Source organism: Acinetobacter sp. SwsAc5 (assembly GCF_013391485.1).
In the GTDB taxonomy this organism is placed as follows: domain Bacteria; phylum Pseudomonadota; class Gammaproteobacteria; order Pseudomonadales; family Moraxellaceae; genus Acinetobacter; species Acinetobacter towneri.
In genome coordinates this window covers 1-115,343 of the sequence record NZ_JACAXD010000003.1, presented here as the reverse complement: position 1 = coordinate 115,343, position 115,343 = coordinate 1, and the positions used below count along the sequence as shown (strand labels likewise).

Genomic DNA, 115,343 nt, shown 5'->3' with positions numbered 1-115,343 from the left:
CATGTGACTCAAGACAAAACTCGCCATAATTTGATAGTCGCCATCTAAACGATTATCTTTTAAGTCAATTTGAATCGGCTTAGACCAATCCTGTGCCTGTACAAAAATTTGTTCGGCTTTTTCATAAATCACATTTTGATAAGCATGCAATTGAGTGACTTGTTTTTGCTGCTGTTGATATTGATAAAACATCCCGCCAAAAATCAGCAGCGTTGCACATCCTATAATTAGCACTATACGTCGCATGCGTGCCCTCTTATTTTTTAGTATTTGCAATATCTTAGCGTGAAGCCTGTCACATTTGTATAGCATTTTATGCTTATTTTCTAATGCAGCCATTAGAATATAGTGAAATAAATCAATTCATTTATACCTTTATATGATTCTGTATCCATGACGCTATTTGACCAGATGCTCAAAAATAAGTTTAGCATCGCTTTATGCTTTAAATTTTATGTAACATCCCCATCTTAGTAAAAAACAGAATTTGAGATTGTTCATGCGCGTTGATATTTGGTCAGATATTGTTTGCCCGTTTTGCTATATCGGCAAAAAACGTTTAGAGGCTGCTGCTGAAAAAGCAGGTGTAGAATTAGAAGTGCATTGGCACAGTTTTGAACTCGATCCAGATGCGCCACCGCGTCAGGAAGTGTCCAATTCAGAGCGTTTGGCACAAAAATATGGACGCAGCCTTGCCGAAGTAGAAGACATGCAGCGTAATATTGCCGAAATGGCAAAAGCTGAAGGCATTGACTTTCAATGGGAAAATGCCAATTCAGGCAATACCTTTAATGCCCATCGTTTGGTGCATTTGGCGCAAAGTAAAGGCTTGGGCAGCGAAGCCAAAGAAGCTTTTTTCTATAGCTATATGACTCAAGGTTTGGCAATTGGCGAGCGTGAAACACTAGAAGATGTTGCATCACGTATTGGGCTGAACCCTGTAGAAGTGGATGATGTTTTGGATTCTGACGAATATGCCGACTTTGTAAAATTTGACCAAGAAGTTGCACGTGAACAATTAAACGTCACTGGCGTACCGTTCTTCGTATTTGATCAGCGTATTGCTTTAGCAGGTGCGCAGCCACGCGAAGTTTTTGTGCAAGTTCTGCAAAAAGCCCTTGAAACAGCAAGCGAGCTAGAGCTTGAAGATGCAGCAAGCTGCGATGCAGAACAATGCGATGTATCTGAACCTAAAGCTTAAGATTGAAATACAGACAAGGCTGAATAGTGTTCTTCCGGCTGATTAGACGCACAAAAAAATCCCATTACGGGATTTTTTTGTGCTTTTAAAATGGGTCAAAGTTCCAGCTTTGCCCCGCAACCATGCTTCGGTTAGTTGTCATCTTACTATGCTTCGTTAATGAAGCGAGGTGTTATTCAACCAAGAAGCTGATTTTTAAATTGACCCGATACTCCGTGATTTGATTGTCTTTAACCACCACTTTTTGTTCGTTAATCCACGCCCCTTGGACATTTTTAATTGTTTCTGTCACTTTAGCGATTCCAGTCTGAATCGCGTCTTCAAAACTTTTTGTACTGCTTGAATTAACTTCAACTACTTTTGCAATTGCCATGATTTTCTCACTGTCCTTTATCGTTATTGGAATTCCATCATAGATTAAAAAAACCGCATTTTTAGACTGTTTAACCAATCACAGCCAAAACATTACATGATTTCACACTGTCAAAAACTGTCACCATTCACCCGCATTTCAGACTTATCTAAATACAAATTTTGCAGACATCTCAACCATTTAAGCCTACACAAAAAACTAGAGCTAAAACTCTAATATATTGTTTTATATTGCTATTTTTAAAATAATTGCCGAAATGATCATTTTGTAAATTTTAAACTTTGTTATGATTCATGTGAATTTTTTATTTCGTTTGATCTCCCTACGATGTCTATTCTTCTGCCTAGACATTAACACTTTGGATGGATATTCCCATGAATATGTTTAAATCTGTTTTGATGGTTTCACTTTTAGCAATTGCTGCAAATGTATCTGCTCAAATTGTGCATGTACCTGATTTTCCAACTCAAAAAGTGAATACAGAATCGGCTGCATCTGAAGCTGTTGTAAATGAACCAACTTCGCAAAAGGCAGCTTAAGTTACGCGTTTTATCCACTAATTTTAGCTGTATTAATCTCTCCCATTTCTCTCCCCAAACAGCAGTCTAAATCAGGCTGCTGTTTGTTTTTCTAGTGCTAAATTTGCTTTAAATCGTCCATACAACATCTAAAAACTGTGTCCTACCCAATTGCCAGTACTTTTTTGGCACTGCGATTTAAATTTTTTTGATTATTTTTCATATAAAAAGCGCATTTTTTGTCAATAATGTCTAAAAAAGCACAAAAGCTGACAATTTTTAGCATGTATTTTTTAATTAAATCCATATAATTAAAGTGATTTTGTTTTCATTGCTATAGCAGATGCCTATGCAACAACTTCAAGCACTTATACAAAGAAAAATTCCACCTCAAGCGATTGAGGTCAGCCATTTAATCGAATTAGCCAAACGCTATCCTCAACCACAATCGGCAGAATATAAATTGATTGAATTGGCTCTGAATATTGTCTTGGCAGATTATTTGGAAAAAGCACAACAACATATTTAAGTATGCATCAATGAATACACTAGAAAAATCACTGTTGATTAAAGAATTACGCGACTTAATTGATGCTTTAACGCATAAAAGACTCAGTCTGTATGAAACAGCCAAAGCCAAAGCACGCATTAAAGAAATTTTTATGCTGTGCGATAAACCGATTTTTCAAAAACAGTTGCTCACATTTAAAGCCTCACAAAATCCAATTCAAACTGCGGTAACTTTTGCAGAACAAAGTTTATATGCACAATCTTTTCGTGGCGTATTTACACAACTTGAAGCACTTGAAACAGCACTTTATCAACAGCCTGAAGCAGGTTGGGCGATTTTGTATCAACCGAGAGCAGGTTGGCAAATTTGGTTAATTCCTGCTGCAGACCGCACTGCTCTGCTAAGCGAATTTCAAGATTTAGAGCAGGTCTATCGCTGGATGTTGGAACAGCAGCAACAGTATCACTGCCTTCAAACCGATGCAGAACTGAAACAAGCTGCAGTTCTAGAAGCTGCGCAAACTCAGCCAGTCTTTGTCACTGCAGACTTGGAAGAAAATAAAGCTGTAGATTCGCCAATTCAATTTGAATTCATTACAGACCACATCGCTACAGAAGAAGTTGCCTCGTCTGATACTCAAGTTGTGGACGTGGCTAAAGATGAACTTACAATTGAACCGACAGCAGACCAAACGATCATTTCCAACGCAATACTGAATACAACTCAGCCTGACACAACGACAATAGATACTGCCCCACCAATAACAGCTATCACGCCAAAACCAAGCACCACCCCAGCTTATAATCTATTGTTAAGCCAATATAGTTGCCCCATTTCTGCGCTCAATCTTAGCCAAAATGAGTCAGCACAGTTGTATCGGGTCTTTTTGCCTGAAGCGCCAGAAGTCACGCAATATGCCGATGTATTGGTGCATTTGTCTGATCCCGAAGAAGATCAGCAACAGGTGTTGGCGCGTGCGGTATATTTGGCAGAACAAACCAATACGCAAGGACGCTTTATTAAATATGTGGTACTGCTTGGCGCATTAGATCAAATGCAAGCGATTCGTTTGACTCAAAACTTTTGCCAACAGTTTGAACATGAAATTGCAGCAATACGTGAAATTTCTTGGGAAAAATTACAAGAACATTTATTTGATTTCGATCAGCTTTTTCAATGCTATAGTCATGATGCTCAAATCGTGTGGCAGCAAGAGCATTATTTTCCTTTCATTCCAATACAGCACATTCAAACTACTAAGTTTATTCAGTTTGAAGAAAGTGAAGCACAGAGTCATACCCCTTTGATTTTACTGAAAGAACGACAAAAAATTCGTGTGATTCATGGTCAAAAGCGCTTACAACTGTCCCGTACTGAACAAGCTATACCGCACATTTTATTAGATCGACAACAAGGTATTAGTTGGCAAATGATTCAAAAAGTCATCTCCCAATTACAGCAACCGATTGATGCTTTGCAGTTATGCCAAGCACTTCAAATGTATCAAGAAAAAGAGGTTTCTGCCTAAAAACTGCCGTTTATATTATGATTTTGTAGCCAAGTCTTGCTTTTATCTCATAGATTTTCAACACTAACAAAAATGGCTTAAAGATCAGTAAATAATGTCAAGAATAAAGCACACATCGCCTTTTATATTAAGCTGTCTCTTAAGTGGGGTCGCAGGCATCACTTTTGCACAAGAATCAACTCAAGCAGTGGATCAAGCCCATACGCCACTGCCACCTTATGAATTGCCTGTCGCTCCGCCAAGTGCAGCAGATAAAAACGGTTTTTATTACACGATTCCACGTTGGATTGATGCCACACCGACGGTGTTACCCGAACAATCCAATGAATCCATTGTACCTGCCACCACAGAAACGGAACATTTAACTTGGTTCGATCAACGTCAAAAAAATATTCGCAACTGGGCAGATAAAACAGCACATAAACTGGATAACTGGTTTGGTGAACCAAGTCCTGAACAGCCTGCCTCAGCCACTTTGCGGGTTTTGGTCGATAGCAGTTGGGATAAGCATAATGAATATGAAGTCAAACCTCGTATTCGCGGGAAAATCAAACTGCCTACGCTTGAAAATAAACTCAGTGTGGTCTTTGGTGATGACTCGCTCGATAACGAATTGCAAAATAACGTCGCCATTACCAACGAAAACCCAGCGCATGATGCAGACAAAACTGTAGACAGCAAACGTAGCCGTGAAGACAACAGTTCTCTGGCATTACGTTGGTCGAACTTTGCCGAGCGTCTACCTTTTGAAACAGATGTCGATTTAGGGGTACGTTCTGGCGATGATATTTATCTGCGTTTAAAAGCCTCTAAAGACTGGACTTTGGAAAATGATTTCTCTTTTCATGCCGAACAAATTTATCGTTATGGCATCGACAGTGAAAATTATCTCAGAACCAACTTGGAGCTCACGCACGCACGCCCCAATCAGGCTTTCTTGTCCAATCAATTTAGCCTGACCTATGCCGATGAACAAGATGATGATTTGGTTTGGGACAACTACACCTTTAGACAACATCAATTCTTTGCAGGCAACCGCTTTAACTATGGCATTTATACAGGCGGTTATTATCACGATGATGACTTACGTTTAAATCGTTGGGGGCCATTTGTCTCTTGGCGTCAACCATTTTTACGTGAATGGTTCTTTATTCAGGGCGATGTCAATTATTTAAATGATGATCGCGCAGATCGTAATCATTATCTCGGTGCTTTAGTGCGTTTAGAAGCCATTTTCTAAACAGGTAACATCTACAATCAAGCCAAATTAAAAAACCAAGTCTTGCGAACAGGACTTGGTTTTTTTGCAAGATGATCTTGCAAGATGACGATGCATTATTTGTACAACGCATCATCGATCATGTTCATGCGAAAGCAGACTTACTTTAACAGTAAGCTATTAATACGTTTCACATATTCCGCTGGGTCTTCAGGCAAGCCACCTTCAGCAATCACAGCTTGATCAAAAATCACATGCGCCAAATCATCAAATTGATTGGAGTCCTGTAATTTTTTCACCAAAGGATGCTCTGGGTTGATTTCCAAAATTGGCTTCATATCAGGTACAGCTTGCCCTGCATCCTTCAACATACGAATCAATTGTGGTGACAGTTCACCTTCACCTGTTACCAAACAAGCAGGGGAATCAACCAAACGTGTAGTCACACGCACTTCTTTGGTTTTACCGCTTAAAGATGCAGACAATTGCTCAACCACAGGTTTAAATTGTTCTGCAGCCGCGTCTAAAGCTTTCTTCTCTTCAGCATCTTGTAGATCGCCTAAATCAACCGCACCTTTAGATACGTTTTGCATTGGCGTGCCATCAAACTCTTGCACAAAGTTCATCGCCCACTCGTCTACGCGTTCTGCCATCAACAACACTTCAATGCCTTTTTTCTTAAACAACTCCAACTGTGGAGAATGCTTTGCTGCGTTCAAGTTGTCTGCCGTAACGTAGTAAATGGCTTTCTGACCTTCTTTCATTCGCGCTTTATAGTCCGCCAATGAGGTACTGATGTCATCATTACTTGAAGTAGCGTAGCGTAATAATTTCAGGATACGTTCACGGTTGCCAAAGTCTTCGCCTAAGCCTTCTTTTAAAACTGAACCAAATTCTTGATAGAATTGCTTAAATTTTTCTTGGTCTTTTTCATCTTCAGACTTGGCTAAATTGTCCAACATGGTCAACACACGACGGGTATTGCCTTCGCGGATGGTTTTCACATCACGGCTTTCTTGCAATAACTCACGGCTCACGTTCAATGGCAAATCGGCGCTATCCACCACACCTTGCACAAAGCGCAGATAATTTGGAATCAGGTTCTCTGCCTCATCCATAATAAATACGCGCTTCACATACAATTTAATCCCCGCTTTGGCTTCACGAGTAAAAATGTTGTGCGGTGCTTTACTTGGCACATACAACAACTGGGTGTATTCAGTACTGCCTTCAACGCGGTTATGCGCCCATGCCAATGGTGCGTCAAAATCGTGGCTGAGGTTTTTATAAAACTCAATGTACTGTTCTTCACTAATTTCGTTTTTATTGCGCGTCCACAACGCACTGGCCGAATTAATCGTTTCCCATTCATCAGTTTTCACATACTGACCTGCTTTCGGTGTTTCACCTTCAGCGGCTTCTTCTTGCTGCCACACTTCTTTCTGCATTTGAATTGGCAAACTGATGTGATCAGAGTATTTATTGATGATCTGCTTAACTTTGTAGCTTTCTAAATAATCCAGCGCATCTTCACGCAAGTGCAGAATAATATCGGTACCCCGTTCTGCTTTGTGAATTTGCTCGACATCAAACTCGCCAGTACCCGCACTGCTCCAACGCACGGCTTCATCTGCAGCCAATCCTGCACGGCGTGATTCCACAGTAATTTTATCTGCCACGATAAAACCTGAATAGAAACCCACACCAAATTGACCAATCAATTGCGCATCGGCTTTTTGATCGCCCGTCAATTTTGACATAAAGTCTTTGGTGCCCGATTTGGCAATGGTACCCAAATGCTCAATCGCATCCTGCTGACTTAAACCAATGCCATTGTCTGAAATGGTCAGGGTTTTCTTGTCTTGATCTAAGCGGATACGCACACGTAAATCTGGATCATTTTCATAATATTCAGGATGGTTGATGCCTTCAAAACGTAATTTGTCGCAGGCATCCGATGCGTTAGAAATCAGTTCACGCAAGAAAATTTCAGGGTTGGAATAAAGAGAATGGGTCACCAAATGTAATAACTGCGCCACTTCGGCTTGGAAACTGTGTTTTTGGCTGTGCTCGCTCATTCATCACTCCTTAAATTCATAAACATGGTTATTGTTGGATGTGTTTATGAATTGGAGTGATTGCCTAATTTTTCAAGCCTAAACCCAGAAAAATTTAAAAAGGTGCACGTTGATAGACCTGATTTAAATGATCCTCTAATTTCTGCTGACGCAAATTATACACTTGGGTTAAACAATCGACGGAAGCGCCACAACGATCACGCAATTCTAACCAACGAAATTGTTCATCACGAATTTGTGAACGCGTCCCCATAGCGACCAAACGGCTAACAATACGATAGGTGGTTGCCATTTTCACATCGGCATCATTGACCGCACGATGTTCACAAATGGCATGTTCTGTTGGTGTTCTGGCTTTCTCACAAGAAAAACTCGCCGCATGCCCCGCGACACTCAGCATTAAACCAACACATATAGGCCAACCATATTTTATCAACATGAATTAATTCCTTCTTTATCGTTCTTTACTTTATCTTTCAGACTGTAAATGAACATGGCACATGCACTCAATTTTTTCATTCGATACATTTGTTATTTTTTGCGATAAAAAACCCCATCATAAAGATGGGGTTGCGCTGATTTTTATTATTATAAAGAGCTACTTTTTATAATTAAAATTTGTAGCTATAACCGATGGTGTACACCATTGGATCGATGTCTAGATCAAACTTTTTAATTCCTAATGCTGCAGCAGTATCATCAGTTAACGTAACTTCAGGACTCAATTGTGCATAACGTGCATCAAAGAACACACCCCAGTTTTTCGCATCAGCTGGCTGGAAGTTAAAACCAATTTGACCTGCAAAACCAAAGTCTTCTTTTACATCTTTAGCAACGCCTTCTTCATCCCATGCGATAAATGCGGTACCACCGACACCGATGTATGGTGTAAAACGAGTTGAATTTTTAAAGTGATATTTTGCTGTCAATGTAGGTGGTAAGTGTTTAACTTTAGCATTAGCAATTTCAGCACCACCAGCAAATACGCCTACATCATGACTAATTGGCGTAGCCAACAATAATTCTGCAGAGATATTATCATTAAAGAAATATTCTACTGATGGGGTAAATGCATATTCATGATCAGCTTCAGCAACAACACCAGGAATTACTGTTGCATCTTGTGTTGGAGAAATTACAGAACCACCAACTTTAACTTGCCATTGACCTGCCATAGCAGAAGCAGACATTCCCATTAATGCAATTAGAGCAACTTGCTTTAACATTTCAAAACCACCTTTAGAATAAAAATCTTAACGCTTAATTAATATTAAACACGACCACTATTAATATGCAACACATATTAAACATAATATTTCAAATACTTTATAAACTATTCATTATTATATAAATTTATTTTAAATAGACCAAATTACTTGGTTTTAAAACCCGAGTTAATTAATAAAGTTTATATTATTATTTCCCGACTATATTACTCAATTTTATTTAAAAAATACATCAAAAGATTTATTTAAAATACATCTTGCATTTGTTTAAAAATTAAAACAAATTTATTTTAAATTGATTAATTCACTCAGGTTTTATATTTTCAAAAAACAAAAAACCAATAAAAATTATTTAAATTAAATAAAGAGAATTAAAATCATCTTCATTCTAATATTAGAAGTTAATTACAACGAAAATGAATCATTCTGTTTGAAGATTTTAAATCGTGTATTGAGATTCAATCGGCAGATGCAAGGATGAATTTGAGAAAGATTCTTCTTGTCGTTTTAGCACGATGCTGCAACGTGCCCAACCTATTCTGAACACGTGTGCTTACAAATTTTGGTGATGATTTACAGCACCATCGCTGCAATCCAGCCAAAAATAATCAGTGGAATATTAAAGTGAATAAAAGTCGGTACCACACTGTCTTTCATGTGGTCGTGCTGCCCATCCATATTTAAACCCGAAGTTGGCCCCAAGGTTGAATCCGATGCTGGAGAACCCGCATCTCCTAAGGCTGCTGCTGTACCAATAATCGCAATGGTTGCTGCAGGGCTAAAACCGAACTGCAAACATAAAGGCACATAAATAATCGCTAAAATAGGCACGGTAGAGAAAGATGAGCCAATCCCCAAGGTGATTAACAAACCAATCAATAACATTAAAAATGCAGCCAAAGCTTTGCTATTGCCAATCCATTCCACCGACGCTTCTACCAAAGCAGGCACTTGATTAGTCGCTTCAATCACTGAAGCGAAACCTTGTGCAGCAATCATAATAAAGCCGATGAGTGCCATCATACGCATACCTGTAATGATCACATCATCTGCTTCTTTCCATTTGAAAATTCCCGCACAGCTTAAAATGGCAACACCGACCAAACCTGCCAGAATCATCGAATCTGAATACAATTGCACCGCCAAGGTTGCAATAATCGCAAACACTGCCATCCACAAGGTAAATTTTGCAATCTGAGGCGCTTGTAGGGTTGGCGCGGCGGTATTTGCATTGAGCTCACTCGAAATGCTTTGAGTACGTGCTACCTGCACATCTAGATAGTGTCGTGGCTTGCGATAACTTACAAATAACGCAAACAATAGACCAATAAACATCCCAAACACAGGAATAAACATGGCAGCAGGAATATCTTCATTTTGAATGGCAAAACCATACGGAGCACCAAAGGTATTGATATTGTGCGCCAAAATATCATTCAGGAAGATTGCACCGAAACCCACAGGAACAAACATATAAGTGGCAACCAAACCAAAAGTCAGCAAACAAACCACTGCACGACGGTCTAGGTTTAAATGATTGAAAACACTTAATAAAGGTGGAATCAATACAGGAATAAATGCAATATGTACAGGGATTAAGTTTTGTGAGAAGACCGCTGCCAAAGCCACAGTAAAATAAATCAGATATTTAACGCGGTTCTGTACCTTAGTATTACTGCTACCTGTTAAAGTGCGAATCAGTTTGTAGGCCAATAAGTCAGGCAAACCTGAACGTGCCAAAGCCAAAGCAAATGCACCTAAAATACCGTAAGCAAGGGCAATTTTTGCACCACCACCTAAGCCATTATTAAACGCATCTAAAGTGCCTTGTAAGCCTAAACCAGCCAGTAAACCACCTGAAACTGCACCAATAACCAAGGCAAAAACCACAGGCACACGAGCCAACGACAATCCGAACATGATTGCAATGGCAGCAAGAATTGCGAACATAAGAGATGAAAATTCAAAAAAGAAGCTATTTTATCAGAGATTATGCAGATTGGAGTTGACCAAACATTCAACTCCGACAAGCGTTTCTGATTTAAATTACTGCAGCATGTGAATTTGCATGACCTAAAGCAAAATCACGGATGGCAGTAGCAACCGCTTGCGGCTGACTAAGAATCGCCCAGTGATTAGCTGCCAATTCCACACGTTGAAAATCATCTACCCAAAGCGACATTTCATCAATCAATTCAGCACCCACAAATTGATCACATTTCAAGACAATAGCTTGCACAGGACAAATTGCATAACGTTGACGCGGCTTTAATAAACGTGGGATAAAATTGGCACGATATAAATTGACGCCATAGCGCCCATCTTTGCGGATATTAGGATTGATCGCAATATCTTGATCGCGTTCTAAGCGCATCACTACCTGACGCCATTGTTCAGGTTGAAAGAACTGCCAAACTGTAGGCGCAAGTGCAGGAAGTTGAAAGGCAGCAATATACCAAGATTTACGCATTTGTTTGAAAAATTTAATTTTATTTTCAGAAAACTGCTTACGCATCCAGAACGCTGCATGATCCAAACATGGGCCTGAAATACTGCTGTACGATAAAATTCGTCCCTTTAATTCTGGATCCGTCACTGCTTCCCAAGACTGAATTGAACCCCAGTCATGAGCTGCCAAGTGAAATGCACGCTGCCCCAAAACGGCATTAGCAACAGCCATTAAATCTGCAGCCAATTGAGCCAAGCTATAGGCACGAATGGATTTAGGAATGGAGGATTGTCCCGCACCGCGCACATCATAACTCACCACATAAAAATCTTGCACCAACACGGCAATCACTCGTTCCCAGACTTCTTGGTTATCTGGATAGCCATGCAGCAAAATCAATGCAGGTGCCGTTTTTTCCCCCCAAGTTTTGACATAAAGCTGTTGATAATCTGAGGTTTCAATCCATTGCGTTTGTGCTTGCATAAACATCCTGTTGTTTATTGTTGACATGATTGCTCTTGAGAATAACAAAATATGCCATTGGCTTGCTCAAATTTCATACTAATATAAGAAAAATCTACTTAAGGCTCTATAAAATTTCCCATGAACCTCATCAAAAAATTGCAGCAACTTCCTATCGTTTCTAAATACTTTTTAAATCGGTACCCACCCTATCGGGGTGCAGGTATTGAAATTGATCAAATCGATTTAGCCAACCACCATGTCCGTGTCAAAATGCCACTCACTCGCAAAAATCAAAATATTGTCGGCGTACATTTTGGCGGCAGCCTCTATTCCATGGTAGATCCATTTTATATGTTAATTCTGATGCATCACTTGGGTTCAACATATATTGTTTGGGATAAAGCGGCAACGATTCATTTCCTCGCCCCAGGACGCAGTACGGTGTATGCCGATATTCGCCTGAGTGCCGCTGAAGTCGAGGAAATCAAACAGATCGCAGAAGACTATGCTCCTCTGACACGTCAATATACGCTCAATATTATCGATGAATCAGGTGTACGAATTGCAGAAGTGCATAAAACGTTATATATCCGACGTAAAAAGCCCAAAGCCGTAGCAACGTAATTTTTAGCTCACATAAAAACGCAGAATCTAATGATTCTGCGTTGTTGGTAATATTATTTTAATCAAAAGACAAAAAGATCAATGTCACCGACAAACTTCTCTACTCTTTTTGAGCAGGTATGAATTAATTAACGTATTACTGTTGATACATCAGTGGATCATAAAAATTATAAACATTGATAGTATTTAAAATTAAAGGATCATTAAAATGAAAAAAAATCTTGTGCCAATCTTTTCCCTACTTTGTTTCTATTCATCGACATCCCTCCATGCTTTGGTGCCGAATACATTTACCAAAGTCCAGACTTTGAAAAATGTGGCTTATGGATCTCATCCTCAACAAGTGATGGATGTCTATTTCCCTGCCAAAGTACTCACAGATCAAACACCAGCCCCGCTCATGATGATGGTCCATGGCGGTGCTTGGAAAATGGGTGATAAAAATCATGCTGCTGTGGTCAAAAATAAGCTGAGTTACTGGACCAAGCAAAACTGGATTTTTGTGTCTATCAACTATAGATTAGTTCCGGATGTGACCGTACAGCAGCAAACTCAGGATATCGCCCAAGCGCTTATTTATATCCAAAATCAGGCACCGCATTGGCATGCTGACTCAAAACACTTGGTACTTATGGGGCATTCCGCGGGCGCACACCTGGTCAGTCTATTAACCGTTCGCCCCCATTGGCTAGCACCCCAGCCACAGCCTTGGCGTGCTACTGTTGCTTTAGATAGCGCGGCTTATGATATAGAAAAGATAATGCAAACACGTCATGCACGTTTTTATGATCAAGCCTTTGGTGATCAACCTTCCAAATGGAAAGCCCTTTCTCCGATAGCTCAGCTACATCAAGCTTTACCTGCATTCCTCGCGGTGTGTTCAACCATCCGTGCAGACCAACCCTGTACTCAAGCTCGACAATTTATTCAACAAGCACAGAAATTCGGAACTCAAACCCAGTTATTGCCTGTCCGACTTTCACATGCTGAAATCAACAAGTCATTGGGACAAAATAATGCTTATACTCAAGCAGTCAATCAATTTATCCAAACGCATTAATTTTTCAGCTTGCGTATAAAAAACGCAGAATCATAAGATTCTGCGTTGGATGTACTGAAATATAAGTACTTCAGTAGGATGGCATGGCTGTTCGTATTCAGATTAACGCTTTTGCTCGATGGCTGCACCAGCACCACCACCAACAGCACCACCGATTGCAGCGCCTGCATTACCACCTATCACTTCTTTACCTAAAATTGAACCAATCGCACCGCCAATTCCACTATAGGTTGCGTTACGGTTAGAACCATCTTGGGTTTTACTTCCAACTGCCGCACCTGCACCTGCGCCGGCTGCTGCACCAACACTACCACCTACGCTGTTACCCGCTGCGCCACCAACGGCACCGCCTAATGCTGCAGCACCAATACGTTGGTCATTAGAACTCATGCTTTCACAACCCGCCATAAGCATGGTCGATACTGTGGCAATTGCCAATACACTCAATACTTTTTTCATGGTGATCACTCCCCCTCGGTCTATTCGCTCTCAGCTTAGTGCATATTGCGGTAACAACTTTGAAAAAACTGTTACCAAGCACAGCAAGATGAAGGTATTTCTGTAAAAGACTTAAGGCTGAATAGATGATTCAGCACCATCTTCTTCCAAAAGCACGACATCTCTTGTGGTTTGTCCATCTTCAGTAAAAACTGCATGAGAAATCGTTTCTTTGGTTTCAGGTGTTTTCACCTGATCTAATTTCAAAGTACGGCGAATAGGTGCTTGTCCTGGCTTATATTCCATGCCTTCTGCATCAATCGTTTTCACTTCAGAAATGACTTTACCATCCTGCTTTAGGGTTTTATTCAACTCAATTTTTGAGGTTGGTACAATCACCCCACCTTTTTGAATCACAGGAATACCCAATTGTTTCTCTGAAAACTGTGCTTGATCATCATCAAAAACAACTTCCTTTGCCACAATATCTTTACCCTGATTGCTCACTTCAAAAATCGTGGCTTCTACATGGCGTATAGGCTTTTCACCTGTCACTGTACGAATCACTTCAGTTTTTAGAATAGGCACAATGGCTTTGTCTTTCACCACAATGCTGTTTGGCATTGGTGCAGCCGAAACAGACACACTCAGTAGCATTGCCGATAAACACAGTGTCAGTCCTCTAAATTGCATAAGCTATCCCCTTAGTTTTCTTGATATTTTTAAATTGTTCTTAATTCACTATATGCAATATTGCGGCTTTATTAAAGCAAAATATGCAACTAAAACGTTGGCAAAAAAAAGACGCCTCGAAAGGCGTCTTTAAATGATGCTTTAAAACGAATTAGAGATCGTTAAATTCATCGCTAAATGCTTGGCTTAATGCTTGATCTACATCAGAGAAATCATTCACTAATGCCAATTCAGCAGCTTCAGCTTCTTGACGACGACGCTCTAAGTGGTAAGCAAGACCCGTACCTGCTGGGATCAAACGACCCACAACAACGTTCTCTTTCAAGCCACGTAAATCATCTTCTTTACCTGTTACAGCCGCTTCAGTTAACACACGTGTAGTTTCCTGGAACGATGCAGCAGAAATGAACGAGTCTGTTGAAAGCGATGCTTTGGTGATACCCATCAATTGACGTTCAAACTTCGCTGGGAACTTGTTTTGTGCAAGTACAGCTTGGTTTTCTTGTACCACGCGAATGTAATCCACTTGTTCGCCTTTGATGAAGCTCGTATCGCCACCATCGGTGATTTCAACTTTACGCAACATTTGACGCACGATGACTTCAATGTGCTTATCGTTAATTTTTACACCTTGTAAGCGGTAAACGTCTTGAACTTCGTTCACGATGTAGTTGGTTAATGCCACTTCACCTTTCAAGCGTAAGATGTCATGTGGGTTTTGTGGACCATCAGAAATGGTTTCACCACGGTTCACATGCTCACCTTCAAACACGTTGATGTTACGCCATTTTGGAATCAACTCTTCGTAAATCTCAGAGCCATCATCTGGTGTAATCACTAAACGGTTCTTACCTTTGGTTTCTTTACCAAAGCTCACGATACCTGACACTTCTGCAAGAATCGCATGCTCTTTTGGTTTACGTGCTTCAAATAAGTCTGCAACGCGTGGTAAACCACCGGTAATATCACGAGTACGTGAAGATTCTTGTGGTACACGACCAATAACGTCACCCACACCGATATTTTCGCCATCACGGACAGAAAGAATCGTGTTCTGTGGCAAGAAGTAGAACTGTTCGCCACCATCCACAGTGTCTAATACCACAGCAGGACGTAAGTCTTTACCTGACGCAGGACGTGAAGTCACTGGCAAGATTTCAACTGTGGTCATACCTGTTGCATCATCAGTTTTCGAGGTTGCAGTCACGCCATCAGCAATTTGGCTGAAACGGATTTTACCCGCAACTTCGGTCACAAGTGGATGCGTGTGTGGATCCCAAGTCGCCACAATACCGCCAGCTTCTACCGCTTCGCCATCTTTGAGCAAGATTGACGCACCGTATGGCAGTTTATAACGCTCACGCTCACGACCTAACTCATCGGCAATACCAATTTCACCTGAACGTGAAACAGATACCAAGTGACCTTTAGCGTGTTGTACAGTTTTCACGTTATGGAAACGTACTGAACCTTTGTTACGCACTTGTACGCTATTGGCTGCAGAAGTTCGGCTTGCCGCACCACCCACGTGGAATGTACGCATGGTTAACTGTGTACCTGGCTCACCAATCGATTGAGCAGCCATTACACCCACAGATTCACCTGGATTCACCAAATGACCACGTGCTAGGTCACGACCATAACACTTCGCACATACACCAAAGGTCGATTCACAAGATACCACTGAACGTACTTTTACTTCATCGACACCTTGCTCTTCAAGGAAGTTTGCAAGTTTTTCGTCAATGAGTGTATTACGTGGCAGAATAACTTCGTCTGAACCCGCTTTCTTCACATCTTCTGCAGTTACACGACCTAATACACGCGTACCAAGGTTTTCAATGACATCACCACCTTGAATGAATGGTGTCATCACTAAACCGCCATAAGTACCGCAATCTGGCTCAGTAATTACCAAGTCTTGTGCAACGTCAACCAAACGACGTGTCAAGTAACCTGAGTTCGCTGTTTTCAATGCGGTATCGGCCAAACCTTTACGCGCACCGTGAGTTGAAATGAAGTACTGAAGTACCGTCAAACCTTCACGGAAGTTCGCTTTAATTGGCGTTTCAATGATCGAACCATCTGGTTTCGCCATCAAACCACGCATACCCGCCAACTGACGAATCTGTGCCGCACTACCACGCGCACCTGAATCCGACATCATGTAGATCGAGTTGAATGATTTTTGCTTCTCGTCTTCACCCTGTTTGTTTTTCACAGTTGTGAATGACAAGTTGTCCATCATCGCTTTAGCAACTTGGTCGTTGGTACGTGCCCAAATATCGACCACTTTGTTATAACGCTCACCCGCAGTTACGAAGCCTTGCTCGAACTGTTGTTCAATTTCACGAACTTCAGTTTCTGCTTTTTCAATAATTGCTTGTTTTTGTGGTGGAATAACCATGTCTTCCATACCCACAGAAACACCTGAACGTGTCGCTTGACGGAAGCCCAAGTACATCAATTGGTCTGCAAAAATAACCGTGTCTTTTAGACCTAATTTACGGTAGCAAGAGTTGATTAACTTTGAGATGTTCTTTTTGTTCATCTCTAGGTTAATTTGCTCGAAGCTTAAACCTTCAGGCACAACTTCCCAAAGCAAGCAGCGACCTGGTGTCGTATCTACAACAATAGTTTGTTGCTCACGCTCACCATTTTCATTGATTACGGTTTGGTGTACACGTGCTTTTACGCGAGCGTGTAAGTCAACTTGACCCGTTGCAAGTGCACGGTTTACTTCGTGCGTATCTGCAAACACCATGCCTTCACCTTTGGCATTGATTGCATCACGCGTGATGTAATACAAGCCCAAGACAACGTCCTGAGATGGTACGATGATTGGCTCACCGTTCGCAGGAGACAAGATGTTGTTGGTCGACATCATTAACGCACGCGCTTCTAATTGCGCTTCAAGTGTTAATGGTACGTGTACCGCCATTTGGTCACCGTCGAAGTCAGCGTTGAACGCAGCACAAACGAGTGGGTGTAAACGGATGGCTTTACCTTCAATCAGGATCGGTTCAAATGCTTGAAGACCTAAACGGTGAAGTGTAGGCGCACGGTTCAACATCACTGGGTGTTGACGAATGACAGATGCAAGTACATCCCAAACTTCTGGGGTTTCGCGCTCAACCATTTTCTTCGCAGCTTTAATGGTGGTTGCTTGACCTGAAGCTTGTAATTTTGCAAAGATGAATGGCTTGAACAGTTCAAGTGCCATTTTCTTCGGAAGACCACACTGGTGTAAACGTAGGTTTGGACCAACGGTAATCACCGAACGACCTGAATAGTCAACACGCTTACCAAGTAAGTTTTGACGGAAACGACCTTGCTTACCTTTGATCATATCTGCCAAAGATTTAAGCGGACGCTTGTTTGAACCTGTGATTGCACGACCACGACGACCGTTATCTAACAAGGCATCAACAGACTCTTGTAACATACGTTTTTCGTTACGTACGATGATGTCTGGCGCTGCAAGGTCAAGAAGACGCTTCAAACGGTTGTTACGGTTAATCACACGACGATAAAGATCGTTCAAGTCAGAAGTCGCAAAACGACCACCTTCAAGTGGAACCAACGGGCGAAGGTCTGGTGGAAGTACTGGCAGTACATTCATCACCATCCATTCTGGCTTATTGTTCGACTCTTTGAACGCTTCCATCAACTTCAAACGCTTAGACGCTTTTTTCAGCTTAGTTTCTGAAGTTGTTTGTGGAATTTCTTCACGTAAACGAGCAATTTCAGCTTCAAGATCGATGTCTTTTAACAAGTCTTGAACTGCTTCAGCACCCATTTTCGCAGTGAATTCATCACCATGCTCTTCTAGCGCATTGAAGTATTCTTCGTCATTGAGAAGTTGATATTTCTCAAATGGCGTCATACCCGGGTCAGTTACTACATAAGATTCGAAATACAATACGCGCTCGATATCACGTAAAGTCATATCAAGTAATAAACCAATACGGCTTGGTAATGATTTCAAGAACCAAATGTGTGCAACTGGAGAAGCGAGTTCGATGTGACCCATACGCTCACGACGAACTTTTGCAGTCGTTACTTCAACGCCACATTTTTCACAAATGACGCCTTTGTATTTCATACGCTTGTATTTACCACACAAGCATTCGTAATCTTTTACTGGACCAAAAATTTTGGCACAGAATAAACCATCACGTTCAGGCTTAAACGTACGATAGTTAATGGTTTCTGGCTTTTTAACTTCACCGTGAGACCATGACTTAATCATTTCTGGTGACGCAAGACCAATACGGATGCGGTCAAACTCTACTGGAGCATGACCGTCTGAATCCGTCTTTTTGCGCATGATATCGAGCAAGTCTTTCAATTTTTTTCTCCGTGTGCTGGGAGGCTGTTTTCACATCCCAACTGGGTCACAAATATTGTTTTTTAACTGAGTTTTAATCCCCCTTAATCCCCCTTTTTCAAAGGGGGAAAAGTCCCTCTTTTATAAAGAGGGATTTAGGGAGATTTAATGGAGATGCTTAGTCACCATTTTTCAGTTCAATGTTGATACCTAAAGAACGGATCTCTTTGGTCAATACGTTAAACGATTCAGGCATACCTGGGTCCATATAATGGTTACCATCTACAATGTTCTTATAGATACGGGTACGACCTTCAACGTCATCCGACTTCACAGTGAGCATTTCTTGAAGCGTGTATGCAGCACCGTATGCTTCAAGTGCCCAGACTTCCATCTCACCGAAACGCTGACCACCGAATTGTGCCTTACCACCCAACGGCTGTTGCGTTACAAGTGAGTAAGAACCTGTAGAACGTGCGTGCATCTTGTCATCCACCAAGTGGTTGAGTTTGAGCATGTACATATAACCTACAGTCACTGGACGGTCAAATTTCTCGCCTGTACGACCATCGTACAACACGGTTTGACCAGAACGTGGTAATTCAGCCAGTTCAAGTAATTCTTTAATTTGACCTTCTTCTGCACCATCAAATACAGGAGTAGCCAACGGAACACCTGCACGTAAGTTGCCAGCCAATACCAAGATTTCATCATCAGTTAAGCTGTCAAGATCTTCTTGCTCGCCACCAACTTTGTTATAAATCTTGTCTAGGAACTCACGTAGTTCAGCAATTTCACGTTGTTGTTTGAGCATTTTATCAATTTGCTCACCCAAACCTTTGGCTGCCATACCCAAGTGTGTTTCAAGAATCTGACCCACGTTCATACGCGATGGTACGCCTAGTGGGTTCAATACGATATCTACTGGTACACCGTTAGCATCGTGCGGCATGTCTTCTACAGGCAAGATGTTTGATACAACACCTTTGTTACCGTGACGACCCGCCATCTTGTCACCCGGTTGGATGCGACGCTTAACAGCAAGATAAACTTTAACAACTTTCAACACGCCCGTAGTGAGTTCATCACCTGTAGAAAGCTTACGTTTCTTCTCAGCGAATTTCTCATCAATTTCAAAGCTCTTCTCTTTCAAGAAAGTTTGAATTTGAGTTAAACGCTCAGCAATTGCTTCATCACTTGGTTGAATTTCAAGTAGATCAACTAACTCTAAACCAGACAACACATCTTCAGAAAGTTTGTCGCCACGTTTAGTTGTACCGCCACCGTTAGATTCTTGACCTTTTAATAAGCGGATAATACGTTCACGCGCTGCTTCTTCAAAGATTTTGTATTCTTCTTTCAAGTCTTTGCGGTATGCATCAAGTTGTGCTTTTTCAATCGCTTGTGCACGTTCGTCTTTTTCTAGACCATCACGGGTAAATACTTGAACGTCAATCACAGTACCTTTAGTACCTGATGGAACGCGCAATGATGAATCTTTCACATCTGCTGCTTTTTCACCGAAGATTGCACGAAGCAATTTTTCTTCAGGGGTTAACTGAGTTTCACCCTTAGGCGTTACTTTACCAACAAGAATGTCGCCTGCAGTCACTTCAGCACCAATGTAAACGATACCAGACTCGTCTAGTTTAGACAGTGCAGCTTCGCCCACGTTTGGAATATCAGCTGTGATTTCTTCCGCACCCAATTTGGTATCACGTGCAACACATGACAATTCTTGAATGTGAATCGAAGTTAAACGGTCTTCTTGAAGTACACGCTCAGAAAGCAAGATCGAGTCTTCGTAGTTATAGCCATTCCAAGTCATGAACGCGACACGCATGTTCTGACCGAGTGCAAGCTCACCTCCATCTGTAGATGGACCGTCAGCCAATACATCACCACGACCTACCTTATCACCCATCTTCACCAAAACTTTTTGGTTAATACAAGTGTTTTGGTTTGAACGTGTGTATTTGATCAGGTTGTAGATATCTACACCTGCTTCACCCGCGATCATTTCTTCTTCGTTCACACGAATGACTACACGTGAAGCATCGACATATTCAATACGACCACCACGGTTTGCAATCACACATACACCTGAGTCATGTGCTACGTTCGCTTCCATCCCTGTACCCACAAGTGGTTTATCAGCGATAAGCGTCGGAACAGCCTGACGTTGCATGTTCGATCCCATCAAGGCACGGTTGGCGTCATCGTGCTCAAGGAATGGAATCAGTGATGCTGCTACAGATACAACCTGCTGTGCAGAAACGTCCATGTGCGTCACGCGCTCTGGCGGCATACGCACGAAGTCACCTTGGTGACGTACAGATACGAATTCTTCTGTTAAATTGCCATCTTGGTCTACGCTTGAGTCCGCTTGCGCAATGATCGTGCCCACTTCTTCAATTGCAGATAAATACTCAACTTCATCGGTTACACGACCATCAACCACTTTACGGTATGGCGTTTCCAAGAAGCCAAAATTATTACATTTTGCATAAACAGAAAGCGAGTTGATCAAACCAATGTTTGGACCTTCAGGCGTTTCAATTGGACACACACGACCATAGTGAGTTTGGTGTACGTCACGTACCTCAAAGCCTGCACGTTCACGTGTCAAACCACCTGGACCAAGCGCAGATACGCGACGCTTGTGGGTAATTTCAGACAACGGGTTGTTTTGGTCCATGAACTGAGACAATTGGCTTGAACCAAAGAATTCTTTGATTGCAGCAGCCACTGGCTTCGCATTGATTAAATCTTGCGGAGACAGGTTGTCTGTTTCAGCTTGTGACAAACGCTCTTTTACAGCACGCTCAACACGTACCAAACCAACACGGAATTGGTTTTCAGTCATCTCGCCCACTGAACGTACGCGACGGTTACCTAAGTGGTCGATATCGTCGACTTCACCTTTACCGTTACGGATTTCAATTAAGGTTTTCAGTACATCGGTAATGTCTTCGTTAGACAAAATACCTTCAACTTCACGTGATTTCTGATCTGTACCCACTTCGTAAGGACGACCCAAACGACGGTTGAACTTCATACGACCTACTGGCGATAAATCATAACGCTCAGAAGAGAAGAACAAGTTATTGAACAGATTTTCAGCGGCTTCTTTCGTCGGTGGCTCACCTGGACGCATCACTTTGTAGATTTCTACCAAAGCATCTTCACGACCAACAGTTGTATCTGCACGTAAGGTGTCCGCAATGAACGAACCACGGTCGATGTCATTGGTGAATAGGATGTTAAATTGTTTAACACCACCTTCTGCAAGTTTCACCATGATTTCATGGCTTAACAAGGTGTTTGCAGCAATCACATCGCCATCTTTTAGCTGGATGTCTTCTGCAGTAATACGTTCGTACAAGTACTCATCAGGAACTGAAAGCTTCTCAAGACCAGCTGCTTCCATTTGACGTACGTGACGCGCATTAATGCGTTTACCTTGCTCAACAATCACTTTGCCGTCAGTATCAGTGATGTCAAATTGTGCCATTTCGCCACGTAAGCGTTCTGGGACAAGGTCAATTTGGTAGCTACCCATGTCTAAATAGACAGGTACTTTCTCAAAGAACAAGTCTAGGATTTGTTCATTGCTATAGCCCAATGCACGCAACACTACAGTCGCAAGCAATTTACGACGACGGTCAATACGCACATAAACGAGGTCTTTGGCATCGAATTCAAAGTCTAACCATGAGCCACGGTAAGGAATAATGCGTGCTGAATACAACACTTTACCGCTCGAGTGGGTCTTACCTTTATCATGGTCAAAAAACACGCCTGGTGAACGGTGTAATTGAGAAACAATTACACGCTCAGTACCGTTAATCACAAAGGTACCGTTATCCGTCATCAATGGCATTTCGCCCATGTAGACTTCTTGCTCACGCACATCTTTGATTGATTTCGTTTCACGATCTTTAATGATCAAACGAATTTTTACGCGCATTGGTGCCGCATAAGTTGAGCCGCGAAGAATACACTCACGTACATCAAACTCAGGCTTACCAAGACTATACTCAACAAATTCTAAAGCAGCATTGCCAGAATAACTTTCTATAGGAAAAACTGAACGAAATGCGGCTTGGAGACCGATATCTTCGCGGCTTTTTGGAGTTTTGCCATCTTGAAGGAAAGTACGGTACGAGTCGACTTGAATCGAAAGCAAGTACGGTGCATCCATTACTTGGGGCAATTTACCAAAATTCTTACGGATCCGTTTCTTTTCGGTATATGAGTATGCCATCTGGAGTCCTCGGAAAGTAAACTAAACCCGCCTGCAGAACGGGTTTAGAAGGAATTACGCAGGCCGATATGGCCACCACTCTTTACAAATGCTGCAATTTTTAGTGGTATTAAAACGCTTAACAATATTTTTAAATGTGGAAAAATATTGGTAAGCGTTTGATTTTATTGATTTATATTGTTTTCGATGGTTTTCCCATCATTCAAACAAAAATCGAGCCGATAATTGTAACGCAAAAAGGCTGATGACCCAAGAGCCATCAGCCATTTTTTGGAGTCGATTATAAAAAAATCGACTCCCCTTAAGATTACTTAAGTGTAACTGTAGCACCAGCTTCTTCAAGTTTCTTCTTAAGCTCTTCACCTTCTTCTTTAGAAACAGCTTCTTTGATCACTGAAGGAGCGCCTTCAACGATGTCTTTAGCTTCTTTAAGACCAAGGCCAGTAGCTTCACGAACTGCTTTAATTACAGCAACTTTGTTCGCACCGAAAGAAGTCAACTCAACGTTGAATTCAGATTGCTCTTCTGCAGCAGCAGCGCCAGCGCCTGGAGCAGCAGCAACAGCAACAGCAGCAGCTGATACATTGAATTTCTCTTCAAAAGCAGAGATAAGTTCAACAAGTTCAAGAACAGTTTTTTCAGCAACTGCGTTTAAGATTTCTTCGTTAGTTAAAGCCATGAGAATAACTCCAAATGGAAATTGAATGGTGTGGAAATAAATTTAAGCTTATGCAGCTTCTGACTCGTTTTTCTCTTTGAGCGCAGTAATAAGGCGACCCAATTTCGAAATAGGAGCTTGAAGAACGTTTGCAAGCATAGTAAGCGCTTTTTCTTGGTTCGGAAGATTCGCAATTACGCTAACTTCAGCACCTTGATAAAGTTTGCCGTCAAATGCAGCAGCTTTAAGTTCAAATGCTTTATTCGTTTTAGCGAATTCTTCGAACAAGCGTGCAGCTGCACCCATGTCGTCTTCAGAAGTTGAGAAAGCTAAAATTGTTGGGCCAACAAGGTTGTCGTTCAAGATCGTGAATTGCGTATCTTGAAAAGCACGTTTAGCCAAAGTATTACGTACAACACGTGTAGTAACACCTAATTTACGCGCTTCAACACGTAGAGCCGTTAATTGCTCAACGCTCATACCTTGATAGTCAGCAACAACAGCAGAGAACGCTTTAGAAGCAACTTCGTTAACTTCTGCTACGATCTGTTTTTTGTCTTCGATAAGAAGAGCCATTGTAAAACCTCCTAACGGTGATTTATGTGCTTACGTGAAGCACACTCCCAATTCGTAAATTCATTGCTGAACTTACACGCGGAGGAGGAATAAATCACACCACCGCGTCTACCCAGGCTGGAAGATTAAGAAAGCAGCATAAAACTACTCTCGCCTGAGGTCTTTGACGCTGATAAATTCTCATTTACCAATTCAAAGTCCGCCTGAATGTCCCCCTCTCCTGCTAGGAGAGGGTTAGGGAGAGGTTTAACCCTCATCCCGACCTTCTCCCAGAGGGAGAAGGAGACTTTTCAGGACTTTAAAATTCTTTCTAAGTCAGACTTAGTTAGAAACGTTCTGTACATCAATAACAAGACCAGGACCCATAGTAGAGCTCAAAGTGATCTTTTTGATGTATACGCCTTTAGAAGTTGCAGGCTTTAACTTTTTCAAGTCAGCAACTAAGGTTTCAACGTTTGAACGAACTGCTTCAGCAGTAAAGCCAACTTGACCAATCGCAGCGTGGATAATACCCGCTTTGTCTACACGGTAACGCGCTTGACCTGCTTTTGCATTTTTAACTGCAGTCGCAACGTCAGGAGTTACAGTACCCACTTTAGGGTTTGGCATTAAGCCACGTGGACCAAGAATCGTACCCAACTTACCTACTACGCGCATTGCATCCGGAGCTGCAATCACAACGTCAAAGTCAAGGTTACCCGCTTGAATGCTTTCAGCTAAGTCGTCGAAACCAACTACGTCTGCGCCTTCAGCTTTAGCAGCTTCTGCAGCAGCACCTTGAGCGAAAACAGCTACACGTACAGTTTTACCAGTACCTGCAGGAAGTGTAGTCGCACCACGAACAACCTGATCAGATTTACGTGGGTCAACACCTAGGTTTACCGCAACATCCAAAGATTCTTTGAATTTAGCAGCAGGAAGGTTGTTTAGAACTTCAACTGCTTCTTCCAAAGTGTAAACTTTGTTTGCTTCTACAGCAGCAGCAATGGCTTTTTGACGTTTAGTTAACTTTGCCATGTCTTATAGCTCCACATCCAAGCCCATAGAACGTGCAGAACCAGCAATGGTACGCACACGTGCTTCTAAATCAGCACCAGTTAAATCTGGTTCTTTAGTAGTCGCGATTTCTTCTAATTGAGCACGAGTCAACTTACCAACTTTGTTTTTGTTAGGTACAGCTGAACCCTTTTGAATGCCTGCAGCTTTCTTAAGAAGAATTGCAGCAGGAGGAGTTTTCATGATGAATGTGAACGACTTGTCGTTGTACACAGTGATCACTACAGGAATTGGCAAACCTGGTTCAACTTTTTGTGTAGCAGCATTGAATTCTTTACAGAATGCCATGATGTTAACACCACGTTGACCTAATGCAGGACCAATTGGTGGAGATGGATTCGCTTTACCAGCTGGAACTTGCAGCTTGATATAGCCGTCAATCTTCTTAGCCATTTCAAATTACCTCTGGGTACAAACGCCGCTAGGCTCCCCAATATTTTAAGTAACGATACCGTTACAACAACAATGCCCGATTCATCATAAATCCGGCGTTTTCCAACCACTCAAACTTAAACGGATTTTTCGACTTGACGAAATTCCAGCTCAACCTGAGTAGGTCGATTAAATACATTAATTGTCAACGTTAAACGTGACTTCTCGTATTGAACTTCTTCCACCACGCCTTTAAAGTCGGTGAATGGACCATCAATCACAAGTAATTCTTCGCCTGGTTCAAACATCGTCTTCGGACGAGGTGCTTCACCAGTATTGCGTACACGTGCAAGAATCGCGTCAGCTTCTTTTTGCGTAATTGGGGCAGGCTTTTCTGCTGTACCACCAATAAAACCTAAAACTTTTGGACACTCTTTAACAATGTGCCAAGTTTCATCGTTCATTTCCATTTCAACCAATACATAGCCTGGAAAGAACTTACGCTCTGACTTACGTTTCTTACCATCCTTCATTTCTACCACTTCTTCGGTAGGAACAAGGACTTCACCAAAGCTATCGGCAACAGCGCTACGCTGGATTCGATCATTAAGCGAACGCATCACTTGTTTTTCATAACCTGAGTAGGCATGAATAATGTACCAACGTTTCATAGCTCTTTTACCCGATAATTAACTTGATTGCCCAGCCTAACAAATAGTCAAAACACCACAATACAATTGAAGTGACTACAACAACAATCAATACATGCCATGACGTTGTTACAGTTTCCTGTTTAGTAGGCCAAGTGACTCGACGTAACTCAATACGTGAATCTTTAAGCAAACGAACAAAGCCTTTGCCTTGATGGGTGGCGTATAATAAACCTAAAGCCACAACGATACAAGCCAAAATTACCCCAACACGCACCCAAATATCATTGGCTGGTGCCCAATACGCAGGAAGATGCTGATTCACCATCATCGAAGCGATGAATAAAATCAAAGCGATACCCCACAACACGTAGTCTAATGGAGAACTCGATTGAACAACTTCAGCAGAATTATTTCTTTGAGGGATTGGCGCGTCGCTTAATGCGTCACGCGATTTATCATTCGACATTTTTGTACTCGTCGTAGAATTCGCGACTTATTATATGACTAGATTAGCCGACATCAAGCTTTTTTAAAAAAAGTGGCAGGCCAGGAGGGACTCGAACCCCCAACATTCGGTTTTGGAGACCGACGCTCTACCAATTGAACTACTGACCTACAAAACAGAACGAGAGCCAAAGCTCTCGACCTGTTTAACACATTCTATAATTATGCTGTTACTTTAGCAACAACACCCGCACCTACAGTACGACCACCTTCACGGATCGCAAAACGTAGACCTGGGTCCATTGCGATTGGGTGGATTAATTCTACTGACATTTCAACGTTGTCACCTGGCATTACCATTTCAACGCCTTCTTTCAACTGGATTGCACCAGTTACGTCAGTTGTACGGAAATAGAATTGTGGACGGTAACCGTTAAGGAATGGAGTGTGACGACCACCCTCTTCTTTAGAAAGTACGTATACTTCCGCATCGAATTTAGTGTGTGGCTTGATTGTACCTGGCTTAGCAAGTACTTGACCACGTTGTACGTCTTCACGCTTAGTACCACGTAAAAGAACACCACAGTTCTCGCCCGCACGACCTTCGTCAAGAAGTTTACGGAACATTTCTACGCCAGTTACAGTTGTTTTAACTGTGTCTTTGATACCAACGATTTCAACTTCTTCGCCTACTTTCACGATACCAGTTTCTACACGGCCAGTTACTACTGTACCACGACCAGAAATAGAGAATACGTCTTCGATTGGCATTAAGAATGCTTGATCGATTGCACGTACTGGCTCTGGGATGTAAGTATCAAGCGCTTCAACAAGAGCAACTACAGCATCTTCGCCATATTGACCTGATTCACCGTTAAGTGCAGCAAGTGCTGAACCACGGATTACTGGAGTGTCGTCGCCCGGGAAGTCGTAAGTAGAAAGAAGTTCACGAACTTCCATTTCAACTAATTCGATTAACTCTTCGTCGTCTACGATATCGCATTTGTTTAAGAATACGATGATGTAAGGTACACCTACCTGACGAGAAAGAAGGATGTGTTCACGAGTTTGTGGCATTGGACCATCAGTCGCTGAACAAACAAGGATCGCACCATCCATCTGAGCAGCACCAGTGATCATGTTTTTAACATAGTCGGCGTGACCTGGGCAGTCTACGTGCGCGTAGTGACGAGTTGGAGAGTCGTATTCTACGTGAGAAGTATTAATTGTAATACCACGTGCTTTTTCTTCTGGTGCAGAGTCGATAGCAGCGTAATCTTTCGCTTCACCACCAAACTTACGTGCACATACTGTAGCAATCGCAGCTGTTAAAGTTGTTTTACCATGGTCAACGTGACCGATTGTGCCCACGTTAACGTGTGGCTTATTACGTTCAAACTTAGCCTTAGCCATGTTCATCTTCCTCGTTTACGTCGAACACAATGCTGAGTAAAACTCTGCCCCGACATATCGCCTAAAAAACTAGACACCTAATACTTGAAAAGCAGACTAATAAGCCTGCTTTTTGAAAATCTTGTGCGAATAATCGCTAAACTGTATCTGGAGCTCTTATCGAGATTTGAACTCGAGACCTCTCCCTTACCAAGGGAGTGCTCTACCACTGAGCTATAAGAGCGACAAATCCTTCGATGGAGCGGGAGACGAGGATCGAACTCGCGACATGCAGCTTGGAAGGCTGCCGCTCTACCAACTGAGCTACTCCCGCATCTATGTTGGTAATTACCACTTCTATCGAAGTTAATGGTGGTGGGAGAAGGATTCGAACCTTCGAAGCTTACGCGGCAGAGTTACAGTCTGCTCCCTTTGACCGCTCGGGAATCCCACCATTTTCACACTTACTCAGTGTTCGTTCTTTACTTAACAACTCAAACTCCCTAAGATGGTGCCGGCACACGGATTCGAACTGTGGACCTACTGATTACAAGTCAGTTGCTCTACCAACTGAGCTATGCCGGCGTTTCTTAGTGTTTCGTACGTTTCGTATCGGAACGGTGTGCAGTTTAGCAAAACTTGAAATCCGTGCAAGTGTTTTTTTCAAAAAAAACGCTAAAAACTCATAAAATCAATCCATTTGATGATAATTCAACCGCTTTGATCACTGCGCGAGCTTTTATTTGGGTTTCATTCCATTCAGATTCAGGATTTGAGTCCGCAACTAGACCTGCGCCTGCCTGCACATAGACCTTATTTTGACGAATAACACAGGTACGAATCGCAATCGACATGTCCATTTCGCCATGCCAGCCTAAATAACCAACAGCACCACCAAAAACACCACGTTTTACAGGCTCAACTTCATCAATAATTTCCATGGCACGAATTTTTGGTGCACCCGAAAGTGTCCCTGCAGGGAAAGTTGCCTGAAAAACATCCAAAGCATCGACATCGTCACGCACTTTACCTTGCACATTGGACACAATATGCATGACATGCGAATAACGCTCGATCACCATTTGATCAGTCACTTGTACTTTACCAATTTTGGCGATACGCCCGACATCATTACGCCCCAAGTCAATCAGCATTAAGTGTTCGGCAATTTCTTTTTCATCCGACAACAAATCTTGCTCAAGTGCCAAATCTTCTTCTTTGGTTTTACCGCGCGGGCGTGTACCTGCTAAAGGACGCACAGTGGCAATACCATTTTCCAAACGCGATAAAATTTCAGGTGATGAGCCGACAATATGAAACGGCTGATCATCGCCCAAAGTTTTGCCTTGTACCAAGAATAAGTACGGCGATGGGTTGAGATGGCGCAAAGCACGATAAACCTGTAACGGCTCACCATCAAAATCTGACACCATGCGATGTCCAGGCACCACTTGCATAACATCGCCTGCACGAATGTATTCTTTGACGGTATCAATGGTCGCCAAGAATTTTTCTTTGCCTGTAAGCGATTCAAAATGTGGTGGCGTATGTTTTTCTGCTTTTAGACTAATCGGGGTTGCTAAAATTTCTTCTAGTGCATCGAGTTGTTGTTGTGCCTTGTCATAAGCATCTGCCTGCGCTGCATCGGCATGCACAATTAAGAACAAGGTATCTTTTAAGTTATCAAACACGATGACTGTTTTAGACAACATCATCCAAATATCAGGCAAACCGACTGGATCTGCTGCAGGCACGTTTTTTAAACGCGGTTCGATATAACGCACTGCATCGTAACCAAAATAACCCACCAAACCACCTGTAAAGCTTGGCAATTCAGGCAAGTCAGCTTGCGTAGGCACTTTAAATTGCGCTTGAAAATCGCGGATATACTGAAACGGCTGTGCACAAGTTTGTTTTTCGATTGAACCGTCAGCATGTTGGATGGTGAGTTCACCCGCATTACAGGAGAAAACTGTAGATTCACCCAAACCAATAATTGAATAACGTGCCCAGTTTTCACCACCTTCTACAGACTCAAACAAATAGGCTTGTTGATGCTGCTTCAAACGTGCAAATACCGACAATGGAGTTTCGGTATCGGCCAAACGCTGGCGATATACAGGAATGAGGTTGTAGCCTGCTGCTTTAAGTTGTTCAAATTGAGTCAGAGTGGTCATGTGAAGCTCTCTATATTTCGATGTAGCAATGTTTTCGATAAGACGAAGTGAAGGACGGTTGTAGATTGACTAGCGTCGCCATCGAAATATGGGCATTACAGCCTGACTCATATTGATATCCTTTATAGCAATTAGCGTAAAATTATTTGATTTTTGAATCTTAAATATTTAACAATTCAGTTAAATTATCCACAATTTGTTGCGGCTGACAATTGGCAATCGGCTCACCATGATTATAGCCGTAGCTGACCACAATACAATCAATCCCCGCTCGACGCGCGGCTTCAACATCATTAGAAGAATCACCAATCATCAAGACTTGAGACTTCTCCACTTGATAATGTTCAACACAATGCAGCAATTGACGCGGGTGTGGTTTACGCTCCTCAAAGCGATCTCCACCAATCACATCAGCAAAATAGTGTTGCATCTCTAATGCTTCAACAATGGCACGAGCAGGTAGTTCAGGTTTATTGGTCACACAAACTAAGGTTTTTTGTTGTGCTTTTGCCCAGTCCAAAAATTCAATAATGCCCGGGAATGGTTGTGTGTCGATACACGGATCGGCATTATAAATTTCTAAGAAGGTGTTCAGTAGCTGTTGTTGCTGTTCAGGATGAACTTCGCCCATTAAGTGCGATAAGACACTATTGCAAAATACCGCAGTTCCCTTCCCCACCCAAGTTCGCACTTGTTCCAGTGTTACCAAAGGCAGTTGCAGTGCATTTAAACTCATGTTCATGGCGCGGTATAAATCTGTCGCAGAATCGACCAAAGTGCCATCTAAATCAAATAAAATGACTTGACGTGTATCAAGCTGAGCAATAGACATTCTTCCCCCTAAATGAACAAAGGCATGCGATCGCATGCCTTGATTGTAAAGCAAAGGCTGCTTATTTAAACAATAGCCAAGCCAAAACTGCCAAAATCACCAAGACAATCAGTGAAATCAAGCCAACAGAAGCATTTTTTTGCTGTTCTTTCTCTTGTTCCACACGAGAAACAGGCTGCTCGACAGACACAGGTGTTGGCTCTGCTGGAACTGCATGAATATCCACGCCTTCTGGAATAGGTGCTGGTTTTGGTACTGCCACGCCTTGCGGCATACCATCACGGTTTAATTGCACAGAACTGTCACGTTGATTCAATTCAGGCATTCCCTGCTCGTTCATTTGCTGTGCAGGTGTTTTTTCTGTTTGTGCTGTGACTTTTTCAGCAGTTTCGGCGACATCTGCCGCATGTTCCAATTCAACCGCAGGCGCAAATACTGAAAACTTTAAGCTGGCAAATTGGACGATATCACCTTCTTTAAGTAAGGTTTCATCGGCAATGCGTAAATCATTTACAAAAGTGCCGTTGGAAGAATTTAAATCTTGCACATACAGCGCTTGTTCTTTAAGTAAAAAAGCCGCATGTTTACGTGAAATTTCTGCCGATTGCAGCACCAAATCTGCACTTTGATGACGCCCCACCAACATATCACGGTCGATACTAATTTCTTGGCCAGTAAATTCACCGCTAATTGCTTGTATTTTCCAAGTCATAAATAACTTCTCTCGTGTGATTTGGCGACATCATAACATGCCCTCAACCACAATCTGCGCAGGATACGATTAAGGTGTAGCGCGAATTGTGGTCGTAGTGACTGTATTTTTAGTTTTGCTGACTTCCTGCTGCGGCAAAACTACGTTTTGGCGCTGTACCGCAGGCTCAATCGCAACAGGGGTGCTCACCACCGTTGCTGTGCGGTTTGCAGACACTGCTGATGGTAAGGTTTGATAAGTTCCTGTTTGCGGCGCCACTCGAGATACAGGCAAACGCTGCTGATAAACATCGCTAACATTCTCAGGCAGTTTAGCAAAGCTACCATCGGCATCCATTGCCAACTGAAGGCTATACAATTGGCTATAACGCTGCTGCGAAATACGGCGAATATCCTGACTATCTCCCACAATGGTTGGGTGAATAAAAATCAATAAATTACGTTTTTGATTAGATTGACCATCGGAACGGAATAAACGCCCCAACCCTGGAATAGCACCCAAACCTGGCACAGCCTGACGACTATAAACCGAGTTATCAGAAATTAAGCCACCTAAGACAATGGTTTGTCCGTGCTCGGCCAAAATAGAAGTTTTAATTGCGCGTTTGCTGGTGACTAAATCCTGCGCCTGACCTTTATTGGCTTTGACATCTGACACTTCTTGTTCAACTTCCAAGCGTAGTGTTCCGCCTTCACCAATATGTGGCACGACTTTTAAAGTAACCCCGACATCTTTACGTTCAATAGTGGTATACGGATTTGCCACACCACCATTGGTAGATAATGAACCTGTTACAAAAGGAACGTTTTCACCAACCACAATATAGGCTTCTTCATTGTCCATGGTCACAATAGATGGCGTAGACAATAAATTGGATTTGGTTTTTTCCTTCAAGGCCTGAATCATCGCACCATATAGCTTGCGTGAACCATCACGACCTTCACGATAATCACCCAACACCAATGACGTACCTGCACCAATCGCACTGCCTGCGCCTGCTGCACCACCAGTTAAATAGCCTGCAGCAACATTTTTTAAACTTGCACCAATATTGTCAAAATTAATTAGACCGATACCGCTGCTTAAATCGCCCAATGCCCACTGCACACCCAATTGGTCGGCATCGGTACCTTCCACTTCTATAATAGCAGCTTCAATCAACACTTGTTGACGACGGGTATCTAGTTGCTGAATGGCCGATTCAATTTCACGCATCAACTGCGGATCGGCTTTGACCACCAAAGCATTTTGCGAGCCATCGGCAATAATACTGACACCATTACCATTAAAACTGGTGATGTTGTTTTGATTGTTGCTATTCGAGCTGCCACCCAAATTAATACTTGGGGTGGAAATAGTCGATGAATTACCTGTGTTGTTATTGGTGCTGCTTAAATTACTAGCACTGTTGTTGTTACTGTTGCTATTTGCATTAGAGCTGCTGCTCACCGCCTGTCCTGAAACCAGACCTTGCAATATTTCTGCTAAATTCTGTGCACTGGCATATTTCAAGCGAAAAACCTTCAAACCACCCAAACGATCTGCCGCAGGCACATCCATCATTTCAATCATTTGACGAATGCGTTTACGTGTTGCGGTATCGCCTTTGATGATAATACGATTGGTACGGTTGTCCGCCACAATACGCACACGCGAACCTTTAACATCTTTCGCTGCCCCTGTCGAACTCATCGACTCAAGCAAGCCAATGACTTCTTCAGCTTGACTGGATTGCAGGCTAATCGCTTCAATGTCATTTTGCCCCGTACCATCTAAATTACGGATAATGCTTTCTAACTGGTAAATATTACTGGCACGATCTGACACGATTAAGGCATTGGTGCCCCCTACCGCTGATAAGTGTGCAAATTGTGGCATGAGCGGACGTAAAGCAGGAATCAGGTCATTGGCATTGGTATTTTCTAGCCAAATCACTCGCGTTACAATTTGGTCACCACGCGCATTTTGACGACCATCATAGGGAATGCCTGAGCTTTTTACATTGCTGTCAGGTACAAGGCGAATGGTATTGCCTGATGGTATTGCCACCACACCATTCACATTCAATACGCCTAAAAACAGGTCATAGACTTCATTTTTATTCAGGGCTTTGTTGGAAATCACCGTGACATTGCCACGCACACGCGGATCGACTGCAAAGTTCTTGCCCGTAATATCGGCCACTTCATTAATAAATGCAGTCAAGTCCGCATCACGTAAATTAATTTTCCAAGTTTGCGCATGACTTGCAGTACTCACCATTGCAACAAGCGGTGCAGCAGCCAGTAATGCCCAAAATGGACGCTCATGATTCAATAAAGCCATAATCTACTGTGTTTCCTAACCCTAAATATGCCTCTGCATTGTTCAACATGCCGATTCATTTAAAAATTTTGTTGTATGGTCATCACCTGATCACCACGTTTTATTTCTAATTTCACCTGACCTTCACGACGCGCCTGTTCCAATAACTGTGCATCGTTTTGCCCTTGCCCAACACTCTGCCCATTTAAAGACAAAATACGGTCACCTGGTTGTAAGCCTAGTTTATTTCTTAACGCTGCGGGAGTCCGTGTGGTTACCTCATAACCGTTGCCTGTATTGGTCTCAACTCCCATTTCTTTTAAATATTGTTCACGGTCTTCCTGAATTCGCTGCACTGCTTGTCCAATTGCATTATTCGGTTGTGCAGGCGCTGTTGGGGCAACCATTGCGGGCGCATTGCCACTGGAAATCAATGGGGCAATGGGTTGATTTAAACCATTTTCGATCCCTTTAAACAATATCTCACGCGTGGCACCACTACTATGACGTAATATCACCCGATCCCAATACACTTCTGCCAATTGATACTGACTAGAGTCAATCACATCTCCCACACGGTAACGCTCAGCGACATCATTCACTTTAATTACGGCCGATGAGAACTGACTCGGTTGTCCGACAACAACACCTTGCAAAGTCATATTTAATTGATCGTCTACTGTAGCGGTACGCCCAGCCTCATGAAATAGTGCAAATGATGAAATATTTGGAATCTGTGGTTGCTGTGAGCCCAATTCTACCCGATCTACCTGCATAGCCTGCGGCGGTGCAAGCACCAGCCAAAATAAACTCGCCAGTTTCCAGCACAAATACAAAATGAGCAGGGTTAATAATACAGGCGCAACACGGTCTACTTGCTTCCAATCTAAGTTTGCCCAACGCTCTGAAAAATCACGCATCAAAAGCCTCCTTTCAGTAAAGGCTGACGGGTACTGATGACATAAGTATCTAGCCCTGCCTTACCTTCATAAGAAGCAATATTCATCAACAAACGTTGGGTGAGTTGCACATCCAGCATCAAATTCTGATCCAGTGCAATATTCACCATTTTCTGTTCACGTTGATCTCGAATATCGAAGATCAATTTACCATTTTCGTCAGACAAACTGCCTTTTAAAGCAGGAATATTCATACGATCTTGGCGCTGTGCAAAACGATACAGCAACTCACCCCCTGCCCACTGTATTTGTCCTTCTGACTTTGCAAAACCTTGTTGTTTTTTGAAATTTAAATGAACGTCTTTAAGTTGAATCGCATTGCTCGGCCATTGCCAGTCCACAACACTTTTTAAAGTCTCAGGCGCAATTTGACCTTCGAGTGATTGCAGTAAAATCGTGCCAAAACGATAAGCAACTATGCCTTCCAATTGTGTATTGCCGCTGTGCACTTCTACGTCGGCAGCAACACGCAATAGTACCAAATCTAAAGGGCGCGTATTCCAGTTTAAAGTGCCACGTAATTGTCCTTTTTGCCAGTCGGCTTGCCCCTGCCAAATGTTGCCACTGACATTATGTAAAGTCTGGTTGTTTTTATAAAATTTTGAAATCAACCACGCTGCAGGAATTTGTAATAACACAAAAATCAAAAATGCAATGAGGGCGAAAATCCACCACGTGATGTATTTGGGTTTCTTTATCATGCCACCACGACCAACCTTACTAATTTTTCTATGAATGACTTTTTATAACACTCACACATTATGCACACTTTTTCGGCGTCGCCAATTGATACAGATAAAAAAACCAAGCCGTATTGCTTGGTTTTTGAACTCTAAGTCAAATCAATGACAAATTGATGAAGCTTAGATTAGAAAATCTTCAAGTTTTGCGCCTTTTTCTAATTCAGCGACTAACCAGCGTGGTTTTTTACCACGACCAGTCCAAGTATCTGTAGGATTTGTTTTGCTACGATAACGTGGCGCTACTGTTTTACGCGGGCTTTTCTTACGCTTGCTTTCGCCAACTTCCAAAATCTGCTCAATGCTTAAACCCAAATTGTCTGCAATCGCTAAAATTTGATTATAGGCATCTTCAATTGCTTGATCTTTTTTCGTGGCAATTAATGCTTCCGCTTCAGCTTGTAAACGCTTTAACTGTTCTACAGACAAATTGCTAATATCAGGCATCATACTTACTCCAAAAACTATGCTTTTTATATTCAGTTATTAAATTAAGCAGATTCATTCTATTTTTATCAAACCGAAGCGTCAATAAAAAATCTACTACTCTACATATAAATAACAGTCGGACATATTATGAACTGATTATTAAGATTTAATCAAGAATATGCTGTACGGTTTTTTCTATTTTATGAATACCCGCGCGTACATTTTCAGGGATTAAGGTTTTTTGCATATTGACGCGATCTACACATACAATCACCGCATCTGCCTCTGCCACCACCATTTGCTGTGCTTCACTGTGGATTAAATAATGCATACGCATGGCACTATTACGCAATTCTTCTACCCGAACGCCAATTTTTAAAATATCAGGATAAACCACAGGACGTATATATTTGCACTGATTTGAGGCAATCACAGTCAAAACATCTTGCTGTAAAATTTTTAAATGGTCTAAATAATATAAACGCGCACTTTCAATATAACGGTAATAGATCACATTATTGACATGCCCAAAAGCATCCATATCTCCCCATGCAACACGCTGCTCAAAAACAATTGGATAATCTGCTAGTGTTAACACAACTCACCCTTAAATTTTAATTTCGACAAAATTAGAATTATTTTCAAAGATTAAATTTAACTGTTTTAATAATTCAGGCTGATCTTTTAAATTAGATTTAACTCTTAAATAACTCATTAATACGTGTTCAGGATATAAATCCAGTAATTGCTCGGCTTCTGAATAACGCGCTGTTGCTGTAAAAATATGCCATTTGGCAAAACTAAATACAGGTAATGCAGGGTATTTCTGTTCCCACAGATTTATTTGCTTTTCAATTTTGGCATAATCAGGTTGTTGTTTTAACAACTGCTGTTGGAACCATAAATAAAACACTTCCTGATTAAACTGTTCACTCAACATCTGTACCGCAAGACGTTCATGTTGTGCGGCCAAATCAGGCAGACGCGACAACAACTTCAACCACAACACCTGAATGGCATAAGACTGACTGAAAATCTGCTCACTTAAATCACTATAACGCTGCTGCAAAGCCTGTAAATTTTCTGCATCAGCCTGCTCAAATTGGGTTAATAACTCAGTCAGCCACTTTTGCTTGGTGTCTGCATCTAAATGCCCGTATTTGGTCGAACGTAAATAATGCCAAGGATATTGCGTGGCAAATTCGCCCCACAAGGCAATTAAACGTTTTTGATAAGCCGTTTTGACTTTAAATAACCACGGCGATAATTCGTGCTGATTCAAAAACTCTAAATGCGTCAAAGCTTGTTCAGGTTGTTGCTGCGCTAAATAAATTTCAATACGCTGTATTTCTGCCAACTCAAACGCCATGGCACTGCTTTGATTTAAGGCAGCCAACGCTTGCGGATATTGCTGTTGGATGGAGTGCATACGTGCTTCCATCACTCCTTTGAGCAAACCTGACTGGGCAAACACCTGTCGAATAAACTGGTGTTGATCTTCTGCAGCATCTAGCAACCAAATGACCGCCAATTGCTCATATGGATGCAGATTTTTAAAGTTAAATACTGTTTCAACCTTACGCTGTTCACGGCTAAAATAGCGCTTTAACAACAACCATAAAATTTGTAGCGAAACACTAATCGACAAGAAAAAGAACAACAACAACCAAATATTGGTTTGCAATTGCCATTCGCGCCAATACACATAAACATAGCCTGAACCATGCCCATAACTCAGTACGCTCAGCAAAGCGACCAGTACAATACTGACCACCACATAGGCGAGTAAAATCTGTTTCATTTATACCGCCCCCAATAAAGCACGTGTTTTTAAACTTGGCGTTGGAACGATATTTAAATTTTTAATTTTTTCTAATTGCTGAACCAATTGCTGTGCTTTCTGATCAGGCAATTGTTGTAATAACTGAATAATGTCATTCACTTCTTGTTGATATTGCACATATTGACCTTGTATAAAGATTTGTCGAGCCAGCAATAGACGCAATTGTGCTTCTTTTAAAATAATCTGGCGCTGCATCAACTGTGTCGCAGGTTGCTTGGCAGATTCAATACTCAGCCATTTTTGCCAAAAATAACGATCATCGACATCGGCAGGGTTCAGCTCAGGTTGTTGAGCTTGCTGTTTTAATTGTTGATCTAATTGCTGCAATAACTGACTTACTTGTTGATATTGCGCATCACGTGTTGTTATAAATTGTTGAATTTGTTTCTGATCTTGCTGAACAACTTGGTGCAAACTTTGTTTCAAAGCAGGAGCTAAAGCATATTCGTTTAACTCACGGTCTAAATGAGCTAGCTTTTCAGTCGCATAGTGAAACTGTTGTTGTTGTAAGGAGAATTCCACCAAGTCCAATTGCTGCGCCACCATATCTACTGGTTGAATCGCATCTTCTTGCTGCACAGCGCTGGATACTGCGGACTGTTCTGGCGCATCTTGGGTATAATTACGGCGCTGCAAAGCCACCAACTGATCATTTAAATTGGCATTGGTTTTTTCTGCAAGATGCAAACTTTGACTGAGTTGCTGTTGTTGCGCTGAAATTTGCATCACATCAAAACTTAATTTGACGATCCAGACCAAAGCGATCAACACCACTATCACAACCAGTTTTTTCATAGTTTTCCTTGCATGCGCATCATTTGCTGCAATATTAATTCTGTTTTTAAATGGGTCAACTTGAATACGTTATATTTTGTATGATGCTGCGTTTGATAATCGAGCAAAATTTTCTCTAAACGATCACCCAATACCCAATAATGACCTTTGTTCAGTAGATCGAAATCCCGCTGAATTAAGCTTAGCCAGTTTAACCAACTGGCTTCACTGCTGATCATCATGATAAATTCTGAAGATTGTATTAAACGTGCGCGTACTGCCTGCATTTTTTCAATAGAACTGGCAGGACACTCCCGCCGATACAATACAAAATTATGGATCTGCATCCCCTGATCAAGCAGTGTTTGCATCATAAATTGCCGTCCGCCCTCGCCACGCCAAAAGGCAATGTGTGTGCCGACTTTCAAATTTTGCAAACACGGCAAACTCAGCATCCCTTCGGAAGTTTCAACCTGCGGGACTTCGCTGTAAAGACCATATCCACGTAAAACTTCTGCTGTTTTCTCACCCACAGCCACCCAACGTATATGCTGCAAATCCTGCAATGATATTTGGCTTCGGGCTAAATATTGCATCCCAATATCGACAGCAGTCGGACTAACCACCACAATAATATGCGTGTGAGGCAACTGGGCATATAAATTAGCCAGTTGCTCCGACCACGGCTGTGCAGAAAGCTGCAACAAGGGCAAATCAATGACCTCAATATGCTGTTGTTGCAAAGCCTGAGTTAAGGCCTCTGCACGATCTTGAGGTCGGGTATTAATGAAGAGCATGGGCTTCTGGTGCAATATGAATTATTGATACAGGGCTTTGAGTAATTCGCCCGCACCCTGTGCCAATAAAGCTTTTGCCAATTCTTCACCTAGCATTTCAGCCTGTTCAGGTGCGCCAAATTGCACAGCTTTAAGAATGGTTTGCCCATCGACACTACCAACACGACCTTCAATCTGCAACTGACCATTCTGCAAAGTTGCGTAGCCTGCAATTGGCACCTGACAACCGCCTTCCAAGTAGGCATTAAAAGCACGTTCGGCACGTACACAGACATTGGTTTCGGCATGCATTAACGGCAAAATTAAATCCAACACCGCCTGATCTTGGCTACGACATTCCAGACCCAAAGCCCCTTGCCCAACGGCAGGTAAGCTCACATCAGGCTGAATGGTATGACGAATACGCTCTGCCAAGCCCAAACGCTTTAATCCTGCACTGGCTAAAATAATCGCGTCATACTGACCATCATCTAGCTTAGACAAGCGCGTACCCACATTGCCACGTAAATCAATAATCTCCAAATCTGGACGTGCTTTTAAAATTTGGCATTTACGGCGCAAGCTTGAGGTTCCAACTTTAGCGCCCTGTGGTAAATCTGCAAAACTGGCATAGTGATTCGACACAAAGGCATCGAGTGGGTCTTCACGCTCACAAATGACCGCCAAGCTCAGACCTTCAGGCAATGCCATGGGTACATCTTTCATAGAATGTACGGCTAAATCGGCACGCCCATCCATTAAAGCGGCTTCTAATTCTTTGACAAATAAGCCCTTCCCCCCAATTTTTGCCAATGGGGTATCTAAAATTTTATCGCCCTGTGTGACAAAGGTCACCAACTCAACAGTTAAATCGGCATGCATCGCCTCTAAACGGGCACGAATGTGTTCAGCCTGCCATAACGCAAGCGGGCTTTGTCGAGTTGCAATTTTCAGGGTTTTCATCATAGTGGCTAAGCAAGATAAATAAGTTCATCTAAACTTAACCTGATCCCCTAAAAATGCAAGTCTATTTCTTTGCCGATTTATCAATCTGTTGCGTATTCATCTGCGATGAGGCTGATCAATTAGAGTTTTTGGATGCGTTCTCGCAATAAAGGCAAATGTCGTCGACTAACAGCCAAACGCTCATCTAGCTCGCGGCAACGTACCTGATACTGTCCTGAATTGACCACTTCTAGCCCCTCCAAAAACTGAATCGAGACCAAGGCATTTCGGTGAATCCGAATAAACTGATCACCAAATTCGGTTTCTAAATCTTTCAGCGTTTCATCAATCAAGACACTGCCATTTTTATGACGCACCGTGACATATTTCTGATCGGCTAAAAAATAATAGATATTTTCTATAGGCACCAACTCTACACCACGATAAGTTTTCGCAGCAATTTGGTGACGTTTTATTTTTAATTCGTCCATATTTTCTTTTTGTTTTAAATGACTCATCTGCGCTTGCGTGAGTTTTGTTAAATGATCTAAAACCTGTTGCAATTCCTGTTGCATAATAGGTTTTAACAAATAGCCTTCCGCATTGGACTTAAATGCCTCGAGTGCATGTTCATCGTAGGCGGTACAAAACACAATGGCTGGCATTGGGTCAAGCTCACGCAAATGTTGAGCGCAACTTAAACCATCCATTCCCGGCATTTGAATATCTAATAATATGACATCCGGCTGATGTTCATCTGCCAGTTCAATCGCCTGTTGCCCATGAGCTGCCGTTGCCACCACATGATGCCCCAATTGAGTGACCAAACGTGATAATCGCTCTCTTGCCAGAGGCTCATCATCACAAATTAGGATGTCCATTTCCCCTCCTTTTCAGTTGAATACTTTATTTTTATCAAGTTAAGAAAAATCAGAACAATCACAAGTTTTTTTATTTATAGCGATATTGCAACACCGTCGTGTACATACCATTCCCCGCATAACTTTGAAAAGCGACACTGCGCCCATAATAAGCCTGTAAACGCTGTTTCACGTTTTGTAGCGCGATACCGTGTCCTTGTCTTAAATTTATTTTATCGCTGACATACGGATTTGTAATGACAATATTGACTTGGTTTTGCAATATTTCGATCAATATACTTATCGTACTCTTTGCTAAAACTTTTTCAACTCCATGAAAAATACTATTTTCTAACAAGGGTTGTAAAGTTAATAAGGGTATTTGTACCTGACTGAGCAGTTGCGGTTGTTCAATTTTCCATTCCACGGTCAGACGCTCGCCTAAACGAATTTGTTCTATGTCTAAATATCGCTGGCAAAGTTCGATCTCATCTTTCAGGCTAACCAGTTTTAATTCTTGCAAACTGGCACGAAATAAACGCGACAAATTGAGCAACATTTGCTCGGCTTTATCGGGATCTATGGCAATGAGACTAATCACATTATTGAGGCTGTTGAATAAAAAATGTGGGTGAATACGCGCCTGCATGGCATGTACCCGCGCTTGTAATTCACTATGCCGTTGCTGAATCGCCTGTTCACGTACATAAATATAACGAAAGCAAAATGCGCCCAATAACACGCCATAACTCAAATGCAGTCCAACGCCATGTAACAGATCATCTATACCAAATTGCTGTAGATGAAAGTTTTGCCCAAAATGCAACAAGGTATTTAAACTGAGTGTGGTCAGCAACACGATGCCTTGCAGCAGCAAAAAACTGACCAAAAAAGATAAACTCAAGCCCATGCGTAAAAAACGCGCCTGAAAAAACTCCACCAAGGCCGCAAAACACAACACCACCCAATTAATATAGAGCACGTATTGCAGCACCCGAGCAAAACTTAAGCCATGCCAGCCTTGTGCTTCAGCCAATGCCAAGACCATTGCCAAAGCATTACTGCCAATAAATAATTCAATTAGATATTGCCAACGCCCTATTTTCGTAAAAAAATACAGCTCATGTTGCTCTGCCTGCGTATCAGCATAAGTTTGATTGGCTTGTTCTTCGGCAAGTGAATCTGAATTTGTTATACTCTTGTCCAAATCACCGCTTTTTACTTTATTGAGCCGATATGACCACATCTTCTAATTCCTCAAATCCGTCACAAGCCCAAACTTCGGGTATGTGGGGCGGTCGTTTCTCTGAAGCGACTGATGCTTTTGTTGCTGAATTTACAGCATCTGTTCAATTTGACCAACGCTTTTATAAACAAGATATTGCTGGCTCAATTGCACATGCAACGATGCTTGCCAAAGTAGGCGTACTTACGACTGAAGAGCGTGACGATATTATCCAAGGTTTAAATACCATTCAGGCTGAAATTGAAGCAGGTCAATTTGAATGGCGTATTGACCTTGAAGATGTTCACATGAACATCGAATCACGCCTTACTCAGCGTATTGGTATTACAGGTAAAAAATTACATACAGGTCGTAGCCGTAACGACCAAGTAGCAACCGATATTCGTTTGTATGTCCGTGACGAAATTGATGCCATTTTAGAATTATTAAAAAAATTACAACACGGCATTTTGAGCTTGGCAGCCAAAAACACGCATACCATTATGCCTGGTTTTACCCATTTGCAAACCGCACAGCCTGTGACTTTTGGTCATCACCTTATGGCATGGTTCGAAATGTTGGTACGTGACTCTGAGCGTTTAATTGACTGCCGCAAACGTGTTAATCGTATGCCTTTGGGTTCTGCTGCTTTGGCAGGTACCACTTACCCAATTGACCGTGCTTTTACCGCAGAATTGTTGGGCTTTGAAGCTGTATCTGAAAACTCGTTAGATGCTGTATCAGACCGTGATTTCGGGATTGAGTTTAACGCTGCTGCATCTTTAATTATGATGCACTTGTCGCGTATGTCTGAAGAACTGATTTTATGGACATCGGCACAGTTCAAATTTGTGAATATTCCAGACCGTTTCTGCACTGGCTCATCCATTATGCCGCAGAAGAAAAACCCAGACGTACCAGAATTGGTGCGCGGTAAAACAGGTCGTGTTTATGGCGATTTAATGAGTCTGTTGACCCTGATGAAAGGTCAACCGCTTGCCTACAACAAAGACAACCAAGAAGACAAAGAACCTTTGTTTGATGCCATTGATACCGTGCGCGGCTCGCTCATGGCATTTGCCGATATGATTCCTGCTTTAGTACCAAACATTGCAGAAATGCGTGAAGCTGCATTACGTGGTTTCTCTACGGCAACTGACCTTGCAGATTACTTAGTAAAAAATGGCGTGGCATTCCGCGATGCACATGAAATTGTAGGTAAAGCCGTAGCATTGGGCGTACAAGAAGGCAAAGACTTGTCTGAACTTAGCCTAGAACAATTACAGCAATTCTCAGATTTAATTCAAGCTGATGTATTTGAAAAAGCACTGACCCTTGAAGCCTCTGTAAATGCACGTGATCATATTGGCGGTACAGCGCCTGCACAAGTTGCAGCGGCAATTGAACGTGCTCAAACACGTCTTGCTCAACTTTATGCATAATCAGGAAGTGAGAGATGTCTAAACAAGTATTTTGTCGTAAATATCAAACCGACATGGAAGCGATGGATTTCGCTCCTTTTCCGGGTGCCAAAGGTCAAGAATTACTTGAAACGGTATCTAAACAGGCTTGGCAGGAATGGCTCAAACACCAAACTACGCTCATTAATGAAAAGCGTTTAAATGTGTTTGAACCTGAAGCGAAAAAGTTTTTGGAAGAACAACGTGAGAAGTTTCTCAACAATGATGCCAGTTTGGAAGTCGCAGAAGGCTTAAAACCTCAAAACTAATCCAAGTACTGTTTTTTCATTTTGGAAAATTCAAACCTTGTTTATTTTACAATTAAAAGAGTCTTTATGAAGGCTCTTTTTTTATGCCATTTGTGATTATGAGTTGCCGCAACAATGTTTTAAATAAATGAAAATAGATTCAAAAAATTAAGCTAATTTCCTATTTTTATTTTTCGACTGAAGTCATATAACTCATAGTCACAGTAAAGCACTCAAAAATATATTAATTATTGATTTTAAAGACAATAGTTTTAAAAATAATCACACTAAAAATAATGTAATTTAAAAATACATTTGTATATAAAACGCTACATTCCACTACAATAAACCACATGATTCTTGAGTGTGATTTTCCTATACTTATTTTCAAGGAGATAAGCAATTATCTCTCACTATAATAAATATCCCCGATTTCAATCTCAGATTTCCCCCAAAGTCTGAGATTTTTTTTATCCAAAATTCAGGTTATTTCAAAATCTTAAAGATCAGCAAAAATCAAAAAGACTCATTCAAGCCATAAAAAAAAGCCCCATCATTAGATGAGGCTGAATATTCAAAAAAAAGCTGAACTTAGCGTTCCTGTACTTTTTCTTCAATTTCTTTGACGCTGGTATGACGTACGTCAAAACCTTTGACCATATAAATCACTTGTTCTGAAATATTTCGTGCGTGGTCACCAATACGCTCTAATGAACGTAACACCCACATCACATTAATCACACGTGAAATATGACGCGGATCTTCAATCATATACGTCATTAGAGTACGTGTTGCAGATTGATATTCACGGTCAATATCGGCATCGGCAAGTAAAACACGCAGTGCTTGATCGACATCTAAACGTGCAAAAGCATCCAGTGCATCGTGAATCATGACACGCACTTGGTTACCAATATGACGTGTTTCCATATAGCCGCGTGGCGAACCACCTTCTTCACATAAGTTTTGGGCAATACGGGCAATTTTTGCAGCTTCATCACCAATACGCTCTAAGTCAGTATTGGCTTTAGACATGGCAATCACCATACGCAAATCAATTGCGGCTGGATGACGACGCGCCAAAATCAACGTTAAGGCTTCATCAATTTCGGTTTCCATGCGATTGACAACATTGTCTTGGAATTGAACTTCTACCGCCAAGGCTGCATCGGTATCCAAGAGTGCGTGAATCGAGTTGGCAACCTGCTGCTCTACCAAACCACCCATGGCCATAAATTTGGTATTTACATCCTGCAAATCTTCATTGAACTGAGAAGAAATATGGTGACTTAACACAGGATTATTCGTACTCAAGGAATACACTCCACAACAAAAGGATAGACTGACGCAATGATTGAATATTAAAGCACAGCAATGATGACGTTTTTATGACATTTTCTCACCAAACTCTCAAGTCTGATCGTTTCTGTCTTTAAACAGCATAAGCCATTCAGATGACAAAATGACTTGGGTCTGTTGACATTTCGTCTATGTTTGCGGCAACGCATATTTTTTAGCTGATATAAGGCATGGGACAGGAAATTTAGTCATTCTAAATGACTGACTCATAAAGCAATAGTAGCAAAAATATGCTCGCCCCCTTGCGCAGCAAACAAAGCAACGCTTTGTTCTTGCTCATGTGGCTAAAACTTTCTCAGATTGCGTTATGAAACTTGGCAATAGTCTCGCTATTCCCTGCGTTTCATGCCTGATCTGCTCAGTTTTAGCCTACAGCGCAAGCCATTTATGAAATGTCAACAGACCCTATATGGCTTTCCGAATCAACCAAGCATTCATTTCCTGCACATCTTGTTCAGTCAATTGCCCAACGGCTGCTTTCAACTGTAACACATGCTTCAAATAGTCATACTGTGCATTGAGATAATCCTGCTTGGCAGAAAAGGCGTTACGCTGTGCCAACAGTACATCCACCATGGTTTTTAAACCTTCCTGATATTGCGCTTTGGATGCTCGTGCCACTAAATCTGCTGAATTCATTGCAGCCTGTCGCGCCTGCAATTTGGCTTGATCAGTTTCGACTTGTAAATATGCCTGTTTCACATCGGTATTGGCTTTACGGATTGCTGCATCTAGCTCGGCTTCAGATTTTTGTACCAAAACCACTGCTTTTTGCACATTTTTATTGACCCGCCCACCGCTAAACACATTCCAGTTCATTTCAATCCCGACCTGGTCGAACTGACCATCGGGCGACATGATACTTTCAGGGCTTTGTTTGGCATAACCATAACTGCCCACAGCTTCTACCTGCGGATAACGTGCTGCTTGTTCAACCCGACGTGCATCTTCGGCATATTGTCGCTGCAAACGTGCCTGTTGAATAGCCAAATTTTGAGTTTGTGCCAATTGCGACCATGCCTCTAAACTTTCAGGCACAGTTTTTTGAAATTGAAAGTCATCTCGCAAAACTGCCAAACTTTCTTGATATGGCCCAATCAATTGTGCCAACTGCTCTTGTGCCAAAACCAACTGCACATGTGTTCCAATCCTGTTCGCTCGTGCATTTTGATATTGCGCATTGGCTTCACTGACTTCACTTTTAGCCACCAAACCTTCACGCAGTTTGGCATTCATCATATTGAGCTGTTCCAACAAAGCTTTTTCTTCTTGTAAATATGCTGTTGTTAAAGACTGCTGTCTCAGCACATTAAAATACGCTTCTGATACATTCAAAATATGTTGCTGTTGTTGTAAACGTAAGGTGACTTCACTCAGGCTTAACGAGGTTTTGACTTGTTTCAGGGCTTGCCAAGCATCCCAACGAAATAAAGGCTGACGTGCTGTTAACGCGACTTGACGTGAAGTTGAAGATGAACTGCTTAAAAGCTCTGGCGAGGAACTGGCAATATTGACTCGACTCATTTCCTGACTTTTACGGGTGATATTGCCCGACAGAGTCACAGTTGGCAGTAAATTGCCTTGCGCAAGCCCTAAATTTAATTGATCGGCCTGATATTGTAATTGCTGTGCGCGCCAAGTCGGATCGCTATTTTGAGCACGCTGATAGGCTTGCATTAAATCCAAAGCAAAAGCGCTTGAACTCATCCAACATAAGCATGTCACTAACATCATTTTTTTCATTATTTTTCGATCAACCCACTCTGTAATTTCGTCAATCCTACTGCAATGTATTTTTACACCGCCCATACTAAAGCGAATTTGCATTTTTTTCGTATGATTTTCATTAATTTTGATAATTTTTCATATTATTTCAATTCATTGCAATAATTAAGCAAAGCCATACACGTGCTAACAATCGCTGCATAAAGTGGTACTTACTCACAGGCATGTAACCAAACTCTAGTAGAATACTACAATTTACTCCGTGGCTTTGACTTTACAATGCAAGCTCTCCCCTCGTCCTTCGACCCAAGCTTCTAAAACCGTGTGCCTCACAGCGGATATTTTAAATTTAGAATTTTGGTATGAATGACTCATTTTGAATTTTTGGAATCCATAGTGCCTAAATGAAGGCACTAGATGATGAATGAATACTCATGTTGAATTGCTGTAATGGTTAAATTTCTTCGCGCCAGTAAACTTGCCCTACTGCTTGGCAGTTGTCTGTATTTGCTCGCCTGCCAAAATTCAGATACACCTCCCGTAGCTGAACCACCAAAGGTACAGGCCAGTGCCAGCGAGCCTGTGGATTTGACCCAAATGTGTGAAAATATTCAGCACAATATGCAGCAAATTGACAATACCCGCACCACGTTTGCGCTAGAACAAATTAATCAGGATTTAAAAGTCTGCCTACCCTTGCTGCCTTTGAATGAACAATTAAATTTGCTCAATCTTTCGACCCAAATGTATCAACGCTTTTTGCATGTAGAACGCAGCGCTGCAGAACAAGCTGCCTTTGACCAACACGCTTTTGATATGGCACAGCATCCGACCATTCAGCAAAGTCATTTTGAAAACTTTGCCTTGCGTGATCAATATTTATTGAAACATAAGGGACAAGCCTATTTAGAGCTATACGATGCAGGTGAAGCACAGTTGGTTTATCGTCGAAGCCCGCAATACTTAGCCATTATTTTTGCGCCTTACATGCCCGATGCCGAGCAAATTTTTATTGAAAGAATGGCCAATGACAATATGCAGCACAGCCTGCGTGATGGTGGACTCACCCTTGATGCTGCCGATTTGACTGAACGCGCCTTATTTTGGGAAGATTACGTGCAGCGTTATCCTAAAAGTCACTTTATACGGGATGCACGTTATCTAGCCGAAGTGTATGCCTTGCTGCTGTTTAAAGGCACAGTCAACAGTCCTGTTTCTCAGGATTATGTCGATGAATACAGTATCCAACCTGCCGTATTATTTGAAATTAAAAAACTGGCAAAGTTGCAAAAATCTCCCTTAGCACAGCAAGCGCGTAAATTCCTTGCCTTTTTACACATGAGCAGTGAACAACGACTCACTGAAATTGCAGCACAGCCCACTGCACGTGAACAGCGTGAATATGGCGATGATGCTTTAGTACATGCACAGTTGCATCAATATTTAAATTTAAAGAACATCTCCATCCATGCAAAACGCGATTGTTTTAGTGATGCCGTTTGTATTACTCGCTAATTATCCAAAGTCGCTTAAAGCTCAAATACTTGTCATTAGGCATCAAAGAATAAAAGCCGCGCGAAGCCTGCTTTTATACCAACAACGTGCTACTATTTATACAGCTTGACGGAGCGCGAGTAATTCCTCGCTGAGATTGTGTCCATTCTTTGTTGTTTGCCCAAAGGTCTGCAACACAGATTTAAACCCAAGTACCGTTGAACCTGATCAGGTTAAAACCTGCGTAGGAATCAAGCCACCTAAAAACCCCGCCACACGGTTAATGTTGAACTATTAAAGTTTCAACAACTCAATTGCAATGTTTTTGGTCGTGCTTGATTCGTTGATTTCATTCTTCAGGATCATTGCAATGAACCAATTAACGAATCTATCCCCTGCTGATATTTCTGCTCAACACGAGCAAGATGCCAAAGATTTAACCCGCATTTTACCTGCATCGAAAAAAGTCTATATCCAAGGCTCACGCCCAGACATTCAAGTGCCAATGCGTGAAATTGAATTGACCGACACCCCAACAGGTTTGGGTGGTGAACACAATCCACCTATCATGGTATATGACACTTCAGGTGTATATACCGATCCAAATGTTGAAATTGACTTAAACAAAGGCTTGCCAAACATTCGTGACAGCTGGATTGAAGAACGTCAAGACACCGAAAAACTAGAAACCCTCAGCTCAGCCTTTGGTCAAGAACGCTTACGTGACATTCGCACCGCTGAAATTCGTTTTGCGCACATTCAAAAGCCACGTCGTGCCAAAGCGGGCAAAAACGTCACCCAAATGCACTATGCAAAACAAGGCATCATCACCCCAGAAATGGAATATATCGCGATTCGTGAAAACCAGCGTCAGCGAGAAGGGGTTGATATGCGTCAGCACCCAGGTCAAAACTTCGGGGCTAAAAATCTGACTGAAATCACGCCTGAATTTGTACGTCAGGAAGTGGCTGAAGGCCGTGCAATTATCCCTGCCAACATTAACCACCCAGAATGTGAACCAATGATTATTGGTCGTAACTTCTTGGTGAAAATCAATGCCAATATTGGTAACTCGGCACTGGGTTCCAGTATTGATGAAGAAGTTGCGAAAATGACTTGGGCAACCCGCTGGGGGGCAGACACCATCATGGACTTATCGACAGGTAAGAACATCCATGAAACCCGTGAATGGATTATCCGTAACTCACCTGTGCCAATTGGTACTGTTCCTATTTATCAGGCCTTAGAAAAAGTCAATGGCATTGCCGAAGACCTGACTTGGGAAATTTTTAAAGACACCCTGATTGAACAGGCAGAGCAAGGGGTGGATTACTTCACCATTCACGCAGGGGTGTTGTTGCGTTATGTACCCCTCACGGCTAACCGCTTAACAGGCATTGTGTCACGTGGTGGTTCAATCATGGCTCAGTGGTGTTTGGCACACCACGAAGAAAACTTCCTGTACACACATTTTGATGAAATCTGTGAAATCATGAAGGCTTATGACGTATCGTTCAGCTTGGGTGATGGTTTACGTCCAGGTTGTATTCAAGATGCCAACGATGAAGCACAGTTTAGTGAGCTGCGTACTTTGGGCGAATTGACCCACCGTGCTTGGGAACATGATGTGCAAGTGATGATTGAAGGCCCAGGACACGTGCCAATGCACATGGTCAAAGAAAATATGGACTTGCAACTTGAGGTCTGTAAAGAAGCACCATTCTATACACTTGGCCCATTAACCACTGATATTGCTCCAGGCTACGACCACATTACCTCTGCCATTGGTGCAGCGATGATTGGCTGGTACGGTACAGCAATGCTGTGCTATGTGACACCAAAAGAGCATTTGGGCTTACCAAACAAAAAAGACGTCAAAGACGGCATCATCACCTATAAGATTGCAGCCCACGCGGCTGACCTTGCCAAAGGTCACCCAGGTGCACAAGCCCGTGACAATGCGCTGTCTAAAGCACGTTTTGAATTCCGCTGGGAAGATCAGTTCAACCTGAGCCTTGACCCAGACACCGCACGCAGCATGCATGATGAAACCATGCCAAAAGAAGCGCATAAGTCTGCACACTTCTGTTCAATGTGCGGACCAAAGTTCTGCTCCATGAAAATCACCCAAAATGTGAGAGATTATGCACAAAATCAAAATGCTGCGAACAAAACAGAGCAAGTAGATACAGAGGTAGAATCAGGTCTCAAAGCCATGAAAACCGCTTATCAGGAACATGGTCAAAAATTGTACCATAAGCTATAAATTGTTTAAAAAGCGTTTGTATTCAATCAAATCTCAGTTAGGATGAAATCATGCTTTGCTCATCCTGATGAGAGTTTATGAAGATTATTCAACAAGCAACTTATGGTCAACACGATGCACAGATTCACCAGCGTGAATACCTGTATCGCGGGTTTATTCAGGTTGAGAAAGTCAGCCTGAGCCATCGCTTGTTTAATCAAACCACCTATACCCCAGTCCTTCAGCGTGAACTTATTCAGCGCCCTGAAGCGGCTGGGGTACTCATTTATGATGCCGCACAACAAAAATTTGCACTGATTGAACAGTTCCGCATTGGTGCAATTGACGACAGCGACTCGCCTTGGCAATTGGAAGTGATTGCAGGGGTACTAGATGGCAATGAATCGCCTGAAAGCTGCATTCGTCGTGAAGCCTTAGAAGAGTCAGGCTGTAAGCTGCAACAACTACAACATTTATTCAGTTTTTACCCTTCTGCAGGGGCATGTGCAGAGTTGTTCCACTTATATAGTGCGAATACCACGCTACCACAGGAAGGTGGCGTTTTTGGAATGCCAGATGAGGGAGAAAACATCCAATTACATATTATTGATTATCAGGACATTCCTGACTTACTGACCAATGGTCGGCTAAAGAACGCACCTGTCATTATGGCATTGCAATGGTTACAACAACAGATTAAAACCGTAAAGGATGTCTAAGGGGTCAGGCATGACTTTATTCCCAAATACACACCAGCCAGAGCGCTGGACCATTGTACAAATTTCAGATACACATCTCATGGATCAGGATGATTTAGAGTTTGTACACATGAATCCTGAACACAGTTTTCATGCGGTCATGCAGGATATTACACAACAATACCCGCAGGCCGATGCAATTTTTCATACCGGCGATTTAGCACAAGTGCCTGTCGCAGCGACATATCAGCGCTATTTAAAATTTATGCAGGCGTTAAATATTCCGCATTATCAAATTCCTGGCAATCATGATGATGCCGAGGTATTCCCTTTTTATCTGCAATGCAATCAGGTCCATGCGATTGAACTGGGTAACTGGTGCGTGATCTTGCTGAATACAGCCGTCAAAAACCGTGTCGACGGCTGGATGGATGCAGCACAGTTACAACAATTAGATCAGGTTCTGCAACAACATGCGCATCAGCATGTGATCATTGCCTGTCATCATCATCCTTTTGATATGCATTCACACTGGATTGATCAGCACAAGTTAAAAAATACTGAAGAATTAATTGATGTATTGGCGCGGCACAGTCACGTCAAACTGGTGCTGTGTGGTCATGTGCATCAGGACTCACTCAATGAATGGCAAGGGATTCAGTTTTACTCAACCCCATCGACCTGCGTGCAGTTCAAACCACACAGCCAACACTTTGCTTTAGGTACAGAAGCCCCGGGTTACCGTGTGTTACATTTGAATGCAGATGGCAGTTTTCGCACTCAGGTGCATCGGGTTGAGCATATCGTGCAACAAATAAATTTTGAAATTTCAGGTTATTAACTTTTCATTTTATTTCTTTTGCTTTACTTTATGCCTTCAACGAAAAAATGCGATAACACATCCAAACATCAAAGACTATCCATAATCAAAAAAAGTCTATATGATGACGTCCCCCGAAGATCGAATATTGTTCTTTGGGAGTGGATAAAAACACTTGCATATCACCATATTTTTCGCGTACCAATCGTACGCATATGATGAGGAATGCCCTACATGGCGAATGACAACCAAAATCAAGTCTTGGACGAACAAACAGATCTTGTAGAAGAAAAAGCTACAAAACGCGTGCGTAAGGCAAAGCCAAAGGCTTTAGAGGGCGGTTCTACAGCTAGCTTATTTGGTATTGCACCTTATCAGCCTAAAAAAAATGAAGAATACATGTCTGAAGGACAACTCGAGCATTTCCGTCAAATTCTTATGGCGTGGAAAGAAGAGTTAATGTCAGAAGTTGACCGCACTTTAAACACCATGCAAGACGAAAATACAGCCTTGCCAGATGTAAACGACCGTGCGACTCAAGAAGAAGAGTTTGCAATTGAATTGCGTACTCGTGACCGTGAACGTAAATTGATTCGTAAAATTGAACAATCTATTGAAGCGATTAAAAACGATGACTATGGTTTCTGTGAAACTTGCGGTATCGAAATCGGTTTACGTCGTTTAGAAGCGCGTCCAACTGCAACGTTATGTATTGATTGCAAAACTTTGGCAGAGATCAAAGAGAAGCAAAACAACGGTTAATCGTGACTGTTGAGAATTTCCTAGCCGAACACAGTTCGGAGCTTGAGCAGCAGCGAAACGATGTTTCGCTCACTCGCTACACAGGTCGGTTTGCGCCATCGCCAACCGGCCCTTTGCATTTTGGCTCACTCATTACAGCAGTAGCCAGTTATTGTGATGCCAAAGCTCAGCACGGCAAATGGCTCGTCCGCATTGAAGATACCGATATTCCTCGCATCTACCCAGGTAGTGAAAGCCATATCTTGCGCTGCATAGATGCTTTTCAATTTGAACCTGATGCTGAAATTATTTTCCAGAAAGATCATCTTGAGCTTTATGAAGCCGTATTGCAACAGTTACAGCAACAAAATTTAGTCTATGCCTGTCAATGCACCCGCAAAATGCTTGGCTCTAATCATATTTATGCAGGGACCTGCCGCAATCTAGGGCTAGATTTTGTAGAACAAGCCATTCGCGTCAAAGTGAACGATCAGGACATCTGCTTTCAAGACCGTTTACAAGGTCAACAATGTTCCAACCTAGCGCAGGACTTGGGAGATTTTGTATTGAAACGGCGCGATGGCATTATCAACTATCAATTGGCGGTAGTGGTGGATGACTATTTGCAAGGCATCACGCATGTAGTTCGTGGGGCAGATTTGCTGGACAACACTGCACGACAAATTTATTTGGGGCAATTGTTAGGCTATCCACGCCTTAATTATATGCACTTGCCTTTGGCCATGAATGCGCAAGGACAGAAACTGTCTAAACAAAACCTTGCTCAGGCTTTAGACTCAACCCAAGCCCCACAATTGCTTCAGGCTGCGTTTACTGCGCTAAATCAGCCCCCTATTGTCCTCGACACGCCAGCACGTATGTTGCAGCAAGGCATTCAACAATGGGATGTATCTCGTATTCCTGTAGGTACTACGTTACACGGTTGCTACTTATAAAATTCCAGATTCGTTTATGCTCAAAGTCACATTCGCAGATTTAGGCAGAAGCATCTATGTTTTTTATTTTTGGTGTAGGGCCGAAAACCAAAGTCGTGGAAAGCAATCAGTTTACTTGTCCTGTTTGTCGTACCCACAGCAGATATGAATTAAGACAACGGCGGCAATATTTTTCTTTATTTTTTATTCCGCTTTTTCCTGTGTCGAAACAGCAGAATGCTACGGTGAAGTGTTTACATTGTGGAACTGAAATGCCAAGCATGGTGCTAAACCATGCTCAGCCGAATTCTGCTAAAGAGATGAATCTAGAAGCTTAAGACTAGAAACTAGATTCTTCACGGCTTGGATTGGTTTCATGGGTCGAGGCTTCAATTTTCAGAATTAGACTCACCATGACTGCGCACATAATCAAAGATGAACCACCATAACTAATGAATGGTAGCGTCAGACCTTTGGTTGGCAACATGCCCATATTCATGCCCGCATTCACCATAATCTGTAACAAGAAGATGATGCTGATTCCATACGCCAAATAGCCTGCACGTAAATATTGGTTTTTTAGGGCACGATGACCAATTTTAATACAAGAAACCAGCATCGCAAAAGACAGGCTGATCACCACAAAAATACCCAAAAAGCCGAACTCTTCACCCAACACAGCCAACATAAAGTCTGTATGCGCTTCTGGTAAATAGGACATTTTCTGAATACTGTGCCCTAAACCTACACCAACCCACTCACCACGACCAAATGCCATTAAAGCGTTAGATAACTGATAGCCAACACCCAAAGGGTCATTCCACGGGTTTGAGAACGACATTAAACGCTCAAAACGATAAGGCTCAAATACCACCAAAAACACAAAGGCGGCAATAATTGCCCCGAAGGCAATACCAAACTGAATTAACGGTGCACCTGCCAAAAAGAAGACGCCCAGCATGGTCAAGGCAATCACCACAGTAGCCCCTAAATCTGGCTCTGCAATCACCAAACCAACGGTCACGGCCATAATCACCGCAAGACGTACCAAGCCTTTAATATTGTTACGCACTTCTTCAGCACGTCGCACCACATAATCTGCAGTAAATATGGCCATCATGACTTTGGCGACTTCAGAGGCTTGTAAGGTAAATCCTGCAACCCGAATCCAGCGTTTAGAGCCATTAACCTCAGTACCAACAACCAAAACTGCAATCAATAAGGCAATGGTGACAATCCACAGAAAAAAGGTATTGTTAAACCATGTATTAAGCGGCACTTTATACACAACAAAAGCAGCAACCAAGGCCACCACAATCGAAATACCATGGCGGAAAACATAGTGAAAAGCATTTTCATGCATACGCTCTGCATAGGGCATCGACGCCGATGCCACCATAATCGAGCCAATACATAACAATGCCAATACACTAAAAATCAGCACATTACGCACATTTATTTCCGCAGGCAGTTTTGGCAGCCAACGGTCATAGACCTGATTGAGTTTATTGATTGTTGTCTGAGCCAAGCCAGCCATATCTCATCCCTTATTGTTGTTATACCAGCGCGTTAACATAAGCAACGAACTTGTGACCACGTTCTGGATAGCCCGAGAACATATCAAAACTTGCACATGCAGGTGACAATAGCACCACATCATGCGCTTGTGTATGTTGTTGGCAAATTTCGACTGCCTGTTGTAAGGTCTCTGCACGCAAAAGTGTGGTCGTACCCGCAATTGCAGCTTCAATTTGCGGTGCATCCTCACCAATCAACACCGCGAGTTTGGCATATTGCTGCAAGGAAGCACGCAGCGCAGTAAAGTCCTGCCCTTTGCCTTGCCCACCTAAAATAATGGCGACTTGCCCACCTTGAGCCTGAATTGCAGCACCCAAGCCATCCAAAGCCGCCAAAGTCGCACCAATATTGGTGCCTTTAGAATCATTATAATAACGCACCTCATGCAAGGTTTTGACAAATTCACAGCGGTGTTCCAAACCTTTAAAAGTTTTCAGCGTTTCCAACATGCTTGCCATAGGCAAACCAATCGCTTCACCCAACGCCAAGCAAGCCAAGGCATTAGCAATGTTATGCGTACCTTGAATATACATTTCGGTACTTTTCAATAAACGCTCACGCCCACGTGCCAGCCACATACTGCCATCATCATCTTTTAATAAACCGAATTGGTTTAAGTCAGGCGCATTTAAGCCAAAACTTTGCATTGGGGTTTGATCGGGTACTAACGGACGGCTCAGGGCATCATCACGGTTAAACACCACTTTTTTGACACCTTGGAAAATACGATGTTTGGCAGTGTGATACCCCAGCATATCACCATGGCGGTCTAAGTGATCTTCACTCATATTTAGCACCACAGCCACTTCTGCATTTAAATTCGATGTGGTTTCTAGCTGAAAACTGGAGAGTTCCAATATATACAGTTCAGGATCATCTTTAATCAAATCCAACGCAGGACGGCCTAAATTACCGCCCACAGCCACCTTTTTACCCGCCTGCTCTGCCATTAAACCAATTAACGTGGTCACGGTACTTTTCGCATTTGAGCCAGTAATGGCCACAATAGGTTTGTCGGTTGCACGACGTAAAATCTGAATTTCGCTCACCACAGGAATACCCTGCGCCATGGCAGCCTGAATTTCAGGTAATTTTGGATCTAGCCCAGGGCTAATCACAATTTCTTCTGCCGACAGCAACAAATCCTGATCAAACTGCCCAAAACGGGTTTCAACCTCGGCTGGAATTTGATCATGTCCTGGAGGTGTGGGGCGTGAGTCTGTCACAGCAACGCGGTAACCCTGATGATGTAAGAAATTAACGGCTGCAACACCCGAAATACCAAGCCCTGCAACGACTTTTAATCCACCACGTTGTATTAACATTTTTGCCCCATTTTGTGCGGTAATTTTGAAACTGACAAAATGGTAGCACTTTGCTGTTTTGAATGCTTTTTCTGTTTGCAGTTTCTGCAAATTTTTTGTGTCAGTGCGTAAAAAAACCGTCAGATCGCTGACGGTTTTTTCAAACATCTCAGTAAAGTTGGATAGATGTGGCTATTTCCATTTTACTGCTTGGACTTCAACTTTCTTTTCGGTGGGTTGATCTTTGCTGTCACATCCACAACTGCCACCACAACCTGCCACTGCCGCAGGCTTCAACCACTTTGCCAAACCATGCCAACCTTTTTCTGCACAGGCATTGGACAGTTTTAGAAAAACTGCGCTAGAAGTCTTGGGAAAGACTTTTTTAAAAACCACTACCGCACTCCACAGTACCAGTGCAGCAACAATCAGAATTTCAATCATGTTCGTCTTCTCCTGTGAAACCTAAAATAGCCTTAACCCAATAAATATGAGGCTGTTTGATAAGTCAGGAATGACATAAAGTAGGCCAAACCAAATAAATACACCGTCATAAAACTGACTGTACGCCATGAGCCTGTTTCACGCTTTACAGTAGCCAAAGTCGCCAAACAATGCGGTGCATAAATAAACCACACCAACAATGACAAACCTGTAGCCAATGACCAACCAAGTTCACCACCGCCACTAATTAAAGCGGCCAAACCCTCTGACATAGCGTCTTCATCGACTGCAGATAAGGCATAGACTGTGCCTAATGCAGCCACCACCACTTCACGCGCTGCCATCGCAGGAATCAAGGCAATCACGATCTGCCAGTTAAAGCCCACAGGAGCAAAAATTGGCTGTAATACATGCCCCAGCATCCCTGCAAAACTATAGTCAATTGCAGGCATGGTCGCGCCTTCAGGCGGTTGCGGGAACGTACACAAGAACCACAATAAAATCGACAGTGCAAAAATAATGCCACCGACACGCTTTAAGAAAATTTTGGCGCGATCTAGTAAACCAATCCAAACACTTTTTAGGTCTGGAAAACGGTAGCTAGGCAACTCCATCAACAAGACATGCTCAGATTTATCTTTTTGTAAAAATTTAAGCACAAAAGATACGCCCAAGGCACTCACAATGCCCGCCATATACAGACCAAATAAGACCAGACCTTGTAAATTAAACATGCCCCATACGGTTTGATTGGGAATGAATGCTGCGATGAGTAAGGCATATACAGGCAAGCGCGCAGAACAGGTCATTAACGGTGCAACCATAATCGTGGTTAAACGATCACGTGGGTCAGCAATACTACGCGTTGCCATAATGCCTGGCACTGCACAGGCAAAACTAGACAGCAATGGAATAAAGGCACGACCACTCAAACCTGCGCTAAACATCAGCTTATCGAGCAAGAATGCGGCACGTGGCAAATAACCCGATTCCTCTAAAATTAAAATAAACAGGAACAGAATTAAAATTTGCGGCAAGAACACCACCACACCGCCTGCGCCCGCAATAATGCCATCCACAATCAAGCTGTTCAGCAAGGGATGGCTAATGTTTTCGCCAATCACTTCACCTAGCCAGCCAAATAAACTTTCGATGCCATCCATAAACGGTGCAGCCCAAGCAAATACCGCTTGGAAGACAACAAACATCATCACCGCAAGGCTGACTAAGCCGAATACAGGATGTAAAAAGATTTTATCGAGGAAGTCGGAGCGTTTGTCTTCTTGATCTACAAAGTGCACCACATCATGCAAAATGGTTTGAATCCGTTGATGCTGACTGCCGGTTAAGCCTGTCAATTCTGTCTGCGGAACAGCAAATTTACCCTGATCTAAGGCATGCATTAAGTTTTGAATACCTGAATCACGCACTGCCACGGTTTCCACCACAGGTACACCCAAACGCTCAGACAATTTTTGCGTGTTGATTTGCATGCCACGACGACGCGCCTCATCCATCATGTTGAGTACCAACAAAATCGGACGACCCAGTGCAATCATTTCCAAAACCAAGCCCAAATGCAATTTCAGGTTGGTGGCATCCACGACACAAAGAAAGGCATCTTGCTGACCTTCTTCGGCTATTTTGCCTTGTACCACATCTCGAGTAATGGCTTCGTCGGGACTGGTGGCTTCTAAACTATAAGTTCCGGGCAAATCCAACACCCGCACCGCCTGTCCCGAAGGCAAGGTGAATTGCCCGACTTTACGCTCTACGGTCACGCCTGCGTAGTTGCCAACTTTTTGACGTGTCCCTGTCAAATGGTTAAATAAAGATGTTTTACCGCAGTTTGGATTCCCTACAAGTGCGATACGTAAGGCATCGCTCATGCGGACACCCCTTGTTCAATTTCAATGCGTTCAGCTTCTACTTTGCGCAAAGCAAAACGGGTAAATCCCACTTGAATCAAGATTGGATCACCACCAAAAATACCTTTGGTAATCACCTGCACCTGCGTACCCGGCACAAAACCCAGTGTTTCTAAGCGGTTTGCCACTAAGTCACTAAGGGATGTTCCACCATCGGCAGTACGTAATACCTGACGGATGATGGCTGTTTGTTTTGCTTTAAGTTCTGACAAACGCACCGTGAAATTCCTATACCATTTTGCACATTATAGCATGCAAATGAGAACAATTAACAAATAAGGTCGACTTACATTTAAATGCTTTATATCACATCGACAGCCCTGCTGAATTGGATTAGAGTAGAAAATAACGCTGCTTATTATCGAATTTCTCAATTAATTTTGTGATTTCGCCTGTGATTCCTATGCTGAACAAAAAACCTCGTATTCCTGCTGCAATACAAATTCCAGAAGCTTTGAGCTTTTTGGAAGGCTATCGCAACGATTTAATCGCGCAAAGTGTCAGCCCGCATACCCGCAATGCCTATCTGTCCGATTTAATTCAATGCAGTGACTATGTCAGCAAAGCTATGCCTGAATGGGATCATGACGATATTTCGGATGTACTCATCGAACTCACCAAACAACAAAAAAGCCCCCGCTCTATTGCACGCTGCCTATCTGCGCTACGTTCTTTTTATAAATTTTTAAGAGAACACAAACTACGTTCTGACAACCCTGTTGCTGCGCATAAAACTCCAAAATTAGGTCGTGCCTTACCCAAAGATTTATCTGAAGCCGATGTGGAAGCTTTAATTCACGCCCCAGATATCAACACTGCACTAGGATTACGAGATCGTGCCATGCTAGAAGTCTTATATGCTTGCGGTTTACGGGTGACGGAGTTACTGAATTTACGTTTAGAATTGATCAACCTAAAACAAGGCTATTTACGAATTGTAGGTAAAGGTAATAAAGAGCGTTTGGTGCCTATGGGACAAGTTGCTTGTGAGTGGATAGAAAAATATTTAACCGAGTCACGTCCACAACTGTATAAAAGTGCCACCGATTATCTATTTTTAACGGTGCATGGCGGCATCATGAGCCGTCAAAATTTCTGGTATGCCATTAAACGCTATGCCCTGCAAGCAGGGATTCAGGCCGAGTTATCGCCACACACATTAAGACATGCCTTTGCCACCCACTTGCTGAATCATGGTGCAGATTTACGTGTGGTACAAATGCTGCTCGGACATAGTGATTTATCCACCACACAAATCTACACCCACGTCGCACAAATCCGTATGCAGCAATTGCATGCCCAGCATCATCCACGGGCTTAAAAAAACAAAAACGACGTAGAAGCATAGGGTCTGTTGACACTTCATCTATGAACGTAAGCCATTTATGAAATGGCAACAGACCCTAACGATCACGAATATTTTTTGTTATGCTAACGCTCTATTTTTTATGCCAACAAGAAAGGGTTGTTTATGACATTTACCCGCTCGACACTTTTGATTGCCTGTTCACTGGCAAGTGCTTTTGCAATCACCGCATGTTCAAATGCAAACAATGAAGATAAAAAGCAAACCACACTCACCGCCAGTGCGCCTGCAACGGGTGAAGCATCAACCCTAATTGAACGCAATGCACAACAGCGTTTAAGTACAACCTTGCAGCAACATTTTAAAACTGCAGGTATCAACGCCAAAATTACCGACATTAAAGCCACTGAAGTTCCAAATTTATTTTGGGTGAGTCTTGAAGGCATGTCATCGGTCTATGCCACCAGTGATGGCAAATACATTATTCAGGGCGATGTGATCCGTTTAGGTGACAAAGAACTACATAACGTCAGTGAAAACCTGCAAGCAGGCGTGAACAAGAAAATTTTTGCTGAATTAAAACAGGAAGATTTATTGGTATTCCCTGCCAAAGGCAAAACCAAACACGTCATTTATGTATTTACCGATGTCAGCTGTCCATATTGCCATCGTCTACATGAACAAATGGATGAAATGAATGGTAAAGGCATTGAAGTCCGTTACATTGCTTGGCCGCGTGGTGAACAGCACATGCCTGCTATGGAAGCAATTTGGTGTAGCGAAGATCGTCACGCTGCCTTTAATCAGGTCATGAATGGCGCACAAATTGCACCTGCCAACTGTAAAAACCCTGTTCGTGCTCAGTATCAATTGGGCTTAAATATGGGCGTCAATGGCACACCTGCGATTTATAATGCCGAAGGCGTATATTTAGGCGGCTATCTGTCTACCGCTGAATTGATCAAGCGCTTAGACAAATAAAAATAGCGGATCTGTGGATGCTGCATCATCCCAATACACCAAGACGTAGCATCTATGAAACCAATATAAATAACGATTTTTTATGCGTTATTTTACTTTTTTTTATACTGTGAAGATAAGTGAGATCTGCCCTAGAGTCAGCGCGTTTTTTTAGCTATGATCTAGGCTTGCTTAAAGTTATTAAAATATGGAGTGTGACGTGAAACCAGTTCGTCTGGCAATCCTCGGTCTTGGTACTGTGGGTGGTGGTGCCCTTAAACTATTAAAAGAAAATGCTGCTGAGATTAGACGTCGCACCGGTCGTGAAATTGAAATCACTTATGTGGGAACACGTCGTCCGCGTCCTGACCTAAACTTGCCTGAATCGGTCAAGCAAAGCTCCGACTTGATGGACATTGTCCGTCAACCCGATGTAGACGTGGTGGTTGAAGTGATGGGCGGTATTCACCCTGCTTATGACGTGATCATGGAAGCCATGAAGCACGGCAAACAAGTAGTGACAGCCAACAAAGCCCTACTTGCAGAACACGGCAATGAGCTATTTAAAGCAGCTGAAGACAATGCCGTACAAATTGCCTATGAAGCTGCGGTTGCAGGTGGTATTCCAATTATTAAAGTCATCCGTGAAGGTTTGGCTGCCAACAAAATTGAATGGTTGGCAGGCATCATCAACGGTACAGGCAACTTCATTTTAAGTGAAATGCGTGAAAAAGGTCGTGCATTTGAAGACGTACTGAAAGAAGCGCAAGAGTTAGGCTATGCCGAAGCCGATCCGACTTTTGACGTCGAAGGTATTGATGCTGCACACAAACTGACTATTTTGGCTTCATGTGCATTTGGTATTCCACTACAGTTTGACAAAGTCTTTACCGAAGGTATTGGCAAAGTGACCGCACAAGATGTGAAATATGCCGAAGAACTCGGTTTCCGCATCAAACACTTGGGGATTGCCCGTCGTACCGATAAAGGTATTGAATTGCGTGTTCACCCAACTTTAATTCCTGAAGAAGAATTGATTGCCAATGTTAATGGCGTGAAAAACGCGGTCTTGGTACAAGCCAATGCGGTTGGTCCAACGCTCTATTATGGCGCAGGTGCAGGTGCAGGCCCAACAGCCTCTGCAGTAGTTGCAGATGTCGTTGATATTGTCCGTGACATTTCTTATACCGAAGATGGCGCAGGTACAATTCCGCAATTGGCATTTGAAGCCTTAACCGACTTGCCAATTTTAAGCCGTGAAGAAATGACCACGGGTTACTACATTCGCATTAATGCCGAAGACCAAACTGGCGTACTTGCTGATGTGACCACTATTTTAAGCCGCGCGGGAATCAGTATTGATGCCATCATGCAGCAATCACGCTTAAAAGACCTTATTCCTATCGTGATTCTGACTGACCCAGTCCTAGAATCAAAAATGGATGAAGCGTTACAACAAATTCAAGCATTGCCAACCATTCATGGCGAAATTGTACGAATTCGTTTAGAATCGCTTGATAATTAATCGGGTGGAGGGGAGTATTTCCCCTTGCCAAGCTCTACACACAATTGGAACATCATCATGTCGAATGCCAATCGTTATACTGGTTTAGTTGACCGTTATCGTGACCGTTTACCAGTGTCTGCAACCACACGTGCAATCTCTCTAGGCGAAGGAAACACGCCACTGATTAAGCTTGAGAATATTCCACGCATTATTGGTAAAGATGTTGAAATTTATGTGAAGTATGAAGGCTTAAACCCGACAGGTTCATTTAAAGACCGTGGTATGACCATGGCAGTTACTAAAGCAGTTGAAGAAGGTTCAAAAGCCATTATCTGTGCATCTACAGGTAATACTTCTGCTGCTGCTGCTGCCTATGCTGCACGTGCAGGCATCAAAGCATTCGTTTTAATTCCTGAAGGCAAAATTGCCATGGGTAAAATGGCACAAGCGATGATGTACGGTGCCATCACCATGCAAATTCGCGGTAACTTTGACGATGGTATGCGTCTAGTTAAAGAAGTTGCTGACCAAGCACCTGTGACCATTGTGAACTCGATCAACCCTTACCGCCTACAAGGTCAAAAGACCATTGCGTATGAAATTGTAGATGAGTTAGGTCGTGCACCAGATTACCACTGCTTACCTGTAGGTAACGCAGGCAACATTACTGCACACTGGATGGGTTATACCGAAGCGGTTGCCAACCAATCTACCGATCAATTCGAGCAAGTGGTCTATGACGCAGCAACGGACAAATTCACAGGTCCAAACCCTGAAGGCCGCCCAATCATGGTGGGTTATCAAGCGTCTGGCGCTGCACCATTCTTACGTGGTGCGCCTGTAGAAAACCCTGAAACTGTTGCAACTGCAATTCGTATTGGTAACCCACAAAGCTGGAACCATGCCAAAGCCGTTGTACGCGATTCAGAAGGTTGGTTTGATGAGCTAACTGATGCTGAAATCTTAGAAGCACAACGCATGCTTTCAATGTATGAAGGCGTATTTGTTGAGCCTGCATCTGCTGCGTCTATTGGTGGTGCAATGCGCGACATCAAAGCAGGTAAAATCAAAGAAGGTTCTGTGATTGTATGTACCGTAACAGGTAACGGTCTGAAAGATCCTGACACTGCAATGAAACAATGTGCAGATGCGGTGATGCTCTCTATTGATGCTACAATGCAACAAGTAAAAGACTCTATCCTTTCAAACATGTAAGTTTTGAATCGTGATCAAAAAAACCTGCATTAGCAGGTTTTTTTGTATTTGGAATCATGCAACTTTAACGGAAGTTGAGTCATACGATTGATAACTCAACGCTCCAAGCTGAATGTGCTCTTAAATACGTTTAGGTAACTGACTTGCCCAACTCATTAAGCGAGTTGCATCATTGGTACGTGCTTGTGAAGTATCTGCACCCAAAAGCACCACCACTGCAGGACGGTTATTCAAAGTGGTATGCATCACCACACAACGCCCTGCTTCATTGATATAGCCTGTTTTAGACAGATTAATATTCCAACCACCATTACGTACCAGTGCATTGGTATTGTTAGATTTTAAAACACGATAACCCAAGTTAAAGTCATAGGTTGGCGTGGTTGAGAATTGGCGAATCAAACCATATTGCGAAGCGGTGCTGACCAAAATACCCAAATCACGCGCAGAAGATACATTACGTGGGTCTAAGCCTGTTGCTTCGGTAAAACGGGTAGAATGCATGCCCAATTCACGCGCTTTAGCATTCATTGCGGCTACAAAGGCATTTTTCCCACCTGGATAAGTACGTGCCAACGCTGCTGCTGCAGGATTTTCAGATTTCATTAATGCAAACAGTAACGCTTCGGCACGGTTTAACTTGTCGCCCACACGCAAAGTTGAGCTTGAGTTTTTACCTGCTGCACCTGCAAAATCAATCGATTGCAAAGTGATTTGTTCAGACATATTCAAACGTGCATCAGAAGTCACCACGGCAGTCATCACCTTGGTCACAGATGCAATAGGTAATGCCACATTGGTATTTTTGCTATACAGCACTTCACCTGTTTGCGCATCCATCACCAAAGCCGCACGTGCATTAACTGATGGTTGGTTGCTATAAGCAGAGGTATCTAAAATACGGACTGTTTTAGGCGCAGTGGAAGCAGGTGCAACACCATTGCTACTACGCACTGTAGTGGTAATTTTCGTTGAACCTGGCGGAGTAGGTTCAGCAACATAGCTCTCTGGCGCAGCCTGAGCGCTCGCACTGGTACTTTCCAGATCACCATTTAAGAATTGATCGGCTTGCTCCGAAGACCAACTTAAGGTCGCCTGACCGTCGCTCCCAGAGGAAGGATTGATGACAAGTTCAGCAAAACTGACAGAACTTAGGCTGAACATCATAGATGCGACCAGCACATGCATGAACGACTTCTTAGAATTTTTCACGACTGCTTACTCAACTCAGGGAGGTAAGATACATTTGCGTATTACCTCAAATATGCCTTACATTTAAAAATACAACAATGAATCGTTTTTGACACCATATTGTGCAGAACTTTTCATTCTAGATTAAGAATAGCATTGCTAATTTTGTCGTTTCATTGCAAGCTAATTTTGCTTTATGTAACAAAAAAGATGATTTTTTCAAAGGGAGAGTGTAGGTGATCACAGTTTTAGTAGTCGACGATCATGAATTGGTACGTACTGGGATTTGCCGTATGCTCGAAGACCATGCCGATGTGCAGGTGATTGGACAAGCTGAATCGGGTGAAGAAGCGATTACCTTAGTGCGTCAGCATCATCCCAATGTGGTGTTGTTAGATGTGAACATGCCTGGGATTGGAGGCGTAGAAACCACACGTCGTCTATTGCAAACTGCACCAGACACTAAGGTCTTGGCGGTGAGTGGTTTGGCAGAAGAACCCTACCCTTCTTTATTGCTGAAAGCAGGTGCAAAAGGCTATATCACCAAAGGCGCACCTGTCAGTGAAATGGTACGTGCCATTAAAAAAGTCATGCAGGGCGGTAAATACTTCAGTGCCGACATTGCCGAACAACTGGCAAGTTCATACTTATCTGACACACAACAATCGCCTTTTGATAGTCTTTCAGAACGTGAAATGCAAGTGGCGATGATGGTGGTGAATTGTATTAGCGCACAGGAAATTGCCGATAAGTTGTTTGTCAGTGTAAAAACCGTAAATACCTATCGTTACCGTATTTTTGAAAAATTAAATATTGATAGTGATGTCAAACTGACTCACCTTGCCATTCGTTATGGACTGATTAAACCCTAAATTTTCAACGCTGTTGATGCACAAATAAGACCTTTACGATATGCCAGATTTAAAACAATATTCTGAGTTAAATCAGTATCATCTTGGCATGTGGTATGGTACTTACCGACTGCTGATTGCCTTTTGTTTGCTGCTGATTACCCTACTCACCTTTCAGCAGCTTGGCACACAATATCAGCACCCGGGTTTATATCTATACACCTTGGTCTGCTATTTTATTTTTAGCTGCCTGCAACTGATCAGCTATAAATATATTCCTTTTAAAAGCACGCAACAACTGACCCTGTTTTTTGCAGTCGATATTATCGCGCTCAGTAGCCTGACTTTTGCCAGCGATGGCCCTAATTTATATTTAAGTCTGCTGTTTGCGATCACGATTTTTGCAGCATCACTCTTGCTGCAAAAGCGTAAAGCCTTAGCCATTACCCTCATCGCGATGATTATGGTGATTTACCAACACTTTGTTGGGAGTTTGCTGGACTTTTCATCGCTAAATAATATTGGTCAAAGTGCGCTATTGGCATTTTTATTTTGGGTGGTTTATGGCAGTGGACGTATTGCAGTACGGCGTTTCCAAATTTTAGAAAATCTAAATTTTTCGCAATCTTTGGAATTAAACCGCCTACAAAATATCAACCGTTATATTTTAGAACAAACCGAAATGGGCTATTTGGTTTTAGATGAAAATTGCTATGTCGTCCTCAGCAACCCTGCAGCCTGTCATCTGTTGGGGATTCATCCTAAATATGCGCACGCGACCTATCCATTGTATAAAATTCAGCCCGATTTATTTGATCTGTTCAAATTTGATCAATTGCAAGATGGAGAAAAATTTCAATTCGAGTCACAACTGAGTCATTTTCATGTGCATATTCAGGTGCAAAAACTCAAAGTGCCACATCAAACGCTGACTTTATTGGCGCTGCAGGATGGACGTAAAATCAATCAGCAAGTCCAGCAACTCAAATTAGCCGCCTTAGGACAACTCTCTGCCAGTATTGCGCACGAAATTCGTAACCCTTTGGCAGCCATTGTACAAGCCAACAATTTATTTACAGGCAGTGATGCTGCACAGCAACAATTGCTGTCCGACATGATCAGCAAACAAGCGACCCGGATTGATAAGATTATTTACGACACGCTGAGTATGGTCAAAAATAAACAAACCACGCCTGTCGCGATTCAGCTCAATCAATTTTTGCCACAATTCATTCAGGAAGATTTACCTGATGCAGCGAGTCAAATTCAGCTTACACTGACCGAACCACTGAGCATCCAGTTTGATGAATCACAGTTTCGCCAAGTGCTGATTAACCTGATTCGTAACGCCATTCGACACAATGCTGCACAGCAGCCCATTGAGATTACGGTCTACCCGCAAACAACTTATATTTATATTGATGTGCGGGATTTTGGTGCAGGTGTCGCCAGTCAAGATCTCCTCTATCTGTTCCAGCCATTTTTCAGTACCGAAATCAATGGAACTGGTTTAGGATTGTATCTATCGCATAGTTTTTGCGAGGCGAATCAAGCCAAGCTGAGCTATGTAGAACAAGAACAAGGCGCATGTTTCAGGATGAAATGTCTACGTGCCATTGAATAAACGCGATTGATATTGGATCAATCTTGTTGCTGTGGTTTTGATTTAATTTTGTGTGGTTTTGGGGAAAATATGCACGCTGTTCAACCTTTGGTTTTATTGGTCGATGACGAAGAAGACCTTTGTACCCTCATGCAGATGACTTTGGCACGTATGGGGATTCAAACCCATGTCGCGTATCGTTTAGTGCAAGCCAAGCAGTTATTGGCAGAACATCAGTACGATGCTTGCTTAACCGACTTAAACCTGCCCGATGGCAATGGCTTGCAACTGGTTGAATGGATTTCCGAACAATATCCGAATGTGCCTGTTGCCGTATTGACCGCTTACGGCAATATGGATATTGCGATTGCTGCTTTAAAAGCAGGTGCATTTGACTTTGTCAGCAAGCCTGTCAATCAAATACATTTACAGCAACTCCTTGAAAAAGCACTGAATAAACCTTTCGACACCACCGATCATCACAGCCAAGATCAGCTTGAATATAAAATGTTGATTGGGCAATCTTTGCCTATTCAGCAATTGCGCAGCACCATCAAAAAAATTGCGCGCTCGCAAGCGCCTGTATTTATTACAGGCGAATCAGGTACGGGGAAAGAAGTTGTCGCCAATTTGGTTCACCGTTTAAGTAACCGCAACGAAGGACCATTTATTGCAATTAACTGTGGTGCAATCCCCACCGAACTCATGGAAAGCGAGCTATTTGGACACAAAAAAGGTAGCTTTACAGGAGCGACTCAAGACAAACAAGGTCTGATTCAATCTGCACATGGTGGCAGCTTATTTTTAGATGAAATTGCCGAACTGCCACTGAGCATGCAAGTCAAACTGCTGCGTGCCGTTCAGGAAAAGCGCATCCGTCCTGTGGGTTCAGATAGTGAAATTGATGTCGATTTTCGTGTGATCAGCGCCAGTCATCAGGACTTAGAAAGTTTGGTTCAGCAAGGACGTTTCCGTCAGGATTTATTCTTCCGTATTCACGTGATGGATTTGGTCTTGCCTGCCTTGCGTGAACGTGGACAAGATATTCTGTTATTGGCAGACCACTTCATTCAAAAAGTTGCACAAGAATGGGACATTCCTGCCAAACAACTGACACCTCGTGCCCAGCAATTTTTATTAGAACAGTACTATCCAGGTAATGTGCGTGAATTACGCAATATAATTGAACGTGCCATTACCCTGAGTGATGATGATGTAATTGATCTCAAACACTTACAAACTGCACCCTTACGCCAATTCAGCATAAGCAATACAGCAACCACTGAACCACAACCTACAGCAGAAACGTCGCAGCAGATCGTGACAGATGTATTGCTGACAGGACGCAAACTGCCTGAAGAAGGTTTAGAAGCCTACTTGGAAAAAGTAGAAAAAGACATTTTACTGAATGCGCTGCACCTGACCCACTGGAACCGTACGTTGGCAGCAAAAAAATTGGGCATGTCTTTCCGTTCTTTGCGCTATCGTCTGAAAAAGTTTGGATTAGATACTGAAGATGAGTAAACGCTAAACAATGAAGACTGTCTAAAAATACGTGTTACTCAGATGAGACTTAACGGCGGCTCAGCAGTAAATCTGCCACATGCTCAAGATAAGCCTCTTCTTTCATTTCAGGACTTTGAATATATTGCTGATTCGGCTGAATCCCAACCCCTTCAATCATTTGCTCGCGTGGGGTGTAATAATGCGAAACCGTCATTTGTAAGGCAGCACCATCGCTAAGTGGGAACAGCTTTTGCACCACCCCCTTGCCATAACTTTTTTCGCCCATCACCCAAGCGCGTGAATGGTCTTTTAAAGCACCGGTAAAGACTTCTGCCGCAGATGCAGAGCGATGATTAATCAGTACTCCGACTTTTAAATTTTGAAATTCAAAGCTAGGTAACGCCTGAAATTGTTGATCGCCTTCAGAACGACTTTTGGTCGATACAATCACACCCTGATTTAAAAATAAATCGGCAGATTCCACCGCAGCAGACAGTAAGCCTCCTGGGTTATTACGCAGATCAATCAATACGGCTTTTAAGCGTGGCGTGCTATGTTCTTCAATTAAGCGTTTAATTTCATTGGCGGTGTCTTGCTGAAACACACGTACTTTTAACAACAAGACCTGATTAGAAAGCATCTGCGCCTGAATATCGGTTTCTACTTTTTTGTTGCGTACCAACATAATTTCAGGCTGATTGGCTGCACGTTGTACGCTTACAGTCGATCCCACTGAGCCTGTGAGCAGGTTATTGACCTGATCTGCACTCAGCTTTTTCAGTTCTTGGTTATCAATTTTAAATAGGCTGTCGCCATTCTTCAGCCCTTGTTTAGCCGAGTCGGCATTGGCACTTAAATTTTGAATGACCCAATGTTGCTGGGCAGCGTCATAGCGCAAAGTAAAATCAACCGAGGCCAAGTCGCCTTCGGTATATTGTAAAAGTTGTTTATATTCTTCAGCAGTTAAATAGCGTGAATAACGATCTAAACCGCTCACCAAGCCACGAATGGCTTGCTGAAACAAGGCATCATCACTTTTTTCAGTCACATAGTTGTCTTTGACAATGCCATAGATTTGCACAAATTCCTGTATCGACTCTACAGGCACATCGACATAGTCCTGTTGTAGTGTAGGGCCATCTAACTCCAAATCTGGCGCAGCCCAAACACTCGAATGACTGGCACACAACACGCTTGCCAACACAACCGCATAAATTTTGTGAGCCGTCATTCCATCATCTACCTGTATCGAGGGTTATGCCTGTAGGCGAATTAAGTTGCGACCTTGCATATCTGCTGGCACTGGCAATTGCATCAAATTCAATAAAGTTGGTGCAACATCTGCCAACACACCACCTTCCAAAATGGTGGCCTGAGTTGGGCCTACATAAATGAATGGCACCAATTCAGTGGTGTGCTGAGTATGTACCTGACCACTGTCATAGTCTTGCATTTGCTCGACGTTACCATGATCAGCTGTAATAATCATGTGACCTTGTTTCGCCATCACCGCTTCATAGACACGACCCAAACAGGTATCTACTGCTTCCACTGCTTTGACAGCTGCATCAAACACACCAGTATGACCGACCATATCGCCATTGGCATAGTTCACCACCAACAAATCATATTCACCTGAATTAATGGCTGCAACCAGTTCATCAGTCACTTCATAAGCGCTCATTTCAGGTTTTAAGTCGTAGGTTGCTACGTTTGGCGATGGAATCAGGATACGTTTTTCACCCGGATATTCATCTTCACGACCACCACTAAAGAAGAACGTCACGTGTGCGTATTTTTCAGTTTCAGCAATACGCAATTGTGTTTTGCCCAAGTCTGATAAATATTCACCAATCGAGTTTTTCAAATCTTCTGGCATGTACGCCACTGGCGCAGCAATGCTGGCTTGATAACGGGTCAGCATCACAAATTTAGACAATTGCGGCACAACTTTACGTTCAAAACCAGCAAAATCCTGTTCCACAAAGGCTTTGGTCAATTCACGTGCACGGTCAGCACGGAAGTTCATAAACACCACGCTGTCGCCATCTTGAATTTTGGCAATTTCACCAATACGGGTGGCTTTAACAAACTCGTCGCTTTCATCTGCCGCATAAGCCGCTGCCAAGCCTTCAACCGCAGTTGCCACAGTGCGTACTGCCTCACCTTCGGTAAGTAGACGATAGGCTTGTTCTACACGATCCCAACGGTTGTCACGATCCATCGCATAGTAGCGACCAATCAGGCTGGCAATACGACCTTGATTTGGATATTGTGCAAATAATGCGTCCAGTTTTTCCAAAGAAGGCTGCGCGCTTTTTGGTGGCGTATCACGGCCATCTAAAAAGGCATGTAGATAAACTTTTGCACCACGTTTTAATGCCAATTCTGCCATCGCCACGATATGATCTTCATGCGAATGCACACCGCCTTCAGACAATAAACCAAGCAGATGCACTGCACCGTTGGCTGCTTTGGCTTTTTCTACCGCATCGACCAACACTTCATGTTCAAAGAAAGCGCCTGTACGAATGTCTTTGGTAATACGGGTAAAGTCTTGGTACAACACACGTCCTGCACCCAAGTTCATGTGACCAACTTCAGAGTTACCCATTTGACCATCTGGCAAGCCCACATCTTCACCTGAACCAGAGATCAAACCATGCGGATGCTTTTCCTGCATAGCAGTCAAATTTGGTCGTTTCGCTGCTAAAAACGCGTTGTCTTCGACCGCTTCGCGATGACCCACACCATCCATAATCACCAATACGTGAGGGATTTTGCCAGCAGTTGCATCCGCCATAATCAATACTCTTTTTCGTCTACAAATTAATCATGCTATCTTAACGAATTTTGCGTCAAGACTCTATGTTCAGAAGATGGTTTCCGCCACTGATTCAGATAGGTTTACCCAATCATACGGAAAAAGCAGCAGCATCGGCCCGCACTTAACGCGCACGATGCAGTAAGTAACCGCCGATGACAAACATCAGAATAATAGGAATAAATACGAACCACGCAGGCGATGGTGCATAGACCAAGCTGGCATAGCCCAAGAAATCCTGTAAATAAAAGAAGGTTAAGCCGACAAATAAAGCAATCACCAAACGGAAACCCATAGATTGCTGACGTAACGGCCCAAAAATAAAGGAGCAAGCAATCACCACCAAAGCAATCAGCGCAAAGGGTGCACCAAGTTTTTGCCAGAACGCCAGTTGGTAGGTTTTGGGTACTTGGCTGTATTCATGCATATAACTCATGAAACTGACCAATTGACTTGGGGATAAATCTTCAGGGTCGATGGTGACCATGTGCACATATTTCGGTTGCAATGCTAAAGCCAAAGCCTGTTCGCTGTTTTTAGCTAAAGTCGCGTTGCCCGCCTGCAAAATATCCATCTGTTCAGTTTGATTGAGCAACCAACTACCGTCTTTAACAAACTGTCCCTGATCTGCAGACAATGTACCACGCAAGCGATAATTATCATCAAAATCGACCACTTGTACATTTTTGAGCTGCCCTTGGGCATTGGCGTAGTCAATATAAATAAAACGATTGCCTTCGCGCGACCAATAGCCACGAACTTCACCCAGCTCAGCGACGCTACGGTGACTTTTAACACTTTTGGCTTGTTCATTGGTGTATGGAATCACCCATTCACTGAGCACAAAAGACAGCAGTACCAATACCATGGCGGAACGAATCACCCATCCCACAATACGCCACAGGCTAATCCCTGCAGAACGCATCACAATCAATTCGCTGTTGGATGCCAACGTACCCAAGCCTAACACTGCGCCAATCAAGGCAGAAATCGGCAAAATTTCATAGAGATAATTTGGCGCACCCCACAATACATACAGCAATGCCTGCCATGCACTATAGTTTTCATTGAGTGAACCCAATTCGCCTAAATAGGTAAACAACACCTGCAAACCAGACAAAATTGCCGTTGCACCAAACATAGCCAGTGCAGTGGTCTTGGTGACGTGTTTTGCAACTATACGACGTGCCAACATCTTAAGACCTCACTCGCTGAATTTGCTGCTTAATTTTAGGTGCTAGTTTTTGTTTACGTGAGAACAAGGCTGCCGCAATCGCATAAGCCAACAACACCAACGGATAAGCAATCATGCCCATTTCTTGTTTGCTGATACGGGTTTTAACCGCCATGAGCGCCACAATCAAACTGGCGAAAATTAACAAGGCAGGAAACAGTTTTAAATAACGCCCCTGACGCGGACTAACTTCTGACAATGCCACGGCTAAAAACAACGCCACCACAATCGCAAAAGGCACAAAAATACGCCATCCCAGTTCACTTGCGACCACAGGGTCTGCACGGTTTTTCCAAAGTTGCGAGGTGGTTAAGGCTTCTACTTCGGCACTTTCAAATTTAGCTTCTTTGTCATTCTCTAAACGTAAACGATAACTTTGGAATTCTGCCTGTGAATATTTGGCTGTGCCCGGAAATATTTCATAACGACGCCCTTCGACCAAATCCACCACATTGGCAGGATCATTTTCCAGCTCTACCCGTGTCGCTTCTTTTGCCAGAATCATGACATCAGGACGACCTGCTTTTTCTGCACGTTGATAGAAGAAAATATCTTTCAGGTTTTTACGATCTTCAGATAGATCACCTGCGTAAATGGTATATGGCCCTGAAGAAATAAACTCTTTGGGTCGCACCAAATCAAAACCTGTGCGTACCGCCTGACTGGTGGTCAATGCTTCAAACTGACGCAGTCCCCACGGTGATGCCCACAGCATTAAAAAGCCTTGGACAATTAGAAATACCAGCGTCATTGGCACCAATAAACGTGCCAATTGATGCCGACTCACGCCACTGCTGTTGAGCACTGCCATTTCATGGTCGACATATAAACGACCAAATACCAACATCAAGCCAATAAAGAAACCCAAAGGTAAGATCAGCGTCAAAAATTCAGGCAAGCGATAGCCAATGATGCTGAATAAAATACTCGCATCCAAACGCCCTTGTGCCGCCACGCCAAAATACTTGATCAAGCGACCACCCATCATGATCAAAGTCAGTAAGGCAATCACAACCAAGGATGTCGACACAACTTGCTTGACCAAATAACGCCGAATAATCAAATTATTTCTTCCAAAATGTGAGGGAATCCAATTCGCGTTAGTTTACCTGAATGTTGAAAATATAAAACCTATCGCCTTGTTATACATTGAAACTCGACGCATAAAAATGTTTCAATGGTTGCATAGTTTGCACATTTAGATAGGCATAAAATCCAGTGATTAAATTTAGCTTAAGTCCCTCATTCCAAGAACACAGCGCGAGTGAATCTTTGTCAATTTTAGTGGCTGCAGAACAGGTGCCACAGGCAACTGCTGCTTATCAAATCAAGGATTTAGACAGCATTATTCAAGCGACACAATTTAAAGCAGGCTTTAATGAAAGTTTAAGTTTGGTGGCTAGCGTTGTTGAATGCGCCAATAGCAACCTGATCGGTTTGGGTAAAACCGAAGAATTACCAGCCGCAAAGCTGGCAAAAATTGCACAAAGCATTATCAAATCTTCACAAAAAAAATTTAAACAGATCAGCATTGATCTGTCTGCCTTGCCAAGCGAATTGCATTATGTATTTGCACTTAGCCTGACCCAAGCAGCCTATGCTTTTGATGAATACAAAAGCAAAAAGAATGAATTTCAGCTTGAACAAATCCATTTCATTGCCAATAACAGCCCACTCAGCGCAGATCAACTTCAATTGATTGAAGCCATGCAATCGGGTCAAAACATGGCACGTGACTTGGGCAACCGTCCGGGCAACATTTGTTTCCCTGAATATTTGGCAGAACAAGCTCAAGCACTTGCGGCAGAATATCCAGACCTACTCAAAGTCACCATTTTAGATGAAGCAGAAATGGCAGAATTAGGCATGGGCGCTTTCCTTGCAGTCAGTCAGGGTTCAGACCGTCCAGGACGCATCATTAGCCTCGAATACCAAGCACAGCGTGATGAAGCACCTGTGGTATTGGTCGGTAAAGGCATCACCTTTGATACAGGCGGCATTTCACTCAAACCTGGCTTAGGGATGGATGAAATGAAATTTGATATGTGTGGTTCTGCTTCAGTTTTAGGCACCATGCGCGCGCTATGTGAAGCACGTTTACCTATCCATGTGGTCGGCACGATTGCCGCTGCAGAAAATATGCCGTCAGGCAAAGCCACTCGCCCGGGTGATATTGTGACCAGTATGAGCGGCCAAACCATCGAAATTTTAAATACCGATGCCGAAGGTCGTTTGGTGCTGTGCGATACCCTAACCTATGTGAAACGCTTCAACCCTGCTTTGGTGATTGATATTGCGACTTTAACAGGCGCTTGCGTGGTTGCCCTCGGTTCGGTACTGACAGGCATATTTACCCCAGATGATGAACTTGCGGCGGAATTGGATGCTGCGGGACACACTGCATTTGACCGTGTATGGCGTATGCCCGTGATTGACGATTACCAAGAACAACTGGATTCACCATTTGCCGATATTGGCAATATTGGTGGGCCTAAAGCAGGTTCAGTTACTGCAGCATGCTTCTTGCAACGCTTTACCCGTGACTATCGCTGGGCGCATCTAGACATTGCAGGCACTGCATGGAATTCAGGCAGCAATAAAGGCGCAACAGGTCGTCCTGTACCGTTATTGATGCAGTTCCTCGCACAACGTGCAAGCAATAATGGCTAAAGTTAGCTTTTATTTGTTTGAAAAAAGTCCTGAACGGCAAGTGGAAAGCACTTGCCGTTTATGCCGCAAAATTTTGCGGCAGCAGGCACGCATTTGGCTGCATTGCCCTGATCCAGAGTTACAGCAAATATTGGATGAGCGTCTGTGGAGTTTTGATGCCAGCAGTTTTATTCCGCATGGCATTAACCAAACACAGGCCAGCGTATGTATTTCTGCCGAATTACCGCAGCAATCGGACTGGATTGTGTTTAATTTTAACAGTCAGGCACTTGAAGCCTATGCAAAATTTAGTCACATTATTGAGATTATTGAAAATCACGAAGCAGCTAAAGTGCTTGGACGTGAAAAATTTAAACAATATCGACGTTTGGGCATAGAACCACAGACGTTTAAGCTTTAATTTTAAAACGTTTTTTTAAAAATACTGTTCAAAATAAGGAGAGATGCGGTGACTTTAAATGTCGGCTCAGATTTTAAACAGCGCTGGTTAACCGCGCCTCAGGCTGTGCGCCAGACATTTATGGATGATCTGCATCGAATTTGTGAGGTCTTGCAACCTGAAACGCAATTACACAACTGGATTGCAGAAGATCAGCGCGCTCAGCAACAATCACAGGAAAAAATTGAACAAGCCTATGCTGACCTGAAAGCACGTTTGATTGAAGAAGCACGGCAACGTCGCCAATTGGCACTCGAACTCAAATTAGAACAGCAACGTGCAGAACAAGCCGCTTATGCTGCACAGCTACAGCAAGATGAAGCGCAACGCTTTGCAGAACAAACTCAAGCACTTGAGTTGATGCGTCAAAGTCTGGATCAGGAAATTTCAAACTATATTGCACGTTATGAGCAAAATCCTGAATTACCTGCAGTGACTTTTAATCAAGCCGCAACTGCGGTAAGTGATGATCAAATTGTTTCTGAACTTGAAAGTGTACGTTTGCGTTTAGAGCTAGAAGCCGAAACTCAAATTGAGCAGGCGGTAACGATCTTTCGTGCGCGACTACATGCTGCAGCCCAAGAAGAAATTGACTATATCTTAAAAAATTCAAATTTTTCTAAAGAATAATTTTACTTTTTATCCCCAATTAGCCCAAAGTCTTAAACCCAATGTCATCAAAATGAAATAATTTTGTCACATGATAATCATCCAGAAAAAGTTGAATTCTCAACTTTTATCTCCTTTAAATGACTTTTGCAATCATGGGTTTCAAATGGATATCTTGACGAAAATTTCAGGCAAAATCGACCATCTTAATGCGGGCGAACAGTGGAGTATTCGTGCTCAGGATTTATGGATCAGTCGTGCAGATTTCCAATCATTAAGCATGTACTTGTCTAAAGAAGCGGAAAAGGGTGAGTTTTCAATTCAAAGTAACGATACTTTTAGCCCGCGCTTGGGTGGCACAGAGTTAATTGTCACCAAACACTAAAACTGAACCAGATCAAAAGTCCACACGGTGGGCTTTTTTTGTGGCCATCAATCCACTTTTTTAGTTATCGTGGTGGATTTAGAATAAGACAATAGAAAAAATTAGGAATTAAATCCAATCACCCAACCAAGACAAAATATTACCCAAGCCATAACCTATTGCCATTAAAGAAAAAATCCATACGGCAGCACCCACCACATTATAAAAACTAAAGGTCGCCAAAGGCATGTGCCCTGACCCTGCAGCAAATGGTGCAAATGAACGAACAAACGGTATAAAACGCGCCATTAAAATAGTTTTGCCACCATGTTTCATAAAATAATGGTTGGTTTTGACAATATATTCAGGTTTGAAATAACGTGAATGTTGATGAAAATACTTCACCCCTAGAATTCGTCCAGTGTAATAGTTGACGCTATATCCCAAGACTGCCGCGACAAAAAGTAAAATCCCCATATAGTGCAAATGCACCACATCGGTGGTGGAACACAAGGCACCAATTGCGATCAGCAAACTATCGCCTGGTAAAAAGAACATGAACACAGAACCTGTTTCTGCAAAAATAATCAGAAACAAAATGGCATAGATCCACAGACCATAATTATCGAGTAATAATGGCAGCCAGTGTTCCAAATTCATTAAAAAATCAATCATCTACATTAAACCAAAGGGGTGTTTATGATGAAAAAAACATCTTTATCTTTTTAATTATCCCTAAAAACAAAAAAACAGTCTAATTTTTCAATCAGACTGTTTAAATTTCATTCGGCTCTGTGCTTATTTTAAAAAGCCATTTTCAGCCAAGAATTCCATGCTAATTTTAGATTGCTGCGTAGTTTCTGCAGCTTTATCACCCAAGAGCAAACGCTCAATATAACGCGCCAAGACATCCACTTCTAAATTGACCTTGCTGCCAACTTTCCATGTGCCAATATTGGTACGCTCTGCCGTGTGTGGAATTAAATTCAGACTGATAACACTGCCGCGTAAATGGTTAATGGTCAGGCTGATGCCATCGACGGTCACCGAACCTTTTTCTGCCAAATATTTGGCAATTTCTGCAGGTGCAGTCACTTCATAGTAAATCGAACGTGCATCTTCATGTACCAGCGTAATTTCACCGACTGCATCAACATGCCCACTTACGATATGTCCACCAAAACGTGTCGTCGGCAACATGGCTTTTTCAACATTGACAGGCTGACCCACTTTCCATGTGCCTAAAGTGGTACGGTTTAAACTTTCACGGGACACATCTGCGGCATACCAATTGTCGCCCCACTCGATCACAGTCAGGCAAATACCATTGGTGGCAATTGAATCCCCCAAATGCACATCCGACATATCCAAATCGGTCTGAATACGCAAACGTACATCACCGCCCACATTTTGCAGGCTTTCTACTTTACCTAAACTTTCAATAATGCCTGTAAACATAATCTTTTCTCTCATTCACTGAGGATTTGTGGATTTACCACAACGCCAATTGGGTACTCACACCTGAGGTATCTACACCACCCAATTCTGCAAAATGGTAAAGTTGCCCTAACAACTGGCGAATAGGTGGGCCTGACTTGGCATGCGTATCGGTAATCACAATAAATTCCAGTACGCGCGCACGCTCAGACTGACGCTGTTTACTCACACGATAACGCGGAACATCTTGCGTCAATAACGTCACTCGACCGCGTTTTAAATTGGCTTGCAACAAGTCTGTAGCACTAATATTACCATCGGTAGAATAACTGGTCAGAATAAAACGTGCATTAATGGTGTCCAATAAGGTTTCATACGCCTCTTTGGCGTACTTAGATGAGTTGTATGGACTTGGACGTTCTTTGCGCCATGCACGGTCAATACCACTTTTAAAGCCTTTGGTGTCTGGAGTTGGTAAATCAATCTGATCCCACAAGGTTAAGGCATTTAAGACATGATAGTTACTGCTATAAGCATGTTGATTATACGGTGGGTCTAAATAAGCCACATCCACCTCAAAACCACTCATTTGATTGGCAAGATGCTGTGCATCAACACACCACATTTCTGCAGCAGGTTTATTCGGTTCGCCAATGTCACAAAAACGACTTGGAGTGAGCCACAATAACGATTCAATTCGTTCGAGTGCAGTTTGGGTTTTGCCACCCCAGCCGTGGTGGAAGCTTTTAAACACCCCACTGGTATTACTGACAAAACTGGCAGAGTACAACAACGGCGCCAACAATGCCGACATCTCAACATCATCAATGGCACCCTGCGCTTGCCACGTGGCAATTTGCTGACGAATCGCATCTATGCGCATGCCGTTGCGACGCTTAAAGAATAAACGGTCACGACTTGGGTCATAAATTTCGTCATTGCGCGGACACAAATTATGCGTCACCCAGCCTTTGACTTCAGGCAAACGGTTCAAATAATCAATGGCTTTTTGATAGCCGCCTAATTCTTTAAACGCAGGCGCTTCGGTACAGGCCAAAATCGCATGGTTTAAGGCATGGCTGTACGGTTCCCAGTCATTGGCAATCACCCGATAACCATTTTGACGCGCCAAACGTGATACCACTCCTGAACCTGCAAAAAAATCGGCAAAAATTGGCGCACGACCATTTTTAGGATGCAGCGTTCCTGTCTGTTCAAGTGCTTCTAAAATCAGATGCAGTAAACGGCGTTTATTGCCCAAATAAGGCACTAACTGATGGAATAAGTATTCATCAGTGGTGCGTGCCGCATGGCGACGTTTGTGATAAACCGTTGACTCTGAACTCATAGTGTCTCTTGAGAAGGAATTAACCTAAGGCGCACGTCATCACCCAATTGAGTGACATCGCAAAGTTTAAATCGAAGTTGCTCTGCCATCTGTTCAAATTCTGCATTAAACATGGCACGAGCCGAGCGCCCTAACAATGTAGGTGCCACATAGCTGATCACTTCATCGACCCAACCTTCCTGTAAGAAAGCGGTCGATAAGGTTGCTCCCGCTTCAACCAATACATCATAAATTTGATGTTGCTGTACCAATTGGGCAAGTAAGGTGGCTAAAGGTTGCGGTTCCAATTGTAACACGCCCAAAGCAGCCAACTCTGCACGATACGGTCCCATCACCATCACCTTTTCAGGCTGCTGCAAAATTTGTGCGCTCAAAGGCAAACGACCTTGGCGATCTAAAATAATCCGTTTAGGTTGTACTACGCTGTGGATGTCATCTACACCCTCTAAATGGCGTACATTAAGCAGACAGTCATCGGCCAGTACCGTGTCGATCCCCGTTAAGACTGCAGCAGAAATTGCCCGCCAATGTTGCACATCGGCACGTGCAGACGTGCCTGTGATCCATTTGGATTCACCCGAAGCCATTGCCGTGCGACCATCCAAACTTGAAGCTACTTTTAAACGCACATAGGGCATGCCCGTAGCCATGGCTTTTAAAAAGCCTAAATTTAACTGACGCGCTTCGGCTTCTGCCACACCGACTTCCACCTGAATGCCTGCATCTTTTAAAATCTGAACGCCCTTGCCTGCCACCAATGGATTTGGGTCTGGACAAGCTACGACCACTTTGGCCACGCCTGCATCAACCAAGGCTTTGGCACATGGTGGTGTGCGCCCATAGTGTGCACAAGGTTCCAAGGTCACATAGGCGGTTGCACCCTGCGCTTGTTCAGCGGCCTGACGCAAAGCAAAGACTTCGGCATGTGGCTGTCCTGCACGCGGATGAAAACCTTCGCCCAATAATTGCGCATCTTTGACAATCACACAGCCGACATTTGGATTGGGTTTGGTGCTGTATTGCCCCAAACGTGCCAACTCAATAGCACGACGCATCCAAAAAAGATCGTCGGGTGGTAAATTGGAAGTGGATTCATTCATATTCAGATGTTGTGTGCTTTTTGCTGACATGAGGGTTTATTGCTCACGTAACTGCATTTGTTCAATTTGACGACGAAACGCTTCGACATCCTGAAAGTCTTGATACACCGAAGCAAAACGAACATACGCCACATGATCCAGTGCAAATAAGGCCTGCATGACAATTTCACCAATGGTACGCGATTTCACATCGCGCTCACCTAAACGGCGAATTTGTAATTGGATGTCGCTGAGTACAGTTTCGATTTGCTCTTGGGTCACAGGACGCTTTTGTAAAGCATGCATCAGTGAACGACGCAGCTTGGCCTCATCGAAGGGTTCACTTTTCCCATCCGATTTAATCACACGTGGCATGACGACTTCATAACTTTCAAAAGTGGTAAAGCGTTCACCACAGCCAATACACTCACGACGTCGGCGAATTTGGCAGCCTTCTGCCGCCAAACGTGAGTCAATCACTTTACTGTCTGCAGCGTTGCAAAATGGACAATGCATAGCGGTTAAATTGCACAAATTTGAATGAAAATGCAGTGTAGCAAAATTTCTAAACTTTGTAGAGCTTTACGCAATATATAGAAAAAAAACAGCCCCAAAGGGCTGTTCTACACAATATATTGATTATTGCATTCTCTGAATTATTCGACACGCTCACCATGTTGGCTTAAGTCAAGTCCCATACGCTCATCTTCTGCAGCCACACGAATACCGATTGTTAGATCAATTACTTTTAAGATGATGAAAGTCAGTACAGCTGAGTAAGCAATAGTCGCTAACACACCTTCAACTTGCACCCAAACTTGGCTCATTAGGTTGCTTGGTGCAGCATCGCCCATAATAAACTCGCTGGCAAAAAAGGCGGTTAAAATTGCACCAACAATACCACCTACACCATGTAGTCCAAAGGCATCTAAAGAGTCATCGGCTTTCAGGGCGCGTTTTAAGGCAGTAATACCCCAGAAACAGACCACACCACCAATTAAACCCATCGCTAATGCACCACCGACAGTCACAAAACCTGCCGCTGGCGTAATGACGACCAAACCTGCAACAGCACCCGATGCAGCACCTAATACAGAACCTTTACCACGTACCAGTTTTTCAACCACAAGCCATGCAATTGCTGCGGCTGCGGCTGCCACTTGAGTCACAACTAAGGCATAACCCGCTGCACCATTCGCGCCTAAAGCAGAACCACCGTTGAAACCAAACCAGCCCACCCAAAGTAAACTTGCACCCAGTACAGTCAAGGTCAGGTTGTGCGGGGCCATAGATTCACGGCCCAAGCCCATACGTTTACCCAACATGTATGCAGCAACCAAACCTGCAACACCCGAGTTAATATGAACAACAGTACCACCAGCAAAGTCGAGTGCGCCATCATTGCCTAACCAACCACCACCCCATACCCAGTGGGTAATTGGTGCATAGACCACGACCACCCAGATCGCGATAAAGGCAACAAAGGCACCAAACTTCATTCTTTCTGCAATTGAACCACTGATAATGGCCACAGTAATAATGGCAAAAGTCATTTGGAAAATCACAAATAAAATTTCTGGAATGCTGCCGCTTAAAGCATCTGTACCAATGCCTGCCAGCATGACTTTATCTAGGCTGCCAATAAAAGCATTACCTTCGCCAAAGGCGAGACTATAACCAATGAATACCCAGACAATACTGACCACGGCTGCTGCTACAAAGCTATAAGCCATAGTATTGAGTACATTTTTCTTACGTACCATACCGCCATAAAATAGTGCCAAACCAGGGATGGTCATGAGTAAAACTAAAGCAGTCGAAACTAAAATCCAAGCGGTATCGCCTGTATCTAATACAGCTTCTGATTCAGCAGCTTCAGGCGTGCTGACTTCTGCTACAGCTGCAACTTCTGTTGCATTTGTTGTTTCGATAGGAGATGTTTCGGCAGTTTCAAGCACTGCAACATCTGAAGTTGGTGCGGTGGCTGTTGCGGCTTCTTCAGCCCAAGCAACAGAACCACCAAGAAGTGCGCCCGATAGACTCAGCGCGAGTAGCATTTTTTTCATTTGTGTCCCCCGACCTTTGTTTTTGTGAGTTATTAGGTACTCAGCAAACTTCATGCCATCTTTTAAACAGCGTCTGCACCCGTTTCACCTGTACGAATACGGATGACTTGTTCGAGGTTAGTCACAAAGATTTTGCCATCACCAATCTTGCCTGTACTAGCAACACGAGTGATTGACTCAATCACCGAATCCACCATTTCATCGCTAATTGCGATTTCGATTTTAACTTTAGGCAAGAAGTCAACGACGTACTCGGCGCCACGATAAAGTTCGGTATGACCTTTTTGGCGACCGAAGCCTTTGACTTCTGTTACGGTGATCCCTTGAACACCAATTTCAGATAATGCTTCACGCACATCATCTAATTTAAAGGGTTTTACAATTGCAGTTACGAGCTTCATGTGTGTTTTCCTTCGGCTTAATTCACCAGTAAGGTTTTATGTTCAAATTCCATGCCAAAGTTCTAAGGTCGGGGGAAATTAGAAACCGTGACATGAGTTTTCTTTATACCTTATTTTATACATTTATATGGTTTTGATCTTCAAAAAATAGACATATTTACTAGAAGATTTACGATTTTACTCATCGAATAAATCCATATTTCGTCTGAAATGCTATAGTCTATTCAAGACCAGTGCTACACTGCCTCCATTTTCTCCATCTTTGTGGAAACAACAATGATTGAAACTTTATTACAGGCCATTTTGGAACAAGTTGAACAACCTAAAAAAGATTTAGAACATAATTTACGTGCTTTGCTCAATGAAGCGATCACCAAAATGGATTTGGTCTCGCAAGATGAGCTAGACCGCCAACGTACTGCGCTTAATAATGCCAACTTACGTTTAAATGAATTGTTAAAACAAGTTGAAGCACTAGAACATAAAATTCAACTCAAAAAATAAGCACCAATTGAGTGCATAAAAAACAAAAACCAAACATTATAAAAATAACGCACCAAAACGGATCATCATAAAAATGTCTTTTGCCAAAGTGTATACGCGGGGGCTGCTCGGCTTGCACGCCCCTGCAATTGAAGTTGAAGTCCATCTGAGTCAAGGTTTACCTTCTTTAACCATTGTCGGTCTAGCCGAAGCTGCCGTGCGTGAGAGTAAAGATCGGGTACGCTCTGCCATTATTAACAGTGGTTTTCAATTTCCGACCAAACGTCTGACCATTAATTTAGCGCCTGCCGACTTGCCCAAAGATGGTTCGCGTTTGGACTTAGCCATTGCTTTAGGCATTTTAATTGCTTCGGGACAATTGCCCGAACAAAGCACTGAAAGTTTAGAGTTTATTGGAGAATTGGCTTTAGATGGTCAATTGCGTCCCACCACAGGCACACTCAGTATTGCGATTGCCTGCCAACAAGCACAGCATCGTTTGGTTTTACCTGAACAAAATGCACAAGAAGCTGCTCAATTGCCTGACTTTGAAGTCTTTGCCGCCACACATTTAAAACAAGTTTGCGAACATTTGGCACAAAGCCAGCCTTTAAATAAAGTCACCGCGACTGCCCAACCACAGTTATCACATTCCGCCTTTGATTTAGTCGATGTTAAAGGACAGTTGCGCCCACGACGTGCTTTGGAAATTGCGGCTGCAGGTGGACATTCATTGCTATTCAAAGGCCCACCCGGTACAGGCAAAACCTTATTGGCATCCCGACTTTCCAGTATTTTACCGCCCTTAAATATGCAAGAAAATTTAGAGGTTGCCAGTATCTATTCAGTGGCCAATAGCCCGCATACGTTTGGACAGCGTCCTTTTCGCGCCCCACATCATACCGCTTCTGCTGTAGCCTTGGTCGGTGGAGGCTCATATCCCAAACCCGGTGAAATTACCTTGGCGCATTTAGGCGTTTTATTTTTAGATGAATTACCTGAATTTGATAAAAAAGTGTTAGAAGTGCTGCGCCAACCTTTAGAGTCCAAAGAAATTGTGATTTCCCGCGCTTCTCGGCAAATTACCTTTCCAGCCAACTTTCAACTAATTGCCGCCATGAATCCCTGTCCTTGTGGTTATGCTTTTAATCAAGATGTGCGCTGCCAATGTTCTGCAGAAAGTATTAAACGCTATCAAAACCGTATTTCAGGGCCGTTATTGGATCGTATCGACTTACACATTGATGTACCACCTCTGCAAGCACATGAATTACAGGATACCCGACCAGTGGAAAATTCTGAAACCGTGCGAAGCCGTGTCATTCAAGCATATACACGACAATTGCAACGCCAAGAGTGTTTAAACATGGCGCTCAGTCCCAAACAATTAGAGCAATTTGCACATTTAGATGATACTGCGCAAAATATTTTAGCCATTGCGCAGCAGCGTTTGAACTTATCGGCACGTGCGTATCATCGGGTGTTACGCGTTGCACGTACTATTGCAGACTTGGCGCAAAGTGAACAAATTCAAAGTGCCCATTTAAGTGAAGCTTTGTCTTATCGTGGCAATCCAGCCTAGGTGAAAATATTGAGATATAAAAACAGCCCATTGCCATGTCTGCGCAATGGGCGAGTTATCTTGTTATTCTTTTAGATATCACTCCCAATTGGAGCTTTTTATTTATCCTGAATACAGAGGACTTAGAATGCTTTGGTCAAAGTAAACACAGCACCTGTTTCAACACCACGCTTCGCAGCGTGTGACATTCCATCGGTATCAATATCTGTACCAACAGCAGCCAATTCAGCAGATAACCCCTCTACAGCTGCAAAGCTGTAACTCATCCCTGCTTTCCAATCCACATAACTGTCTTTTCCACCGCCAAAATCAAAGTCATCTGCTTGGGTGTAACCTAATCCAGCAACCCCAGAAAAGCCGGTACTTCCAATGGGTGCGGTATAAGTGGCATTGAAATACCAAGCATCGGTGTCACCACCTAAGAAATCATTACTGTAGTTAATGGCTGTTAATAAGCTGGCATCTTTAAACAAAACATCACTAAAACCTAATTTTGCATAAGCTTCGAGCCAGTTTAAATCGCTCTCACTTGGGTAGGCGTAATACCAAAAACCCACATCCAAAATGGGTTTGCTGGCAAAATAATCTAGGCTTGTGGTATAGCCCATATAAGGGTCAAGCTCTAAATGTGCCGTACCACCAAAATCGACATTGGAACCCCACACGCCTGCATACACGCCAGAATCATGGCTGAGAGCAAAACCTGCTTGCACTGCGGGATCATTAAAGGTTTGAGTTAAACCACGATAGCGATAATCACTGGTTAAGGCTGCTGTCCCGCTAAACGACATGCCTGTCGCATTTTCTGCAGCAAAGCTGAGACTTGATGTGGCTGCGAACATCGCCAAAGAAAGTGTTTGAAGTACGAATTTCATTTTAGATTCCCCCTGCATCGGATGAGATGCCTTTGTCTATTTTTTTTGACTCAATGAAGGAATTGCAAACTCTATGCCAACGATGAAATTCAGAACAGCAATTTTACGTTTAAAAGCAATAGATATAAATTTAAACTATTGTTATACATCAATTATTTTTAGTGTGTTTTTTATTTTGATTGGAATGAATTTTGATTTGCATCAATACTCGTCTTATAACCACTGCACTTTAAACATGAATTTACACAGTGCTATGATTATTTTTTGCATCCTTGCATAGCAATAAAGCTAAATCACATACCTAAAAAAGTGCAGTCAAGAATCACAAGCCTATCCTGATCAAAAAATAGAAAGTCATGCCTATCCTCTGTTCATCCTTACGCCATCAACTATCAAAACTCAGTGAACAGACAGAAATCCTGTCCTAAACTGCACTAGATTTCTGCACCAAAATTTGACATCAATATACGACGCGACACTTCAATCTTCACATCAAAAATAATTCAATGACCAAAACGATAGATCAATTTTAATTTTCGCAAGCCAACGACCATATAAAAGTTATGTATAAAATATCTGCTTAAACAGTTCTGTTTTCATCGTAATGCCAAAACTAAACACCGATGTTTCACATGAAATCCATAATAGCCAAAAGCTATTACTCAAAGCTTAAATAAAATGTAATTTTTATACTCTTAATTCAAATAAAGATTCATAAATTTATTTCCCCACTTATCTCTTGCCCAAAATTCGACTTCATAGATAACCATTTCACAGGAAAAACTTCACCCTATTTTAAAATTTATGCTGTGCCTTATGCGCTTTGATCACACACCAAGCTGTTGAAAAATTGAATAAACTGTATTTTTAATGTACAAGTTGCAGATGCGTTGTATTTGGCTATGTTTCAGTGACTCAGTAAGTTTTAAATATGTTTATGTTTTTACTAAAAAATAAAATATTTATTCAACTTTTGAAAAGTCGATATTTTTAATGACCCCACAGTTTATCGAAAAAATGCTTAACTTTAGTGTCATAAGCACCTTAAAAATGATATTTTCGCGCCTAAATAGCGATACAATTCGGCTACGTTTCAACTACACATTTACTGCATGAGGCTCTCTCCCAATGCTGCAATCTAAAAAATTAACACTAGCGTTGCTCATCAACGCAGCGCTTGTTTCAACTGCATTTGCTAGCGAACAAAGTGAATCTAAAGGCTTTGTAGAAGACGCAAACGGTTCGGTTTTATTCCGTACAGGTTATTTAACTCGTGACTATAAAGGTGTAGAACCTGGTGACGATACAAGTTCATTTGCGCAAACTGCAATCGTAAAATTAGATTCTGGCTTTACCAAAGGTGTAGTTGGTTTTGGTGCAGGTATCATAGGTGATGCTTCATTTAAACTCGGTAAAAATGGTCATACGGGCAATGGTATGATTCCAACGCATAGCAAGAATAATGCAGATGGTACGAAAGATGCTTATGACCATTGGGCACGTGGCGGTGCTTATGTCAAAGCACGTATCTCGAACACTACAGCAACTTACGGTACACAAGTTTTAGATTTACCTGTACTGGCTAGCAACACTGCCCGTTTAGTGCCTGAATATTTCACAGGTGTACTTGTTCAAAGTAATGAAATTGATAACTTAAATTTGGTTGCAGGTAAATTTACAGAGAACCAATATTCAAGCCAAATCAATTCAGATGGTAATGAGTTAGACCGTGCTGTGGTATGGGGCGCGAAATATACCTTCAATGATGACTTAAATGCATCTTATTATGGTGTTGACGTTAAAGATAAATTAGATCGTCATTATGTCAATGCCAACTATAGCTATGCTTTGGCAAATGAAAGCACTTTAACTCATAGCTTTAGTGGTTATCATACTGAATTCGAAGCTGGTAGCTTATCAAATATTGAGACTTTGACTGAAGATAAACAGAACTCTATTTGGGCGATTTCTAGTACGTATAGTAAAGATGTACATAACGTAATGCTTGCTTATCAACAAAATACTGGCAGCTTAGGCTACGATTATGGCAACAACGCTGACGGTGCACAAAGTATTTACCTACCGAACTCTTATCTTTCAGATTTTATCGGCAAAGATGAAAAATCACTTGGCCTACAATATAATTATAACTTTAAGAATCACGGTTTAGCAGGTTTAAACTGGACTTCTGCATTTGTCTATGGATGGGATATTGATGTTCTTGGCAACGAGCAAGAAGGACAAGAACGTGAATTTTTTAATCAAGTGAAATATACAGTTCAATCTGGTTTTGCGAAAGACGCGAGCCTTCGCGTACGTCACTCATATTACCGTGCAAATGATAGCTACAAATCTATTTATATGAATGATACCAATGAATGGCGTATCTGGTTAGATATTCCAGTGAAATTATTCTAATTTCTCGGAATAGCAAACCCAATAAAAAAACCTGCACAGAATATGTGCAGGTTTTTTACATTTCAGCTTTCATTTGAACGCTGAACAGGCCACGCAAATTATGGATTTGCAGCTTTGTAGCCTTCAATTGAGTTCAATACTTCTTGTTTTGCAACATCAGCACCTTCCCAACCACTTAACTTCACCCATTTGCCTGGCTCTAAGTCTTTATAGTGCTGGAAGAAGTGTTCAATTTGGCTGATCAATAATGGTGGAAGATCCGTATATTCTTGAACATCTTTATAAATTGGGGTTAATTTTTCGTGCGGAACGGCAACCAATTTCGCATCAATACCACCATCATCTTCCATGTTCAATTTACCCACTGGGCGGCAACGAATCACAGAACCTGGCTCTACTGGGTGTGGAGTCACAACCAATACGTCTAGCGGATCACCATCCAATGAAAGTGTATTTGGTACATAACCGTAGTTCGCTGGGTAGAACATTGCTGTACCCATGAAACGGTCTACAAATAATGCATCAGAATCTTTGTCAATTTCGTATTTGATTGGCGCTGCATTGGCAGGAATTTCAATGATCACATAGATGTCATTTGGTGCATCTTTACCCGCAGGGATATTGCTGTAGCTCATAGCATCACTCTTAAACAAGTTAAATCTTTTTAAAACCGCGTCAATTATAACGGTTTTCTGTCCTGAATTACTGCGCGATTATACATCTGCAAGGCAAAAATACATATTTTCACACCTGACTTGATCAGGTCAGTTTAATCACCATCAGCAAAATACAAATTGGACAAAGTAAAGACAGCATCCAAACAATTGAACGCAGCGTCGCCCAATTGGCTAAATAACAAATTCCATAAATAATGCGCAGCACAATATAAGCAATACCAAACATCATCACCACCACTTGTGGGATGACCATATATTCCGCCATGAGCACTGCAGCAATAAATAAAGGCAGGCTTTCAAAACTGTTTTGCTGTACGGCGTTAGCACGTGCAGCAAAACCTGTGGTTTTGGCTAAAAATTCACGTGGATTTTGGTTATCTTCACGTTTAAAGCCACCTGCCATTTTTGCGACAACAGCAAAGACATACGGCAATAAGCAAGCAATAATAATTAGATAAACAATTCCACTTATGCTTTGCATCAATTTTTTCTCATAAACTGTATTGAGAACTTATCATAACATGGCATTTCTTGAATAAATTTTGTTAAATAGCATGTTTTAAGCAATTGTATAAAGGATCCATTATGGTCAGCCCAGATCAAAAGGAAATGTTAGATGTACTTGAAAAGCAGCGCCAACATCAACTGCGAGTGGATCGTGTTTTAAAAATTGTGTTGCCTATTGTGGCATTTTTATTGATGGTGATTTGCGCCAACATGAACGTATGGTCGACCATTTTTACCTTCGTTGTACTTTGGGTGGCGTTTTATGCGGTAGGGATTAAGCGCTTACCGCTCTGGCACTGGATTATTGTGATTGTGGTGTATTGCTTAATTGATAATATTTTAAGTTATGGCAGTTTTAATCAATCAGGTTTTAGCCGCCAATTTGGTGCGATGTTTATTTTCTTGGGTATTGTGGGTGTTGGGCGTCGTTACTTTGACCGTTGGCTGATGAAAGAGTAATACTTTTGCCTTTGTTGAACAAGAAACAATCTATTTTCTATAGCATATAAAAAATGCCCCTGAGTTTTCAGGGGCATTTTTATTTCAGAGTAGAATGAATTACGCAGTCTTACGCAAATCTTTACGCAAAATTTTACCTACGTTTGATTTTGGCAATTCATCCATAAACTCCACATAACGTGGGCGTTTATAGCCAGTTAAGTTCTCTTTAGCGAACGCTAATACTTCTTCTGTGGTCAATGATGGATCTTTTTTCACCACAAACAGTTTTGGCACTTCACCTGATTTTTCATCTGGTACACCAATTGCAGCCACTTCCAATACTTTCGGATGCTTCGCAATCACTTCTTCAATTTCAGATGGATACACGTTAAAGCCTGATACCAAAATCATGTCTTTTTTACGGTCTACAATTTTCACATAGCCCCGTGAATCCATAACACCAATGTCACCTGTACGGAAGAAACCATTAATCATGACTTTGTCGGTTTCATCTGGACGGTTCCAATAGCCTTTCATGACTTGTGGACCACGGATTGAAATTTCACCTTGCTCACCTAGCGCAACTTCATTGCCGTCATCATCCAAAATAGCCACTTCAGTTAATGGCAATGGAATACCAATTGTGCCAGTGAATTCTTCAGATGCAGGCGGGTTTGCCGTTGCAACTGGCGAAGTTTCAGACAAGCCATAACCTTCAATGATGTTAGTGCCTGTCACTTTTTTCCATGCTTCAGCAGTCGATGGTAATACGGCCATACCACCACCCATCGCCATTTTCAATTTGCTGTGATCAAGCTGTTTAAACTCTTCATTGTTCACGAGCGCATTGAATAAAGTATTCACCGCAGGGAAGAAAGTTGGTTGATATTTGCGTAATTCTTTCATCACCGCAGGTAAGTCACGCGGGTTTGGAATTAAGACGTTTGCCTGACCTTTGTACATGCCGTAAAGCGCACACACCATGAATGCAAAGATGTGATACAGCGGCAATGCACAGAAAATACGGTCATCTGGCTGACCATCTTGTGCACCGAATTTACTCTGGAAAATACCATCACATTGCAGCATGTTTGCCACAAGGTTGCGGTGTGTTAATTCTGCACCCTTAGATACACCTGTTGTACCACCCGTGTATTGCAACACAGCCGTATCACTTAAAGTTAAGCTTGGGCGTTTGTAGTTGCTTGGGCTTACTTTAGACATTGCTGCGTTAAATTTAACGTGACCCGGAATGTTCCATGCAGGAATTTGCTTACGCACTGAACGTAAAACAAAATTCACCAACGTGCCTTTTAATGCACCTAGCATATCGCCCACAGAAGCAACAACAACATGCTTCACAGGGGTTTTACCAATAATCGCCTGATAAACGGATGCAAAGTTTTCAATAATCACTAAAACTTCAGAACCAGAGTCATTTAATTGATGCTCTAACTCACGCGAAGTATAAAGTGGATTCACGTTCACCAAAACTAAACCTGCGCGGAACACCCCCAGTGCAACCACAGGATATTGAAGTACGTTCGGCATCATCACCGCAACACGCGAGCCAGGTGCCAAACCTAAACTTTGTAAATAAGTTGCAAATTTACGGCTAGCTTCTTCTAGTTCACTAAAGCTTAAAACCTTATCCATAAAGATAAAGGCATCACGTGAACCAAATTTTTGGAAATTACGTTCAAAAATGTCTACGAGTGACGTATTTTCTGCAGGCAGTTCTACAGTTTCTGGAATCCCTGTCTTTTGGTATTCAGCAAACCAAATCTTTTCCATAATGCCAATTTCTCCAATCAATAATCCTTAGTTTTAAACTGTTTTTCTCAATACAGGACGTCGTTCTTTGCTTGTTTATGTCCCGTATTGCATCCATTTTCACGAATACAAACCATATATAACGTATTTTGCTTAAAAAACGCTAGTATTATCTTTGAATTAACAGTTTATTTGCTTTTTGGTAACCGCGTGGTAAGAGATGACCTTTCGTGCCGCGCTTCGCCACATACTTCAGCAAATCGTCGCCTTTGAGTTTGAGTTGTTGCTGTCCTGCAAATACTTGAATTGCTTCATCTAAACTTAAAGGTAACATAGACACCAACTGATCTTTTTCTTCAAGTTGTATCAATTTATTACCTTTACCTTTGTTCAAAATTGGCAATTCTGACAGTTCAATCACCAGTAAACGCCCTGCTGAACTGAGCAGTGCAACATGACTCGCGTGTTCAATCATTTGCAAGTTCATCACTGTCGATTGTTCAGGCAAAGACAGGAATGCTTTACCTGCTTTGGCATTGGTATCTAGCTGTTTGGCCTGTGTTTTAAAGCCGTAACCTTTACTGCTGGCTGCTAAAATTTCAGCTTCATCATCGGCAATCAGCAATTGTTTAAAGCCAACGCCACTGGCAGGGGCAAGTTTTGAACTTAATGGTTCTCCCAAGCCACGTGCCGAAGGCAAGCTATTAATTGGCAACGCATAACTGCGTCCCGTATCATCTAAAATATAAACGCGCTGATTAGACTTGCCTTGCGCATGACTGAGATATTGATCACCTGCACGGAAGTTTAGATTTTCCGCATCGACCTCATGCCCTTTGGCACAACGAATCCAGCCTGCTTCAGACAACACCACCGTTACAGGGTCGGCAGGTAGCATATCTTGTTCATTAATCGCAGTCGCTTCGGCACGCAATACAATTGGTGAACGACGATCATCACCAAACTTTTTCGCGTCTTCTTTCAACTCACTGATAATTAAATTTTTCAATGATTCAGGATTCGCCAATTGTTCACGAATAATGGCAGCGCGTGCTTCTAATTCTTCTTGTTCACGACGAATTTCCATTTCTTCAAGCTTGGCTAAATGGCGTAGCTTTAACTCCAAAATGGCTTCGGCCTGAATTTCATCAATACCAAAATGCGCCATCAACTCGGCTTTAGGATGATCTTCTTCACGAATAATCCGAATCACGGTATCAATATCTAAATAGGCAATCAGCAAACCTGCCAAAATGTGCAGTCGCTTTTCGATTTTATTGAGATGATATTGCAAACGACGTGTGACGGTATTTTTACGAATCTCAATCCATTCCAGCAAAATACGGCGAATTGATTTCACCTGCGGACGACCATCTGCGCCAATCATGTTCATATTGACACGATAGCTCGATTCCAAGTCAGTCGTGGCAAATAAGTGACTCATCACTGCTTCGGCATCAATACGGTTGGAACGCAGTACAATCACCAAACGGGTTGGGTTTTGATGGTCTGATTCATCACGCACATCGCTCACCAACGGCAGTTTTTTCGCCTGCATCTGATCAGCAATTTGGGTAATGATTTTTGAACCCGAAACCTGATACGGCAATTCTGTGATCACGATTTCATTTTTTTCAATGCTGTACACCGCACGCATACGGTAACTACCGCGACCTGTACTTTGCATTTTCAGCAATTCTTCAGGCGGGGTAATAATTTCAGCTTTGGTTGGTAAGTCAGGCGCAGGAATATATTCTGCAACTTTTTCATCGGTTAAATTTGGGTTGCGAATCAGGGCAATTGTGCCTTTCACCACTTCTCGCAAGTTATGCGGTGGAATATCGGTCGCCATCCCTACTGCAATACCGGTGGTGCCATTCAGCAAAATATTCGGTACACGCGCAGGCAAATTGACAGGTTCTTTTAATGAGCCATCAAAGTTATCTTGCCAATCACAAGTACCTTGCCCCAATTCAGCCAAAAGTACTTCACTATATTGCGATAGTTTGGCTTCGGTATAACGCATGGCGGCAAAGGATTTAGGATCATCGGGTGACCCCCAGTTGCCCTGTCCTTCAATAAATGGATAACGATAACTGAACGGCTGCGCCATCAACACCATAGCCTCATAACAAGCATAATCACCATGCGGATGGTATTTACCCAATACATCCCCCACGGTACGTGCCGATTTTTTCGGTTTGCCACTGTGTTTGAGTCCAAGCTCACTCATGGCGTACACAATACGGCGCTGTACAGGTTTTAAACCATCGCTGATATGGGGTAATGCACGATCCATAATCACGTACATGGCATAGTTAAGGTATGCACGTTCAGTAAATTCTGCTACGGAACGGTTTTCTGTTGCATGATGCGCGAGGCTTGTCATAAAACCTGTCGTCCTAAATCATTTGTTTTTGTATCAATCGGCTTATGCTATGCCGCAGCAGCATCCTGCACAAGAGTTAGTAGGGATGCACTGCGACAATTTGTGTCTTATGCCGTAAAAATATTCATTTTATAAAAGCATTGCAAAATATACGATGGCTTGCAGTCATTTTACAAACCTATCGACTCTAAAGTTCTGCCTTTGGTTTCTTCACCCAACACCACAATCACCACAGCAACAGCCAATAAAACCGCTGTAAACATCATAAAGACATAACTAAAGCCATTTTGCATAACCATCATGTGCGTGACCACCATCGGGGCGACAATACCGCCCATGCGTCCAATCGCCGAAGCCCAACCTGAGCCAAAAGCACGAATATTGGTTGGGTATTGTTCTGGGGTATAGGTGTATAGCACCCCCCAAGCGCCCAAGTTGAAGAACGACATCAAACAGCCCCAGAACATGATCATCGCCACACTATCCGCCTGACCAAAGAAGTACGCCGATACGGCACACATGCCAATAAAACCTGCCAGTGTGGCTTTGCGTCCTAATTTTTCGACCAACCAGGCGGCTGCAATATAACCAGGTAATTGCGCCAAAATCATGCCCAACACGTATTCAAATGATTGCAAGATGCTGTAGCCTTGCTGCACCAACAGACTAGGCAACCAAGTGAAAATGCCATAATAGGAATAGACAATGCCAAACCAAATCAGCCACAGCATTAAACTACGGCGTGCAAATGGCCCCGACCACAGTTGGGTAAAAGAGATATGCTGTTTAGCGGCAACAGGCTGAACTTCAATCTGTTCAATGACTTCTACCCCACATTGACGCTCAAACTTTTGTACCAGTGCATGTGCTTCGGCAATACGACCACGATTGATCAGATAAGGGATAGATTCAGGGACTTTTTTCCAGATAACCAAGGCATATAAGGCAGGCAAACCACCGATTAAAAATGCTGTATGCCAATCAAATTTTGGAATCACAAAATAAGAAACCAATGCCGCACATAACCACCCCAAGCCCCAAAAACTTTCCAGCAATACAATAAAACGCCCACGCACATGCGCAGGAATGTATTCACTGACCAAAGTCACCGCTACGGGAAGCTGCCCGCCCAAACCTAAACCGACAATAAAGCGAAAGACCAGTAACCAAGTTAAATTCGGCGCAAAGGCACAAGCGGCAGTAGCTAGACTGTAAATCACCAAGGTGGTGGCAAATACAGTTTTACGTCCAATTTTATCGGCCAGACCACCTGAAAAGACTGCGCCAATGGCCATTCCGACAAAGCCAATTGACACCACCATGCCTTTTTCGGCAGGGGTCATGCTCCAGTCTTCTGCCATTTTTGCCAAAATAAAGGAGATCAGTCCTGTATCCATGGCATCAAACATCCAGCCCAAACCAATCACCACCAGTAGGCTATAGTGGAATTTTCCAATGGGTAGACGTTGCACACGCGAAACTAAATCCATAACACACTCTTTAAGTTGGCTAAAAGGATATGGGCTAAAACACAACTGCTGTTGTATTTTTATACTATGAATTGACAGGATGTGGATAGCATTAAAAAACCGATCTAGTGATCGGTTCGCTTCTATTTAGATATTCAATACAATTCTTATAACCAATTAGGTTTCATCTTTAGAGGATGCTGAATGTTCATCATCATCCTGATAAATAAATTTAGGCATTTCTAAGCCAAAATAAATCGCAATCAAACGCAAGGTAAAACCAAAAATAAGTGTTGCGATCACGGTTAATTCAAGCGATAAACCGATTTCGATACACAACCAATAGCAAATTACGGAAACAAAAGAAATACTGGCATATAGCTCACGACGGAACACCAAAGGCACATCGTTACACAGAATATCACGCAGAATCCCGCCTGACACACCTGTTAAAACACCTGCAACGGCAGACACTACAAAACCATGCCCCATTTCCAAAGCAATTTGGCAACCAATAATGGTGAAGCCAATTAAACCTAAAGCATCGAGCACCAAGAAAATGGAACGTAAATGACGCATCCATTTGGCAATTAAAATAGTGATAAAAGCCGCAATACAGGTCAGCACCAAATATTCAGGATGTTTGACCCAAGTCAACGGATAATGCCCCAATAACACATCTCGCACCGAACCACCGCCCAATGCGGTGACACAGGCAATTAAGGTGACACCAAACCAATCCATGCTGCGACGCCCTGCAGACAATGCGCCTGTCATCGCTTCTGCGGTAATCGCGATTAAGTAAATGACCAACAACAACATGGACTTGCCCTTCTTTCACTAGGCCAATAGATGCGCGTTATAATAAGCGAAAAACCAAGATAAAGTTATAAAAATTGCGCACAACATTGCTTAAATTTTTTACCCGAACCACAAATACACGGCTGTTTCATGGTCGGCTGTTGCCCTGTGGTCGGATCTAGAAAATACCAGCGTGCCTGATGTTGCACAAAATGGGAAATTTCATGGTGAATTTGCGCCTGCTTAGCATCATGGTAATGGGCTTTAAATTCAACTTGGGCATGGCTTTTATCTAACTTTTCATTGCTATTCAGCACTTCGAGCTTTAACCATTGATTCGACTTGCTCCAATCTGCAATTGCGTCAACATCCAAACTTGCCTGTTGTCCTAGCGCAGTAGTTTGCACAATATAATCAATTTGTTGCAAGGCAAAAGCGCTATAGCGTGAACGCATGAGTTGGCTCGCGGTTTCTGCATGTGCCTGCCCCACGTGTAAAGGTTGGCAGCAGTATTGATAATCGCCTTGCCCGCACGGACATGCCAAGTGATGCATAGAAAATTCCAGAAATTTAAATCAATAATAGGGTCTGTTGACACTTCGTCTATATTTGCAATGGCAACAGCCCCAAAACAGCCTGACAATGCAGGCTATTTTAGCGGAAGCACAAGACTGAAATGCAGTTTGGCGTTCAGTTTATGATGCGCTTGAAGATTCCTGCTGAATCAAATGCACTTTTTCAATTTTATGTCCATCCATGGTCACAATTTCAAAAACATAACCATCGGAAAGCAATTTCTCACCATTTTCAGGCAAACGTCCCAAATGGAATAAAATATAGCCTGATAAAGTTGAATATTGCTCGCTTTCATCCACCAAATCACGACCTAATAATAAAGATACGTGGCGAATATCAATGGAACCATCTAGCAATAATGTGCCATCTTCCAAACTTTCAGCACTGGCTTCGAGTACATCTTCATCTGGGAATTCACCTGCAATTGCTTCCAGAATATCAATAGGTGTGGCAACGCCTTCAATCGAGCCGTATTCATTCAGCACAATCGCCATTTGCAGCGGTGCTTGACGCAATTGCTCCATCACCATCAAAACTTGGGCATTTTCATGCACAATTACGGGTTCACGCAAATGTGTTTCAAAGTCCAGTACACCTGTTTCAATGTATTGATTCATAACTTTATGGGTTAAGACAATGCCTGAAATATTGTCCAGTTCACCACGTGCCACAATCACTCGTGAATGGGTCATACTTAATAATTGGCTGCGAATTGAAGCATCATCTTCGTCTAAATCAATCCATTCCAATTCAGGGCGTGGCGTCATCACCGACTTTACAGGACGCTCAGATAAGCCCAACACTCCTTGTACCATCACGCTGTGATAGACGCCATTTTCAGCATCAAAGACTTCATCGGCAAAGGCGCGGGTAGCTAAAACATCTTCATTGATATGACTGCTTTCTGCCGTATTTTGACTTTTGCCACCTAACATCCGCATCACAGCCGAAGCAGTACGGTAGCGCAAATCGGTGGTGGTCACGGTTTTTTCCTGATTTCTGCGGATGGTTTGGTTCAGGAATTCAATCATCACCGAGAAACCGATGGCGGCATATAAATAGCCTTTTGGAATGTGATAGCCAAAGCCTTCCACCACCAATGAGAAACCAATCATCATCAGGAAGCACAGGCATAGAATCACCACGGTAGGATGCTTATTGACAAAGTCCATGAGCGCTTTAGAGGCCCACAACATAATGCCAATGGCGATAATCACCGCAATCATCATGACCGATAAATGCTGCACCATGCCCACAGCGGTAATCACGCTGTCGAGTGAGAACACCGCATCTAGCACCACAATCTGCACAATCACCATCCAGAAAGTCGCGTGCACAGGGTTTTCTTCTTTTAGTGCTGGTTTGCCTTCAATGCGTTCGCGCAGTTCCATGGTGCCTTTAAACAACAGGAACACACCACCAAACAGTAAAATCAGGTCACGTCCAGAGAAAGGATGTTCAAAAATATGAAACAGTGGTTGGGTCAGAGTGACGACCCACGCGATAGAGGCGAGTAAAATCAGGCGCATCCCCAAGGCGAGAAGCAAGCCCACCACCCGTGCCGTATTGCGTTGTTCTGGCGGTAACTTTTCTGCCAAAATGGCAATAAACACCAAGTTATCAATGCCTAATACAATTTCGAGTACGATCAGGGTCAATAACCCAACCCACGCAGCGGGGTCAGACATCCATTCAAAGATCATGCGCTCTTCTCCTGAATATCATGGGTCAAACGTGCCACACGGCGATGACACTGAAAAGATAAGTTTGCTTGCTCTGGTTGGCACAGCATGTAATTTAAAAATATTCGTTCGGTGCGACTACTGCCACTGTCCATGACGATTCTATAGTTGTCAGACAAGCTTTGAGTATAGGAAAGTTTGCGCTCAGATTCATCCCCTTTTTGCGACATCATCCACGCCAATGCAGCACTTTCACAAATCTTTGCAAATTGAACACTACATACTGACGGGTTTGTCATATTTGAGTACTAAGCTAGAGCCAACAAAAAGAACATGCTATGGTGAAGAAAATAAATGAATAGCGAATTAAGAATGACCCAATATATCAATAATCCATCTCCTCAAACCTCTCAACCTTTAGTGGCACTGTACTGTGGTTCGCGCTCTGGCAATAACCCGATTTATCAGGAAAAAGCAGTACAACTGGCAAGAAAACTAGCCGAGCAAGGCTTTGGTATGGTCTACGGCGGCGCGAGTATTGGATTAATGGGTTTGGTTGCTGACACCGTTGTGCAACATGGTGGGCAAGCGGTGGGAGTAATTCCTGAATTTATGCTGGATTATGAAATTGCCCACAGTAATTTAACCGAATTACACGTAGTAAAAAGCATGCATGAGCGTAAGGCGATGATGGCAGATCGTGCCAGTGCCTTTGTGGCGTTACCAGGTGGCTTGGGTACTTTTGAAGAAATTTTGGAAATTGCCACTTGGGGGCAATTGAATCAGCACCAAAAACCGATGATTTTATATAATGTGAATGGCTTTTATGATGCTCTGATTCAGCAATTAGATCATGCGGTACACGAAGGTTTTTTACCACCACAGCACCGCGCTAAACTGATCGTGTGTAACCACTCCCACAAAATTATTAATGCCTTAAAGAATTTGGATTCTCCACGTCATTTTGTAGGTTGAACTTCTTTAGGTGCATGAAATAGCAATAAAAGTGAAAGCGAGTCGGTGACTCGCTTTTTTAATGCGCTGTTTTAAACTGGTTTTACAGCATAAAAAAGAGAGCACCGTAGTGCCCCCCTTTAATAGATTTCTAATTTTGCAATGCTGTTAGTTAAACTTGATTTGGTACACAGCAGTAGTTCCACTGACTTCATTACCCACAACTAACAGTGGCTTGCCGTTAGGCGAGTCTTTGGCTGCAATAAAGATCAAACCTTCGGGACCGAGATTTGAATTTTCAACGGTAACCTCATTACCTTCTGCATCGAAAGATGTACGGGTTTCACCAAACTTACGATCATTAAAATACTCAACAAAAGATGCTTGTGTCGGCTGGGTAATGTCATACACCATAATGCCACCCATACGCTCCAACCCAATAAAGGCAAAAGTTTTTTGACCAATTTTACCTAAAGCAATGCCTTCAGGCTCAGGGCCTTTATTGTCACTACGATCATCTATACTTAATTTTTCATGATTGGTATTAAAGTATTCTGGAAATAATTTAGCAGCTTTACGTTCAAAGTCATTTTTTGAGTCCCAAACAATTTTCTTGGTTTTAGGATCTACAATACTGAACGAGCGACCACCATAAGCATATAATTTGTCATAGGTCATGAAACCATCGCTGTCTAGCACAGGCTCACCATTTGTATCTTTCTTGTAACCTTGCGTCCAAGTAATCGTCAAACGACCCAATTGTGAATCTTTAATTAAATTATCTGCACAAACTTCATTGGCATCTGTAGTGGTACATGCTTTAAATACGTTTGAATCAAGCTTTGCGCCTTTAACCCCTGACTTTAATAGACGTAAATGCGCTGCATAATCGCCATTGGTACTGAAGCCTTTATTATTGAATAAGTGTTTAACACGAATTTCTTCTGCATAACCCTGAGTTATTTCATCCGTACCAAAATATAAGTCTTCATCAACCAACCATTCACGCGCATCACCTTCATTGGCAGTGACCAAGTAGCTTTGTCCATTGGCTTGATATTGCGCAATTGCATCTGGCATATACATGCCATATAAGCCTGGCCAAGCTTGAATATTAATCATCCCCTCATTTTTAGCACAGGCTGTAATCGTTTTACCGTTATAGTCTTGTTTACCAACAACACAATCACGATCACCTGCATCTAAAGCATTTGCAGCTAAGCCAAAGTCTTTATAGCCCAAGGGGAAAATATCGACCACTTGGTCTTGAATCAAATCAATCACAGCAATAGCATTGTTTTCTTGTAGACTTGCCCAAGCAGTTTTACCATCGTCACTCACCGCAATATATTCAGGCTCTAAATCTTGTGCGACAGTCGCATTTGGCCCAAAAATACGCACGCCCGCATCAAGCAATTCCTGCTTACGTGTATTCCATGCCTGAAAATCTGCAGTTTTTACAGTAGGCTTGTTGATGTCAGTTAGATTAATAATACTGATTGAACCTTCTGGATCAATCTTATAACCTTCATTTGGCTCACCTTCATTGGCAACCAAGACTTTTTTGCCATCTGGAGTAAAAGTCAACATATCAGGCAATGCACCGACTTCAACTTTGCTGATAAAGCTCAGGTCTTTGGCTTTAAAAAATGCCACGATGCCTTTATCAGTTTTAGGTGTTGCCTGAACAGCTAAAGCGACAATACCTTGATGTACCGCAACACTATTGACTTCAGAATTCGCTAAATGAGTCTTGGCATCCAAGCTGTTCAGCTTAACAGGTGCACTTGGGTTGCTTAAATCCAATACATCGACCACACCATTTTTCGCATTGACTACAAATAAACGTTTGCTTTGGGCATCATAAGTAGGAATTTCCGCAGCACTCGCACCAAAAACTTGTGCATCGTATTCCCCTAAACGCTCCAAACTAATTGTTGTAGGTGTTGCTTCAACAACTTCTTCTTTTACAGGAATAGGATCATTATTATCATTACAGCCCACCATCCCCACAGACAATAAAGCCAACATTAATGCAGAAATTTTCGTTTTCATAAATTACTCATCATTTTTCTAAATGCACCCAACTTACAAACTCAAAGTGAATAATCGGTGACAAATAGATGACAATTTCATGGCATTTACTTGAATTTTCAAACACTTTTCATACTTTTGCAGATGCAGTCCGCTAGATTGCAAAATGGTTTAAACTAGACCAAATGTCCATTTTGCCGAGTTATGAACCAAACACCGACCCATCAAGCCCTGCATCCTGAATACCGTCTTTTGGTATTTCTGGTTTCAATTGGCTTTTTTATGCAGGCGCTCGACACCACCATTGTGAATACAGCAATCCCTGCAATGGCGAATAGCCTGCAGGAAGACCCGCTGCGGATGCACAGTGTTGTGGTGGCGTATGTGCTCTCGGTGGCAGCGTGTATTCCATTAAGTGGATGGTTGGCAGATCGTTTTGGAGTACGCAACACCTATTTTGCAGCGATTATCATTTTTACCCTTGCCTCTTTGGGTTGTGCTGCAGCAGCGAGTCTGAATGAATTACTGTTTTATCGGGTGATTCAAGGTATTGGTGGCGCATTGCTCTTGCCTGTCGGGCGCTTGGCGATGTTAAAAATCATTCCACGTACCCAGTTTTTATCTGCCATGAGCCTGATGAGTCTGGCAGGGTTGATTGGCCCCTTAATTGGCCCAACGCTGGGTGGCTGGTTGGTCGAAGTCGCCACGTGGCACTGGATTTTCCTGATCAACATTCCTATGGGCATCTTGGGCTGTTGGATTTGTATTAAAGCCATGCCGAATGTGACTGAAACTGAAGTTAAAAACTTTGATTTTCTCGGGTTTATCCTATTAGTTGTGGCGATGGCGGGCTTATCTTTAGGCATCGAAAATTTTGCCAATCCACAACATAATCTGCTTTGGAATTTAGCGTTAATCTTGGCTGGCGGTATTGCCGCAGCATGCTATGCCCGCCATGCCCATACTCATCAAAATGCCTTATTTCGCAGCGATTTATTTAAAAATCGCTTATATGCCATTGGTATTTTAGGTAACTTTTTTGCCCGCTTCGGGGGCAATGCCATGCCTTTTATCATGCCAATCATGCTGCAGGTGGCTTTTGGTTTTGAACCATTTATCACAGGTTTGATGATGATTCCAACTGTGCTTGGTTCTTTGGTATCTAAACCAATTATTCGGCCTTTAATTCAACGTTTTGGCTATCGGCAGTTTTTACTGACCAATACGTTATTGGTCGGGGCGTGTATTGCTAGTTTTGCGCTGACCACTGCTGAAACTGCGATTTGGTTACGTGCCTTGCATTTTTTTATATTTGGGGTGCTTAATTCATTGCAGTTTGTGGGTATGAATACCTTTACACTCAAAGATTTACCTCAACAAGATGCCAGCAGCGGCAATAGTTTTTTATCCATGATTATGATGCTGTCGATGAGTATTGGCGTGGCATTGGCAGGTACTTTGGTGAATATGTTTAGTGCCTATTACGGCGCAGGACAGTTAGTCAGTGCCTTTCATGCCACTTTAATTTGTTTGGGTGTATTAAATATTTTGGCATTTTTAGTGTTTTGGAATATCCCCAAACACACGGCTGTTTAAAACGCCATTACCGAAAGCGCATGGTGCTACACCGCACTGCACGTTATGATATGACTTTGCTCCGCGAAGCCTTTTCAACATGCGCAAACCGTCCAATCAAGCTAAAAACTCAGCTTTTACACCGCACTATCGTATGACCATTGCGATGCTTGGCAGTGCTGTTTTGGCGGTTTTATTGTATTTGGGTGTGTTGCGCCAACAACCTGCGGCAACCGAAGAATATCCGATTCAAGGATTTGACGTGTCACATCATCAAGGCGATGTTCAGTGGCATAAAATTTCCCCACAAAAATATGCCTTTGTCTATTTAAAAGCCACCGAAGGGGGCGATTTTAAAGACCGTAAATTTCAGGATAACTGGCTCAAAGCCCGTGAACATGGCTTTTTGGTCGGCGCCTATCATTTTTATCGCTTATGCCGTGATGGAGCAATTCAGGCAGAAAACTTTATTGCGACTGTTCCAAAAAAATCCGACAGTTTGCCACCTGTAATTGACTTGGAGTATGACAGCAACTGCATCAATACCTATACCAAAGAACAGTTACTGCGCGAAATTCAAATCATGCATGATGCGCTATATCAACATTATGAAAAACAACCGATTTTTTATGTATCTAAAGCCTTTTACAATATGGTATTAACTGAAAGCTTTAAGCAAACACCACTTTGGGTCAGAGAATATCAGGGTAAACCACAACTGGCAGGTCAGCCAAAATGGTTATTTTGGCAACATACCAATCAGGGTCAAATAAAAGGTATTCACAGCCCTGTTGACCTGAATGTTTTTTATGGCAATAGCAAACAATGGCAGCGTTTTTTAACAGACAACGCGATTCAACCCGCAAGACTTGAACTGAGCCAGAAAAAATAACAAGATAGCCGCATCACAATAAAAAAGTACCGTCATGAAAATTATTAAAGGACTGCTTTGGGCTGCGCTTACGCTCAGCATTTGTGCAGGATTCGCACTGTTTTACCTATTACACCCCGCAGGCAAACTAGAACAATTTTCCGCATGGCAATATCCAGTAAAAACCACAAATGCCAACTTAAAAGTACATTATTTTGGCGTATCTACCCTGTTGTTTGATGATGGTGAAAACCAAATTCTGATTGATGGATTTTTTAGTCGCCCCTCTCTTGCACAAGTCATGTGGAACAAGTTAGACAGCCAACCAGCCTTATTGCACAAGTTGATTCAACAGCATCAATTACAACGCACACGTGCGATTTTGATCACCCATTCGCATTATGATCACACGCTAGATTTGCCATTTTTGGCGCAGCAACTCAAACACAGTCAAATCATCGGTTCAGAAAGTAGTTTGAACATTGCCCGTGGTGCTGCCATTCCTGAATCTCGATTAAGCCTTGTCAATCCTGCCCAACCAATACAGATTGGAAAGTTTAAGATTACGGCTATTCCATCACAGCATACCCCTGCTACCGCTGTGAATAATGATTTAGGTGAACAAATTCAACAACCATTGTCCTTACCTGCCCGTTTTTATGAATTTAAAGAAGGCGGCAGTTTTGATTATTACATTCAGCATCCTGAACAGAACATTTTAGTCAAAGCCAGTACAGGCGCGATTTCTAAACAATTACAACACTTGCAGGTAGATACTTTATTTTTAGGGATTGCACAGCTCTCTAAACAATCGGTTGCTTTTCAACAGCATTATTTAGATGAAACTGTGGGAACGTTGCGCCCTCGTGTCGTGATTCCAATTCATTGGGATAATTTTTTCCAGCCTTTAGCGCCCTTTAGAGTTTTTACCCCGCATTGCCGATCACAGCCCACGGAGTTTACAGCGTTTGATCGACTATCCAGAACAGCAACCGACACGGGTGATTTTGCTGAATAGCAACACGCCTTATCCGCTTACTCCGATGCTACAACCGACTTCCTAAACATGCGATACTGTTGAAATCTAAACGCTTCATCTAGTTTGTGCCATGCGGAAAATCATTCATATTGATATGGATGCCTTTTATGCCTCTGTTGAGCTGCGCAGTCGTCCTGAATTGCAGCATTTGCCTGTGGTGATTGCTTCGCATCATCCTCGAGCTGTGATTGCTGCGGCATCTTACCCTGCGCGTGAGTTTGGTTTACGTTCTGCCATGTCGATGGCACAAGCCCGCAAACGCTGCCCGCAGGTGGTGGTACTCGAACCCAATTTTGCACTCTATCGTGAGGTTTCCACACAAATTCATCAGATTTTTCAGCGTTATACACCACTTATTGAACCCTTGTCTTTAGATGAAGCTTATTTAGATGTCACCGAAAATTTACAAGGTATTCCAAGCGCAACTGAAGTCGCAATGCGGATTCGGGCAGATATTTTTCAAAGTACAGGTTTAACGGCCTCGGCAGGTGTCGCACCGAATAAATTTTTAGCGAAAATTGCTTCGGACTGGCATAAACCCAATGGCATTTGCGTGATTAAACCCAGTCAAGTGCAGCAGTTTATTCAGGACTTACCCTTAAAGAAAATTCCAGGCGTAGGTAAAGTCACGCAGGAAAAATTAAAAAGCTTGAATTTAAATACCTTAGGCGATTTGCAACACATTGAAGAAAACCTGTTGATTCATCATTTTGGCAAATATGGAAAACGCCTGTTTTTATTTGCCCAAGGGATTGATGAACGTCCTGTGCAGGCAGAACGTGAGCGCCAGCAAATTTCCAAAGAAATCACCTTTGATGATGACTTAAACTTAGCCGAATGTGCAGCTTACTGGTCTAGCTTGATTGATCAGGTTTGGCACAGTTTAGTGAAAAAACAATATGTTGCACGTGGCGTATCGGCCAAATTGAAACTCAAAAATTTTCAGGTCTTACAACATAGCAAAAGTTTTAAACAGCCTCTTGAAACTAAAAATGATCTTGAAAAAGTCCTGCAGCTTTTGCTTCACGAAATGCATATTCCCGCACAGGATCAATTCCGTTTAATTGGGGTCGGTCTGTATCAACTCAGCCCTGCCGATGAGCAAGCACAACTATCTTTGCTGTAAATATCACAACTCATAAATATCACGGATTTTAAAGCGGTAAACTTCCCGCTCTACATAAAACATACCTAGCCAATACTTGCCGATGAATACTAAAGCCAACTTTTGTATAAATTTCAGCCAAAAGAATAAAAATAAGACAATTTACCCTTCACAGTTGTGCTTTTTAGAGTAATCTATGCGCGCGATGTATTTATCCGTACATACGCTGAGATGTCAAAAATCACCATTACTTTTGGCATACTTGTCCTGTGATTGGCGTGACGATCAAATCCGAAGATTACAGGACAACTCTGCGCTTGGCACTTCGCCGCTTTAATACCGCATCTCTCTTTTCCTCATATTTTCCATTCAACTACTTTTTATTTTAAGCAGACTACTGCCTGCATATTTTCCACGTGCTTGCCTGCCTCTATAATACCTCACGCTTTTTATACCTAATCGCTTGGCGCGAGGATTACACCCAATGGCTGTTCAACGTCTACATATTCAAAAACGTTATTCTGAAATTGCAATTTCTGGAAATTTAGTCCATTTGGCAGGGCAACTGGCAGAAGACACACAACAAGATATTGTGGGGCAAACCCAACAAACACTTGCCCTGATTGATCGTTTACTGGCAGATGCGGGTACAGATAAAAGTCACATCATGTCGGTGATGATTTTTCTAAAAAACATTGAGCGCGATTATGCCGCAATGAATCAAGTTTGGGATGCTTGGGTGGCAGATATACAAGCTTTACCGCGTACCTGCGTAGAAGCCAAGTTATACCATCCTGACGTTTTGGTTGAGATGACTGTGGTTGCAGTCAAACCTGAATAGCAACCCAACGTAAAATAGACACGATTAAATCAAGAGTTACAGCCAATTAAAAAAATCAGCATGTCATGGCGACATGCTGATTCATATTGTCTATCTAGTGACTTTAGCGGCAAGCGTTTAGCCCAATACCTTCACTTTATGGCGTACAGAATGCGCTAAAAAATCATACTTTTTTAAGGCTGTATCCAAATCTTCTAAGTCTGCATACGATGACGGTGACTGCCCAAAAGCTTCACGCAATTCGTGATATTCAGGCACATCTTCATAACGCAGCACTTTATAACCCGCCAAACGCAGCAATTCATCTTGGTATTGCGCATTGCGGCTACGTTTCAGCATCAACAAATCATCTAAGGCTACAATTGCAACGACCTGATGATTAGCATCCAACACCACAAAATCGGCAATCATATTGCGGTATTTATGTCGAGTACGTGAAAATTTCGTGGTCAGCAAGGCATCAAAAGACACATGCGCCAAGATGATATGTTGAGGTAAAATTTCCTGCAAACGTGTATACGTCAGCTGTTCATTTAAGTTAAAAATTGCACGTTGCTTTAGTGCACTGTCCTGAGGTTTTTCTCTATTTTCCAAGCCCTTAACCGCCATCAAGAGAAAGAAAATCAGTATCAAAACCCCAATCAAAATATAAATGGTCATTATTCAATCCTTAAAATCATTTTTATAGTTGTTTCGGCTTCATGCCGATTTTTTCATCAAATCAGTATATAACACGCTTTTATATTTAAACGTTCCATTTAAGAAACTACATGAAACATTGACAAAACCATCATAGAAACAGAAATTTTGTTTCACAAGCCAGCCTTTTGTCTAAGTGCTGTAGCATCTAAGCGTGTTTTTATCATTAGATACGAATACTGTATAGCATGCAAAAAAATAACAAAGCAATGCTTAACAGATTCGATTGTCGGACAATTCCGATGAAATGAAAAGCAAACAAAAAAGGCGCTGCAGCGCCTTTTGATGGATCTTAACTTCAAGTACTAAGCTTTCGATTTTGGCTTAGATTTTTTGTGTGAAAATGGACGTTTTTCACCTGTTTCACGTGGCGGCAAACCTGTGTGCTGAGTCAATATTCGCCCTTTCTTCGGACGATTACTGTTCTGAGCACGATTACCACTTTGCCCCGTACGTTTTTGTGAATCACCCGCGACAGTCGAGTTTTTCTTACGTGCCGTTTGATACTGTCCATCTGTGCCTTGCGGCTGATAGGTTGGAATCAGGTGCTGTTTAGAGTTTCCGATTAAATCTGCACGTCCCATTTCTTTTAAGGCTTCACGCAACAACGGCCAGTTGTTTGGATCATGGTAACGTAAGAAAGCTTTATGCAAACGACGACGTTTTTCGCCTTTGACAATATCCACATTTTCGGTATAACGCGCCACTTTGGCCAGTGGGTTTTTACCCGTGTAATACATGGTCGAAGCGGTTGCCATTGGCGATGGATAGAAGGTCTGCACCTGATCGGCACGGAAACCATTCTTTTTCAGCCACAACGCCAAATTCATCATGTCGTAATCGGTCGTTCCCGGATGCGCGGCAATAAAGTACGGAATTAAATATTGCTCTTTGCCCGCCTCTTTACTGAAACGATCAAACATTTGTTTAAAGCGGTCATACGTACCAATACCCGGTTTCATCATCTTAGATAATGGACCTTTTTCGGTATGCTCTGGTGCAATTTTTAAATAACCGCCCACATGATGCGTCACCAATTCACGTACATATTCAGGGTTCAACACTGCCAAGTCATAACGTAAACCTGAACCAATCAGAATTTTTTTAATACCTTTCAGTTCACGCGCTTTACGATATAACTGGGTTAAAGGTGCATGATCGGTATGTAAGTTTTGACATACGCCCGGGAATACACAAGAGGGTTTACGACAATTCTTTTCAATTTCAGGGTCTTTACAATGCAAACGGTACATATTTGCAGTCGGGCCACCCAAGTCTGAAATAATGCCAGTAAAGCCAGGCGCAGTATCCCGAATTTTTTCCACTTCACGCAAAATGGATTCTTCAGAACGGTTTTGGATAATTCGTCCTTCGTGTTCGGTAATCGAACAGAAAGTACAGCCACCAAAACAACCACGCATGATATTGACCGAAAACTTGATCATATCAAAAGCAGGGAAACGTGCATTGCCATAAGATGGATGCGGCAAACGTGCATACGGTAAATCGAATACATAGTCCATTTCTTCCGTAGTCAACGGAATAGGCGGTGCATTCAACCACACATCACGTTCACCATGCTTTTGCACCAAAGCACGCGCATTGCCCGGGTTAGTTTCTAAATGCAAAATACGGTTAGCATGCGCATACAGCACAGGATCATTCGCCACTTCCTCAAAAGAAGGCAAACGAATCACTGCCAATTCACGTGGGGGTAATTTGTGTTTAATTGCTTTTGAAGCAGGCTGCAATTGCACAATCTGGGTATCTGCATCTAGCTGATCACCTTCACGAACAATTGGATTGCTGACTACATCTTTCTGGAAATTTTGATATTGCGCGAGGTTGTTGCCCTTATCTTTTTCAATCTCACAACCGTCTAAATCTTCGGTCATCACATAAGGGTTGATGATTGGATCGACACGACCTACGCTGTCTACATCATTAGATGCAATTTCAACAAATTGAGCTTTAGACGCACGGTTATGTTTATTGATAATAAATGCTGTACCACGTACATCTGTAATTTCGTGGATTTTTTCACCTTTGGCCAAACGGTGCATCACTTCAATAATCGAACGCTCGCCATTGCCGTACATTAATAAGTCGGCTTTAGAATCCATTAAAATTGAGCGACGAACTTTGTCCGACCAATAGTCATAATGCGCAATACGACGTAGCGAGCCTTCAATCCCGCCCAGTAAAACAGGCACATCTGGAAAGGCTTCACGACAACGCTGACAGTACACCGTAGCTGCACGGTCAGGACGTTTATTCGGCTGATTGTCTGGCGAATAAGCATCATCAGAACGGATTTTACGGTCTGCGGTATAGCGGTTGATCATCGAGTCCATATTGCCCGCGGTGACACCCCAAGCAATGGTCGGCTTCCCTAGTACCCGAAAAGATTCCACATTGGTCCAGTCTGGTTGGGCGATGATCCCGACACGAAAGCCCTGCGCCTCAAGCACACGACCAATCACGCCCGATACAAAAGAGGGATGATCAATATAAGCATCACCACAAACCAAAATAAAATCGCAGGCATCCCAACCAAGCTGATCCATTTCTTCGCGTGACATCGGCAAAAATGGCGCAGGCTCAAAACATGACGCCCAATATTTGTCGTAATCAAACAACGCTTTGGGTGCGGTCTGAGCAGTATAAGCAGTAGACATGGCTTGCAATTCTCGGCTGGGAAGTGGAAGATCAAAAGTCGATCAAAGATGAAAGCCGACTATTTTAGCATGAATTCCATTCATCTTGCTTGATTAAAAAACACACAAAATCAGCAAACTATTTTTATATCTTAAGTTGGTATCTGAATAAGAAAAGCATAAAGGGATAAGCCTAAAGCAATAATCCTGAATGCTTATCGCAGCGCTGTTGGTTTAAGCTTTAAACGCCACGCGCCATAAAGCGCCACACCCAAGACCGCAGTCATCACCCATGTCAGACCTGACCAGCCCCATTGTTCCCAAATCAGACCGCTACCACTACCGAGCAAACTCGAACCCATGTAGTAACTAAATAAATATAATGATGATCCCACTGCACGATACTGCAGTGCTTGAATCGACACCCAACTACTGGCAGTAGAATGTGCGGCAAAAAAAGCAAAGGTAAATAGCACCAATGCAGCCAATACGACGGCTAAATATGCAATCGACATCAACCATAATGCGATCAACATTAGGACAATCACCATAGGCAACACACGTTCACGTCCAATACGATTGCCCCAGCTTGCTGCGCGTGGTGAACTGTAAATACCCGCCAAATAGGCAATTGAAATTACCCCAATCCAAACTTGAGAAAGCTCAAATGGTTTAGCCAATAAATAATAGCTAATGTAATTGAAAATACTAACGAAACAGCCCATCAGCAAAAAGCCCTGTAAAAACAGGATTCTTAATTTACGGTCTGCCAAATTGGCAACAAAAGCATCTCTAAACCGCGAGAAGCGAATCGGATACGCTGTAAAATTTTTCGATGCGGGCAGTAACATATAAAAGGTGATTGCAATCAGTAAGTTCAAACTACCAATAATTAAGGTTGCCGCTTGCCAAGAAATAAAATCGACCAAGACCCCAGCAATTAAACGTCCACCCATGCCACCAATGGCCGTACCCGAAATATACAGCCCCATAGCAAAACCAATATCTTGCTGTCGAATTTCTTCACCAATATAGGTCATGGCGACCGCAGCTACACCACTCACAGCAATGCCAATAAAAATTCGTGTGGTTAAAAAGAATGACCAGATTGGAAGTAAGGCACTCAGAATTAATAAAATGGCAGCTAAAAATAAAGCCAAAACCATAATAGGTTTACGCCCAAAACGATCTGAAATAAAACCTGTGAAAAGCAAACCTATCGCCAAAGCCACAGTAGAAAATGACAGCGGGAAACTACTTTGGGTTGGTGTAACCGTAAAAAAATCGGCCAAAATTGGCATCATCGGTTGCACACAGTACAAGGTCGAAAAAGAAGCGAAACCCGCTAGAAACAACGAAAAAAGAATGGCTTTAAACGGCTTAGTACCATACTGAACATGAGATGCTGCAGCTAAATCAGACATATTTACTCCAATCACGCAATCAGTATACGCCTGTTTATGGACAAAAATAAGCTCGGTATTTTATCGTTTGCTCAAAAACAGCGTCAGTATCATTCATCACTTTGTCAGTTTTTGCTTACATGCACTGAAGCAAAATGAGGCTAGGCAGTATTTTGAGCTTACGGTATTCTTTAAAGCATAAGGAGACAGGATGTTTCCCAAACAGAAAACAACAATAATAGGTTTGAGCACCAGGATCGTGAGGTACGACAGGAGTTATACCTAAACACGAAATACAAAGAAACCCCGTCAGGATGATGGGGTTTCTTTTTATCTGTGTCTTGAGTATATAACTTTATCTATCATCACTTTCTATTTACACACCCCATAATCAAAAAGTCCCCAAACAAGGTTGAGGACTTTTGAACTTAGCACATTACAAGTTTAAGCTTTGGCAGCAACTGCTTTGCCTGCTTTAATTTGCTCAGCTTCATCTTCACTCATAATCAAGGCAACCGCAATTGCAGTGATCAGCACTGGCAAACCTACTGCCATAAAGTTGAAGTGTGCAGGTAAATTCATACCCAATAAGCCGCCAATTAAAATTGGACCCACAATCGCACCCATACGACCAATGGCAGATGACCAGCCAATACCTGTTGAGCGTACCGCAAGTGGGTAATATTGTGCCACATAGCTATACAACAACATTTGTGAACCAATAGATGCTGCACCCGCCAAGAATACTAAGATGTAAAGCAAGAATTGATTAGATTGGAAGCCCATGAGGCTCATCACCAATGCACCCATGATTCCCAAGAACATCAATACAGGTTTTAAGTGGAAACGGTCTGCTAAAATACCACCACCCACGATACCAACGACTGCACCTACGTTCATCACCATCATGAACATTAAGCTGTTGTCCATAGAATAGCCTGCCGCCATCATCAGTTTTGGCAACCAGCTGCTGAGTGCATACATGGTTAATAGACAAGTAAAGAACGCTAACCAGAACAATAAAGTATTCACTGCACGACCGCGTTTGAACAAGCTCACCACGTTAGCAGCTTCAGGCACACCAACCTGATACAATTCAAAAGTGGTGTCTTCGGTAATTTTTAAATCTGGTGCTAAACGCGCTACGATTGGACGGGCTTGATCTTGCTTATTTTCTTTGACAATAAAGGTTAAAGATTCTGGCAAGAATTTCCAAATCACAGGCAATAAAAACAATGGGATACCTGCAATAAAGAACATGATTTCCCAGCCAAAACTTGGGGTAAACCATGAGCCAAGTAAGGCTGCCATTACACCACCTACAGCATAACCACTAAACATAGTAGTCACTAAGGTGCTACGCATGGTTTTAGGTGCATATTCAGAAGTTAAGGCCACAAGGTTTGGCATTACACCACCAATGCCTAAACCCGCCAAGAAACGTAAAATCGCAAACTCAGTTGGATTAGAGGCGAAGCCACCTGCAAAGGTTAAACCACTAAATAGCACAATACAGATCATGATGACTTTCTTACGGCCAATTTTATCGGCCAAAGAACCAAAAATCATGGCACCAAACATCATACCTGCCAAGGCAGTACTGGCAAGCATACCCGCCTGAACAGCACTCAAGCCCCATTCATCCATCAATAATGGCAAAACAACGCCATTAATTGCCAAGTCGTAGCCATCAAATAAAATGATCAGTAGACACCATGCCACGACATTAAAATGAAATGGTTTGAATTTTGCGTGATCAATGACATCATTCACGTTAATTGCTTGATGTGCCATTCCTCACCTCCTGTGAGCTGTGTTTCAGTGAACTCAAATAGCGTTTTTTACAGTGAAGACTTTCATTTTTATCAGTCATCCATGTCCACTTTGCTATTCAAGTAGATTTTGTAACTTTCACACAAAACAAGGGAAATAAAAATTCAACATTAGTCTAAATCCTTTTATTAATTATGGATTTAATGTTGTTTTTACAACATTAAAAATGTGATTATTATTCTTAACATTTTATTTTATCCATAAAAAAAGTCCCCCATCTCATTGAGAAGGGGGACTTAGAATAATGAGCTGGCGATGACTTACTCTCACATGGGTAACCCCACACTACCATCAGCGCGAAGAGGTTTCACTTCTGAGTTCGGGAAGGGATCAGGTGGTTCACTCTTGCTATTGTCGCCAGCA

At 42.5% G+C, this 115,343-nt stretch carries 102 protein-coding genes, 5 tRNA genes, 1 rRNA gene, 1 pseudogene and 1 riboswitch (1 of these 110 running past the window's edge); of the genes and pseudogenes, 37 read left to right on the top strand and 72 right to left on the bottom strand.

Annotation, left to right across the window (positions count from 1 at the left end):
• Positions 1–246: the 5' portion of a hypothetical protein gene (locus HYG89_RS02810; protein WP_104852942.1), read on the bottom strand. The gene continues 504 nt to the left of window position 1, outside the view; 246 of the gene's 750 nt are visible here — the first part of the coding sequence; it begins with the start codon at positions 244–246; its stop codon lies off the left edge, out of view.
• 253 nt (positions 247–499) lie between these two features.
• Here HYG89_RS02810 and HYG89_RS02805 point away from each other — a divergent pair, with 253 nt between their 5' ends.
• Positions 500–1,201, top strand: a complete 702-nt coding sequence (locus tag HYG89_RS02805) for a DsbA family protein (RefSeq protein WP_178865983.1) — start codon at positions 500–502, stop codon at positions 1,199–1,201.
• A 172-nt stretch (positions 1,202–1,373) separates the two neighbouring features.
• On the opposite strand, the gene HYG89_RS02800 is transcribed toward HYG89_RS02805, so the two are convergent.
• A complete protein-coding gene (locus HYG89_RS02800; protein WP_004975809.1) occupies positions 1,374–1,574 on the bottom strand; it encodes a dodecin family protein in 201 nt (66 codons plus the stop codon).
• A gap of 374 nt (positions 1,575–1,948) precedes the next feature.
• Between HYG89_RS02800 and HYG89_RS02795 the strand changes: the two genes are divergently transcribed.
• The 4 genes from HYG89_RS02795 (at position 1,949) to HYG89_RS02780 (ending at position 5,371) form a co-directional block, all read left to right on the top strand.
• The gene (locus HYG89_RS02795) at positions 1,949–2,113 is read left to right on the top strand and encodes a hypothetical protein (protein WP_019836107.1); all 165 of its coding nucleotides are present in this window, start codon (positions 1,949–1,951) and stop codon (positions 2,111–2,113) included.
• A 328-nt stretch (positions 2,114–2,441) separates the two neighbouring features.
• Positions 2,442–2,621: a hypothetical protein gene (locus tag HYG89_RS02790; RefSeq protein WP_004975807.1), complete on the top strand. Its 180-nt coding sequence runs from the start codon at positions 2,442–2,444 to the stop codon at positions 2,619–2,621.
• 10 nt (positions 2,622–2,631) lie between these two features.
• Positions 2,632–4,131: a hypothetical protein gene (locus HYG89_RS02785; RefSeq protein WP_178865981.1), complete on the top strand. Its 1,500-nt coding sequence runs from the start codon at positions 2,632–2,634 to the stop codon at positions 4,129–4,131.
• A 94-nt stretch (positions 4,132–4,225) separates the two neighbouring features.
• Positions 4,226–5,371: a hypothetical protein gene (locus HYG89_RS02780; protein WP_178865979.1), complete on the top strand. Its 1,146-nt coding sequence runs from the start codon at positions 4,226–4,228 to the stop codon at positions 5,369–5,371.
• A 140-nt stretch (positions 5,372–5,511) separates the two neighbouring features.
• Here the strand turns inward: HYG89_RS02780 and htpG are convergent, their stop codons facing one another.
• The 5 genes from htpG to HYG89_RS02755 all read right to left on the bottom strand — a co-directional run bounded on the left by htpG (position 5,512) and on the right by HYG89_RS02755 (position 11,586).
• Positions 5,512–7,428, bottom strand: a complete 1,917-nt coding sequence (gene htpG, locus HYG89_RS02775; protein WP_178865977.1) for a molecular chaperone HtpG — start codon at positions 7,426–7,428, stop codon at positions 5,512–5,514.
• A 94-nt stretch (positions 7,429–7,522) separates the two neighbouring features.
• The gene (locus HYG89_RS02770) at positions 7,523–7,867 is read right to left on the bottom strand and encodes a lysozyme inhibitor LprI family protein (RefSeq protein WP_178865975.1); all 345 of its coding nucleotides are present in this window, start codon (positions 7,865–7,867) and stop codon (positions 7,523–7,525) included.
• Between the two features lie 172 nt (positions 7,868–8,039).
• Positions 8,040–8,654: an OmpW family protein gene (locus tag HYG89_RS02765; protein ID WP_178865972.1), complete on the bottom strand. Its 615-nt coding sequence runs from the start codon at positions 8,652–8,654 to the stop codon at positions 8,040–8,042.
• A 573-nt stretch (positions 8,655–9,227) separates the two neighbouring features.
• Positions 9,228–10,604 (bottom strand): Na+/H+ antiporter family protein, encoded by a 1,377-nt coding sequence (locus HYG89_RS02760; RefSeq protein WP_178865970.1) that lies wholly within the window; start codon positions 10,602–10,604, stop codon positions 9,228–9,230.
• A gap of 91 nt (positions 10,605–10,695) precedes the next feature.
• Complete coding sequence (locus tag HYG89_RS02755) at positions 10,696–11,586, bottom strand: alpha/beta fold hydrolase (protein WP_178865968.1); 891 nt, start codon at positions 11,584–11,586, stop codon at positions 10,696–10,698.
• Between the two features lie 120 nt (positions 11,587–11,706).
• Between HYG89_RS02755 and HYG89_RS02750 the strand changes: the two genes are divergently transcribed.
• A complete protein-coding gene (locus HYG89_RS02750) occupies positions 11,707–12,192 on the top strand; it encodes a DUF4442 domain-containing protein (RefSeq protein WP_131260963.1) in 486 nt (161 codons plus the stop codon).
• Positions 12,193–12,400: 208 nt separating this feature from the next.
• The gene (locus HYG89_RS02745; RefSeq protein ID WP_178865966.1) at positions 12,401–13,252 is read left to right on the top strand and encodes an alpha/beta hydrolase; all 852 of its coding nucleotides are present in this window, start codon (positions 12,401–12,403) and stop codon (positions 13,250–13,252) included.
• Positions 13,253–13,354: 102 nt separating this feature from the next.
• Here the strand turns inward: HYG89_RS02745 and HYG89_RS02740 are convergent, their stop codons facing one another.
• From HYG89_RS02740 to HYG89_RS02595, 30 genes are all read right to left on the bottom strand, one after another.
• On the bottom strand, positions 13,355–13,711 hold the full coding sequence (locus HYG89_RS02740; RefSeq protein WP_004975789.1) for a hypothetical protein: 357 nt from the start codon (positions 13,709–13,711) through the stop codon (positions 13,355–13,357).
• 111 nt (positions 13,712–13,822) lie between these two features.
• Positions 13,823–14,383 carry a hypothetical protein gene (locus HYG89_RS02735; RefSeq protein WP_178865963.1) on the bottom strand — a complete coding sequence of 187 codons (561 nt, stop codon included), beginning with the start codon at positions 14,381–14,383 and terminating at the stop codon, positions 13,823–13,825.
• A gap of 151 nt (positions 14,384–14,534) precedes the next feature.
• Positions 14,535–18,734, bottom strand: coding sequence for a DNA-directed RNA polymerase subunit beta' (rpoC, locus tag HYG89_RS02730; protein WP_096902331.1), 4,200 nt, complete (start codon positions 18,732–18,734; stop codon positions 14,535–14,537).
• A gap of 157 nt (positions 18,735–18,891) precedes the next feature.
• On the bottom strand, positions 18,892–22,980 hold the full coding sequence (rpoB, locus tag HYG89_RS02725; protein ID WP_131260966.1) for a DNA-directed RNA polymerase subunit beta: 4,089 nt from the start codon (positions 22,978–22,980) through the stop codon (positions 18,892–18,894).
• Positions 22,981–23,287: 307 nt separating this feature from the next.
• A complete protein-coding gene (gene rplL / locus HYG89_RS02720) occupies positions 23,288–23,659 on the bottom strand; it encodes a 50S ribosomal protein L7/L12 (RefSeq protein WP_004975779.1) in 372 nt (123 codons plus the stop codon).
• A gap of 48 nt (positions 23,660–23,707) precedes the next feature.
• The gene (gene rplJ / locus HYG89_RS02715) at positions 23,708–24,214 is read right to left on the bottom strand and encodes a 50S ribosomal protein L10 (protein WP_096902333.1); all 507 of its coding nucleotides are present in this window, start codon (positions 24,212–24,214) and stop codon (positions 23,708–23,710) included.
• A gap of 321 nt (positions 24,215–24,535) precedes the next feature.
• On the bottom strand, positions 24,536–25,231 hold the full coding sequence (gene rplA, locus HYG89_RS02710; RefSeq protein WP_004975774.1) for a 50S ribosomal protein L1: 696 nt from the start codon (positions 25,229–25,231) through the stop codon (positions 24,536–24,538).
• 3 nt (positions 25,232–25,234) lie between these two features.
• A complete protein-coding gene (rplK, locus tag HYG89_RS02705) occupies positions 25,235–25,663 on the bottom strand; it encodes a 50S ribosomal protein L11 (protein WP_004975771.1) in 429 nt (142 codons plus the stop codon).
• A 116-nt stretch (positions 25,664–25,779) separates the two neighbouring features.
• Positions 25,780–26,313 (bottom strand): transcription termination/antitermination protein NusG, encoded by a 534-nt coding sequence (gene nusG / locus HYG89_RS02700; RefSeq protein ID WP_004975770.1) that lies wholly within the window; start codon positions 26,311–26,313, stop codon positions 25,780–25,782.
• A 7-nt stretch (positions 26,314–26,320) separates the two neighbouring features.
• Positions 26,321–26,761 carry a preprotein translocase subunit SecE gene (gene secE / locus HYG89_RS02695; RefSeq protein WP_004975769.1) on the bottom strand — a complete coding sequence of 147 codons (441 nt, stop codon included), beginning with the start codon at positions 26,759–26,761 and terminating at the stop codon, positions 26,321–26,323.
• Positions 26,762–26,834: 73 nt separating this feature from the next.
• Positions 26,835–26,910, bottom strand: a tRNA-Trp gene (locus HYG89_RS02690).
• Positions 26,911–26,961: 51 nt separating this feature from the next.
• Complete coding sequence (gene tuf, locus HYG89_RS02685; protein WP_004975768.1) at positions 26,962–28,152, bottom strand: elongation factor Tu; 1,191 nt, start codon at positions 28,150–28,152, stop codon at positions 26,962–26,964.
• A gap of 148 nt (positions 28,153–28,300) precedes the next feature.
• Positions 28,301–28,375 (bottom strand) — tRNA-Thr (locus HYG89_RS02680).
• Positions 28,376–28,389: 14 nt separating this feature from the next.
• Positions 28,390–28,465 (bottom strand) — tRNA-Gly (locus HYG89_RS02675).
• Positions 28,466–28,501: 36 nt separating this feature from the next.
• Positions 28,502–28,585, bottom strand: a tRNA-Tyr gene (locus HYG89_RS02670).
• A 55-nt stretch (positions 28,586–28,640) separates the two neighbouring features.
• Positions 28,641–28,716, bottom strand: a tRNA-Thr gene (locus HYG89_RS02665).
• A 98-nt stretch (positions 28,717–28,814) separates the two neighbouring features.
• The gene (trpE, locus tag HYG89_RS02660) at positions 28,815–30,308 is read right to left on the bottom strand and encodes an anthranilate synthase component I (protein ID WP_178865961.1); all 1,494 of its coding nucleotides are present in this window, start codon (positions 30,306–30,308) and stop codon (positions 28,815–28,817) included.
• A 160-nt stretch (positions 30,309–30,468) separates the two neighbouring features.
• On the bottom strand, positions 30,469–31,140 hold the full coding sequence (locus tag HYG89_RS02655; RefSeq protein WP_004975764.1) for a phosphoglycolate phosphatase: 672 nt from the start codon (positions 31,138–31,140) through the stop codon (positions 30,469–30,471).
• 61 nt (positions 31,141–31,201) lie between these two features.
• Positions 31,202–31,852, bottom strand: a complete 651-nt coding sequence (locus HYG89_RS02650) for an FHA domain-containing protein (protein WP_004975761.1) — start codon at positions 31,850–31,852, stop codon at positions 31,202–31,204.
• 69 nt (positions 31,853–31,921) lie between these two features.
• Positions 31,922–34,177, bottom strand: a complete 2,256-nt coding sequence (gene gspD, locus HYG89_RS02645; protein WP_104852930.1) for a type II secretion system secretin GspD — start codon at positions 34,175–34,177, stop codon at positions 31,922–31,924.
• Positions 34,178–34,236: 59 nt separating this feature from the next.
• Positions 34,237–35,076 carry a type II secretion system protein N gene (locus HYG89_RS02640; protein ID WP_104852929.1) on the bottom strand — a complete coding sequence of 280 codons (840 nt, stop codon included), beginning with the start codon at positions 35,074–35,076 and terminating at the stop codon, positions 34,237–34,239.
• The gene (gene gspN, locus HYG89_RS02635) at positions 35,076–35,816 is read right to left on the bottom strand and encodes a type II secretion system protein N (RefSeq protein ID WP_178865960.1); all 741 of its coding nucleotides are present in this window, start codon (positions 35,814–35,816) and stop codon (positions 35,076–35,078) included. Before gspN ends, HYG89_RS02640 begins: the two co-directional genes overlap by 1 nt.
• A gap of 162 nt (positions 35,817–35,978) precedes the next feature.
• Positions 35,979–36,305 (bottom strand): H-NS family nucleoid-associated regulatory protein, encoded by a 327-nt coding sequence (locus tag HYG89_RS02630; RefSeq protein WP_070155499.1) that lies wholly within the window; start codon positions 36,303–36,305, stop codon positions 35,979–35,981.
• A gap of 145 nt (positions 36,306–36,450) precedes the next feature.
• On the bottom strand, positions 36,451–36,882 hold the full coding sequence (locus tag HYG89_RS02625; protein ID WP_096901909.1) for a thioesterase family protein: 432 nt from the start codon (positions 36,880–36,882) through the stop codon (positions 36,451–36,453).
• 9 nt (positions 36,883–36,891) lie between these two features.
• Positions 36,892–38,085 (bottom strand): heme biosynthesis protein HemY, encoded by a 1,194-nt coding sequence (locus HYG89_RS02620; protein WP_178865958.1) that lies wholly within the window; start codon positions 38,083–38,085, stop codon positions 36,892–36,894.
• Positions 38,086–38,922 (bottom strand): hypothetical protein, encoded by an 837-nt coding sequence (locus HYG89_RS02615; RefSeq protein ID WP_004975747.1) that lies wholly within the window; start codon positions 38,920–38,922, stop codon positions 38,086–38,088. It lies immediately after the preceding gene.
• Positions 38,919–39,698, bottom strand: a complete 780-nt coding sequence (locus HYG89_RS02610; RefSeq protein WP_004975746.1) for a uroporphyrinogen-III synthase — start codon at positions 39,696–39,698, stop codon at positions 38,919–38,921. Before HYG89_RS02610 ends, HYG89_RS02615 begins: the two co-directional genes overlap by 4 nt.
• 21 nt (positions 39,699–39,719) lie before the next feature.
• Positions 39,720–40,640: a hydroxymethylbilane synthase gene (gene hemC, locus HYG89_RS02605; RefSeq protein WP_096901970.1), complete on the bottom strand. Its 921-nt coding sequence runs from the start codon at positions 40,638–40,640 to the stop codon at positions 39,720–39,722.
• 122 nt (positions 40,641–40,762) lie between these two features.
• Positions 40,763–41,503 carry a LytTR family DNA-binding domain-containing protein gene (locus tag HYG89_RS02600; protein WP_004975743.1) on the bottom strand — a complete coding sequence of 247 codons (741 nt, stop codon included), beginning with the start codon at positions 41,501–41,503 and terminating at the stop codon, positions 40,763–40,765.
• 70 nt (positions 41,504–41,573) lie between these two features.
• A complete protein-coding gene (locus tag HYG89_RS02595; RefSeq protein ID WP_178318317.1) occupies positions 41,574–42,728 on the bottom strand; it encodes a sensor histidine kinase in 1,155 nt (384 codons plus the stop codon).
• Here HYG89_RS02595 and argH point away from each other — a divergent pair.
• Both argH and HYG89_RS02585 read left to right on the top strand, forming a co-directional pair.
• Positions 42,719–44,149 (top strand): argininosuccinate lyase, encoded by a 1,431-nt coding sequence (gene argH / locus HYG89_RS02590; RefSeq protein ID WP_171458207.1) that lies wholly within the window; start codon positions 42,719–42,721, stop codon positions 44,147–44,149. The genes HYG89_RS02595 and argH overlap by 10 nt on opposite strands.
• A gap of 14 nt (positions 44,150–44,163) precedes the next feature.
• Complete coding sequence (locus HYG89_RS02585; protein ID WP_004975738.1) at positions 44,164–44,436, top strand: oxidative damage protection protein; 273 nt, start codon at positions 44,164–44,166, stop codon at positions 44,434–44,436.
• A gap of 570 nt (positions 44,437–45,006) precedes the next feature.
• Here the strand turns inward: HYG89_RS02585 and phoU are convergent.
• Together phoU and HYG89_RS02575 are read right to left on the bottom strand one after the other, a co-directional pair.
• Positions 45,007–45,729 carry a phosphate signaling complex protein PhoU gene (phoU, locus tag HYG89_RS02580; RefSeq protein WP_004975736.1) on the bottom strand — a complete coding sequence of 241 codons (723 nt, stop codon included), beginning with the start codon at positions 45,727–45,729 and terminating at the stop codon, positions 45,007–45,009.
• Positions 45,730–46,179: 450 nt separating this feature from the next.
• Entirely contained in the window at positions 46,180–47,517 is a 1,338-nt protein-coding gene (locus HYG89_RS02575) for a TolC family outer membrane protein (RefSeq protein ID WP_178865956.1), read from the bottom strand.
• A 432-nt stretch (positions 47,518–47,949) separates the two neighbouring features.
• On the opposite strand from HYG89_RS02575, the gene HYG89_RS02570 reads away from it, so the two are divergent.
• The 7 genes from HYG89_RS02570 to HYG89_RS02540 all read left to right on the top strand — a co-directional run bounded on the left by HYG89_RS02570 (position 47,950) and on the right by HYG89_RS02540 (position 54,770).
• Positions 47,950–49,014 (top strand): hypothetical protein, encoded by a 1,065-nt coding sequence (locus HYG89_RS02570; protein WP_104852921.1) that lies wholly within the window; start codon positions 47,950–47,952, stop codon positions 49,012–49,014.
• A 99-nt stretch (positions 49,015–49,113) separates the two neighbouring features.
• Positions 49,114–49,261: riboswitch (TPP riboswitch) on the top strand.
• Between the two features lie 102 nt (positions 49,262–49,363).
• Complete coding sequence (thiC, locus tag HYG89_RS02565; protein ID WP_178865954.1) at positions 49,364–51,259, top strand: phosphomethylpyrimidine synthase ThiC; 1,896 nt, start codon at positions 49,364–49,366, stop codon at positions 51,257–51,259.
• A 77-nt stretch (positions 51,260–51,336) separates the two neighbouring features.
• Positions 51,337–51,957: an NUDIX domain-containing protein gene (locus HYG89_RS02560; RefSeq protein WP_178865952.1), complete on the top strand. Its 621-nt coding sequence runs from the start codon at positions 51,337–51,339 to the stop codon at positions 51,955–51,957.
• Between the two features lie 10 nt (positions 51,958–51,967).
• Complete coding sequence (gene cpdA, locus HYG89_RS02555; protein WP_178865950.1) at positions 51,968–52,777, top strand: 3',5'-cyclic-AMP phosphodiesterase; 810 nt, start codon at positions 51,968–51,970, stop codon at positions 52,775–52,777.
• A gap of 213 nt (positions 52,778–52,990) precedes the next feature.
• The gene (gene dksA / locus HYG89_RS02550) at positions 52,991–53,518 is read left to right on the top strand and encodes an RNA polymerase-binding protein DksA (protein WP_004975725.1); all 528 of its coding nucleotides are present in this window, start codon (positions 52,991–52,993) and stop codon (positions 53,516–53,518) included.
• A 2-nt stretch (positions 53,519–53,520) separates the two neighbouring features.
• Positions 53,521–54,453: a tRNA glutamyl-Q(34) synthetase GluQRS gene (gene gluQRS, locus HYG89_RS02545; protein WP_178865948.1), complete on the top strand. Its 933-nt coding sequence runs from the start codon at positions 53,521–53,523 to the stop codon at positions 54,451–54,453.
• Positions 54,454–54,509: 56 nt separating this feature from the next.
• Positions 54,510–54,770, top strand: coding sequence for a zinc-ribbon domain-containing protein (locus HYG89_RS02540; protein WP_168418384.1), 261 nt, complete (start codon positions 54,510–54,512; stop codon positions 54,768–54,770).
• Positions 54,771–54,772: 2 nt separating this feature from the next.
• Here HYG89_RS02540 and ftsW read toward each other — a convergent pair whose 3' ends face one another.
• The 5 genes from ftsW to HYG89_RS02515 form a co-directional block, all read right to left on the bottom strand.
• Positions 54,773–55,969, bottom strand: a complete 1,197-nt coding sequence (ftsW, locus tag HYG89_RS02535; protein WP_168418382.1) for a putative lipid II flippase FtsW — start codon at positions 55,967–55,969, stop codon at positions 54,773–54,775.
• Between the two features lie 19 nt (positions 55,970–55,988).
• Entirely contained in the window at positions 55,989–57,335 is a 1,347-nt protein-coding gene (gene murD / locus HYG89_RS02530; RefSeq protein ID WP_178865946.1) for a UDP-N-acetylmuramoyl-L-alanine--D-glutamate ligase, read from the bottom strand.
• Positions 57,336–57,506: 171 nt separating this feature from the next.
• The gene (locus HYG89_RS02525) at positions 57,507–57,758 is read right to left on the bottom strand and encodes a DUF6587 family protein (protein ID WP_168418379.1); all 252 of its coding nucleotides are present in this window, start codon (positions 57,756–57,758) and stop codon (positions 57,507–57,509) included.
• A 32-nt stretch (positions 57,759–57,790) separates the two neighbouring features.
• On the bottom strand, positions 57,791–59,647 hold the full coding sequence (locus HYG89_RS02520) for a ferrous iron transporter B (RefSeq protein ID WP_178865943.1): 1,857 nt from the start codon (positions 59,645–59,647) through the stop codon (positions 57,791–57,793).
• Complete coding sequence (locus HYG89_RS02515; RefSeq protein WP_004975713.1) at positions 59,644–59,904, bottom strand: FeoA family protein; 261 nt, start codon at positions 59,902–59,904, stop codon at positions 59,644–59,646. Before HYG89_RS02515 ends, HYG89_RS02520 begins: the two co-directional genes overlap by 4 nt.
• A gap of 185 nt (positions 59,905–60,089) precedes the next feature.
• Here HYG89_RS02515 and xerD point away from each other — a divergent pair, with 185 nt between their 5' ends.
• The 4 genes from xerD to thrC all read left to right on the top strand — a co-directional run bounded on the left by xerD (position 60,090) and on the right by thrC (position 64,674).
• On the top strand, positions 60,090–61,007 hold the full coding sequence (xerD, locus tag HYG89_RS02510; protein ID WP_178865941.1) for a site-specific tyrosine recombinase XerD: 918 nt from the start codon (positions 60,090–60,092) through the stop codon (positions 61,005–61,007).
• Positions 61,008–61,157: 150 nt separating this feature from the next.
• Positions 61,158–61,973 carry a DsbC family protein gene (locus tag HYG89_RS02505; protein WP_004975709.1) on the top strand — a complete coding sequence of 272 codons (816 nt, stop codon included), beginning with the start codon at positions 61,158–61,160 and terminating at the stop codon, positions 61,971–61,973.
• A 199-nt stretch (positions 61,974–62,172) separates the two neighbouring features.
• Positions 62,173–63,477, top strand: a complete 1,305-nt coding sequence (locus HYG89_RS02500) for a homoserine dehydrogenase (protein ID WP_004975708.1) — start codon at positions 62,173–62,175, stop codon at positions 63,475–63,477.
• Between the two features lie 57 nt (positions 63,478–63,534).
• Positions 63,535–64,674, top strand: a complete 1,140-nt coding sequence (thrC, locus tag HYG89_RS02495) for a threonine synthase (protein ID WP_178865939.1) — start codon at positions 63,535–63,537, stop codon at positions 64,672–64,674.
• Positions 64,675–64,794: 120 nt separating this feature from the next.
• Here the strand turns inward: thrC and HYG89_RS02490 are convergent, their stop codons facing one another.
• The gene (locus tag HYG89_RS02490; protein WP_131260992.1) at positions 64,795–65,886 is read right to left on the bottom strand and encodes a serine hydrolase; all 1,092 of its coding nucleotides are present in this window, start codon (positions 65,884–65,886) and stop codon (positions 64,795–64,797) included.
• 215 nt (positions 65,887–66,101) lie between these two features.
• Between HYG89_RS02490 and HYG89_RS02485 the strand changes: the two genes are divergently transcribed.
• The 3 genes from HYG89_RS02485 (at position 66,102) to HYG89_RS02475 (ending at position 69,843) form a co-directional block, all read left to right on the top strand.
• On the top strand, positions 66,102–66,737 hold the full coding sequence (locus tag HYG89_RS02485; protein ID WP_004975702.1) for a response regulator: 636 nt from the start codon (positions 66,102–66,104) through the stop codon (positions 66,735–66,737).
• A 40-nt stretch (positions 66,738–66,777) separates the two neighbouring features.
• Entirely contained in the window at positions 66,778–68,340 is a 1,563-nt protein-coding gene (locus tag HYG89_RS02480; protein ID WP_178865937.1) for a PAS domain-containing sensor histidine kinase, read from the top strand.
• A 69-nt stretch (positions 68,341–68,409) separates the two neighbouring features.
• Positions 68,410–69,843, top strand: a complete 1,434-nt coding sequence (locus HYG89_RS02475) for a sigma-54 dependent transcriptional regulator (protein WP_178865935.1) — start codon at positions 68,410–68,412, stop codon at positions 69,841–69,843.
• Positions 69,844–69,892: 49 nt separating this feature from the next.
• Here the strand turns inward: HYG89_RS02475 and HYG89_RS02470 are convergent, their stop codons facing one another.
• The 4 genes from HYG89_RS02470 to lptF all read right to left on the bottom strand — a co-directional run bounded on the left by HYG89_RS02470 (position 69,893) and on the right by lptF (position 74,946).
• Positions 69,893–71,056 (bottom strand): S41 family peptidase, encoded by a 1,164-nt coding sequence (locus HYG89_RS02470; RefSeq protein WP_136144310.1) that lies wholly within the window; start codon positions 71,054–71,056, stop codon positions 69,893–69,895.
• A 24-nt stretch (positions 71,057–71,080) separates the two neighbouring features.
• A complete protein-coding gene (gene gpmI / locus HYG89_RS02465; protein ID WP_178865933.1) occupies positions 71,081–72,628 on the bottom strand; it encodes a 2,3-bisphosphoglycerate-independent phosphoglycerate mutase in 1,548 nt (515 codons plus the stop codon).
• A 145-nt stretch (positions 72,629–72,773) separates the two neighbouring features.
• Complete coding sequence (gene lptG, locus HYG89_RS02460; protein ID WP_004975683.1) at positions 72,774–73,844, bottom strand: LPS export ABC transporter permease LptG; 1,071 nt, start codon at positions 73,842–73,844, stop codon at positions 72,774–72,776.
• Position 73,845: 1 nt separating this feature from the next.
• Complete coding sequence (gene lptF / locus HYG89_RS02455; RefSeq protein ID WP_004975682.1) at positions 73,846–74,946, bottom strand: LPS export ABC transporter permease LptF; 1,101 nt, start codon at positions 74,944–74,946, stop codon at positions 73,846–73,848.
• A 158-nt stretch (positions 74,947–75,104) separates the two neighbouring features.
• Here lptF and HYG89_RS02450 point away from each other — a divergent pair, with 158 nt between their 5' ends.
• The 4 genes from HYG89_RS02450 (at position 75,105) to HYG89_RS02435 (ending at position 77,986) form a co-directional block, all read left to right on the top strand.
• Positions 75,105–76,553 carry a leucyl aminopeptidase gene (locus HYG89_RS02450; RefSeq protein ID WP_178866010.1) on the top strand — a complete coding sequence of 483 codons (1,449 nt, stop codon included), beginning with the start codon at positions 75,105–75,107 and terminating at the stop codon, positions 76,551–76,553.
• Positions 76,546–76,953: a DNA polymerase III subunit chi gene (locus HYG89_RS02445; RefSeq protein WP_131260997.1), complete on the top strand. Its 408-nt coding sequence runs from the start codon at positions 76,546–76,548 to the stop codon at positions 76,951–76,953. Before HYG89_RS02450 ends, HYG89_RS02445 begins: the two co-directional genes overlap by 8 nt.
• Positions 76,954–77,001: 48 nt before the next feature.
• A complete protein-coding gene (locus HYG89_RS02440; RefSeq protein ID WP_178865931.1) occupies positions 77,002–77,622 on the top strand; it encodes a hypothetical protein in 621 nt (206 codons plus the stop codon).
• 145 nt (positions 77,623–77,767) lie between these two features.
• Positions 77,768–77,986: a hypothetical protein gene (locus tag HYG89_RS02435; RefSeq protein ID WP_096901968.1), complete on the top strand. Its 219-nt coding sequence runs from the start codon at positions 77,768–77,770 to the stop codon at positions 77,984–77,986.
• 108 nt (positions 77,987–78,094) lie between these two features.
• Here the strand turns inward: HYG89_RS02435 and HYG89_RS02430 are convergent, their stop codons facing one another.
• The 7 genes from HYG89_RS02430 to glnK all read right to left on the bottom strand — a co-directional run bounded on the left by HYG89_RS02430 (position 78,095) and on the right by glnK (position 84,296).
• Positions 78,095–78,640 carry a VTT domain-containing protein gene (locus HYG89_RS02430; protein ID WP_004975673.1) on the bottom strand — a complete coding sequence of 182 codons (546 nt, stop codon included), beginning with the start codon at positions 78,638–78,640 and terminating at the stop codon, positions 78,095–78,097.
• 123 nt (positions 78,641–78,763) lie between these two features.
• Positions 78,764–79,423: a riboflavin synthase gene (locus HYG89_RS02425; RefSeq protein ID WP_178865929.1), complete on the bottom strand. Its 660-nt coding sequence runs from the start codon at positions 79,421–79,423 to the stop codon at positions 78,764–78,766.
• Between the two features lie 34 nt (positions 79,424–79,457).
• Positions 79,458–80,750: a DNA adenine methylase gene (locus tag HYG89_RS02420; protein WP_178318305.1), complete on the bottom strand. Its 1,293-nt coding sequence runs from the start codon at positions 80,748–80,750 to the stop codon at positions 79,458–79,460.
• A complete protein-coding gene (ribD, locus tag HYG89_RS02415) occupies positions 80,747–81,850 on the bottom strand; it encodes a bifunctional diaminohydroxyphosphoribosylaminopyrimidine deaminase/5-amino-6-(5-phosphoribosylamino)uracil reductase RibD (protein ID WP_178866008.1) in 1,104 nt (367 codons plus the stop codon). The genes HYG89_RS02420 and ribD overlap by 4 nt, the downstream gene beginning before the upstream one ends.
• Before the next feature lie 36 nt (positions 81,851–81,886).
• Positions 81,887–82,345, bottom strand: coding sequence for a transcriptional regulator NrdR (gene nrdR, locus HYG89_RS02410; protein WP_004975665.1), 459 nt, complete (start codon positions 82,343–82,345; stop codon positions 81,887–81,889).
• 140 nt (positions 82,346–82,485) lie between these two features.
• Entirely contained in the window at positions 82,486–83,895 is a 1,410-nt protein-coding gene (locus HYG89_RS02405; RefSeq protein ID WP_178865927.1) for an ammonium transporter, read from the bottom strand.
• A 62-nt stretch (positions 83,896–83,957) separates the two neighbouring features.
• Positions 83,958–84,296: a P-II family nitrogen regulator gene (gene glnK, locus HYG89_RS02400; RefSeq protein WP_004650081.1), complete on the bottom strand. Its 339-nt coding sequence runs from the start codon at positions 84,294–84,296 to the stop codon at positions 83,958–83,960.
• Between the two features lie 276 nt (positions 84,297–84,572).
• Between glnK and HYG89_RS02395 the strand changes: the two genes are divergently transcribed.
• Positions 84,573–84,800, top strand: a complete 228-nt coding sequence (locus tag HYG89_RS02395) for an accessory factor UbiK family protein (protein WP_178865925.1) — start codon at positions 84,573–84,575, stop codon at positions 84,798–84,800.
• Positions 84,801–84,873: 73 nt separating this feature from the next.
• Positions 84,874–86,361 (top strand): YifB family Mg chelatase-like AAA ATPase, encoded by a 1,488-nt coding sequence (locus HYG89_RS02390; protein ID WP_178865923.1) that lies wholly within the window; start codon positions 84,874–84,876, stop codon positions 86,359–86,361.
• A gap of 122 nt (positions 86,362–86,483) precedes the next feature.
• Here the strand turns inward: HYG89_RS02390 and HYG89_RS02385 are convergent, their stop codons facing one another.
• A complete protein-coding gene (locus HYG89_RS02385; protein WP_178865921.1) occupies positions 86,484–87,236 on the bottom strand; it encodes a TorF family putative porin in 753 nt (250 codons plus the stop codon).
• 1,128 nt (positions 87,237–88,364) lie between these two features.
• Here HYG89_RS02385 and HYG89_RS02380 point away from each other — a divergent pair.
• Positions 88,365–89,654 (top strand): OprD family outer membrane porin, encoded by a 1,290-nt coding sequence (locus tag HYG89_RS02380; protein WP_178865918.1) that lies wholly within the window; start codon positions 88,365–88,367, stop codon positions 89,652–89,654.
• 98 nt (positions 89,655–89,752) lie between these two features.
• Here the strand turns inward: HYG89_RS02380 and ppa are convergent, their stop codons facing one another.
• On the bottom strand, positions 89,753–90,289 hold the full coding sequence (gene ppa, locus HYG89_RS02375) for an inorganic diphosphatase (RefSeq protein WP_004975651.1): 537 nt from the start codon (positions 90,287–90,289) through the stop codon (positions 89,753–89,755).
• Positions 90,290–90,413: 124 nt separating this feature from the next.
• Complete coding sequence (locus HYG89_RS02370; RefSeq protein ID WP_096902243.1) at positions 90,414–90,812, bottom strand: MAPEG family protein; 399 nt, start codon at positions 90,810–90,812, stop codon at positions 90,414–90,416.
• Positions 90,813–90,916: 104 nt separating this feature from the next.
• On the opposite strand from HYG89_RS02370, the gene HYG89_RS02365 reads away from it, so the two are divergent.
• Positions 90,917–91,297: a hypothetical protein gene (locus HYG89_RS02365; RefSeq protein ID WP_004975646.1), complete on the top strand. Its 381-nt coding sequence runs from the start codon at positions 90,917–90,919 to the stop codon at positions 91,295–91,297.
• Between the two features lie 99 nt (positions 91,298–91,396).
• Here HYG89_RS02365 and HYG89_RS02360 read toward each other — a convergent pair whose 3' ends face one another.
• From HYG89_RS02360 to HYG89_RS02330, 7 genes are all read right to left on the bottom strand, one after another.
• Complete coding sequence (locus HYG89_RS02360) at positions 91,397–93,073, bottom strand: long-chain-fatty-acid--CoA ligase (protein ID WP_004975645.1); 1,677 nt, start codon at positions 93,071–93,073, stop codon at positions 91,397–91,399.
• Positions 93,074–93,221: 148 nt separating this feature from the next.
• Positions 93,222–95,441: a DNA topoisomerase IV subunit A gene (gene parC / locus HYG89_RS02355; protein WP_178865916.1), complete on the bottom strand. Its 2,220-nt coding sequence runs from the start codon at positions 95,439–95,441 to the stop codon at positions 93,222–93,224.
• Between the two features lie 170 nt (positions 95,442–95,611).
• Complete coding sequence (locus tag HYG89_RS02350) at positions 95,612–96,931, bottom strand: MFS transporter (protein WP_178865914.1); 1,320 nt, start codon at positions 96,929–96,931, stop codon at positions 95,612–95,614.
• A 156-nt stretch (positions 96,932–97,087) separates the two neighbouring features.
• On the bottom strand, positions 97,088–97,732 hold the full coding sequence (locus HYG89_RS02345) for a trimeric intracellular cation channel family protein (RefSeq protein WP_178865912.1): 645 nt from the start codon (positions 97,730–97,732) through the stop codon (positions 97,088–97,090).
• 65 nt (positions 97,733–97,797) lie between these two features.
• Positions 97,798–98,265, bottom strand: coding sequence for a YchJ family protein (locus HYG89_RS02340; RefSeq protein WP_178865910.1), 468 nt, complete (start codon positions 98,263–98,265; stop codon positions 97,798–97,800).
• Positions 98,266–98,406: 141 nt separating this feature from the next.
• Positions 98,407–99,990, bottom strand: coding sequence for a TerC family protein (locus HYG89_RS02335; protein WP_178865908.1), 1,584 nt, complete (start codon positions 99,988–99,990; stop codon positions 98,407–98,409).
• A complete protein-coding gene (locus tag HYG89_RS02330) occupies positions 99,987–100,268 on the bottom strand; it encodes a hypothetical protein (RefSeq protein ID WP_131261671.1) in 282 nt (93 codons plus the stop codon). Before HYG89_RS02330 ends, HYG89_RS02335 begins: the two co-directional genes overlap by 4 nt.
• 55 nt (positions 100,269–100,323) lie before the next feature.
• Between HYG89_RS02330 and HYG89_RS02325 the strand changes: the two genes are divergently transcribed.
• The gene (locus HYG89_RS02325) at positions 100,324–100,944 is read left to right on the top strand and encodes a TIGR00730 family Rossman fold protein (RefSeq protein ID WP_096902251.1); all 621 of its coding nucleotides are present in this window, start codon (positions 100,324–100,326) and stop codon (positions 100,942–100,944) included.
• 147 nt (positions 100,945–101,091) lie between these two features.
• On the opposite strand, the gene HYG89_RS02320 is transcribed toward HYG89_RS02325, so the two are convergent.
• The gene (locus HYG89_RS02320; RefSeq protein ID WP_178865906.1) at positions 101,092–102,978 is read right to left on the bottom strand and encodes a choice-of-anchor I family protein; all 1,887 of its coding nucleotides are present in this window, start codon (positions 102,976–102,978) and stop codon (positions 101,092–101,094) included.
• A gap of 183 nt (positions 102,979–103,161) precedes the next feature.
• Between HYG89_RS02320 and mdtD the strand changes: the two genes are divergently transcribed.
• The 5 genes and pseudogenes from mdtD to HYG89_RS02295 all read left to right on the top strand — a co-directional run bounded on the left by mdtD (position 103,162) and on the right by HYG89_RS02295 (position 108,388).
• Complete coding sequence (gene mdtD / locus HYG89_RS02315; protein ID WP_178865904.1) at positions 103,162–104,553, top strand: multidrug transporter subunit MdtD; 1,392 nt, start codon at positions 103,162–103,164, stop codon at positions 104,551–104,553.
• A gap of 79 nt (positions 104,554–104,632) precedes the next feature.
• A complete protein-coding gene (locus tag HYG89_RS02310; protein ID WP_178865902.1) occupies positions 104,633–105,424 on the top strand; it encodes a GH25 family lysozyme in 792 nt (263 codons plus the stop codon).
• A gap of 34 nt (positions 105,425–105,458) precedes the next feature.
• Positions 105,459–106,467 (top strand): annotated as a pseudogene (locus HYG89_RS02305) (MBL fold metallo-hydrolase).
• Positions 106,468–106,512: 45 nt separating this feature from the next.
• Positions 106,513–107,568 carry a DNA polymerase IV gene (dinB, locus tag HYG89_RS02300; protein ID WP_004975616.1) on the top strand — a complete coding sequence of 352 codons (1,056 nt, stop codon included), beginning with the start codon at positions 106,513–106,515 and terminating at the stop codon, positions 107,566–107,568.
• 463 nt (positions 107,569–108,031) lie between these two features.
• Positions 108,032–108,388, top strand: a complete 357-nt coding sequence (locus HYG89_RS02295; RefSeq protein WP_070154775.1) for a RidA family protein — start codon at positions 108,032–108,034, stop codon at positions 108,386–108,388.
• A gap of 117 nt (positions 108,389–108,505) precedes the next feature.
• Here HYG89_RS02295 and HYG89_RS02290 read toward each other — a convergent pair whose 3' ends face one another.
• The 5 genes from HYG89_RS02290 to rrf form a co-directional block, all read right to left on the bottom strand.
• Positions 108,506–109,048 carry a DUF2726 domain-containing protein gene (locus HYG89_RS02290; RefSeq protein WP_178865900.1) on the bottom strand — a complete coding sequence of 181 codons (543 nt, stop codon included), beginning with the start codon at positions 109,046–109,048 and terminating at the stop codon, positions 108,506–108,508.
• A gap of 344 nt (positions 109,049–109,392) precedes the next feature.
• On the bottom strand, positions 109,393–111,765 hold the full coding sequence (locus HYG89_RS02285; protein WP_178865898.1) for a YgiQ family radical SAM protein: 2,373 nt from the start codon (positions 111,763–111,765) through the stop codon (positions 109,393–109,395).
• 194 nt (positions 111,766–111,959) lie between these two features.
• Positions 111,960–113,168, bottom strand: coding sequence for an MFS transporter (locus tag HYG89_RS02280; RefSeq protein WP_178865896.1), 1,209 nt, complete (start codon positions 113,166–113,168; stop codon positions 111,960–111,962).
• Positions 113,169–113,591: 423 nt separating this feature from the next.
• Positions 113,592–114,941, bottom strand: a complete 1,350-nt coding sequence (locus HYG89_RS02275; RefSeq protein ID WP_096902259.1) for an MFS transporter — start codon at positions 114,939–114,941, stop codon at positions 113,592–113,594.
• A 286-nt stretch (positions 114,942–115,227) separates the two neighbouring features.
• Positions 115,228–115,342: ribosomal RNA gene (gene rrf / locus HYG89_RS02270) — 5S ribosomal RNA — on the bottom strand.
• Position 115,343: the final 1 nt, after the last annotated feature.

Excerpts from the sequence above, each read along its gene's own strand:
- HYG89_RS02805 (WP_178865983.1), top strand. The coding sequence starts at position 500 with ATGCGCGTTGATATTTGGTCAGATATTGTTTGCCCGTTTTGCTATATC.
- HYG89_RS02800 (WP_004975809.1), bottom strand. The coding sequence starts at position 1,574 with ATGGCAATTGCAAAAGTAGTTGAAGTTAATTCAAGCAGTACAAAAAGT.
- HYG89_RS02795 (WP_019836107.1), top strand. The coding sequence starts at position 1,949 with ATGAATATGTTTAAATCTGTTTTGATGGTTTCACTTTTAGCAATTGCT.
- HYG89_RS02790 (WP_004975807.1), top strand. The coding sequence starts at position 2,442 with ATGCAACAACTTCAAGCACTTATACAAAGAAAAATTCCACCTCAAGCG.
- HYG89_RS02785 (WP_178865981.1), top strand. The coding sequence starts at position 2,632 with ATGAATACACTAGAAAAATCACTGTTGATTAAAGAATTACGCGACTTA.
- HYG89_RS02780 (WP_178865979.1), top strand. The coding sequence starts at position 4,226 with ATGTCAAGAATAAAGCACACATCGCCTTTTATATTAAGCTGTCTCTTA.
- htpG (WP_178865977.1), bottom strand. The coding sequence starts at position 7,428 with ATGAGCGAGCACAGCCAAAAACACAGTTTCCAAGCCGAAGTGGCGCAG.
- HYG89_RS02770 (WP_178865975.1), bottom strand. The coding sequence starts at position 7,867 with ATGTTGATAAAATATGGTTGGCCTATATGTGTTGGTTTAATGCTGAGT.
- HYG89_RS02765 (WP_178865972.1), bottom strand. The coding sequence starts at position 8,654 with ATGTTAAAGCAAGTTGCTCTAATTGCATTAATGGGAATGTCTGCTTCT.
- HYG89_RS02760 (WP_178865970.1), bottom strand. The coding sequence starts at position 10,604 with ATGTTCGCAATTCTTGCTGCCATTGCAATCATGTTCGGATTGTCGTTG.
- HYG89_RS02755 (WP_178865968.1), bottom strand. The coding sequence starts at position 11,586 with ATGCAAGCACAAACGCAATGGATTGAAACCTCAGATTATCAACAGCTT.
- HYG89_RS02750 (WP_131260963.1), top strand. The coding sequence starts at position 11,707 with ATGAACCTCATCAAAAAATTGCAGCAACTTCCTATCGTTTCTAAATAC.
- HYG89_RS02745 (WP_178865966.1), top strand. The coding sequence starts at position 12,401 with ATGAAAAAAAATCTTGTGCCAATCTTTTCCCTACTTTGTTTCTATTCA.
- HYG89_RS02740 (WP_004975789.1), bottom strand. The coding sequence starts at position 13,711 with ATGAAAAAAGTATTGAGTGTATTGGCAATTGCCACAGTATCGACCATG.
- HYG89_RS02735 (WP_178865963.1), bottom strand. The coding sequence starts at position 14,383 with ATGCAATTTAGAGGACTGACACTGTGTTTATCGGCAATGCTACTGAGT.
- rpoB (WP_131260966.1), bottom strand. The coding sequence starts at position 22,980 with ATGGCATACTCATATACCGAAAAGAAACGGATCCGTAAGAATTTTGGT.
- rplL (WP_004975779.1), bottom strand. The coding sequence starts at position 23,659 with ATGGCTTTAACTAACGAAGAAATCTTAAACGCAGTTGCTGAAAAAACT.
- rplJ (WP_096902333.1), bottom strand. The coding sequence starts at position 24,214 with ATGGCTCTTCTTATCGAAGACAAAAAACAGATCGTAGCAGAAGTTAAC.
- rplA (WP_004975774.1), bottom strand. The coding sequence starts at position 25,231 with ATGGCAAAGTTAACTAAACGTCAAAAAGCCATTGCTGCTGCTGTAGAA.
- rplK (WP_004975771.1), bottom strand. The coding sequence starts at position 25,663 with ATGGCTAAGAAGATTGACGGCTATATCAAGCTGCAAGTTCCAGCTGGT.
- nusG (WP_004975770.1), bottom strand. The coding sequence starts at position 26,313 with ATGAAACGTTGGTACATTATTCATGCCTACTCAGGTTATGAAAAACAA.
- secE (WP_004975769.1), bottom strand. The coding sequence starts at position 26,761 with ATGTCGAATGATAAATCGCGTGACGCATTAAGCGACGCGCCAATCCCT.
- tuf (WP_004975768.1), bottom strand. The coding sequence starts at position 28,152 with ATGGCTAAGGCTAAGTTTGAACGTAATAAGCCACACGTTAACGTGGGC.
- trpE (WP_178865961.1), bottom strand. The coding sequence starts at position 30,308 with ATGACCACTCTGACTCAATTTGAACAACTTAAAGCAGCAGGCTACAAC.
- HYG89_RS02655 (WP_004975764.1), bottom strand. The coding sequence starts at position 31,140 with ATGTCTATTGCTCAGCTTGATACACGTCAAGTCATTTTATTTGATTTA.
- HYG89_RS02650 (WP_004975761.1), bottom strand. The coding sequence starts at position 31,852 with ATGACTTGGAAAATACAAGCAATTAGCGGTGAATTTACTGGCCAAGAA.
- gspD (WP_104852930.1), bottom strand. The coding sequence starts at position 34,177 with ATGGCTTTATTGAATCATGAGCGTCCATTTTGGGCATTACTGGCTGCT.
- HYG89_RS02640 (WP_104852929.1), bottom strand. The coding sequence starts at position 35,076 with ATGCGTGATTTTTCAGAGCGTTGGGCAAACTTAGATTGGAAGCAAGTA.
- gspN (WP_178865960.1), bottom strand. The coding sequence starts at position 35,816 with ATGATAAAGAAACCCAAATACATCACGTGGTGGATTTTCGCCCTCATT.
- HYG89_RS02630 (WP_070155499.1), bottom strand. The coding sequence starts at position 36,305 with ATGATGCCTGATATTAGCAATTTGTCTGTAGAACAGTTAAAGCGTTTA.
- HYG89_RS02620 (WP_178865958.1), bottom strand. The coding sequence starts at position 38,085 with ATGAAACAGATTTTACTCGCCTATGTGGTGGTCAGTATTGTACTGGTC.
- HYG89_RS02615 (WP_004975747.1), bottom strand. The coding sequence starts at position 38,922 with ATGAAAAAACTGGTTGTGATAGTGGTGTTGATCGCTTTGGTCTGGATC.
- HYG89_RS02610 (WP_004975746.1), bottom strand. The coding sequence starts at position 39,698 with ATGCTCTTCATTAATACCCGACCTCAAGATCGTGCAGAGGCCTTAACT.
- hemC (WP_096901970.1), bottom strand. The coding sequence starts at position 40,640 with ATGAAAACCCTGAAAATTGCAACTCGACAAAGCCCGCTTGCGTTATGG.
- HYG89_RS02600 (WP_004975743.1), bottom strand. The coding sequence starts at position 41,503 with ATGGACATCCTAATTTGTGATGATGAGCCTCTGGCAAGAGAGCGATTA.
- argH (WP_171458207.1), top strand. The coding sequence starts at position 42,719 with ATGACCACATCTTCTAATTCCTCAAATCCGTCACAAGCCCAAACTTCG.
- HYG89_RS02595 (WP_178318317.1), bottom strand. The coding sequence starts at position 42,728 with ATGTGGTCATATCGGCTCAATAAAGTAAAAAGCGGTGATTTGGACAAG.
- HYG89_RS02585 (WP_004975738.1), top strand. The coding sequence starts at position 44,164 with ATGTCTAAACAAGTATTTTGTCGTAAATATCAAACCGACATGGAAGCG.
- HYG89_RS02575 (WP_178865956.1), bottom strand. The coding sequence starts at position 47,517 with ATGAAAAAAATGATGTTAGTGACATGCTTATGTTGGATGAGTTCAAGC.
- HYG89_RS02570 (WP_104852921.1), top strand. The coding sequence starts at position 47,950 with ATGGTTAAATTTCTTCGCGCCAGTAAACTTGCCCTACTGCTTGGCAGT.
- thiC (WP_178865954.1), top strand. The coding sequence starts at position 49,364 with ATGAACCAATTAACGAATCTATCCCCTGCTGATATTTCTGCTCAACAC.
- HYG89_RS02560 (WP_178865952.1), top strand. The coding sequence starts at position 51,337 with ATGAAGATTATTCAACAAGCAACTTATGGTCAACACGATGCACAGATT.
- cpdA (WP_178865950.1), top strand. The coding sequence starts at position 51,968 with ATGACTTTATTCCCAAATACACACCAGCCAGAGCGCTGGACCATTGTA.
- dksA (WP_004975725.1), top strand. The coding sequence starts at position 52,991 with ATGGCGAATGACAACCAAAATCAAGTCTTGGACGAACAAACAGATCTT.
- HYG89_RS02540 (WP_168418384.1), top strand. The coding sequence starts at position 54,510 with ATGTTTTTTATTTTTGGTGTAGGGCCGAAAACCAAAGTCGTGGAAAGC.
- ftsW (WP_168418382.1), bottom strand. The coding sequence starts at position 55,969 with ATGGCTGGCTTGGCTCAGACAACAATCAATAAACTCAATCAGGTCTAT.
- murD (WP_178865946.1), bottom strand. The coding sequence starts at position 57,335 with ATGTTAATACAACGTGGTGGATTAAAAGTCGTTGCAGGGCTTGGTATT.
- HYG89_RS02525 (WP_168418379.1), bottom strand. The coding sequence starts at position 57,758 with ATGATTGAAATTCTGATTGTTGCTGCACTGGTACTGTGGAGTGCGGTA.
- HYG89_RS02520 (WP_178865943.1), bottom strand. The coding sequence starts at position 59,647 with ATGAGCGATGCCTTACGTATCGCACTTGTAGGGAATCCAAACTGCGGT.
- xerD (WP_178865941.1), top strand. The coding sequence starts at position 60,090 with ATGCTGAACAAAAAACCTCGTATTCCTGCTGCAATACAAATTCCAGAA.
- HYG89_RS02505 (WP_004975709.1), top strand. The coding sequence starts at position 61,158 with ATGACATTTACCCGCTCGACACTTTTGATTGCCTGTTCACTGGCAAGT.
- thrC (WP_178865939.1), top strand. The coding sequence starts at position 63,535 with ATGTCGAATGCCAATCGTTATACTGGTTTAGTTGACCGTTATCGTGAC.
- HYG89_RS02480 (WP_178865937.1), top strand. The coding sequence starts at position 66,778 with ATGCCAGATTTAAAACAATATTCTGAGTTAAATCAGTATCATCTTGGC.
- HYG89_RS02475 (WP_178865935.1), top strand. The coding sequence starts at position 68,410 with ATGCACGCTGTTCAACCTTTGGTTTTATTGGTCGATGACGAAGAAGAC.
- HYG89_RS02470 (WP_136144310.1), bottom strand. The coding sequence starts at position 71,056 with ATGACGGCTCACAAAATTTATGCGGTTGTGTTGGCAAGCGTGTTGTGT.
- gpmI (WP_178865933.1), bottom strand. The coding sequence starts at position 72,628 with ATGGCGGATGCAACTGCTGGCAAAATCCCTCACGTATTGGTGATTATG.
- lptG (WP_004975683.1), bottom strand. The coding sequence starts at position 73,844 with ATGTTGGCACGTCGTATAGTTGCAAAACACGTCACCAAGACCACTGCA.
- HYG89_RS02445 (WP_131260997.1), top strand. The coding sequence starts at position 76,546 with ATGGCTAAAGTTAGCTTTTATTTGTTTGAAAAAAGTCCTGAACGGCAA.
- HYG89_RS02435 (WP_096901968.1), top strand. The coding sequence starts at position 77,768 with ATGGATATCTTGACGAAAATTTCAGGCAAAATCGACCATCTTAATGCG.
- HYG89_RS02430 (WP_004975673.1), bottom strand. The coding sequence starts at position 78,640 with ATGATTGATTTTTTAATGAATTTGGAACACTGGCTGCCATTATTACTC.
- HYG89_RS02425 (WP_178865929.1), bottom strand. The coding sequence starts at position 79,423 with ATGTTTACAGGCATTATTGAAAGTTTAGGTAAAGTAGAAAGCCTGCAA.
- HYG89_RS02420 (WP_178318305.1), bottom strand. The coding sequence starts at position 80,750 with ATGAGTTCAGAGTCAACGGTTTATCACAAACGTCGCCATGCGGCACGC.
- ribD (WP_178866008.1), bottom strand. The coding sequence starts at position 81,850 with ATGAATGAATCCACTTCCAATTTACCACCCGACGATCTTTTTTGGATG.
- nrdR (WP_004975665.1), bottom strand. The coding sequence starts at position 82,345 with ATGCATTGTCCATTTTGCAACGCTGCAGACAGTAAAGTGATTGACTCA.
- HYG89_RS02405 (WP_178865927.1), bottom strand. The coding sequence starts at position 83,895 with ATGAAAAAAATGCTACTCGCGCTGAGTCTATCGGGCGCACTTCTTGGT.
- glnK (WP_004650081.1), bottom strand. The coding sequence starts at position 84,296 with ATGAAGCTCGTAACTGCAATTGTAAAACCCTTTAAATTAGATGATGTG.
- HYG89_RS02395 (WP_178865925.1), top strand. The coding sequence starts at position 84,573 with ATGATTGAAACTTTATTACAGGCCATTTTGGAACAAGTTGAACAACCT.
- HYG89_RS02390 (WP_178865923.1), top strand. The coding sequence starts at position 84,874 with ATGTCTTTTGCCAAAGTGTATACGCGGGGGCTGCTCGGCTTGCACGCC.
- HYG89_RS02385 (WP_178865921.1), bottom strand. The coding sequence starts at position 87,236 with ATGAAATTCGTACTTCAAACACTTTCTTTGGCGATGTTCGCAGCCACA.
- HYG89_RS02380 (WP_178865918.1), top strand. The coding sequence starts at position 88,365 with ATGCTGCAATCTAAAAAATTAACACTAGCGTTGCTCATCAACGCAGCG.
- ppa (WP_004975651.1), bottom strand. The coding sequence starts at position 90,289 with ATGAGCTACAGCAATATCCCTGCGGGTAAAGATGCACCAAATGACATC.
- HYG89_RS02370 (WP_096902243.1), bottom strand. The coding sequence starts at position 90,812 with ATGCAAAGCATAAGTGGAATTGTTTATCTAATTATTATTGCTTGCTTA.
- HYG89_RS02365 (WP_004975646.1), top strand. The coding sequence starts at position 90,917 with ATGGTCAGCCCAGATCAAAAGGAAATGTTAGATGTACTTGAAAAGCAG.
- HYG89_RS02360 (WP_004975645.1), bottom strand. The coding sequence starts at position 93,073 with ATGGAAAAGATTTGGTTTGCTGAATACCAAAAGACAGGGATTCCAGAA.
- parC (WP_178865916.1), bottom strand. The coding sequence starts at position 95,441 with ATGACAAGCCTCGCGCATCATGCAACAGAAAACCGTTCCGTAGCAGAA.
- HYG89_RS02350 (WP_178865914.1), bottom strand. The coding sequence starts at position 96,931 with ATGGATTTAGTTTCGCGTGTGCAACGTCTACCCATTGGAAAATTCCAC.
- HYG89_RS02345 (WP_178865912.1), bottom strand. The coding sequence starts at position 97,732 with ATGTTGTTGTTGGTCATTTACTTAATCGCGATTACCGCAGAAGCGATG.
- HYG89_RS02340 (WP_178865910.1), bottom strand. The coding sequence starts at position 98,265 with ATGCATCACTTGGCATGTCCGTGCGGGCAAGGCGATTATCAATACTGC.
- HYG89_RS02335 (WP_178865908.1), bottom strand. The coding sequence starts at position 99,990 with ATGATCTTTGAATGGATGTCTGACCCCGCTGCGTGGGTTGGGTTATTG.
- HYG89_RS02330 (WP_131261671.1), bottom strand. The coding sequence starts at position 100,268 with ATGACAAACCCGTCAGTATGTAGTGTTCAATTTGCAAAGATTTGTGAA.
- HYG89_RS02325 (WP_096902251.1), top strand. The coding sequence starts at position 100,324 with ATGAATAGCGAATTAAGAATGACCCAATATATCAATAATCCATCTCCT.
- HYG89_RS02320 (WP_178865906.1), bottom strand. The coding sequence starts at position 102,978 with ATGAAAACGAAAATTTCTGCATTAATGTTGGCTTTATTGTCTGTGGGG.
- mdtD (WP_178865904.1), top strand. The coding sequence starts at position 103,162 with ATGAACCAAACACCGACCCATCAAGCCCTGCATCCTGAATACCGTCTT.
- HYG89_RS02310 (WP_178865902.1), top strand. The coding sequence starts at position 104,633 with ATGCGCAAACCGTCCAATCAAGCTAAAAACTCAGCTTTTACACCGCAC.
- dinB (WP_004975616.1), top strand. The coding sequence starts at position 106,513 with ATGCGGAAAATCATTCATATTGATATGGATGCCTTTTATGCCTCTGTT.
- HYG89_RS02295 (WP_070154775.1), top strand. The coding sequence starts at position 108,032 with ATGGCTGTTCAACGTCTACATATTCAAAAACGTTATTCTGAAATTGCA.
- HYG89_RS02290 (WP_178865900.1), bottom strand. The coding sequence starts at position 109,048 with ATGACCATTTATATTTTGATTGGGGTTTTGATACTGATTTTCTTTCTC.
- HYG89_RS02285 (WP_178865898.1), bottom strand. The coding sequence starts at position 111,765 with ATGTCTACTGCTTATACTGCTCAGACCGCACCCAAAGCGTTGTTTGAT.
- HYG89_RS02280 (WP_178865896.1), bottom strand. The coding sequence starts at position 113,168 with ATGTCTGATTTAGCTGCAGCATCTCATGTTCAGTATGGTACTAAGCCG.
- HYG89_RS02275 (WP_096902259.1), bottom strand. The coding sequence starts at position 114,941 with ATGGCACATCAAGCAATTAACGTGAATGATGTCATTGATCACGCAAAA.